Origin of the sequence: Pseudarthrobacter sp. C4D7 (genome assembly GCF_013359725.1) — a bacterium.
Classification (GTDB): Bacteria; Actinomycetota; Actinomycetes; order Actinomycetales; family Micrococcaceae; genus Arthrobacter.
The window spans coordinates 1-115,343 of record NZ_JABFMW010000008.1 but is presented as its reverse complement, the minus strand read 5'-3'; the positions used below and the strand labels follow the sequence as shown (position 1 = coordinate 115,343).

Genomic DNA, 115,343 nt, shown 5'->3' with positions numbered 1-115,343 from the left:
TCCACTTCCGATGTGGACACCTGGGATGATGCTGCCGCGCTGGGGATTGCCGCCGGGAGCCAACGCGTAGGCCAGGACCGGCGCACGGGTGGAGCTAACGTGGGAGGCACGTCGTGAAAAGCCAGGATGAAACGCTGGAAGAGTGGTGCAGGGCGCTGCTCCAGGCGTACAGGATCGAGGACGTGCAGGTGGACGTCAATGCCGTGCTGTCACTTGCGGGCGTCGCCGCCCACTCGGTTGTCCGGCCGGCCGCACCGCTGACCACCTTCATCGCAGGCCTGGCCGCGGGACTGGCGGCATCTTCCGGCGGGAAGGTGGACGCTGCCTCCATGGACGAGGCGCTGTCCGTCGCACGCACCCTGGCGGAAGACTACGACGCTGAAGCCGCCGGGACTCCCGGCGAATGACCGAAGCGCCCCGCAGCGATCCGGAAGCGCAACCGGACAGTCACGCCCGAACGCAGCCGGGGACAACCGACGACGTGCATGGCGGCCATCATCATCTGGCCCACACCTGGCAGGAGGCCCGGCAGGCTGCGTTTGATGCGGTAACTCCGATTCCCCCCGGTCCCGTGCCCCTGGGGCTGGCTTTAGGCCGCAGGCTGGACCGGGACATCGTGGCCCTCCAGGACATGCCGCACTACGCGTCTTCTGCCATGGACGGCTGGGCCGTCAACGGCAGCGGCCCATGGATCCCTGTGGACCCGGCAACCCGGCTGGCACCGCACCAGGCCAGCCCCATTGCCACAGGAGGCCTCATCCCGCCGGGAGCCAAGGCTGTTCTCCGCTTGGAGAGTGCTGTCCTTGGCCGGGACGATGAGGGGCTCCCCGTCCTGATGACCGGCGGGAAGGCACGCCCCGGCGAGCCCCGCGCCGGAGAGCACATCAGGAAGGCCGGCGAAGAAGCGCTGGAAGGGGATGCCCTGGTGAAGGCAGGGGTGGAGCTCAATCCGGCGCACCTGGCCCTGGCGGCCCTGGCCGGGTATGACGAAGTCCAGGTCCAGGGAAAGCCGGTGGTCCGCCTGGTGCTGACAGGGTCAGAGGTGGTGGAGCAGGGTACGCCCGCTCCAGGCCAGGTGCGCGATACGTTCGGTCCGCAGTTGCCGGACGTCGTGGCCATGCTGGGCGGCATCGCCGGGGGCCGGCAGCGGGTCGGCGACTCCTACGCCGAGTGGCTGGCGGCGCTCGAAGATGTGCTGCCGGAGGTGCCCGGCGCCCCGGACCTGCCTGCCGACGTCGTCATCACCACCGGGGGCACGGGGCGTTCCGGAACGGACCACCTCCGCCGGGCGGTGGCCGAACTCGGCGGCCGGCTCATCATCGACGGCGTGGCCATGCGGCCGGGACACCCCGCAGTTCTCGCCGAGCTTCCGGACGGCCGGTTCGTCCTGGGGCTGCCGGGAAATCCGCTGGCTGCCATGATGGCCCTTTCCACCGTGGGAGCCCCGCTTCTGGCCGCATTGGGCCACCGCAGCATGCCGGCAGTAGCGGAAGTGCCGTGCGGGACCATGATCGAGCCGGACCCCGGACGGACCCGGCTGATGCCGTTCCGGCTGCTGTACGGCATGGCCTCCCCGGCGCAGCACACGGGACCGGGCATGATGCGCGGGCTTGCCGCCGCCGATGGCGTCCTGGTGGTGCCGCCGCACGGGGTACAGCTGGGTGAAGCGGTGCCGGCCTTTGCCTTGCCGTGGGGCCCGCCCATTCCGCGCCCGGACGCGGAAGCCAAAGCCAAGCCCCGGAGCAACGCCCGGACCGGCCAGCCGAAGGCCAAACCGGCGCCAAGCGGCCCCGTGGATTGGAGTGCGCTCCTGGGCTGAGCGCGCCGGAGCAGGGGCCGTTGGTGCCATGATGGAGTCATGAAGATGCAGGGTGGAACATGGGACGAGTGACCCGGCGCCGCAAGGTGCATAAATACCTCCTGGACGGTTCCGCCGCCGCCCTGGAGTATCCGGTCCGCCACCGGGAAGATGTGCTCGCCGTGGAGGAGCCGCTGGAGATCCGCCTGGGCGGCCTTTCCTATTCGGTCACCATGCGGACGCCCGGCGACGATTTTGACCTGGTGGCAGGCTTCCTGGTGTCCGAAGGAGTCATCTGGGCCCCCGAGCAGCTGGTGTCACTGCGGTTCTGCGCCGGCGAGGACGAAAACGGGGTCCAGACGTTCAACGTGGTGGAGGCCCAGCTGCGGCCGGACGTTCCACTCCCCGACACCGGCCGCAGGGTCTATACGTCCAGCTCGTGCGGCATCTGCGGGACAGACTCCATCGAAGCCGTGCAGAAGTCCTCGCACCACAGCCCCCAGGCGGACCCGCTCACCGTGGACGCCAGGGTCCTGGCCTCCCTGCCGGACCTGCTGCGGGACTCCCAGCGCCTCTTCGACGACACCGGCGGAGTGCACGCGGCCGGCCTTTTCAGGATTGACGACGACGGTGCGCCTCACCTCCTGTGCCTGCGCGAAGATGTGGGGCGGCACAACGCCGTGGACAAGGTGGTGGGGTGGGCACTGCGCGAGGGCCTGCTGCCGTTGACCGGTACGGTCCTGCAGGTATCCGGCAGGGCATCCTTTGAGCTGGTCCAGAAAGCCTCGCTCGCCGGAATTCCTGTCCTCGCCGCCGTCAGTGCCCCGTCCAGCCTTGCCGTGGAACTCGCGGAGGCGAACGGGCTCACCGTCGCCGGATTCAGCCGGGGCACCAGCTTCAATATCTATTCCGGGAATTCCCGGATCCTTAGGCCCCAGCCCGCCATGCCGCGAACGTAGCGCGCTGACGCCCTGGCCCGCAGCCGCAACGGGCAGGGGGTTGGTTGCAGTGCTGCCAGCGGGTAGATTTATCCATCGAATGGACTCGATGCTCCAGTCTCCAGTTTAAAGAGGACCTATAGTGCATGACGACCGCAGGATCACGGAAGTCCGCCTGGCAAGGTTTGTGCGGGAGCGCATTTCCCCTGCCGTATACAGCAGGACGGTTCCGCTTTCCCTGAGCAGTTGGGAGACCCCCGGTGAGCCGGTCCCCGCGCTCGAGGCAATGCGGCAGGACTATCAGCCGCAGGAGCACGGCGCCCCCTGGGGCCGGCCGTGGGGGACCACCTGGCTGCGGCTGCAAGGTGAAGTGCCTGAAGCCTGGGGTGGCGGGCCGGACACCACCGTGGAGGTTGTGGTGGACCTGGGGTTCACCACCGAGGCCCCGGGGTTCCAGTGCGAGGGCATCGCCTGGCGCTCCGACGGCAGCATTATCAAGGCGATTTCACCCCGCAACCAGTACATCCCGCTCAAGCTGCTGGGCGGCGGCATGGCCGTGGATTTCTACGTGGAGGCTGCGGCGAATCCGGACATGGCCCAGGGCTGGACGTTTGCTGCCACCCCGCTGGGGGACAAGGCGACCGCCGGGCAGGCCCCGCAGTACCGGCTGGGAAACATCGCCATCGCCGAACTGAACCAGGGCGTGTGGGAACTCCAACAGGACATCTGGACGCTTGCCGGCCTCATGGAGCAGCTTCCGCTGGAACTTCCGCGCCGCCATGAGATCCTCCGCGCCCTGGAGCGAATGATGGACGTCATGGATCCGGATGACGTGGCCGGGACCGCGGCGGCGGGACGTGAGGCGCTCGCGGACGTCCTCGCCAGGCCTGCGTATGCGTCGGCGCACCAGCTGGTGGCCACCGGGCATGCGCATATCGATTCCGCGTGGCTGTGGCCCGTCAGGGAAACCATCCGCAAATGCGCCAGGACGTTCTCCAACGTGGTGGCCCTGATGGATGAAGACCCTGGCTTTGTCTTTTCCTGTTCCTCTGCCCAGCAGCTGTCCTGGATCAAGGAGTTCTACCCAGACCTGTTCAGCCGCATCAGGGAAAAAGTCCGGGCAGGCCAGTTCGTCCCTGTGGGTGGCATGTGGGTGGAATCGGACACCAACATGCCCGGCGGCGAAGCCATGGCCCGGCAGTTCGTGGAGGGCAAGGGCTTCTTCCTGTCCGAGTTTGGCATTGAATGCAGGGAAGCGTGGCTTCCGGATTCGTTCGGCTACAGCGCGGCCCTGCCCCAGATCGTGAAGGCTGCGGGCAGCCGCTGGTTCCTCACGCAGAAGATCTCCTGGAACCAGACCAACAGGATGCCCCACCACACCTTCAACTGGGAGGGAATCGACGGCACCCGGCTGTTCACCCATTTCCCGCCGGTGGATACCTACAACTCAGACCTCAGCGGCAGGGACCTGGCCCACGCCGAACGCAACTACCGGGACCACGGCCGCGGCACGGTGTCCCTGGTGCCGTTCGGCTACGGCGACGGCGGCGGCGGCCCCACCCGCGAAATGCTTGCCGCCGCTGCACGCACGGCAGACCTTGAAGGATCGCCCAAGGTGCGGATCGGCTCAGCGGAAAGCTTCTTCCAGCAGGCCGAGGAGGATTATCCCGCCCTGCCGGTCTGGATGGGCGAGATGTACCTGGAGCTGCACCGCGGCACGTATACCAGCCAGGCACGGACCAAGAAGGGGAACCGGCGCAGCGAACACCTGCTGCGAGAAGCCGAACTGTGGTGCGCCACGGCTGCTGTCCGCGGCGGGGGTGCCTACGAATATCCCGGAGCCGAGCTCACGCGCCTCTGGCAGCTGGTGCTGCTGCAGCAGTTCCACGACATCCTTCCCGGCAGCTCCATTGCCTGGGTCCACCAGGACGCCGAACGGAACTACCAGGCCATCGAAACCGCCCTTGAATCGCTGATCAGAGGTGCCGCAGCGGCCATGCTGGGACCCGGCAGCCGGCAGTTCCTGCTGAACGCTGCACCCCATGCCAGGGGAGGAGTCCCGGCGCTGGCGGCAGCCGAACCGGCGGAGGGCGCGGGGGCGGTCCAGGCAACACCGCACGACGGCGGCTACATCCTGGATAACGGGGTCATCCGGGCCGTTGTGGACGGCGACGGGCTGCTGTCCTCCCTGCGGGACCACGCCACCGGCCGTGAAGCGATCGCGCCCGGCGGGCGCGGCAACCTGCTCGAACTGCACCGGGATACCCCCAACGAATGGGATGCCTGGGACATCGACGAGTTCTACCGGCGCAACGTCACACCGCTGGTCCATGCGGAGTCGGTCCGGCTCGACAGCGACGGCGGCAGCGCCGTGGTGGTGGTGGAGCGGCTGGCCGGGGCCTCGCCGCTGACCCAGCGCATCACGCTTTCCCCCGGCAGCCCGTCACTGCAGATCACCACCTCCGTGGACTGGCAGGAACGCGAAAAGCTGCTGAAACTTGGCTTTGCCCTGGATGTGCGGGCTGACCGTTCTGCGGCCGAAACGCAGTTCGGCCACGTCTTCCGGCCCACCCACACCAATACCTCATGGGAAGCTGCGAAGTTCGAAATATGCGCCCACCGGTGGATCCATGTGGGTGAACCCGGCTACGGCGTGGCCGTCTCCAACTCATCCACGTATGGCCATGACGTGGGTAGGAACATCAGGGAGGCCGACGGCGGGACCACCACCACCGTGCGCCTGTCCCTGTTGCGGGCTCCCAAGTTCCCGGACCCGGAGGCAGACCGGGGGCAGCACGAGCTCACCGTGACCATCCGTCCTGGTGCGGATATCGCCGACGCCGTCCAGGAGGGGTACCGGACAAACCTGGCACCCCGGCTGGTCAGCGGCGGCGCGGCAGTGGAGCCCCTCTTCTCCGTCAGCAACCCTGCACTGGTCATCGAGGCGGTCAAGCTGGCGCAGGACGGGTCGGGGGACGTGGTGGTCCGGCTTTACGAGTCGCTGGGGCAGCGTTCCACGGGCAGCATCACGGCGAACTTTCCGGTGCGGGAGGTCGCGTCCACGGACCTTTTGGAGCGCCTTGCTGACGGTCCGGGTTTTGAGGCCACGGGCACGGGTGCCGTGCTCAGGCTCCGGCCGTTCCAGTTGGTGACCTTGAGGTTCTCCCGGACCTAGCTGCCCGGTGTGGAAGGTTCCCGTGTGGAAGGTCCTGTCCCGGGTGGGGTGACTGCCCGGGGCGGGGCCTGCGGTCTGTAAAAAGTGGCCTTAAACAGGCTGAGTGGGGGCGGTCCCCAACGATCCGCCACCACTCATCCCCCCAATGTGCGCGAAGGCCCCCGGGCGCCTGCGTTTAGGAATTTTTCCCCGTTCGAAAACGCTCAGCAGCCCTGCCTTCACACATTCATGATTGTGTCACAGTCTAATGATTTTGTGAAAGCTGACAAGGTTACGTTTCGGTAGATTTCTTCCGCCGGGGCACGCCACGGCTGTTAACCACCCTGGCCGCCCAGATCAAGGCCAACCCAATCACGTAGCAGAGCACTGCCGTGTAGTTGATGATGAATTCCAGGGCAGCCATGGAAGGCGGGATCGCGGGAAAGAGCAGCGTGAGGGCAATGGCGACGCCGCCCAGGGCCAGCAGTGCGGCAGCACCCCGGACCAGTACCGGCAGCCGGTCCTTCACCGCACGCACCATTGCCGGCACCAGGGCGAGCCCCACGTAGGCGGGGTAGGCCCTGCCCGCGGCACCATAGAACTCCACGAGCGCGAAGTTCCGGCTGTCCTTGTCGGAGACGGCCTTCAGCCCCGCGGAGGAACCAGCGGTGTCCATCATGAAGAAGACACCGATCATGACCACCGAGACGGCCAGCAGGACCAGCATGCCGCCCCGTCCCGTAATGAGGCGGTGCGCGCCCTGCGCGTCGAAGCCCCTGGAAGTGCGGATACCAAGGAAGTAGATGGCACCGAAGGTCACGAAACGAAGCAGCAGGTTGGCGATATTGATGCCTCCCAGCGCCTGGTCGATCACCAGGTAGGGGCCCTGGATGCTCAAGAGGATAGCCAGGGTCATCATGGCGAAGATTCCGAACAGGGAGCGGTTCTCGCCACGGAGCGTACTGGGAATGCGGGCCGCTGCCACGAAGGCACAGATGGCCAGCGTGGTCCATTGAAGCGTCTCGATCATCCCAGGTTCTCCCAAATCTTTTCTGCCTGCGCCCGGTCCTGTTCCTGCCGGCGCAATACTCTGCCCAGTGCCTGGAGCCTGTCTCCCGCAAGCGCGGTAAGTTCTCCGTCGGAGAGGCTCTCCAGTGCCGCCTGCCGGGCTCCGGGAGGCCAGCCTGCCTCTTCCTCGGTGATGACGCCTGTGGCCACCAGCCCGCCGGCGGGGCCCACGCCGGCAGCCATTGCCGTGGCCAGGGCGAGTTCGGGGGACAAGCGGTTGGCAGTCAATTGCGCGGAATAATTCTGCGGAGCCACCCCGGTGGAGGCCGACACGCGGTGCCTGACCTCGCCGTCGTCGATTGCGTCCACCCAGTTCTTCACCGCCGTTGCGTGCGGTGCCGGGCTGAGGGCGGGGGCGGCTTCCCCGCGCGCGGCGTCCATGGCCGGCCGGGCCAGGAGCGCGCGCAGCAGGTCCGCGCTGGAAATCTGGCTCACCAGCTCGTTCCGGGAGGGCGGCCGGGGCGGGCCGGCAAGGGCGCTGTAGGCCTCGAAGCCGGCCAGCGCCGCCACCGGGTTGATGTTGTAGGCGCGGCTGATGCTGACCACCGTGCTCACGGAGACCTTGCCCCGCACCAGCTGCTGGGCAAGCGTGGTCCGCTTGATCCCCGAGACCCGGCAGACGTCGGCGGTGCTGGCATCAGGTGCGATGCTTTGCAGCCAGCGCTGGAACGCCTTGGCGGAAAGGGTCATGGGGGTGCTCTCTGCAGAACGGGTGGTGACCACGATTTTACCGTGCCGGCATGCCGCGCCGGTCCGCGCGCGCGGACCGGGGGATTTTGCCGACGCCCCGTTTTCATCTATAGTTGTTGGTCGAGCCCGCTGGTCCGTACACCCCCCAAGTCCGGACCAGCGGGTTCTTCTATGTCCTGCAGCCCCAGCGGCGCCGCGGCCCGCGTTTGCGCCGCCTCTGCCGGCCGTCAACGGCTGTCCAGGCAGCGGCGAAAGGACGAATCAATGACTGCAACCCTTGTTGCCAAGGACGTCTCCGGTGGCCACGGGCACCGCACGCTTTTTTCCGGGCTGTCGCTCACGGTGGCGCCCGGCGACGTGGTGGGTGTCGTGGGCGCCAACGGCGCCGGAAAGTCCACGCTGCTGCGCCTCCTTGCCGGCGTCGACCAGCCACAGGGCGGCTCCGTGAGCCTCGCCCCGGCCGACGCCTTTGTTGGCTGGCTGCCGCAGGAACACGAGCGTGTTTCCGGAGAGACCGTGGCCGGCTACATAGCCCGCCGGACTGGCTGCGCGGAAGCCACCCATGAGATGGAATCTACTGCAGAGGGCCTGGGCTCGGGTGCTCCCGGTGCAGATGATGCCTATGCGCGGGCCTTCGACCGCTGGATGGCCTCGGGCGCCGCGGACCTGGATGACCGTATCCCTGCCGTGTTGGCCGAGCTGGGGCTGGATTCCGGCCCGGAGGCGCTGATGACCGGGCTCTCCGGCGGCCAGGCGGCCCGGGTGGCGCTCGCGGCCCTGCTGCTGAGCCGGTTCGACGTGGTTCTGCTGGACGAGCCTACGAACGACCTGGACCTTGCCGGCCTGGCCACCCTCGAAAATTTCGTGACGGGGCTGCGCGGCGGTGTGGTGCTGGTCAGCCACGACCGGGAGTTCCTGGCCCGCTGCGTGACCAGGGTGGTGGAACTGGACCTGGCCCAGAACAGCGTGGCCGTATACGACGGCGGCTACGACGCCTTCCTCGACGAGCGCGCCGTGGCGCGGCGGCATGCCCGGGAGAAGTACGAGGAGTTCGCCGCCACCAAGGCGGACCTGGTGTCCCGGGCCCGGACCCAGCGGGAGTGGAGTTCGCAGGGCGTCCGGAACGCCATGAAGAAGAATCCGGACAACGACAAGATCCGCCGCGCCGCCAGCACCGAGTCCTCCGAGAAACAGGCCCAGAAGGTCCGCCAGATGGAATCACGGATCGCCCGGCTGGACGTGGTGGAGGAGCCCCGGAAGGAATGGCAGCTCCAGTTCAGCATTGGCCAGGCGCCGCGTTCCAGCGCCGTGGTCGCCACCCTGCGCAACGCCGTGGCACGCCAGGGCAGCTTCACGCTGGGCCCGGTGAACCTCCAGCTCAACGGGGGTGAGCGGATCGGGATTACGGGCCCCAACGGTGCCGGGAAGTCCACCCTGCTGCGCCTTTTGCTGGGCACCCAGGCGCCGGACGACGGCGACGCCTCCATGGGTGCCGCCGTCGCCGTCGGGGAAATCGACCAGGCCCGCGGCCTGCTGGACGGTGCCCAACCACTGGGAGACGCCGTCGAAGCCGTACTGGCCGACTGGAACAGCGCCGACGTCCGCACCCTGCTGGCCAAGTTCGGCCTCAAGGCGGACCACACTTCACGGACCGTTGATTCGCTGTCGCCGGGGGAGCGGACGCGGGCAGCCCTGGCCCTGCTCCAGGCGCGCGGCGTGAACCTGCTGGTGCTGGACGAACCCACCAACCACCTCGACCTGCCTGCCATCGAGCAGCTGGAAGAGGCCCTTGAAAGCTATGACGGAGCGCTGCTGCTGGTCACCCACGACCGCCGGCTGCTCGAAAACGTCCGACTCGACTACCGGTGGCACCTGGAAAACGGCACGATCCAGGAGTTCCACCACAACGCAAGCCAGGAGAACTGACCATGAGCATGGACCGCGTGGCGTGGAGCTCGCTCTACAACATCAGCACCGCCAAGAGCGGCTCCAAGCCGTTCTCCAAGGAAACCCTGAAACGGGTGTTGGCCTTCGCCGCCCCGCACAAGGGCAAGCTCATCGCCTTCGTGCTCTCGTCCATCGCAGCGGCCGTCCTGGCCGTCGCCACCCCGGTGCTCGCCGGCCAGGTGGTTGACGCCATCATCGACAACGCCGCCGCCGGCACGGTGATCTGGCTGGCCGTGCTGATCGCCATCGTGGCCGTGGGCGAAGCGGGCGTGGGGCTGCTGACCCGCTGGCTGTCCTCGACCATCGGCGAAGGCGTCATCGTGGACCTGCGCACCCGGGTGTTCGACCACGTGCAGCGCATGCCCATCGCCTTCTTCACCCGCACCCGGACGGGAGCCCTGGTCAGCCGCCTCAACAACGATGTCATCGGGGCGCAGTCCGCCTTTGCCGGCACGCTCTCCGGCGTGGTGAGCAACTCCGTGGCGTTGATCCTGACCCTGGCCGTGATGCTCAACAAGTCCTGGCTGGTCACCGTCCTCGCCATGGTGCTGCTGCCGATCTTCCTGATCCCGGCCCGGCGCATGGGCTCCAAGCTGGCAGACCTGCGCCGCGAAGCCGCCGCGCACAACGCGGCCATGGGCACCCAGATGACAGAGCGGTTCTCCGCGCCCGGCGCCACGCTGGTCAAGCTGTTCGGCCGCCCGGATGAGGAATCCCGCGAATTCGCTGCCCGCGCGGGCCGTGTCCGCGACATCGGCGTCCGCATGGCCATGCTGCAGTTCACGTTCGTCACGGCACTGACCCTGGTCTCCGCGCTCGCACTGGCCCTGGTCTATGGCCTCGGTGGCTGGCTGGCCCTGGCCGGGCAGCTGGCCCCTGGCGACGTGGTGGTCCTGGCACTGCTCCTGACGCGTCTTTACGCTCCGCTCACGGCGCTGTCCAATGCCCGGGTGGAAGTCATGAGCGCCCTGGTCAGCTTTGAACGGGTGTTTGAAATCCTGGACCTGAAGCCGCTCATCCAGCAGAAGCCGGACGCGGTGCCAGTCCCGGCCGGCCCGGTGTCCGTTGAGTTCGACGACGTCCGCTTCGCCTACCCCTCGGCGGACAAGGTCTCCCTTGCCTCGCTGGAGGAAGTCTCCACCCTGGACACCCGCGGCGGCGAGGAAGTGCTGCACGGCGTCAGCTTCCGGGTTGAGCCGGGCCAGACAGTGGCGCTGGTGGGTTCCTCCGGCGCCGGCAAGTCCACCATCGCCCAGCTGCTGTCGCGGCTGTACGACGTCGACTCGGGCGCGGTGCGGCTTGGCGGCACCGCACCGGGGACGGGGCTGGACGTCCGGGACACCACCTTCGATTCGCTGCGGGACACCCTGGGCATGGTGACCCAGGACGGCCACCTCTTCCACGAAACCATCTCCTCCAACCTCCGGCTGGCCCGGCCCGACGCCACGGACGAAGACATGTGGGACGTCCTGCGCCAGGCACGCCTCGAAACCATGATCAGGTCCCTTCCGGACGGCCTGGAAACCGTGGTGGGGGAACGTGGCTACCGGCTTTCCGGCGGTGAACGCCAGCGCCTCACCATTGCCCGGCTCCTGATCGCCCAGCCCCGGGTGGTCATCCTCGATGAGGCCACGGCGGCGCTGGACTCCACGAACGAAGCCGCCGTGCAGGCTGCCCTGGGTGCCGCACTCGAGGGACGCACCGCCGTCGTGATTGCGCACCGGCTCTCCACCGTCCGCGCGGCCGACGCCATCCTGGTGGTGGAGGGCGGCCGGATCGTGGAACGCGGAAGCCACACCGAGCTCCTGGCGGCAGACGGACGCTACGCGGAGCTGTACCGGACGCAGTTTGCCGAGGCCACGGCCGTAGCGCAGGAAGCTGTCCCCGAGCTCTAGCGGCGGTCCGTTCCGGGGCGGGTCCTCACACTGCCCGCGTGGCCAGCAGGGGCAGGATGTGGTCCGTCAGCAGCGGCGCGAGGTCCCGGGCGGGGGCCGCGCCCGCCGGCGTGCTGATGTCCAGCCACCGGATCTCGGCGATCTCGGCAGCGGGAGTGGCCTGCCATGTTCCCGGGGCGAGGAAGACGGTGGCTTCGATATCGGTGGCGGCCTCGTTGGCGGCGTCGGCGATCCAGACCCCCATGAGGTCCAGGTCCTCCGGACGCACCACGATGCCCACCTCCTCGGCGAGTTCCCTCGCCGCGGCCTCCACTGCCGTTTCGCCCGGCTCCGGCTTGCCGCCGGGGTGCATGAACATGCCGGTCCCGCGCTTCCGCACGGTCAGGAGGCGGCCCGCGTCATCAAACACGCAGACGGCAGAGACCACGATCCGATCTTTCACGGGGAAATCCTTTCCAGGCGCGAGACGAGCAGCAAATCCTTGCGGGGACCGGTCACATCCCAGCTGTAACTGAAGGCCTCCGGGCCTTGGCGGGTATAGGAAACACGGTACGTGTCCGGATCACACCAGTGGCTGTCCTGGCTGGTGTCAGGGGTGAAGCTCATTCTGTGGAACGGCCTGCCGTCGGGAAAGAACACGTCCAGCGCATCGGGCTGCGGCAGGGGTTTCAGGACGTACTTGCGGGAGGCGGGGCCGGTAAAAGATGGCCAGCGCATGGTGCCTTCCTCGCGAAGGGCCAGGCCGCCGTCGTCCGTCGGCGTGTACACCACGACGCCGGAAAAGGTTCCGCAGGTGCCGTCCGACCTGTCCAGCAGGTCCCGCTCCAGCTGCCAGCGCCCCGGCGTTCCAGGGTGGTCCGCTGCATTGCTGCCCAACAGGTAGGCGCGGAGGCTTGGCTCCGGGGAAGGAGGATTCAAGTGCCCTCGATTGGAATCGAACCAACGACACCGGCTTTAGGAGAGCCGTGCTCTATCCACTGAGCTACGAGGGCGGGCATCCGGTGGGGTTCGGCAGGGCCGGTCCGTCCGGACACGGTTACAAGCATACAAGGTGCCGGGCCGTACTACGCTCAAGGCATGAGTCCAGCCCCTCCTGCCGCTCCAGCCACTGCAGTCATCCCGAACGTGGCGTCCACCCGGCAGTACATCGGGGCGTGGGCGGTGCTGAGCGTGCTGCAGTATTTCGCCGCCGAAGCTGCCGTGGCCATGGCGTGGGCGGGAAAACGTCCGTACGACCTGCGGACCGGCTACATCAGCGACCTGGGGGCCCTGCACTGCGGGATCTATTCAGGCCGGGATGTCTGTTCGCCCTTGAACTGGCTAATGAACGCCTCCTTCGTGGTCCAGGGCCTCGGGCTGCTGGTGGGGGCGGTGCTGCTGACCTCCGGGCTGCTGCGCGTGGCCGCCCGGCCGGGAACCCGGGTTGATTGGGCCCGCAGGGAGCCGTGGGTGGCAGCCTCCGCTGTCCGGCTGCTCACCGGCGCCGCCGGGGCCGGAACCATCATGGTGGGGCTGGTGCCGGAGGATGCGGGCTCACCATTGCATTACGCCGGCGCCATCACGTATTTCGTCGCTGGTGGGGCTGCCCTTCTGGTGCTGGGAGCCCTCTGGCTGCGGAAGGCCGGGATGGCGTGGTTTCTCCTGGTCTGCGGCGGTGTGTCGCTGGCGGCCACGGCCACCGGCGGGCTGACCCGCATGATGGTTCCCGAGCCGGGCACGCTGGAGCGCCTGATGGGTTATCCGGTCACGGTGGGGATGGCCGCTGCGGGGCTGGTGATTGCCCAGCGGGTGCACCGGCACCGGAAGCAGCGGCAGGCTGCGGCGGCTGCCGCTGCTGCGCGGGCAACCGCCGTTTAGCGCTTTTGGCGTTGGCGGCTGTTGAGGAGCACCGCCGCGCCGCCGGCCAGCAGGCTCAGTACCAACAGCACCCAGCCCGCAATAGTGAGGCCGGACGCCAAGGCCACCTGGCCGGCGTCGGGACCCGTCGTGGCCATCATGGCGTCAATGGCCACGTTTCCCCCGAGGCGCACTACGACGAACAGCATGGGCAATGCCCAGAGCGCCCAGCGCAACGACTTCCTCGCCACGTTGGTTCCAATGAGCAGCAGCCACGTGAAGCCGAAGATCAGTGGGAAGAGCGTCCCCGCGGTCTTGTGGACGTAGCTCAGCTGGCCCATGGCATCGGCGTTCATCACGCCCTGGAGCCGCCCGATGTAGCCGGGATCGAAACCACCCACCAGCGAATCCGGCATGGCCATGCCCTGCGAAAGTTGCGTGAGCTGGTCCAGGGTCAACAGGTGCAGGTACCAGAACAGGAACAGGCTGGCCACCACGCCGGCAATGACGATCAGGTTGCTGTTGCCTTGCGCCTTTTCCGGCGTGCGCGCGGTGGTGGGGTTCACCACTGGGGGCAGGTGGTGCTGCGGGACCGCCGCGTTGGCGCCGTGTTTCTTGATCCGCTGGGCGGGGGTTTTGGCCATGGCTCCATTATCCCGCCCCCTACACTGAACCCATGACCACTGGCCGACACAGCGCAGCTGTTCTTGACCCCTCACTGGACGACTACCAATTGGCGGCGGCCCTGGTCCGCGAAGCCGGACAACTGGCGCTCCTGATGCGCATGGCCGGGCTGGAAGCTGAACAAAAGACCTCCGTGTCCGACGTCGTAACCGCCGCTGACCGCGCCGCCGAGGCCTACGTGCTGGAACAGTTGCGGCGCTGCAGGCCGGAGGACGGCATCCTGGGCGAGGAAGGTGCCTCCGTCCAGGGGACCAGCGGCCGTACCTGGGTCATCGACCCCGTGGACGGCACGTACAACTTCCTGCACGGCTCCACCTACTGGTGCTCTGCCATCGCGCTCAAGGACAGCCGGGACGTACTGCTGGGAGCAGTTTTCCAACCCGAAGAGGACAAGCTGTGGGTTGGCGGGCAGGACCGGCCGGCCACGCTGAACGGTGAAGTGCTGACATCGTTTTCCGACGACGGTGGCAGGCGGAACGCCACCGCCGTTGCCGAACTTGGCGCGGCCACCTACATCCACCCCAGCTGGTTGATGGACCCCATGTGCGCCATGCCATGGCATGCGGCGGCAACCTCCGCCGCATCCCTCCGCATGCTCGGATCCGGGTCCTGCGACCTGGGACGCGTGGCCGACGGGCAGCTGGGATGCTGGTTCCAGCACAGCTGCCCGGAATGGGACTGGCTGCCGGGCAAGGCGATCGTCCTCGCCGCCGGCGGCGCCGTGGACACCGTCCGGATCAACGGGCTGGAGTGGTTCATCGCAGGAGGAACGACGGCGGTGCGCCAGTTGCGTGCCGCCCTCGAGTCAGGCTCGGTGGGCTGAGACGATGGCCCGCGCAGCCGGCGTCATCCACAGCCTGGAAGGCGTTGTCGGTCCCACCGCCTAGACTTGTAGGCACCATGGATATGTTGTTTGACCCGTACTCTGACGGACCGTTCAAGGCCACTCCTGCCGCCACCGCCCGCACCAGGACGGGTCCGGAGGGCGTTGCCACCACGGCAGGGCCGGGCGGAATGCCGGACCCCGGCGCCGGCGGGCACAACAACTCCGGGGGTTGGCAACAGCCCAACCAGCACGGCGGCAACCGTCAGCACGACGCCGGCCACCACGGCGGCGGCCGCCCCGGCGCTGCCCAGCTGCTTGAGGGATTGAACCCGCAGCAGGAGGAAGCGGTCAAGCACGGCGGATCGGCGCTGCTGATTGTCGCCGGCGCGGGCTCGGGCAAGACCCGTGTGCTCAGTAACCGGATCGCGTACCTGATCGCCACCGGCCGCGCCCACCACGGCGAAATCCTGGCCATCACGTTCACCAACAAAGCGGCCGCGGAAATGCGGGAGCGCATCGAGGCGCTGGTGGGCGGGCGCGCCAAGATCATGTGGATCTCCACGTTCCACTCGTCCTGCGTCCGGATCCTGCGGCAGGAAGCGGCGAACGTCGGCCTGAAATCCAACTTCTCCATCTACGACTCCGCGGATTCGCTGCGCCTGGTCACCCAGGTGTCCAAAACCCTGGACCTGGACCCCAAGAAGTTTGCGCCCAAGGCCATCCAGCACAAGATTTCCGCGTTGAAGAACGAGCTCATCGACGCCGACTCCTTTGCCTCGGACGCCAACTACAACGATCCCTTCGAACATGCGGTGGCGGACGTCTACAAGGGCTACACGCAGCGCCTCCGGCAGGCCAACGCCATGGACTTCGACGACCTCATTGCCGAGACCGTCTACATGTTCCGTGCCTTCCCGGCGCTGGCGGAGTCCTACCGCCGCCGGTTCCGCCACGTCCTGGTGGACGAGTACCAGGACACCAACCACGCCCAGTACGCCCTGGTCCGGGAGATCGTGGGCGAGGGCCCCGGCGCCTCGGAGCTCACCGTGGTGGGCGACTCGGACCAGTCCATCTATGCCTTCCGCGGTGCGGACATCCGGAACATCGTGGAGTTCGAAAAGGACTACCCCGAGGCCCGCACCATCAAGCTGGAACAGAACTACCGCTCCACCCAGAACATCCTGAGCGCAGCCAACTCGGTCATCTCCCGCAACCCCAACCGGCCGGAAAAGCGGCTCTGGACCGCCGAGGGCGAAGGCCACAAAATCATCGGCTACGTTGGCGAAAACGAGCATGACGAAGCGCAGTTCATCGCCAAGGAAATCGACCGGCTCCAGGATGAGGAGAACCTCCGCCCGGGCGACGTCGCCATCTTCTACCGCACCAACGCCCAGTCCCGCTCCATCGAGGACGTGCTGGTGCGCGTGGGCCTGCCGTACAAGGTGGTGGGCGGCACCCGCTTCTACGAGCGCAAGGAAATCAAGGACGCCCTGGCGTACCTGCGCGTCCTGGTGAACCCGGACGACGACGTCAACCTCCGCCGGGTCCTCAACGAACCCAAGCGGGGCATCGGCGACCGCGCCGAAGGGGCCGTGGCGGCCCTCGCCAGCCGCGAACGCACGTCCTTCATGGCGGCGGCCCGCCGCGCGGACCAGGCCCCCGGCATGGCCACCCGTTCCGTCAACGCGGTCCTGGGCTTCGTGAAGATGCTGGACGACCTCGCCGAGGTGGCGGCCGGGTCGGGGGCCGCCGCGGCACTCGAGGCAGTCCTTGAACAGACTGGCTACCTTGCCGCGCTGCGCTCCAGCACCGATCCGCAGGACGAATCCCGCGTGGAGAACCTCGCCGAACTCGTGGCCGTGGTGCGCGAATACGAACAGGAGAATCCGGAAGGCAGCCTCGGCGCATTCCTGGAACAGGTGTCCCTCGTGGCGGACGCAGACCAGATCCCCGATGCGCCCGGCGCGGACATCGACGCCGCCGTCGCCGAAGCCAAACGGCTGGGCGTGGTGACCCTGATGACCCTGCACACGGCCAAGGGCCTGGAGTTCCCGGTGGTCTTCCTCACCGGCATGGAGCACGGACTCTTCCCGCACCAGCGCTCCGCCACCGACCCCAAGGAACTGGCCGAGGAACGCCGGCTGGCCTACGTGGGCCTCACCCGCGCCCGGAAGCGGCTGTACGTGACCCGGTCCGAGGTTCGCAGCATGTGGGGCCAGAGCCAGTACAACCCGGCCAGCCAGTTCCTCGAGGAAATTCCCGCAGAGCTCCTGGAATGGAAACGCGAGGGAACCAGCCGGCAGTCGTGGGCGGGCGGCGGGTCCATCGGGTCGGGCCGGTACAGCGGGTCCTTCTGGGGGGCCGGCACCGCGCGCGGTGCCGCGGCGGATTCCTCCGCCGGATTCAACGCTGATGTTCCGGCGTTCATTGCCAAGAACCGGGTGCAGCCGCAAAAGGAGATCGTCGCCGTCAGCGTGGGGGACAAGGTCAACCACACCAGCTTCGGCAACGGAACGGTCCTGGCCCTCGAGGGGGCCGGAGACAAGACCGTGGCAAAGGTGAAGTTCGACGTCGGCGAGAAGCGGCTGCTGCTGCGCTACGCCCCGCTCACCAAACTCGACGCCTGAGGCGGGCCGCGGCCGGGCATAATGGAGCCCATGCGACGGACTGTATGGGGAATGCTCGCCGCCCTGCTCCTTATGACTGCCACGGGCTGCACCGTGACCACCAAGGACCCGGCCTACGTTCCGCCGGCTCCGCTGCCACCCATGGAGCAGCTGGAAAGTGCGCCCCTGACGGACGCCAAAGCGTTCTCCAGCGGCACGGACGTCCTTTCGTTCATCACCGCTGACCGGACCATCGCGTGCTCGCTCACCTCCGCCCGCGGGGAACACGTGAACCTGCCGTATGAGCAGAACAACTACAGCGACGCCGCCAATAACAAGCTGCCCATCGTCCCGGTGGCCCACTGCGAGCTTGCCACCTACCCGGCGCCCCAGCCGGCGGACATCAAGGACGACTGCGCCGGAACCCACCTTGGGTACCTGGGCGGCGTGGCCCTCCTGTCCCCGGACACGGCCCGTTACGGGGAATGCCGCTCCGGCGTCACATCCATGGAAGGGACCTACGGGCCCAAGGGGAACAAGCAGGGCGCCCTCACCCAGCTCCCCGTGCTCGCGGAAGGCCAGAACCTGGAACGCAACGGGCTGCGGTGCTCCGCCTACAACCGTGGCGTGGCGTGCGGGAACGTGTCAGCCGGCGTCGGATTCTTTGTTTCCCCCGAACGTTACGAGCTGATTCCCGGGCCGGACAAAAGCAGTGGGCCGCCGCAGCCGGAGGGCTCAAAATCCCCGTAAATCCGCGGTTTTTCTACGCTCCATAGAATAGTGTGCTTACTCACATAAGGGGTAGTCTGGGACGGCCCGGTCCCTCCAAAGGACTAGAGTTCCCCATGGAGCATTACGCCGCGTGGCTCGTTTCCAGACAGGCCTCCGGTGCGTGCAATCCGCAGCCCGGTCACCGTCTTCGCCGATGGTGTCCGGCTGTACAGAAACTACTTCGACGTAGAAGGACACTAAACCGTGGACCTGTTTGAATACCAGGCGCGCGATATGTTCGAGGCGCACGGTGTACCCGTGCTTGCCGGCATCGTGGCGTACACCCCAGAAGAAGCAAAGGCAGCTGCCGAGAAGATCGGCGGCGTTACCGTTGTCAAGGCACAGGTCAAGGTAGGCGGCCGTGGCAAGGCCGGCGGCGTCAAGGTCGCAAAGTCCGCTGATGAGGCGTTTGAGCACGCCACCAACATCCTCGGCATGGACATCAAGGGCCACACCGTCAACAAGGTGATGATTGCCCAGGGTGCGGACATCGCCGAGGAGTTCTACTTCTCCGTCCTGCTGGACCGCGCCAACCGCAACTACCTGGCCATGTGCTCGGTTGAGGGCGGTATGGAAATCGAGCAGCTCGCCGTCGAACGTCCCGAAGCGCTGGCCAAGATCGCCATCGACCCCGCCGTGGGCATCGACCAGGCCAAGGCCGACGAAATCGTTGCAGCTGCAGGCTTCGCCGAGGAACTGCGCGGCAAGGTCGCCGCCGTGATCCTCAAGCTCTGGGACGTCTTCAAGAAGGAAGACGCCACCCTGGTGGAGGTCAACCCGCTGGTCAAGACCGGCGCCGGCGACATCGTTGCCCTGGACGGCAAGGTCTCCCTGGACGAGAACGCCGACTTCCGCCACGCCAAGCACGCGCAGCTCGAGGACAAGGACGCTGCCGACCCGCTTGAGGCCAAGGCAAAGGCGCAGGACCTCAACTACGTCAAGCTCGACGGCGAAGTGGGCATCATCGGCAACGGTGCAGGCCTGGTCATGTCCACCCTGGACGTCGTTGCCTACGCCGGTGAAAACCACGGCAACGTCAAGCCCGCCAACTTCCTGGACATCGGCGGTGGAGCCTCGGCCGAGGTCATGGCCGCCGGCCTGGACGTCATCCTGGGTGACGAGCAGGTCAAGTCCGTGTTCGTGAACGTCTTCGGCGGCATCACCGCATGCGACGCCGTCGCCAAGGGCATCGTCGGCGCACTGGCCGAACTGGGCAGCTCCGCCAACAAGCCGCTGGTAGTCCGCCTTGACGGCAACAACGTCGAGGAAGGCCGCCGCATCCTCACCGAGGCCAACCACCCGCTGGTTACCCTGGCCGCCACCATGGACGAGGGCGCCGACAAGGCCGCCGAGCTCGCCAACGCAGCGAAGTAAGGGACGCACCATGTCTATTTATCTGAACAAAGACTCCAAGGTCATCGTCCAGGGCATCACCGGCGGCGAAGGCACCAAGCACACCGCCCTGATGCTCAAGGCCGGCACCAACATTGTTGGCGGCGTCAACGCCCGCAAGGCCGGCACCACGGTCCTGCACGGCGATAAGGAAATCAACGTCTACGGCACCGTCAAGGAAGCCATGGCTGAAACCGGCGCCGACGTCTCCATCGTCTTCGTGCCGCCGGCGTTCACCAAGAACGCCGTTGTCGAAGCCATCGAGGCCGGCATCGGCCTGGTCGTGGTCATCACCGAAGGCGTTCCCGTGCAGGACTCCGCCGAATTCTGGGCCCTGGCCCAGTCCAAGGTGGATGCAGACGGCAACCAGGTCACCCGCATCATCGGCCCGAACTGCCCCGGCATCATCACCCCCGGCGAAGCACTGGTTGGCATCACCCCCGCCAACATCACCGGCAAGGGCCCCATCGGCCTGGTCTCCAAGTCCGGCACGCTGACCTACCAGATGATGTACGAACTGCGCGACCTGGGCTTCTCCACCGCCATCGGCATCGGCGGCGACCCCGTCATCGGCACCACCCACATCGACGCCCTGGCTGCGTTCGAGGCTGACCCCGAGACCAAGGCCATCGTGATGATCGGCGAAATCGGCGGCGACGCCGAAGAGCGCGCGGCCGACTTCATCAAGGCCAACGTCACCAAGCCGGTTGTCGGCTACGTGGCCGGCTTCACCGCCCCCGAAGGCAAGACCATGGGCCACGCAGGTGCCATCGTCTCCGGTTCCGCCGGTACCGCCCAGGCCAAGAAGGAAGCCCTCGAGGCTGCAGGCGTGAAGGTCGGCAAGACGCCGTCCGAGACCGCCAAGCTGCTCCGCGAGGTCTACTCCGCCCTCTAGGCAGTACTTCACGCCGCGGGGCCACCCCGGTCCGTGTCCCTTCAGGGGACGGACCCCGGGTGGCCCCGCGTTCGTTTTTTAACGGATGGTGCCGACGGCGGTCGCCGGCTGCCCCGGCAGGGTCGAGTAGTGTTGGGAGCGGAGTATCGGGCCGCCGTGGGCGCGCAGGCAGGGGAACAACGATGGCAGAGAAGCGACCAACCCTGGTCGACGCCGTCGTGGAAAAGGTCCTTGAGCACATCATCAGCGGGGAGATCAAGGCCGACGACGCCCTGCCGCCGGAGGCCGACATCGCCAAGGAATCGGGTGTCAGCAGGCTGACGGCCCGGGAAGCCATGAAGGTGCTGAAAGCGCAGGACGTCGTCTACGTCAGGCGCGGCCTGGGTACCTTCGTCAATCCGCCCGAGCGCTGGACCGGGCTGGATGCCATCATGCGCGCAGCCTCCAGGGGAGTGGCCTCGGACCAGGTGGCCCTGCGCCTCCTCGAAGTGCGCCGCATGGTGGAGACCGGGGCGGCCGAACTGGCTGCCTCCCGCCACCGGCCGGGTGACCTCGCTGCCCTGCAGGACAGCGTGGAGAAGATGGAAGCCGCCCACCTTTCCGGGGACGTTGATGCCCTGACCGTGGCGGACATCGCCTTCCATGACACCGTCCTGCGGGCCTCCGGCAATCCGTTCGTACCCGCCCTCCTGGGCCAATTGTCCACCCTGCTTTTTGCGATGCGCCGGGAAACGTCTGCCTTCCCGGATGTCCAACGCCACGCCATCCACCACCACAAGATGGTCCTCGCCGCCATCGCCGCGGGCGATCCGGCGACCGCACGATCCACCATGGACGCGCACATTACGCAGACCTTCGAGGACTACGAGCAGTACCTCGCGCTGGCCAGCCGCAGCGGTACTGCTGCCGGCTGAGGGGATTCCGGCGCCCAGGGCGCGGGTGCGTCCGGAGGGCGGGTGCGGGCCCAATGCGCAGGAGGCTGTCTGTGTTGACGCCCACATCTTCCTGTGATTAGAATCGCAGTCAGACATCAGACATCTGATATCAATCCCCCCAAAATGCCGCAGGCCAAAGGAGTCTCCATGCGCGCGCATTCCCCTTTTGAGGGCCCCTACACCTGCACCGGAGGTCTGAAATGACCACCCGTGCCACTGCCCCCGCACTCGGCCAGTTGGGCGAGACCACCCTCCGCAAGGTCCGCCGGCGGCTCATGCCCCTGATCGTCCTTCTCTATTTCATCGCCTACCTGGACCGCAACAACGTGGGCTTTGCCAAGCTCGGCATGCAGGGTGACATCGGCCTGACCGAGGCTGCCTACGGCCTGGGTGCCGGCATCTTCTTCCTGGGTTACGCCCTGCTGGAGATCCCGTCGAATGGCGGCATGTACCGCTTCGGCGCCCGTAAGTGGATTGCCCGCATCCTGATCAGCTGGGGCATCTTCGCCACGGCCATGTTCCTGGTGAATGGTGAAGCCACCTTCTACGTCATCCGCTTCCTCCTGGGCGCGGCAGAAGCCGGCTTCTTCCCGGCGATCCTCTTCTACCTGACGCTCTGGTTCCCGGCAGCGCAGCGCGTGACGGTCTTGGGCATCTTCATCCTGGCCCAGCCCATCTCCAACGCCCTCGGCGCCCCAGTGTCCGGCATGCTCCTGAACCTTGAAGGCGTCGCCGGCCTGCACGGCTGGCAGTGGCTCTACATCCTCGAGGGCATCCCGGCCATCATCCTGGGCATCATCACGCCCTTCGTCATGACGGACCGCCCGGAACACGCCAAATGGCTCAAGCCGGAGGAGCGCGAATGGCTCTCCACCACCATGGCTGCGGAGCTGGCGGACAAGCAGAAGGCAGGCAACCACAACTTCCTTGCCGGCCTGAAGGATCCCCGCACCATCGCGTATTCGGCCCTGTACTTTGGCCTGGTGTGCGGTATCTATGGCCTGGGCCTCTGGCTGCCCACCATTGTGAAGGCGCTTGGTAAGTTCGACTCCACCCAGGTGGGATTCATCGTCTTCATCCCGTATGCCATTGCCGCGGTGTTCGTCTACTTCTGGAGCAAGCGTTCGGACCGTACGGGAAACCGCGTATGGCATGCCAGCGCCAGCATGGTGCTTGCCGCCATCGGGCTCCTGGGTGCCGGCTTCCTCCTCCCCGTCAATGCCGTCCTCGCCATGGTCTTCCTGACCCTCGCGGCCATGGGTATCTACTCCGCAATTGCGCCCTTCCTGGCCATGCCGTCCGCCGCCCTCACGGGCGCCGCGGCGGCAGCAGGACTGGCCATGGTCAACTCACTGGGCAACCTGGGCGGCTTCGTAGCCCCCTACATCGTGGGCATCCTCAAGGACGCCACCGGAAACAGCCAGACCGGCCTGGTCTTCCTGGCAGCCTGCCTCGCGGTGACCGCCGTCGCAACCTATCTCTACGCCCGCAACCGGCCTGAAGGTGTCTCCGCGCCCGGAGCCACCGTCCCTGCCGCTGAACACCACTAGGAAGCAGCCATGACTACAGAGCACGCATTTCCAACCGAACGCACCGCGGTCCTGACCGGCGCGGCGTCCGCCCGGGGCATCGGCCGCGCCGCCGCGGACCGGCTGGCCAGCCAGGGCTGGTCCATTGCCATCCTGGACATCAATGCCGAAGACGCCAAGGCGGCAGCGGCCGAGATCGGCTCCAGCCGTGCCGTCAAGGCCATTGGCGTCGGCGCCGACGTCTCCGACGAGGCATCGGTGGACCGTGCCATCACGGAAATCGAACAGTCCATGCCGCCCATTGTGGGGCTGGTCAACCTGGCCGGAATCAGTTCCCCCACCCCCTTCATGGAAACCACGGTGGCGGAGTGGGACAAGGTCTTCGCCATCAACATGCGTGGCACGTTCGTGGTGTCCCAGCGCGTGCTCAAGGGCATGATCGAACGGGAACTGGGCAGGATTGTCAGCATCTCCTCCATCTCAGCCCAGCGTGGCGGCGGAACCTACTCCAAGGTGGCCTACAGCGCTTCCAAGGCCGGCATCCTGGGCTTCACCCGTGCGCTGGCCCGCGAGGTGGGGGAGCACAACATCACCGTGAATGCCGTCGCGCCAGGCCCGATCGACACGGACATCATGGGCGGGACGCTCAGCGATGAGCGCAAGGCCCAGATGTCCGAGGGAATCATGATGGGCCGGGTGGGGACCCGTGAGGAAGTGGCGGCCCTGATCGCGTTCCTCCTCAGCGGGGACGCGGGCTACATCACAGCCGCCACCTATGACATCAATGGCGGCCTGCAGGTTTCCTGACCTCCCGGCAATTCCGGCGTACAGTGCCCTGCTGCCTTGCAGCTGCGCGGCACTGTACGTCCGGGGTGCGTCATCGGCAACGTCCCGCACCCTTAGCGGCTATAGGATTCCTACATGGCAACCAAGAACAAGTCCACCGGCGGGGTGAGCAGGCAGGTCCTCGCGGACCACGTCTACGAAGCGCTGTTGGTTGCCCTGATGGACGGCCGGCTGGAAGCGGGCACGCCCGTCAGTATCGATGGAATGGCCCGTGAGCTGGACGTCTCGCCCACCCCGGTGCGGGAAGCGCTGGCACGCCTGGAAGCCACCGGCATGGTTCGGCGAACGGCCTTGCGGGGCTACCGCGTGGCCCCGCTGTTCTCTCCCGAGGAGCTTGCGGACCTGATGGACGCACGGCTGGTGATTGAACCGGCCAACGCCTTCATGGCCTGCAGGCACGCGGGCAGGGAACTGGCCGGCAAGCTCCAACAGGCCATCGAAGACCTGAAGGCCGCGCCCCGTGGACCGTCTTTCGCGGAATTCCGTGCGTACTGGGAAGCTGACGAACGCTTCCACCGCCTTATCGCCGAATCGGCGGACAACCAGTTCCTGCTCTCTGCCTACAACGCCTTGGGCGGCCAGGTGCAGCGCTTCCGCTTCTTCGGCGGACTGGGCGTGACCGACGCCGATTTCGCCATTGCGGAACACACAGAGATCCTGAAAGCCTTCGAAGCCGGCGATCCCGAGCTCGCCCGCCAAAAAATGATCGACCACATCGAAGGCGTCAAGCAGCGCTCGCAGCACGACAGCGAAGTGCGCAGCTAGCAGCCCGCTCCGGGGCCCTAAGCCCCTTGCTCCATCCCTGCCTCAACAATCCAACCCTTGACAGGACACACTGCCAACGTAGATCCTATAGGAAATGCGATTCCTAACTTGGAGTGACAATGCCGTACACCGCTGAAAACTGGCCCATCGCCGCCGCCCTGCTTCAGTTCCCCGGAACGAGGCCGGACGGGACCACCGCCCAGGAAGCCCCCGCCAGCGACTGGCAGCAGGTCTTCGAAGAGGTGGCGGATTCCGGTTTCACCAACGCCGACCTCACGGACAGCTGGGTCCGCCCGGGTGATCTTTCCAGTGCACGCCTGGACGAACTGAAGGCTGCCGCCACCACCGCCGGCCTGGGACTTCCCTCCATCTCCGCCATCCGCCGCAGCGTGATCGAGGAAAGCAACTGGGAGGAGAACCTGGCCTACACCCACCGCACCCTGGAGGCCGCCGCCCAGCTCGGCTGCGAAGTCGTCTCGATCGGCCTGCACCAGGCCATCACCCCGGAACAGCAGAAGCAGCTGTGGTTCTGGACCGTCGAAGGCCACAAGGACCCGGTGGGGGACAAGGACACCTGGAACAACGCCGTCACCCGCATCCGCGAAGTAGGCAAGCACGCCGCCGAACTGGGACTCCTGGTGTCCCTGGAAATGTACGAGGACACGTACCTGGGCACCGGCGATTCCTCCGTGCAGCTGGTCCAGGACATCGACCTGCCCAACGTTGGGCTGAACCCGGACCTGGGAAACCTGATCCGCCTGCACCGGCCCATCGAGGACTGGCGCGAGCTGGTACACAAGACCCTGCCGTACTCCAACTACTGGCACGTCAAGAACTACATCCGCGACGAGGACCAGGCACGGAACCAGTACGTCGCCATGCCGGCCCCCATGGAATCAGGCCTGATCAGCTACCGCGAGGCTTTCCAGTTCGCCATATCCGTCGGCTTCCAGGGCATCATCTGCACGGAGCACTACGGTGGCGACGGCCTGAGCGTCACCGCCGCCAACCAGGACTACCTGCGCCGCCAGGTCCTGCCCAAGCGCGAAGGCTACGCCCTGGGCACCAGCCTGGTGGCGCAGGGCCGGCAGGCTCCAGCAGCAGTTCCCGCACACTAGCCGGCAGCATCCCCATCAAGAACACCGGTTCAACGAGGAATCATGACAAAGATATTTGACGATCCAGCGCAGTTCGCAGACGACGCCCTCGACGGCTTCGTCGCCGCCAACCGCCAGTACGTGGCGCGCGTTGACGGCGGAGTTGTCCGCTCCACAGAATCACCCGCCGGCCAGGTGGCACTGGTCATCGGCGGCGGATCCGGCCACTACCCGGCCTTTGCCGGCCTGGTGGGTGCCGGCCTGGCGGCCGGAAGCGCCTGCGGCAACATGTTTGCCTCCCCTGCAGCGGGGCAGGTGTACCGGGTGGCCAAGGCATCCCAGGCCGGCGGGGGAGTCCTGCTCAGCTACGGAAACTATGCCGGCGACGTCCTCCACTTCGGGCAGGCCCAGGACAAACTGAACGCCGAAGGCATCGAAACCCGGACCGTCGTGGTCACCGATGACATCGCCAGCGCGCCGCTGGCGGAAATCGACAAGCGGCGCGGCATTGCCGGGGACCTCACGGTCTTCAAAGTGGCCGGTGCGGCAGCCGAAGCCGGCCTGGACCTGGACGAGGTGGAGCGCCTGGCCATCAAGGCCAACCACCACACCCGCTCGCTAGGCGTGGCCTTCGCCGGCTGCACCCTGCCCGGGGCGGCGGAACCTCTCTTTACGGTCCCCGAAGGCATGATGTCGGTGGGGCTGGGCATCCACGGTGAACCAGGCATCTCCGAACAGCCCCTGCCAACTGCCAGCGAGCTGGCCCGGCTCCTGGTGGACGGCCTGCTCAAGGACAAGCCTGATGCCGCGGGCACCCGGGTTGTGCCGATCCTGAATGGCCTGGGAACGGTGAAGTACGACGAACTGTTCCTGTTGTTCGGGAAGGTCGAGGAGCTGCTCACCGGGGCTGGCCTGGAGATCGTGGAACCGGAGTGCGGCGAACTGGTGACCAGCCTGGACATGTCCGGACTGTCCCTGACGCTGTTCTGGCTGGACGCGGAACTGGAGAAATTCTGGGCCGCACCCGCCGATACCCCTGCCTTCCGCAAGGGCAACCTTGCGCCGCGCCGGGCCCGCTCCGTCGACTCCCTCGCTGAGGCAGCAACGGCGCCTGCGCTGGAAGCCACCGCCGCTTCCACTGCCTTGGCCGCCACCGCTGTGGGCGCGCTGAAGGAAGCGCGCGCCGTCGTCGTCGAACATGAGGACGCCCTGGGAAAACTGGACGCGATCGCCGGGGACGGCGACCACGGCATCGGCATGCGCCGGGGCGTCGATGCCGCCGTTGAAGCCGCGGAGAAGTCGCACGCAGCAGGCGCCGGGCTGGAGGAACTCCTCACCGCCGCGGGCGAGCAGTGGGCCGAGCGTGCCGGCGGCACCTCCGGCGCCCTGTGGGGCGCGGCCGTCGCCGCCGTCGGGAAAACCCTGGGCAGCAAGGATTCCTATACCGCCTCGGATGCGGCCGCAGCCGTCAATGCCCTCCGCGACGCCATCATCACCCTGGGCAAGGCCGAAGCCGGGGACAAGACCATGGTGGATGCGCTTCTTCCGTTCGCTGACACCTTTACCCGGGCACTTGACGACGGCGGCAGCCTGGCCGGGAGCCTCCGGGCAGCAGCGGACGCGGCAGCAAAAGCCGCCGATGAGACAGCCGGCCTCAGCCCGAAGAAGGGCCGCGCCCGGCCCCTGGCCGAAAAGAGCCTGGGCCACCCCGACCCCGGTGCTGTGTCCTTCGGCCTCATCGCCCGCAGGGTGGCCGATTACGCCGCCACCATCGAAAGCCACTGAAGGAGAACCGTTATGACTGAGCAATCCCCAACCGGCTGGCGCATCGTCGTCGGCAATGACGAAGCAGGCGTCGAATACAAGAACGCCCTGCGGGAACTGCTGGAGGCGGACCCCCGGGTCGCTTCCGTGGAGGATGTGGGAGTCGGCGCCGACGACACCACCGCCTACCCCCACCTGGCCGTCGCCGCCGCCCGCAAAGTGGCTGCCGGTGAGGCGGACCGTGCCCTGCTGATCTGCGGCACCGGCCTGGGCGTGGCTATCTCCGCCAACAAGGTACCGGGCATCCGGGCCGTGACGGCCCACGACAGCTACTCCGTGGAGCGGTCCGTGCTCTCCAACAACGCGCAGGTGCTGACCCTGGGCCAGCGCGTCATCGGCCTGGAACTGGCCAAGAAGCTGGTGGGCGAATGGCTCAACTACCGCTTCGATGAAAACTCCGCATCCGCGGCCAAAGTAGACGCCATCTGCTCCTATGAGGGCGCGTCGGAAGGACTTGAAACCACATGAGCATCCGTAATATCGCCGTCGTCGGTTCCGGCTACATGGGCGGAGGAATCGCCCAGGTCCTGGCTCTTGCCGGGGCCCGCGTGGCGCTCGCCGACGTCTCCGCTGAGATCGCCCAGGGCAACTACGAGCGCCTGCTGAAGGAATCCGACGAATTCGTGGCTGCCGGCCTCTTCCCGGCCAACGCCACGGACCTGCTGAAGGAAAACCTCTGGGCCGCCAAGGACATCGAGGAGGCGGTGGCGGACGCCGAATACATCGAGGAGGCCGTGCCGGAAGTCCTCGAGATCAAGCACGCCACCCTGGGCCGGATCAGCGCCGCCGCGCGCCCGGACGCCATCATTGGCTCCAACACCTCCACTATTTCCATTGCCAAGCTGGCCGAAGTGGTGGAGAACCCGGAGCGCTTCCTGGGCGTCCACTTCTCCAACCCGGCACCGTTCATCCCCGGCGTGGAAGTCATCCCGCACGAAGGGACCTCCGAGGCGACCGTGCAGGCCGCCCGCACCATCGTGGGGGAGACCGGCAAGGAAACGGCCACGGTCAAGGATGTCACCGGCTTCGTGCTGAACCGGCTCCAGTACGCCCTCTTCCACGAAGCCGCCCAGGTGGTGGAGGAAGGCATCGCCACGGCCGAGGACGTGGACACGCTGGTCCGAACCACTTTCGGCTTCCGGCTGCCGTTCTTCGGCCCCTTCGCCATCGCGGACATGGCCGGCCTGGACGTCTACGCGTTCTGCTACAAGTCGCTGCAGACCGGCTTCCCGGAGCGGTTCGCCACCCCGCAGATCCTGCAGGAAAAGGTCGACGCCGGCCAGCTGGGCACCAAGACCGGCTCCGGCTTCCTCGACGTCCCGGCTGAGCGCACCGCAGCTTTGGTTGCCTACCGGAACAAGGCCTACGTCGCCATGCAGAAGCTCATCGAGGACCTGGGCCCGGCCCCGCTGTCCTAGCCCCTCCCTGAACCAGAAGGAACATTCCATGACAGTTTTCCCCGCAGACCGCACCGTGATTGTCACCGGCGCCGTCTCTGAACGCGGCATCGGCCGCGCCACGGCCGTCTACCTTGCCGAACGCGGCTGGAACATCGGCGTGATCGACCTTGACGACGCCGCCAGCAAGAGCCTGGCCAAGGAACTGGCCGAAAAGCACGGTGTCAAGGCCCACGGTGCCGGCGCCAACATCGGCGACGAAGCCTCGGTCCGCGCCGCCATCGATGAGATCGAAGCCGAGCTTCCGCAGCTGGTGGCGCTGGCGAACATCGCGGGCGTCAGCTCCCCGGTTCCCTACCTCGAGCTCGACGCCGGCGAATGGGACCGGGTGCTCAACATCAACATGAACGGCGTGCACTACGCGACCCGTCGGGCCGCCGAATCGATGGTGAAGAACCGGCTGGGCCGGATCGTGAACATCTCTTCGGTCTCCGCCCAGCGCGGCGGCGGCACGTTCAGCAAGACCCCGTACTCCGTAGCGAAGGCCGGCGTGATCGGACTGACCCGCGCCACCGCCCGCGAACTGGGTGAGTACGACATCACAGTCAATGCGATCTCGCCCGGTCCGATCGACACCGACATCATGGGCGGCACCCTCAGCGAGGAACGCAAGGATGAACTGGTCATGGACCTCGTGGTGAACCGGGTGGGCACCACCCGCGACATCGCGGCTGCCATCTCCTTCCTCATCGGCGAGGACGCCGGCTACATCTCCGGCCAGACGCTGAACGTCGACGGCGGCCTGTACATGCACTGACCGCGTCCCCGGCATCACCGACCGGGCGCCCCCATAAGCCCCGCAGGCCGCCGGCCTGCCAGGGAACCCCAACGTCACCACTCGAAGGAGAGTGTTGTGTCAGAAACCACCGCAACATCCAAGGAACTTCTGGGCCGTCCGGTCCTGAAGTCCGCGATTTCCAAGGCGGCCCGCCGGCTCATGCCGATGCTGGTCATCCTGTACGTCGTGTCTTTCCTTGACCGCACCAACGTCGGCTTTGCCGAGGCGGCCCTGGGAGCAGACAAGGGGGTGTCCGCCGCGGCCTTCGCCCTCGGTGCCGGCATCTTCTTCATTGGCTACGCCATCTTCGAAATCCCCAGCAACCTGCTGCTCAAGAAGGTTGGCGCCAAGATCTGGCTGGCGCGCATCGCCATCACCTGGGGCATCGTCTCCGCGTGTTTCGCGTTCGTGCAGGGCGAGACCTCGTTCGTGATCCTGCGTTTCCTCCTGGGCGTCACCGAGGCCGGGCTGTTCCCCGGCGTCATCATGTACCTCGCCGAGTGGTTCCCCAACAAGGTACGGGTCCAGATGTTCGCCATCTTCTACCTGGCCCAGCCGTTCTCCCAGATGATCGGCAACCCGCTTTCGGGCTGGCTGATCAACATTGGCGACCAGGTGCCGGGCCTGCGCGGCTGGCAGGTCATGTTCTTCGTCGAAGGCCTGCTGGCCGTCCTGGCAGGCATTGCGGCCTTCTTCTTCCTGATCAACGGCCCGGAAAAGGCCAAATTCCTCAGCCGCGAGGAAAAGTATGCGCTGAAGGAGGTCATGGCACTTGAAGACACCATCAAGGACGAGACCGGGCCCCGCGGCATCCTCGCCGCCATGCGCAACGGCCGCGTCTGGTACTTCACCGTCATCTACTTCTGCCTCCAGGTCGCCGTCTATGGTGTGACCTTCTTCCTTCCGCAGCAGGTGTCCTCCCTCACCGGGCAGAAGGTGGGACTCGCCGTCGGCCTGCTGATCGCCGTTCCATGGTTCTTCGGCATCTTCTCCTGCTACTTCATCGGCAAGGCGGCAGATACCGTGGCCAAGCGCCGGAAGTTCGGCACCATCCTGTTCATCTCCACCGGCCTGTGCATCTTTGGCTCGGCGTGGGCGGGGACCAACCACCAGCCGGTGCTGGGCATGATCTTCATTACCCTGGCAGTCTGCAGCTTCCTGGCCGTTGGCCCCGTGGTGTGGTCGTACCCCACCGCGTTCCTCGCCGGGTCTGCTGCCGCGGCAGGCATCGGGTTGATCAACTCCCTCGGCAACCTGGGCGGCTTCGTGGCACCCATCCTGCGGACCGCAGTCAATGAGGCCACCCAGTCGCCAACGGGCTCCATGGGCGTCTATGCCCTGGGCGTCCTGCCGTTTGTGGCGGCCGCAATGATGTTCGCCACGAGGCGGTTCAAGAACAAGGCCGACGACCTGCTCGACTGAGCGCACCACACCATCCACGCAAGGAAACCATGAGCACCTCCGGCAGCAGCACAGGCAACGGCCCCCGCTACATCGGTGTCAGCACCAAGATGTACCTGGGTTACCAGGAAAGCCTGCGCTGGCTGTCGGAGGTGCGTTCCATCGTGGATGACAGGCCCGGACTGGGCACGGATTCCGCCGCGGAGTCCCCGGTCCGGGTCTTCGTCATTCCATCCTTCCCGGTCCTGGAGCCTGCCGCGCGGATCCTGGCGGGGTCGCCGGTACTCCTTGGAGCGCAGAACTGCGCCTGGGGCGACGGGCCGCTGACCGGTGAAGTCAGCCCCGGCATGCTGGCCGAGCTCGGCGTCTCACTTGTCGAGATCGGCCACGCAGAACGCCGCCGGCTGTTCGGTGAGGATGACGCCGTGGTGGCACGCAAGGTGCGTGCCGCCGTCGACCATTCCCTCACCCCGCTGCTCTGTATCGGCGAACCGGACAGGCTCGACGCCGGGGCTGCCGCCACCTTCTGCGTGGAGCAGGCACGCGCCGCCACGGACGGCGATCCGGCGCTGCTGAACCGCCTGGTCCTGGCCTACGAACCGGTCTGGGCCATCGGTGCGCAGGAGCCCGCCCCGCCGCACCACGTCAACGCCGTCCTGGCGCAGATCCGGGCAGCCCTGGAGCCGGCCTGCCCCCTCATCTACGGCGGGAGCGCCGGCCCCGGGCTGCTTCCCCGGCTGCCGGCCGCGGACGGACTCTTCCTGGGCCGCTTCGCCCACGATACGGCCAACCTCGGCCACGTACTGGACGAAGCCCTCCGCCTGCGTCAGGCCGGCGTGCCCGCCAACAGTTCGTCCAGCCGCTCGTAGCCTTCGGACATGCCGCCCTCCATGCCGGAGTGGAGCATGCCGTCCCGTGCCTCCATGCTCTGATACATGGCGTGGCCGCGGAGCCGGCACCGGCCGGCGTCGAGCTCCTCAAACGTCATGGACTCCAGGCTGACCGAGTCCGGATAGCCGCCGAACTCGAAGGTCTGCAGGGCGAACTCGTTCTCGCGCACCGTGTGGAAGACGCCACGGAACTCATACGGCACCCCCTCCGGACCGGTATGGATGTACCGGTAGCTGCCGCCGGTGCGGAAGTCGTAGTGGTCCATTTCCATCTTCATGCCCCGTGGGCCGAGCCATTGGGCCACCAGCTCGGGGTCCTTGTGGGCCCGGAACACGTCCGCCAGCGGAAAGTCGAACTCCCGCTCGAAGTCGATGTAGGGGAGTCCCTCGGGGGCCGTGATCTTTAGTGGATTGGTCATTTTCTGTCCTTTGCCGTGGGCGCCGTGTGCCCGGCGCTGGATTCAAGCACCGCATCGAGGCTGCGGAACTGCCCTTCGCGGACCAGCCGGTACCGATCGATCCAGGCCGTAAGCGCCTCCAGCCGTGCAGGGTTCAGGTGGACGGGCCGGCGCTGGGCGTCCCTGCTGCGGGTGACCAATTGCGCCTGCTCGAGTACCTGGATGTGCTTCGAGACTGCCTGCTTGGAAATCTCGAAGGGCTCGGCCAGCTCGTTCACCGTGGCCGGACCGTGGCTTAGCCGGGCAATGATGCGGCGGCGGACGGGGTCGGCCAGGGCCGTGAAGGCCACGTCCAGGGCCGCGTCGTCATCTGCCATCATTTCCGCCTTCAATAATCAACTAAAAGGTTGATCAACAGAATAGTTGATTAACGATATGCCCGCATCTGCTGACTCCGCAAGGGGTTCTTGCGCGGACAGACCGGTGCTTGTTAGTATGTCAGTACAAACTACTGCGAGGGAGAGATCTCATGCCATTGGTTCGCATTGACGTTAATGAAGGCCGCGCCGCGGAGGAGCTGCAGCAGTTGAGCCGCAGTATCCACGATGCCATCCTTGCGGAATACGGCATCCCCGAGCGCGATTACTTCCACATCATTACCGAGCACCCGCAGGGCCGGATCTTCGCCCAGGACGCCGGACTGGGCTTCGAGCGGACCAGCGGAGTGGTGATGATTCAGATCTTCACCCAAGGTGGCCGGTCCCAGGAGGCCAGGCAGCAGCTCTTTGCCTCAGTGGCGGACAGGCTCGCAGCGGTGGGCGTGGCCGGAGAGGACGTCTTCATTGGCTATGTCGAAAACACTGCCGCCGACTGGTCCTTCGGCTTTGGCCGCGCGCAGTACGTGACCGGCGAACTGGCCGTCCCCGGCAGCTAGCGGCGGGGTGGGTCATTGTCTGCGTGCACACCAAATTCTTGATGTAAGCATGTCAGTACAAACCTTTGACAGGACATTTATTGTAGGGCAGAGTGGTCCCTGTGGCCCACGCCACGGCCTGCCAGCTCCGGAAGTCCTGTTCCCCACAGGGCCCGGGCCAGACTCCAGAAAGGTCCACGATTCCCGTGACCCACGAGCTCCTTACGATCGGGCGCATCAGCGTTGATATCTACCCGAACGACATCGGGGTTGGCCTGGAGGACGTCAACTCCTTCGGCAAATACCTTGGCGGTTCACCGTCCAATGTTGCTGTTGCCGCTGCCCGGCACGGCCGGCGGACCGGCGTCATCACCCGCACCGGGGATGATGCATTCGGCACCTACCTCCACCGCGAACTGCACAAGTTCAGCGTCGACGACACTTTCGTCACGCCGGTCCCGGGCCTGCAGACACCGGTGACCTTTTGCGCGATCAAGCCCGCCACGGACGAGTTTCCGCTGTATTTCTACGGCCGGTTCCCCACCGCCCCGGACCTGCAGATCGAGGCTGAAGAGCTGGACCTGGGAGCCATCCGCAACGCCGGGATCTTCTGGTCCACGGTGACGGGGCTGTGCCAGGAACCGTCCCGGTCCGCGCACCTCGCCGCCCACCAGGCCCGCCCCCGCACAGGCCTGGGCCAGGGGCAGTTCACCGTCCTGGACCTGGACTACCGGCCCATGTTCTGGGCGTCCGAAGAGGAAGCCCGCGCCCAGGTGGCCAGGATCCTCCCGCACGTCACCGTGGCCATCGGCAATGACAGGGAGTGCGCCGTGGCCGTGGGGGAGGGGACCCCTGATGAGCAGGCGGACAGGCTGCTTGCCGCCGGCGTTGAGATCGCCGTCGTCAAGCTCGGTGCTGAAGGCGTGATGGCCAAAACCCGTACCGAGCGCGTGGTCTCCGCCCCCGTTCCGGTGGAAACCCTCAACGGCCTGGGTGCCGGCGATTCCTTCGGCGGCGCCTTCTGCCACGGCCTGCTGTCCGGGTGGCCGCTGGAGCAGGTCCTGGACTACGCCAACGCCGCCGGTGCCATTGTGGCCTCCCGCCTGTCCTGCGCCGATGCGATGCCGACGCCGGACGAGGTCACCTCGCTGCTGGCCGAACGCGGACGCGCTGTGCCGGCTACGGGCTCCGGTGCTTCGCAGCTTGCCACCGAAGGAGCAGCACTGTGACCCTCACCCCCGTCGCCTCGAGCAACGCCGTGGAGAATGATCCCCGCCGGTACGAGCACCTGAGCACCATCCGCCTCGAAGATCCGGAGGCCGTGGCCCGGGCGGCGACGTCCCGCCGCCGCCACCCAGGGGTGAAAGCCGGGCGGCAGAACTTTATCGTCGCCGCCGACCACCCGGCCCGGGGCGCCCTGTCCGTCGGCGGCGATCCCGTGGCCATGGCAGACCGCCGGCAGCTGCTGGACCGCTTGCAGGTGGCGCTGGCCAACCCGGCCGTGGACGGCGTCCTGGCCTCCCCGGACATCTTGGACGACCTGCTCCTGCTGGGCGCCCTGGACGGAAAACTGGTGTTTGGTTCGATGAACCGGGGCGGCCTGTCCGGGCTGGTCAACGAGTTCGACGACCGTTTCACCGGCCATACCGCTGCCGCACTCAAAGCGCTCGGTGCCGACGGCGGCAAGATGCTGACCCGGATCTGCCTGGGCGACCCCGACACCGTGGTGACCTTGGAAGCGACGGCCAAGGCCATCGACTCGCTGGCGGCGCGGAAGCTGATTGCCATGGTGGAGCCGTTCCTCTCCGTCCGCGAGAACGGCCGGGTCCGCAACGACCTCTCTACCAACGCCGTCATCAAGTCCATCGCCATCGCCGAGGGCTTGGGGTCCACCAGCGCCTATACGTGGATGAAGATTCCCGTAGTGGCCGAGATGGAACGCGTCATGGCTGCCACCACCATGCCCACCGTCCTGCTGGGCGGTGACCCGGACGGATCCCAGGACGAGGTTTTCGCCAGCTGGGGGGCCGCGCTTGCCCTTCCCGGCGTGCAGGGCCTCACGGTTGGCCGCGCCCTCCTCTACCCCGCTGACGGGGACGTCGCCGGCGCTGTTGCCGCGGCCGCCTCGCTTCTGCACCACACCACTGAAACCCCGGAGAACTAGCCATGGGCACAGCATCAGGAACGCGCAGGATGACGGTGGCGCAGGCCGTCGTCGAATACCTTTCCCAGCAGTACACCGTGGACACGGTGGGCGGCGTTGACTACCGTGAGCGGCTCATCCCAGGCACCTTCGGGATCTTCGGGCATGGCAATGTGGCCGGCGTGGGCCAGGCGCTGAAGCAGTACCAGCAGCAGGACCCGGCGTTGATGCCGTACTACCAGGGCCGGAACGAACAGGCCCAGGTGCACCAGGCCGTCGGCTACGCCCGGCACACGCGCCGCCGGCAGACCTTCGCGATCAGCACTTCCATCGGCCCGGGTTCGTCCAACCTGCTCACCGGTGCCGCGCTGGCCACCGCCAACCGGCTCCCGGTGCTGCTGCTGCCGTCCGACACGTTCGCCACCCGCGCCGCCGACCCCGTCCTGCAGCAGCTCGAGCAGCCCTACGCCTACGACATCACCGTCAACGACGCGTTCCGGCCACTGTCCAAGTTCTTTGACCGGGTGAACCGGCCGGAGCAGCTGTTCTCCGCCTTCCACCACGGCCTGCGTGTCCTCACCGACCCGGCCGAGACCGGGGCGGTGACCATTTCGCTGCCGCAGGACGTCCAGGCCGAAGCCCTCGATGTGCCTGTCGAATTCCTGGCCGAGCGGGAGTGGCGGATCCGCCGCCCCGATGCCGACGACGAGGACATCGCCCGCGCCGCAGCTCTTATCCGTGCAGCCAAGCGCCCGCTGATCATCGCCGGCGGCGGCGTCCTTTACGCCTACGCGAACGAGGAACTGGCGAAGTTCGCCGAGCTGACCGGCATCCCGGTGGGCAACACCCAGGCCGGCGTCGGCGTCCTGCCCTGGGACCACCGGCTCTCCCTCGGCGCCGTCGGCTCCACCGGCACCACGGTGGCCAACGCCATCGCCGCCGAGGCGGACTTGATCATCGGTATCGGCACCCGCTACGAGGACTTCACCACCGCATCCCGCACCGCGTTCCAGAACCCGGACGTGAAGTTCGTGAACATCAACGTCGCCCCGATCGACGCGTACAAGCACGGCACCCCGTTGCCGATCGTCGCCGACGCCCGCAAGGCCCTGGCCAAGCTCAATGCAGCCCTGGGCGGCTACCGCGTGGGCGCGGACCTGGAACAAAAGATTGCGGCCGGTAAGAAGCGCTGGAACGCCACCGTGGATGAAGCCTTCGACACCCGCTCCACCCCGCTCCCGGCGCAGAACGAAATCATCGGCGCCACCAACCGCGCGATGGACGCCCGCGACGTGGTGGTTTGCGCCGCCGGCTCCCTGCCCGGTGACCTGCACAAGATGTGGCGGGTCCAGGACCCGTTTGGCTACCACGTGGAATACGCCTACTCCTGCATGGGCTACGAAATACCTGGCGGCCTGGGCGTCAAGCGCGCAGCCATCGCCGAAGCAGCAAGGACGACGGCGGCAGGCGGCCCGGGTGACCAGGTGCGGGACGTCGTCGTGATGGTGGGGGACGGCTCCTACCTGATGATGCACACCGAACTGGTCACCGCCGTCGCCGAACGCATCAAGCTGATCGTGGTCCTGATCCAGAACCACGGTTACGCGTCCATCGGCTCGCTGTCCGAATCCCTCGGGTCGCAGCGGTTCGGCACCCGGTACCGGACGCTGAATGAGGAGCAGCACAGCTTCGACGACGGCGGGACGCTGCCTGTTGACCTGGCCCTGAACGCCGAGTCCCTGGGCGTGAAAGTCATCCGGATCGAACCGGGGGAAAAGGTCATCGCCGAACTCGAGCAGGCCATCCGCGACGCCAAAGCCGCCCCCGAAAACAGCGGACCAGTCCTGATCCACGTCGAATCAGACCCCCTGCTGGACGCCCCGTCCTCCGAAGCCTGGTGGGACGTGCCCGTCTCCCAGGTCTCGGAACTTGACTCCACCAAGCAGGCGTTCCAAACCTACGTCGACCACAAGTCACGCCAGCGCAAACTGCTCGGCTAACCACACTTTTTCACTATTCAAGGAAGAGTCCCATGACTGCCACCACCACCGAAACAACGGTCATCAACCACTTCATCAACGGCACCGAGACCGCCGGCGAAGGCGACCGCACCACCAATGTGTACAACCCGGCCACCGGTGCCGTGTCCGGCGAACTGCGCCTGGCCAACCGCGCCGACCTGGATACCGCCGTCGCCGCTGCCCGCAAGGCCGCCGACGCCTGGGGCCAGACCTCCCTGGCCAAGCGCACCGCCGTGCTGTTCACGTTCCGCGAGCTCGTCGCCGCCCACGTCGACGAGCTCGCCCAGCTGGTCACCGCCGAGCACGGCAAGGTCCTCTCCGACGCCAAGGGCGAGATTGGCCGTGGCCTCGAAGTGGTCGAATACGCGTGCGGCATCCCCACCCTGCTCAAGGGCGACTACTCGGACCAGGTCTCCACCGGCATCGATGTGTTCTCCTTCCGCGAGCCCCTTGGCGTCGTCGCGGGCATCACCCCATTCAACTTCCCCGTCATGGTGCCGCTGTGGATGGCCCCGATGGCAATCGCCACCGGCAACGCGTTCATCCTCAAACCCTCCGAACGCGACCCCTCCGCCTCGCTCCTGCTGGCCAGGCTCTGGAAGGAAGCCGGCCTGCCGGACGGTGTGTTCCAGGTCCTGCACGGCGACAAGGAAACCGTCGACGGGCTGCTGACCCACCCGGACGTGGACGGCATCAGTTTCGTTGGGTCCACCCCGATCGCCCAGTACGTCCACGAAACCGCCACCAAGCATGGGAAGCGGGTCCAGGCGTTGGGCGGCGCGAAAAACCACGCCATCGTCCTGCCCGACGCCGACCTGGACAACGCCGCCGACCACCTGGCCGCCGCCGCGTTCGGCTCTGCCGGGGAACGCTGCATGGCCATCTCGGTCGCCGTCGCCGTCGGAGACGCCGCGGACGCCCTGGTCGCGAAGGTCCAGGAACGCGCTGAGGCCGTCAAGGTGGACAACGGCACCGAACCCGGCGCCGAAATGGGCCCGGTCATCACCCCTGCCTCCAAGGAACGCATCGTCAGGATCGTTACCGAAGCAGAAACCGCCGGCGCCGCCATGGTGGTGGACGGCCGCGACGTGGTGGTGCCCGGCCACGAAAACGGCTTCTGGGTGGGCCCCACCGTCCTGGACCACGTCAAGACCGAAATGATCGCCTACAAAGAAGAAATCTTCGGACCCGTCCTGGTGGTTGTCCGCGTCGACACCCTTGAGGACGGCATCGCACTCATCAATGCCAATCCGTACGGCAACGGCACCGCCATCTTCACCTCCTCCGGCGCCGCCGCCCGCACGTTCCAGCGCTCGGTGACCGTGGGGATGATCGGCATCAACGTTCCGCTCCCCGTGCCGGTTGCCTACCACTCTTTCGGCGGCTGGAAGGCATCCCTCTTCGGCGACAAGCACATGTACGGCCCCGAAGGCGTCAGCTTCTATACCCGCGGCAAGGTGGTCACCTCCCGCTGGCCCGAAACCCACCACGCCTCCGGCGCCTCCTACAACTTCCCCTCCAACTGACACCCCGCCGATTGCTCCGTACTTGTCGTTTTGAGCGTCCAAAACGACAACAGGGCCCACGCCGGCCGGGTTCCCTGGCCGAGCTTGCGAGGCGAGGGAGCCGGTGGGGAGCAATCGATGCAGAGAAATGGACAACGCTGTCATGACTGAGAACAAGCTGATCATCGGCACGGCGCCGGACTCCTGGGGCGTCTGGTTCGCGGACGACCCCAAGCAGACTCCCTGGGAACGTTTCCTGGACGAGGTGGCCGAGTCCGGCTACAAGTGGATCGAGCTGGGCCCCTACGGCTACCTCCCCACGGACCCCGCCCGCCTGGCGGAGGAACTGAAGCAGCGGGACCTGAAAGTCACCGCCGGCACCGTGTTCACCGCATTCCACCGAGGCCTGGACCAGTGGGCAACGGCCTGGGAGCCCGCCCGGAAGGTGGCTGAACTGACCGCGGCCATGGGCGGCGAGCACATCGTGGTCATCCCGGCCATGTGGCGCGACGACGTCACCGGCGAAGCCGTGGAAAGCGGCACGCTGAGCGAAAAGGCATGGGACGACCTGTTCGCCGGGCACAACAGGCTGGGAAAGACCCTGCTGGAAGACTTCGGCCTGCAGCAGCAGTTCCACTCCCACGCCGATTCGCATGTCGGGGCGCAGGAGGACATCGAAACCCTCATGGCCGCCACCGACCCGCAGTACCTGAACCTCTGCCTGGACACCGGCCACGCCGAGTACTGCGGTGCCTCCAGCCTGGACCTGATCAAGAACTACCCGGACCGCATCGGCTACCTGCACCTGAAGCAGATCAACCCGGAGATCCTCAGGAAGGTCAACGAGGAGGACATGACGTGGGCCGCCGCCAACCTGGCCGGTGTCATGACCGAACCGCCCAACGGGCTGCCGGACCTGCGCGCCGTGATTGAAGCCGTCGAGGCCCTGGACCGGCCCGTCTTCGGCATCGTGGAGCAGGACATGTACCCGGTGGCCTTCGATGTGCCCATGCCCATCGCCAAGCGCACCCGCAACTACCTGCTGTCCTGCGGTTCCCGCACCGCCGCCAGCTAATCCGCCACCGAGACCAGAAGGACAGAACACATGACTGAAACCCTCCGCGTTGCCGTCATCGGCGCAGGCCGCATGGGCGCCGACCACATCCAGCGCCTCAGCAAGCGCATCCACGGAGCCGAGGTTGCCGCCGTCGTGGACGTTGACCTGGCCCGTGCCCAGGCTGCCATTGAAGGTATCCCCGGCGCTGTGGCCCTGGCCGACGCAGAGGAGGCCCTCAACAACGGCGACGTCAACGCCGTCCTGATTGCCACCCCCGGCTTCCTGCACGAGGACATCCTGCTCAAGGCCCTGGCCAAGGACATCCCGATCCTGTGCGAAAAGCCGCTCACCCCCGATGCCGCATCCGCCTGGCGGATCGTCGAAGCCGAGGTGGCGCTGGGCCACCAGCGGATCCAGGTGGGCTTCATGCGGCGCTTCGACGCCGAATACGCCACGCTGGGTTCGATCATCCGCAACCACGAACTCGGTGAACTGCTGATGCTGCACCACCAGCACCGCAACCCGAACACGCCCCCGGGCTTCACCAATGAGATGCTCATCAACGACTCCGTGGTCCACGAGTTCGACGCCGTCCGGTTCTTCACCGGTGAGGAAATCACCAGTGTCCAGGTCCGGCTGGGCAAGTCCACCCGGAACGCCCCGAACGGCCAGCACGACCCCCAGCACGTCCTGCTCAAGACCGAGTCAGGCGTCCTGGCCGACGTCGAAATCTACGTCAACGCCAAGTTTGGCTACGAAGTGGCCACCCAGGCCGCCTTCGAGGACGGGATTGTCAACATTGGCGGCGACAAAGGCCCCTACACCCGCAGCTCCGGCCGCTGGGGCGGCAACGTTACCCCCGGCTTCGAGGAGCGGTTCGGCGCGGCGTACGACGTCGAAATCCAGTCGTGGGTTGATGCTGCGCTGAGGGGCGGCATCGGCGGCCCCTCCGCCTGGGACGGATACGCCACCGCCGCGTGCTGCGAAGCGGGCGTTGAAGCACAGAAGAACGGCGAAAAGGTCGCCGTGAAGCTGGCGGCCAAGCCCGACCTCTACAAGGAGGACTGAACAAAAAGGGGGGCGGAGGGATCCGTCCCCCCTTTTGTGTCCGCATCCCTGCTGGTCCACAATGGAGTGTTTAAGTGAAATCCACTCCTGACCACCATGCGTCGCACTTGCTGCGGCACGCCACCCAGCAGCCGGGCAACCACAGGCGGTCCCTGCGCACCATCACCATCATCTCCACCTTCGGCGGCCTGCTCTTCGGCTACGACACGGGCGTGATCAATGGCGCGCTGCCGTACATGCAGGAAGACCTCGGGCTGACCCCGCTCACCGAGGGCCTGGTCACCTCAGCCCTGTTGCTCGGCGCAGCATTCGGTGCCCTGTTCGGTGGCCGGTTGGCGGACCGCAACGGGCGCCGGACGATGATCATGGTGCTGGCGGTCATTTTCTTCGCCGGCACGCTTGCCTGCACCTTCTCGCCAGGCACCGAGGTGATGATTGCGGCCAGGTTCATCCTGGGCCTGGCCGTGGGCGGAGCCTCCGTGACTGTTCCGGTGTATCTTGCCGAAGTGTCGCCGAGCGACCGGCGCGGGCGGATTGTCACCCAGAACGAACTGATGATCGTCACCGGCCAGCTGCTGGCTTTCGCCTTCAACGCCTACCTGGGCAACTCGTTCGGGGAGTCCCACGGCATCTGGCGCTGGATGCTGGTCATCGCCACCCTGCCGGCCATCGCCCTGTGGATCGGGACGCACTTCTTGCCCGAGACTCCCCGCTGGCTGGCCTCCATCGGCAGCTTCGGCGAGACGCTCAGCGTGCTGCAGCGGATTCGGCCGCAGGAGGAGGCCCGCAGGGAGTTCGAGGAAGTCAAAGCCATGGCCGTGGAGGACTACAAGTCCAAGATGGGCTCATGGAAGGACCTGGGCATTCCTTGGCTCCGCCGGATCTTCGTGGTGGGCCTGGGCCTCGCGGTTATCCAGCAGATCACCGGCGTGAACTCGATCATGTACTACGGCACCCAGATCCTCGCGGAGTCCGGTTTTGGCCGCGAAGCTGCACTGACGGCCAACATTGCCAATGGCGTCATCTCGGTGCTGGCCACGTTCGTGGGAATCTGGCTGCTGGGCAGGGTGGGGCGGCGCAGGATGCTGATCACGGGCCAGGTGGGAACCACCACGGCGCTGCTGCTGATCGGCTTTTTCTCCCTGATCCTGCCTGAAGGCGCAGCCCGGGGCTTCGTTATCCTGGCACTCACCGTCACTTTCCTGGCCTTCCAGCAGGGCGCCATTTCCCCGGTCACCTGGCTGATGCTCTCGGAAATCTTTCCGCTGAAAATCCGCGGGCTGGGCGTGGGGGCGTCGGCCTTCCTGCTGTGGATGGTGAACTTCCTGATCGGGTTCGGGTTCCCGCAGCTGCTGGCCGCCATCGGCATCTCCAACACATTCTTTGCCTTCGCAGCCCTGGGCGTTGGTGCCATTGCCTTCGCCGCGAAGTACGTTCCCGAGACCAGGGACAAGAGCCTCGAGGACCTGGAGCACTATTTCAAAAGCGTCGCCGGTGGCAAAGCCGAGGAGGCGGCCGCCAAGGTTTCCTGACGGGAGAACTGCTGTCTTTTTGGTGCTGGGCTGTCTCAGGTGCGTACGTGCAGCCGCGGCAGGGCATCAACCAGCGGTGCCAGCTCCGGAATGGCCAGAGCGTCTTCGAGGGCGCGTTCCAGGGTGGCGTCGTGCACGGGCCGCGCTTCCGCGAGCAGGCTGCTTCCGCTGGCGGTGAGCTCAGTGTAAATACCGCGACGGTCGTCGTCGCACAGGATCCTGGTCAGCAGGCCGCGGTCCTCCAGCCGGTTGACCAGCCGGGTGGTTGCGCTCGGGCTCAGCGCCGTGGCCCGCGCCAGCTGCTGCATCCGCATGTGCCACCCGTCCTGCCGGCTGAGGGCATCGAGGACCGTGTATTCCACCACGGAAAGTTTGGACTCTGCCTGGAGTCCGCGTTCGAGTTCGTTTTCAATCAGTCCGTGCAGGGCGGCCAGGGTGCGCCAGCCCTGGGCCCTGACCTCGACGGCGTCGTCCTTGATGCCCATGGATGCTCCTTCGGGGGTGGCTGTACGCCATCAGTTAGGGGTGGACAGAGATAGTTGCTTGCGCGGTATATTTGCATGTGCAACAATAAATACCGCGCCTGCAACTATCTTAGGCGTCATCCCTTCTTCGGGACAACCACACCTAACCGCTCAAAGGAGCACTCTTATGCCTGTTGGCCTGATAGCACTCGCCTTGGGAGGCTTCGGCATCGGACTCACCGAGTTTGTGATCGCCGGCCTGCTTCCACAGGTGGCAGCCGATTTTGGGGTCAGTGAGGCCTCTGCCGGCTGGTTCATTTCCGGCTACGCGCTGTCCGTGGTGGTGGGCGCACTTGGCCTCACCGCGGCCGTCACCCGTTTCCCGCGCAAGCCTGTCCTGGCAGGACTGCTGGTCCTGTTCATTGCCGGCAACCTGCTCTCCGCCACGGCGGACGGTTACTGGGCCATGATGCTCGGGCGTGTCATCGCGGCGCTTTCGCACGGCGCCTTCTTCGGGATCGGAGCTGTGGTGGCGGCCGGCATGGTTCCGCCCAGCAAGAAGGCGGGGGCCATCGCCCTGATGTTCACCGGGCTGACCGCTGCAAACGTCCTGGGCGTCCCGTTCGGTACCCTGCTGGGCCAGGCCGCGGGTTGGCGGGCCACCTTCTGGGCCATCACCGTCATTGGCGTGGCCGCGCTCGCAGGCATCCTGGCACTCGTCCCCTCCCGGGCTGGTGAAACGGAAGGAGCGGCCAGCCTCCGCTCCGAACTGCGCGCCTTCCGTTCCGGCCAGGTATGGCTGTCCATCGTGGTGACCATCCTGGGCTTCGGCGGCATGTTCGGTGCGTTCACCTACATCGCCTACACCCTCACCGAGGTCTCCGGATTTGCTGCATCCACCGTGCCGTGGCTGCTCATCGTCTTCGGCGTTGGCCTCTTCGCCGGCAATACCCTGGGCGGCAAGGCGGCCGACCGCAACGTGGACCGGACGCTGCTCGTGGTGCTCGCCGTGCTGACAGTGGTCCTGGCGGCCTTTGCCCTGACGGCCGTGAATCCCGTCCTGACGGTGATCTCCCTGGTCCTCATGGGCGGCTTCGGCTTTGCCACCGTCCCGGGCCTGCAGATGCGGGTCATGAAGTACGCGCCCGGTGCCCCCACCCTGGCATCCGGCGCCAACATTGGTGCCTTCAACGTGGGCAACGCCCTGGGCGCCTGGCTTGGCGGGGTCACCATCACCGCGGGCTTCGGCTACACCTCGCCCATCTGGGCCGGCGCGCTGATCACCCTGCTGGGCGTTGCCGTCATGGCGTTTGCCGCGGCAGCGGCCAGGAAGGGCGAAGAACGCAGCAGCGACCGGGTCGCGGTCCAGGCCGGTGAGGAACTGGTCAGCCGCTAAGGGCGCCTATGCCCCGAACGGGAGCCGGGGATCCACGTCCTGGTTCTCCCAGGTCTGCCGCACCCACCCGTGATGCGGGTCGTCGCTGATCAGCCACTCCCGCACGGGTCCGGGGCCGGCCATGACATTCAGGTAATAGAGGTCGTACCCCGGCGCGGCCATGGCGGGCCCGTGCCAGCCATAGGGGACCAGGACCACGTCGCCGGTGCGCACCTCCGCCGCCACGTCGATGGGCCGCTCATCCGAGGCGTAGACGCGCTGGTAACCGATGGCATCGGCGTCGGAGGGTGATCCGGAGGCCGCCGCCACCTGGGTTTCGAAATAGTAGATCTCCTCAAGGGCGGTCTCGCCGTCCTTCTCCTCGTCGTGTTTGTGGGGAGGGTAGGAGGACCAGTTGCCGGCGGGGGTAAGGACCTCGCAGACAATGAAACGGTCCGCCTCCAAGGATGCGGGGGTACCAAAGTTGTGGACCTGGCGCGAGCAGTTGCCCGCGCCGCGCAGTTCAACCGGCGTTTCCGCGGCGGTCACCAGGCGGGTGGGGTACGAGGCACTGGCCGGGGCGGTGGCAACGGCCACGCGGCCGCCGTCGGACGAGCTGATGCTGACGGCGCGCCCAATGCCGGAGTAGAGCACGTCCGTGGGGCCGGAGAATACGGAGGGGCGGCCGTTCAGCGGGAATTCCGTTCCGTCCACCGTCACGGTGAAGGACCCGTTGAGGGGCACGACGATCCGTTCCTCATCCCCGGCGGAGAGTTCGACGGCGGTGCCCGCGGCCAGGGTGGCGACCTTCAGGCCGGTGTGCGCCCAGCCGTCCACGGCCAGGGTTGAATCCGACGTTCCGATGGAAACATCCCACGAGCCGTCGGTGGCGGCGCCCAGGGGGTAGACCCAGTTGGTCATGGAGGTGGCTCCTTGGGATTATCGCTGGACGAGTGTCATTTCGAAGCTGTACGAATCGGCGCGGTACACGTGGTGGCCGGTTTCCACCCGGCGGCCGGTATCGTCCACCGCGGTGCGTTCCATCGTCACCAGTGCCGAGCCCGCAGAAGTGTCCAGCATGGAGGCCTGGTAGTCATTGGCGGTCATGGCGCCGATGCGCTGGTTGGCCAGCCGGAAGTTCACGCCGCCGCGGCGAAGGATCGAATAGAGGCCCTCAGCCTTGAGCATGGCCTCGTCCATCTCAGCAATATCGTCCCGCACCCAGTTCTCCATCAGGGCCAGCGGCTTGCCGGCCACCCGCCGGAGCCGGGTGAAGTGGTACACCTTGGACCCCGCGGGAAGCTGCAGCGTGGTGATCGTGGCGTCGTCCGCCTCCAGGTGCGAGAAGCTCAGCACTTCCGTGGTGGGTTTCTTGCCGTTGTTGCTGAGGTCGTCATAGAGGCTGGAAAGCTCCAGGGGCCGGCGGACCTGGCTTGAGACCACCTGCGTTCCCACGCCCCGCTTGCGGACCAGCAGGCCGGAACGGACCAGTTCATCCATGGCTTTGCGCATGGTGGGCCGGGAAAGATTGAGCTGGGCCGCAAGGTCGATCTCGTTGTCCAGCCTGCTGCCGGGCTCCAGTACTCCGCTGTAGATTGCTGCCTCGATGCCCTGGACCACCTGGTGGTACAGGGGTACGGGGGAGGAGCGGTCGATGGTGAGTCCCAGGTTGTTCGCCACGGTGCGTTCCCTCGTCTTCGGTGTCTGCGCCTCCGGCCAGGATGGCGGCGGCGCCAGCGGACGCTGTGCCGCTATATGTTCGCTTGATAGGACATACTTCCTTCCTCGATCGTAGCAGCCAGGCTGCCGCGGTCAAGAGGGCAGCCTCCGCAGCAGCAGGCTATGTCGTTGAAGTCTATTGTGCTGACAATAAGACTTTGATCTGTGGAGAAAGGGCCGTGCTCCGGCGACCGAGGTGTGCTCGCCGGGCGCCCCTGCGCCGCCCCCAAGGCTGCGGTGCTTGGCCTAGGCTGACTCCATGACCTGGACTTCGCTGAACGGCACCGCGGGGCAACACCCATGAATTTCGCCGGAAGCCTTGGCCCCCGCCCCCGCAACCTTGAGGTCCAGGACCTTGCCAGCTTCGACCGCCTGGTCTCCGGCGGTGCGGTCAATCTGCACGGCTGGCACGCCCAGTCGCTGGATCTCCGTGGGCGGTCGGCGGCACTCACGCACGTCAGCGTCGAAGGCGCGATGTTCCTGGGCTGCACGTTCGACGACGGCATGGAAGCCACCCTCCGCAGCCGCGGCGCCCTGATCTTCCCCCGTTTGGAGGGCGTCCCATTCGATCCCTACCGCGCCACGCTCTATACCCCGGCCGAACTTTACGAGGGGCTGGCAGCCGCGCCCTACGAAGAGTTGCCGGATGCGCGCATCTACCACTGGAGCATCCAGCGCGGCCAGCGGCACCGCGTGGATGCCACGCTGGCGTCAGCGCTGCATGATCACTCGATCGGCGACGCGCTGGATGAGCTGATCCGGTCCGGAGCCTGGCCCCGCCGCTCGATCGTCGGCGTGATGGGCGGCCACGCAGCGCCCCGCGGCAGCGGGGAGTTCGCGGCTGCGGCCCGGCTGGGCAGGCTGCTGGCCCTCGACGGCCACTCGGTGGCCACGGGCGGCGGCCCCGGCGCCATGGAGGCAGCGAACCTTGGGGCGTACCTCAGCCGGGCGTCCGACGGCGACCTGCTCGCGGCGCTTGATACGCTCGCCGCTGTTCCGGGGTTCCGTCCCTCGGTGTCGGCGTGGGCGCGTGCGGCGGCAGCCGTCGTCGAACGCCATCCGGGCGGGACGCCGTCGCTGGGGATCCCCACCTGGTTCTACGGGCACGAACCGCCCAACTACTTCGCCACGCACATCGCCAAATACTTCGCCAACTCCATCCGCGAGGCCATCCTGCTGGAACTGTGCCACGGGGGGATCATTTTCCTGCCAGGTGCCGCCGGAACCGTGCAGGAGATCTTCCAGGACGCCTGCGAGAACTACTACGGTGCCCGCGAGAAGGTGGCTCCCATGGTGCTGGTGGGGCGGCGCCACTGGGGGCAGGAGTACCCGGCCTGGCCCATGCTCCGGAGCCTCGCCGCCGGCCGCGCCATGGCGGACTACATCCACCTCGTTGACACGGCGGAGGAAGCAGTGGAGGTCCTCCGACAGCGCTGAGCACCGCCGGAGGACCTCCGGGAATGATTGTCCGCTGCTGTTAGCCGACGGCGGTGCCGAAGAGCAGGCCCAGCAGGTACGTTATGGCTGCAGCGCCCAGGCCGATGGCCAGTTGCCGCAGCCCGCGGGTCAGCGGGGACGTGCCGGACAGCAGGCCCACGGCCGCGCCGGTTGCCAGGAGCGCGATGCCCACCAGGGCCCCCGCCACCACCAGGGCTGCCACGCCGGTCAGGCCGAACAGGAACGGCAGGATGGGGATGATGGCGCCGGAGGCGAAGAAGCAGAAGCTGGACAGCGCCGCCCCCCAGGCGGTGCCCACGGCCTCGTGCTGGTCCTCTTCCTCCGCGAGCTCCGGCTGCAGGGACAGGCTGGGATCGCAGTCGCAGGACAGCTGGCCCGTGCGCTCGGCCACCCGGTGCTCTGCCGCCTCGCGGGTCATTCCCCGGGCCAGATACACCAGGAGCAGTTCGTTGTTTTCGAGGTCAAGCTTGGGGGCGGCCGCCAGCGTGACCTGGGTGGGCCGGGTGGCGGCCAGCAGTTCGCGCTGGGAGCGGACGGAGATGAATTCGCCGGCGCCCATGGACATGGCACCGGCCAGGAGGCCGGCGATGCCGCTGAGCAGCACTACGCTGCTGGCAACGCCGGACGCCGCCATACCCATGACCAGGGACAGATTGCTGACCAGGCCATCGTTCGCGCCGAAGACTGCAGCGCGGAAGGTTCCGGCCAGCCGGTTGCGGCCGCGGGTCGCCAGGCCCCGCACCACTTCTTCATGGATCTGCTCATCGGCGGCCATGGCGTCGGTGGCGTTGGGGTCCTTGGCGTACGGGGAGCGGCCTTCGGCGCGCTGGGCCAGGGCCAGGACGAACACGGAGCCGAAGTGGCGGGCCAGGAATCCGAGGAAGCGGCTCCGGGCGGAGGCCCGCCTGGGCTTGCCCGCGTGGTCGCCAAGAAGTGCCAGCCAGTGGGCCTCGTGCCGGCCTTCGGCTTCAGCCAGGGCCAGGAGGATGGCCCGCTCCTCGCCCTCGCGGTTCTGGGCCAGGTCCCGGTAGACAGCTGCCTCGGCACGCTCGTCGGCCAGGTATTGGCGCCACCGCTTGATGTTCGCTGCGGAGGGCTGGGATGGGCCGGCAGCCTCCGGGGGCATGGCATGGGATGGGGACTGGGCGTGCTGTGACACTGAAACTCCTGTGCTGGAAAGGGCATGTACTCGCGCCTTTGCCCTGCCAGCCTACTGCGGATTTCCGCGGATTTTTGGCTGGCAAACCTCGCTGGAAAGTTTCGGTTGACCTTAAAACTGCGGCGGCCGGCGTCCCCGCAGAAGGCGCCGCTGAGGCTATTGACCCGTCCGCCCGGACGGTGCTGTGATGAGGGTGTGGCGCAGGCTGCGCCTTCCCTGGAAGAGCACGTCAGGCGAATAAACGGAGGTTGAATCATGGGTATCACCGGACAGCACCCGGACATGCCGCACCTGGACGCCGTGGAAGCGGACCCCGCCTACGACTACGCTGAGGATTCACCGGTAGATGACGCGGACTGGGACACGGAGGACGGGTCCATCGACCAGGAGGAGCCGGTAGTCCGGCCGACGCCGGTGGTTATCGACGCCGAGGACCGCGAGGTCCCCCTGGACGACGACGGGCACAGCACGGGGGAGTAGGACTGACGACGCCGGCACCTCCTTCCGCGTGAGGGCGGGAGGACGTGCCGGCGTCGTACTTCAATGCCTGCTGGTCAGCGGCCGGCGAAGACGTCCTCGGGAGTCCCTTCCGTCGCCTGGCCTGCGACGCGGCGCTGCCAGGCGCGCATGACCGCGGGATCCGTGGGGCGCGTAAGAAGTGAAGCGGCCACGTAGACAATGGCCGAGGTGAGCAGGCCGTAGTAAATGGGTTCGTTGGCGTAGATGCCGTCCAGCGGGACCTCGGCGTTGACCTCCAGGATGATCATGGTGCCAAGGGTGACCACGGAACCGACAGTCATCGAAGCAGCGGCGGCGATGCCGGTTCCGCGCTTCCACACCAGGCCGCCGAGAATGGCCACCAGAAGGCCGCCCACCAGGATGTCGTACGCAATGGTCAGGGCGGCCACAACGTCCTTGGTGACGATGGCGATGACAATGGCCACGATGCCCAGGCCCAGCACCCAAAGCCTGTTGGCTTTGACGTCGTGCTCCGGGTTCTCGGTGTCCCCGGTGTTGACGGTCTTGCCGAACCACCCGGCCACGAAGGGCAGTACGTCGGCGCGGGCAACGGTGGCAGCAGCGATCAGCGCTCCGGATGCGGTGGACATCATGGCCGCCACGGCAGCCGCCAGGACCAGTCCGCCAATGCCGATGGGCAGGATGTTCTGGGCAACCTCGGCGTAGACGTCGTCCTTGGCGGCGATCTTGACATTGGACAGTGCGACGTTCGCTGCCATGCCGATCAGGGAGCCGGCAACACCGTAGAGGATGCAGTAGATTCCGGCCGTGGCCCCGCCCCAGCGGGCCACCTTGGGGGTCTTGGCGGTGAATACGCGCTGCCAGATGTCCTGGCCGATCAGCAAGCCAAGGGTGTAGACCACAAAATAGGTGATGATCGTCTGGATGCCGATGCCGTCAATCTGGAAGAAGCTGGCATCCACCCGGCTGCGGATCCCGTCCAGGCCGCCGGCGGCGTTCAGTGTAAAGGGCAGCATCAGGAAGAAGATGCCAACAGTTTTGATGACGAACTGGACCTGGTCGGCCAGCGTGATGGACCACATGCCGCCGATGGTGGAGTACACCAATACGATGGCGCCGCCGATGGCGATGGCCAGTGCCCGGTCAAGGCCGAAGAGAACGACGAAGATGGTGGCGTAGGCGCCGGTGGAGGTGGCGCAGAGCATCAGGGTGTACGCCAGCATGACAATGCCCGATGCCTCGGTGGCCCGGCTTCCGTAGCGGAGCGTGAGCATCTGCGACACCGTGTAGATCTTCAGCTTCTGGATGGTCCCGGCAAAGAGCAGGCTCAGGAGCAGGACGCCCGCGCCGATGGCCACCACCAACCACATCCCGGAGATGCCGAATTTGTAGCCGAGCCCCACGCCGCCCACGGTGGATGCCCCGCCCAGGACGACGGCAGCCATGGTGCCGGTGTAGAGGAACGGGCCAAGGCGGCGGCCGGCTACCAGGAAATCGCTGTTGTTGCGGGTGCGGGACTTGCCCCACCAGCCAAAGGCCAGCATGGCGAGGAGATACACCGCCACAATGGCGATGTTGATGGCGCTTGCATCCATGAGGGGCTCCTTGGAGCTGTTGGGGCCGGGGGTGGAACCGTGCGCGGGAACGCCCGGAACCGCCGCGGACAAATACGGGGAACGGTTCTTAAATTGCCTTATAGGCAACAGGAGTTTCCAAAGACTAGGGTGTGACGTGGCTGACAGTCAAGAAGGGCGGCCCGGCAGGCGGCGTGGTGTGGCATGCGCGTGTCACAAAAGCGCCGCCGATTAGGATGGCTCCAGAGTTGAGCCGGACTGCCGGCCATGAAAGGTTCGTAGATGAAGGCACTGCCAGTTGAGCCGAGCAATGTCCCCGTTGCCATCGGCTCCAGGATCCGGGCCGCCAGGCAGTCCCAGCGGCTCACCATTGAGCAGGTGGCCGACGCCACGGGGCTGACCAAGGGTTTCCTCAGCCGCGTGGAGCGGGACCTGACGTCGCCGTCGGTCGCTTCGCTGGTGACACTCTGCCAGGTGCTGTCCATTTCCATCGGCGACCTGTTTGTTGCGCCGGAAACCCACCTCACCAAACGGAATGACGGTCCGCGGATATCGCTGGGCGGCGAAGGGATTGTGGAGCGGCTCTTGACCGCCCGCTCCGAGCGCCGGGTCCAGATCATCCAGGCGGTGATCGAGCCGCACGGCCGCGGTGAGTCCGAGCTCTATGCCGTGGACTGCGACGTCGATGTGCTGCATGTGGTCAAGGGGTCCATCAAGCTGATCCTCACCAATGAGGAATACGACCTTGATACGGGCGATACTGTGACGTTCCCGGGCCGCGAACCCCATACCTGGGTCAACCCCACGGACAAGCCGGTCGAGGTGCTCTGGGTCCTGGTACCCGCCGCGAGCCGCTGACCCGCCAAGTGCGCGCACCTGCCGGCCTCGGTCCGGCGTCACGTGGCGCACTCTTTTACCGGCGTCCCGCCAGGCTTCCCGCTGGAATCCGGGCTTCCTGTGGCTTCCGGCTGCCCAAAACGTGCCCTGCTTGACGGGGGTATCCCAGTGCGGTCATGATCTGGTAAACAACCGATGCCCATTGGAAAACCTGGGTGTATGATGGCAGTCACACAGTCCCTCAACTCCTCGAAGGAGAGGCCTCCATTGGAAGAGCTGCGCATTGAAGCCAACGGCAACCTTGGCCCCATCGATTCATCCCGGATTCCCCGTTACGCCGGAGCCGCCACGTATGCGCGCCTTCCCCGGCTGGACCAGGTAGCCACAGCCGATGTGACAGTGGTGGGCGTGCCGTTCGATTCGGGCGTTTCCTACCGTCCGGGTGCCCGGTTCGGCGCGAACCACGTCCGCGAGGCCAGCCGGCTGCTCCGCCCCTACAACCCTGCCTGGGACGTCAGCCCGTTCGAGAACATCCAGATGGCCGACGCCGGGGACATGGCCGTCAACCCGTTCAACATCAACGAAGCGATTGAGACCATCCAGCAGAATGCCCTGGACCTCACGGCTGCCGGCAGCAGGCTGCTGACCCTGGGTGGCGACCACACCATCGCCCTCCCGTTGCTGCGCGCTGCCGCCGAACGCGCCGGCGGACCCATCGCCATGCTCCACTTCGACGCCCACCTGGACACCTGGGACACGTACTTCGGCGCCGAATACACCCACGGCACCCCCTTCCGCCGCGCAGTGGAGGAAGGCATCCTGGACACTGAGGCCATCAGCCACATCGGCACGCGCGGCCCCCTGTACGGCAAAAAGGACCTCGACGACGACCACCGCTTTGGGTTCGGCATCGTCACCTCCGCGGACGTCTACTACCGGGGTGTCCTGGAAACGGTGGCCAAGGTCCGCGACCGCATCGGCAACCGTCCGCTCTACATCTCGGTGGACATTGACGTCCTGGACCCGGCACACGCCCCCGGCACGGGTACCCCCGAAGCCGGCGGCATCACCAGCCGTGAACTCCTGGAGATCATCCGGGGCTTCCGCGGCATGAACCTGGTGGGCGCCGACGTCGTCGAAGTGTCCCCTGCCTATGACCACGCCGAGATCACCGGCGTGGCCGCCAGCCACGTCGCCTACGAACTGGTCACCCTCATGGCGGACAACGCCGTGCCCGGCAACCGGTTCGGGGCGGAGACCGGGTACCAGGCCCAGGCGCTCGGGCAGGAATCCCTCCGGCCGGCCGGCTTCGCCGCAGCCGGCAAGGAGTAGGGCCGTGGCGGACGTCGGCGCCGCCCCCGCCCCGGGGCAGGGGAGCGGCGTGCGCAACGGTGGGGACCTCGTCGTCGAGACCCTCGAAGCGCTGGGTGCCAAGACCGTCTTCGGTATCCCGGGCCAACACGCACTGGGACTCTTCGATGCCATGGGCCGCGGCAACCTCCAGTTTGTCTCCTCCCGGGTGGAGAACAACAGCGCCTTCGCGGCGGACGGATACTCCCGTGCCACCGGAGAGGTGGGCGTCCTGTTCCTCTCCACCGGCCCCGGCGCGCTGACCTCGCTGGCCGGACTCCAGGAGGCCTACGCCACCGGCGTGCCCATGGTGGTGGTGGCCAGTCAGATCCCCCTGGAGGGCCTGGGCGCCCGGCGCAAGGGCATGCTGCACCAACTCGATGACCAGAAAGCCTCTGCCGCCAACGTCACCAAGAGCCAGCGGCTGATCCAGCACGCCTCCGGCATCCCGTCGGCCATCCAGGACGCATGGACGGAGGCCATCTCATCCCCGCAAGGCCCGGTGTGGCTCGAGATCCCGCAAAACGTCCTGCTGGACCCCATCATGGTGCCGCCCGTGGAGGATGCCCTGGCCGAAGCGGCGGACAACCCGCCGCGGGTGGAACTGGTGCGCGAGGCCGTCAAGTGGCTGGAATCAGCCGAGCGCCCGGCCATCATCGCCGGCGGTGGAACGCGCCGCGGCAAGGCGGAGAAGTCGCTGCTCTCCATCGCGGAGAAGCTGCGCGCCCCCGTCATCTGCACCCCTGGCGGCAACGGTGCGTTCCCCTGGAACCACGGGCTGTCCCTGCAGTCCTGGATCGAGGACCGCTACATGACCGACCTCCTGGAGGATGCGGATGTCCTGATAGTCATCGGATCGTCCTTGGGTGAGGTCACGTCCAACTACTTCACCTTTGAGCCGCGCGGCCGGATCATCCAGATCGACGCCGAACCCCGGGTGCTGGAGTCCAACCGGCCAGGCCTGGGCATCCGCGCTGACGCCGGCCAGGCGCTCGCGGCACTGGATGCAGCCCTTGAGCCGGGCGGGACCACCACGCCGGACTGGCACGGCAGCACCCCGGAAGAACTGGTTCAGCAGACGCTTGCGAAAGTCCGGGCCCGGCTGGAATCACAGGACCTGGCCAAGGAATTGACGTTCATGGCGGACATCCGCGAGGCCGTGCCGGCGGACATGCAGACGTTCTGGGACATGACCATCGCCGCCTACTGGGGCTGGTCATGCTGGGACGCCCGTGAAGGGCAGTTCCACTCGGCCCAGGGTGCCGGCGGACTGGGCTACGCGTTTCCCGGGGCCATCGGTGCCGCCGTAGGGCTGGAGACGCTGGGCAGGCCGGGCCGGGTCCTGGCCGTCTCCGGTGACGGTTCGTCCATGTACTCCATCGCGGAACTTGCCACCGCCAGGCAGCACAATGTGCCGGTCACCTGGCTGATTGTTGACGACGGCGGCTACGGCATCCTGCGCGAATACATGGTGGGCGCCTTCGGCAAGGCGACCGCCACCGAGCTGGCCAGGCCGGATTTCGTCAAGCTTGCCGAGTCCTTTGGCGTGCCGGCAACCCGAGTGGCCCCCGAGGATGTGGGGGACGCGCTCCGGGCGGGGTTCGCTGCCGACGGGCCGAACGTCGTGGTGGTGGAAACCCTCCTGAAGATGTTCGGACCCACCCATTTGTCACCCTGACCCGATCCCGAACAGGAGAGCTCCCTTGCCCACCGGACCATGTCCGGGCGGCGGGGGAGCTTTCCTTTTTATCGCCGGCTCAGCAATAACTTCGTTTCCCTAAGCAACCTTTTGCTGATACAGTTGCTTGCAGCAACTAATTCTTAGGGAGCATCATGTCTGTCGCACCGGCCACCGCAGCCGACCTCGTCAGCCACATCTATGACCTCCAGCGCGCACTGCGCTGCGTCACCATGGTTAACGTCAAAGGCCAGGACACCGGCATCGCCCTCCAGGGCGTACTCAGGTTTATCGGCGAAGGGGAAACCCGCGCAGCCCACCTGGCTGAACGGCTGGGGGTCAGCGCGCCGGTGCTCAGCCGGCATGTTGCCGAACTGGCGGACGCGGGGCTGGTGCTCCGCACCCCGGATCCGGACGACGGCAGGGCCCAGCTGCTGGCACTTTCCCCGCGGGGCAAGGAAAGGCTGGCAGAACTGGTGCGGCACCGCGCGGAGACTTTGCAGGCGTACCTCGCCGACTGGAACGAGGACGACGCCGCCGCAACAGCGGCCATGCTGAACAAGCTCACCGCATCCCTCAAGAATTCCATCCGGGCAAGGGCGGCCGGAACCACCACCGAACACACAACGCAGGAGTCCATCAATGGCTAACGTCACCGCCGCCGCGGACCAGGAGCAGGAGCGCCAGCGCGAACGCACCGCCAGACAGGAATCGCGGCAATCCAAACGCCACGAGCCCGGTGCGCCCATGAACCACCGGCAGATCATGGAGGCCCTGACCGGCCTCCTCGCTGCTTTCTTCACCGCAATCCTCAGCAGCACCATCGTGGCCAACGCGCTGCCCACCATCATGTCCGAGCTCAAGGGCACCCAGACGGACTTCGCCTGGGTCATTACAGCCGCACTGCTGGCCAACGCAGCCACCACTCCCATCTGGGGCAAGCTCGCCGACCTCTTTGACAAGAAGGTCCTGGTCCAGCTCAGCATCGTCATCTTCGTGGCCGGCTCGGTCATGGCAGGGTTCTCCGAAAGCATCCCGTTCCTGCTCACCGCCCGCGTGATCCAGGGCATCGCCATGGGCGGCCTCACAGCTTTGGCGCAGGCCATCATCGGCTCCATCATCCCGCCGCGTGAACGCGGCAAGTACTCCGGCTACATGGGTGCCGTCATGGCTGTGGGCACCGCCGGCGGCCCGCTGCTGGGCGGCTTTATCGTGGACAGCTCGCTGGGCTGGCGCTGGACGTTCTTTGTCTGCGTGCCGCTGGCCGTCGTCGCCCTGATCCTGCTCCAGGTCACGCTGAAGATCCCGCACGTCAAGCGCCCCGCCAAGATCGACTGGGTCGGCTCCATCCTCCTGACCTCCGGCGTCAGCCTGCTCCTGATCTGGGTTTCGTTCGCCGGCAAGGCCGACTACTACGACTGGTGGTCCTGGCAGTCCGTTGTCATGGTGGGCGGCGGCATCCTGCTCCTCGCGCTCCTGGTCCTGGTTGAATCCAAGGTGTCAGCACCGATCATCCCGCTGAAGATCATCTCGGAGCGGACCACGGCGCTGGCCATCGTGGCATCCGTGGCCGTCGGCGTTGCCATGTTCGGTTCCTCCACCTTCCTGGGCCAGTACTACCAGGTGGCCCGCGGTGCCACCCCCACCGAAGCCGGCCTGCTGACCCTGCCCATGATCGCCGGCAACCTCATCGGCTCCGTCGCCTCCGGCCAGCTCATCAGCCGGTACGGCAAATGGAAGCGCTTCCTGATCGGCGGCACCATCCTGCTGATCGGCGGCCTTGCGCTCGCCGGAACCATGGACCACACCACCGAACTCTGGCTGACCGGCCTCTACACCGGTATCTTCGGCGTCGGCCTGGGCATGCTCATGCAGAACCTGGTCCTCGCCGTCCAGAACACCGTCCAGGCCAAGGACATCGGCTCCGCCAGTGCCTCCGTGGCTTTCTTCCGCTCCGTCGGCGGCGCCATCGGCGTCTCCGTCCTGGGCGCCGTCATGGCCAACCACGTCAAGGACCTGGCCACCGACGGACTCTCCAAGCTGGGCATCCAGCCCGGCGGCAACAGTGGTGCCACGCTGGACCTCAAGGACCTGCCCGCGCCGGTCGCCGACGTCATGCGGGCCGCCTACGGTGACGCCACTGCCGGCATCTTCATGATCTCCGCGGTTGTGAGCGCCGTAGCCCTTATCGCCGTGATCTTCATCAAGGAAGTTCCGCTGCGCAAGACGGTGGACATCACCCCTGAGGCCAGGCTCCAGGCCAACGCCGCCGGTGAAGCGGGGATGACGGCCATGACCGGCCAGGTGCCCGTAGTCTCCGCCGCCGTGCCGGACAGGGGCGCTCCGGCCGGAGCACCAGGCGGACGCAGTGCCTCACATGTGGCCGCGGCCCCCGCAAAGGTGTACGACGGCGGTGCTGCCGCTGCAACGGCAGCGTCCGGCAGGATTGCCACGGATGACTTCGAGGAAGCCTTTGCCAGGAGTTTCCGCTCCGAGGAGCTGGACCTGCGTTCAGCCGACAACGTGGACAAGGCTGCCGATGCGATCGCCAGTGCCGCGGTTACCCTGCAGAAGCTGCAGGACACGCAGCACCTGCTGGCCCGGCAGCAGGCCGAACTGGGCACGCTGGTCCTGGACATGCAGGAACAGCTTCGCTCCCAGCAGGAGGTGGCTGCCAGCCAGGCCGCCACGGCTGCCGAGCTTGGCCGGATGCAACGCAAGCTCCTGAAGGAACGCAAGGTCCAGGCGGCAGCCGCGCTGTACCTGGCCGGGCGCGGCAAGCACAGTGCCGCAGCCCCGCCTGCCACACCGTCCGCCGGTGCCGCCCAGGAACCGGGCCAGGGACTGTAACCGGCCTCCCTTGCCGCCCCGGCGGCAAGGCACTCCTGGTGGAACCCGCTGATCACAGCGGGTTCCACCAGGAAAAGATGCGTGCGCATGGCCCAATTGTCGGTGGCCATTACTAGAGTTGAGTCCATGCTCCTCACCCTCATACGGCGCTACTCCAAACCGTATATGTCATACATCCTGGCTGTGCTGGTCTTCCAGCTCGCATCCACCATCGCGGCGCTGTACCTCCCCAGCCTGAACGCCCAGATCATTGACCAGGGCGTCGCACGCGGGGACACCGATTTCATCTGGCAGACAGGCGCGGTGATGCTCCTGGTGGCCTTCGTCCAGGTGGCCGCGGCCATCGCGGGCGTTTACTTCGGCTCCCGGACAGCCATGGCGGTGGGCCGGGACCTGCGCCGGGCCGTTTTCGGCAAGGTCACCAGTTTTTCCGCCAAGGACGTCAACGCGTTTGGCGCCCCCACGCTCATCACCCGGGGCACCAACGACGTCCAGCAGGTGCAGATGCTCCTCCTGATGGGGTTGAACTTCATGGTGGCCACCCCCATCATGTGCGTCGGCGGCATCATCATGGCGCTGCGCGAGGACCTCAACCTGTCCTGGCTGGTCTGGGTGTCGGTCCCGCTCCTCGCCGTGGTGGTGGGTTACCTGGTGGTCCGGCTCATGCCGCTGTTCCGCACCATGCAGCGGAAGATCGACCGGATCAACGCCGTCCTGCGCGAACAGATCATCGGCATCCGGGTGGTGCGGGCTTTCGTGCGCGAACCGTATGAAACAGAGCGCTTTGGCGGGGCCAACAAGGAACTCACGGACGTCTCGCTCCGCATCGGCGCCCTGTTCGTCCTCATGTTCCCGGCCATCAGCATGATCCTGCACCTGTCCACGGCCGCCGTGCTGTGGTTTGGCGGGCAGCGGGTGGACGCCGGTGCCATGCAGGTGGGGTCGCTGACGGCGTTCCTGCAGTACCTGCTGCAGATCCTGATGGCCGTCATGATGGGCACCTTCATGGCCATGATGATCCCGCGTGCCTCCGTATGCGCCGACCGCATCGGCGAGGTGCTCGACGTCGAGCCCTCCATCCACGATCCCCTGAGCCCCGAGGCCCCGGCATCCCTGGCCGGCGTGGTGGAGTACCGCGATGTGACCTTCGCCTACCCCGGCGCCGAGTCGCCGGTGCTCAGCAACATCAGCTTCACGGCCCGGCCGGGCCAGACCATCGCCATCATTGGTTCCACCGGCGCCGGCAAGACCTCCCTCCTGTCCCTCCTGCCGCGGCTGTACGACCCCGTGGCAGGCCAGGTGCTGCTGGACGGTGTGCCCGTGGACAGGCTTGACCGGGCCGAGATCACCAGGCGGGTGGCACTGGTGCCGCAGCGGCCCTACCTGTTCTCCGGCACCATCGAACACAACCTGCGGTTTGGCAAGACCGAGGCCACGGACCAGGAACTGTGGGACGCCCTGCGGGTGGCCCAGGGGGAATCCTTCGTCCGTGAGAAGAAGAACGGCCTGGACGCCCGTATTTCCCAGGGCGGCACCAATGTTTCCGGCGGCCAACGCCAGCGGCTCTGCATTGCGCGCGCCCTGGTGACCAAGCCGCGCGTCTACCTCTTCGATGACTCCTTCTCCGCCCTTGACGTCGCCACTGACGCCCGGCTGCGTGCCGCGCTCAAGGAAACCACCAAGGACGCCACGGTGATCATCGTGGCCCAGCGCATTTCCACCATCACCGAGGCGGACCAGATCCTGGTGCTGGACAACGGGCGGATCGTGGACCGCGGTTCGCACGAGGAACTCCTGGAAACCTCGCCCACCTACCAGGAAATTGTCGAATCCCAGTTGAGCGTGGAGGAAGTGGCATGAGCCCCCGCAGGAAAGACTCCGCGTCCGTGGAACAGGCCACGCCGTCCGCCCCGCAGGACGAGGACTTCCTCGAGGAGGAGTTCACGCCCTCCGAGGCAGACGGGGACATGTTTGGCGGCATGCCCGCCAAGAAGGCCCAGCACTTCTGGCCTTCCGCGAAACGCCTCATGGGCCTGTTGCAGCCGGAAGCCATGGGCATCTACGCGGTGGTGGGCCTGGTGGTCATCTCCGTCGTGCTGAACGTCATCGCCCCCAAGATCCTGGGGCAGGCCATGGACGTCATCTTCGCCGGCGTGGTGGGGAAGCAGCTGCCTGCCGGTGCCAGCAAGGAGCAGTTCGTGGCAGGCCTGCGCCAGCAGGGCCAGGAGAACTTCGCGGACATGGTTTCCAGGATGGAGCTGGTACCGGGCACCGGCATCAACTTCAGCAAGCTCAGCATGCTCATCGCCGTCGTCCTGCTCATGTACTTCGTGGCCAACATCTTCATGTGGCTCCAGGGCTACGTGCTGAACCGCATCGTCATGAAAGTGATCCGGCGGCTCCGCGACGATACTGAAAGCAAACTGAACCGGCTGCCGCTGAACTACTTCGACACGCGGCAGCGAGGCGACGTGCTGTCCCGCGTGACCAACGACGTCGACAACATCCAGCAGGCCCTCCAGCAGGCGTTCGCGCAGCTGGTGAACTCCGTGCTGACCGTGGTGGGCATCGTCATCATGATGTTCATCGTCTCCTGGCAGCTGGCACTGATCGCACTGGTCGCGCTCCCGCTGTCCGGGGTGGCGGCCGGACTGATCGGAGCCCGGAGCCAGAAGCTGTTCGCAGCCCAATGGAAGAACACCGGCTCCTTGAACGGCCAGATCGAGGAATCCTTCTCCGGCCATGACCTGGTCCGCGTCTTCGGCCGGGACGCTGACATGCTGGCCCGGTTCGAGGAACGCAACGAGGCACTGTACAAGGCAAGCTTCGGAGCCCAGTTCGTCTCCGGAATCATCTTCCCCGTCATGCAGTTCGTGTCCTACCTAAGCTACGTGGGCATCGCCGTGGTAGGCGGACTCCGGGTTGCCTCCGGTGCCATGTCGCTGGGCGATGCCACCGCGTTCATCCAGTACTCCCGCGAGTTCACCCAGCCGCTGGGCCAAATGGCCGGCATGGCCAATATGCTCCAGTCAGGGGTGGCGTCCTCGGAACGGGTCTTCGAATTCCTGGACGCCGACGAACAGGACACCGAAACCGCCACGGAACACCTGCCGGCCAAGACCGACGGGCACGTGGACTTCAGGAACGTCACCTTCAGTTACACCCCGGACAAGCCGCTCATCGAGAACCTGTCCTTCACGGCGGAACCGGGCAACACCGTGGCCATCGTCGGGCCCACGGGAGCCGGCAAGACCACCCTGGTGAACCTGGTGATGCGTTTCTACGAACTGACCTCGGGCTCCATCATGCTGGACGGCGTGGACGTCACCCACCTCAGCCGCTCCGAACTGCGCTCCAAGGTGGGCATGGTCCTGCAGGACGCCTGGCTGTTTGGCGGCTCCATCTACGACAACATCCGGTACGGCAACCTTGAGGCCACTGAGGAGCAGGTCATGGCGGCCGCCAGGGCAACGTTCGTTGACCGCTTCGTCCGCGCCCTCCCGGAGGGGTACAACACCGTCATTGACGAAGAGGGCAACAACGTCAGTGCCGGCGAGAAGCAGCTGATCACCATTGCCCGCGCGTTCGTGGCCAACCCCTCGCTGCTGATCCTGGACGAGGCCACCAGTTCCGTGGACACCCGCACCGAGCTCCTGGTGCAGAAAGCCATGGCGGCGCTGAGGTCGGACCGGACCAGTTTCGTCATTGCGCACCGGCTTTCCACCATCCGGGATGCCGATACCATCCTGGTTATGGAGAACGGACGAATCGTTGAACAGGGCAGCCACCACGGGCTGCTCGCTGCCGGCGGGGCGTACCACCGCCTCTACATGTCGCAGTTCGCGGGCGCGGACGCCGGGGACCTGCCGGTGGACGATTCGACGGCGGTGCACAGCTGAGCGCGCACGGAGGCCAGTGGATCCAGGTGCTGGTGCCCATGCGCTGGGGTGACATGGATGCCTACGGCCACATCAACAACGTCCAGATCGTACGGATGCTGGAAGAGGCCAGAATCGCAGCCTTCGGCCCGCCGCGAGGCGCTGGCCTTCCCGGCGTCGAACCGCCGGTTTCACTGTTCAACGACGTCCCTGAGGGCACCCTTGCCCTGGTGGTGGACCACAAGATCCGGTACGTCCGCACGCTGGAGTACCGCAATGTGCCAGCTGTGATCCAGGTCTGGATCGGTGCCGTCAAGGGCGCCAGCTTCGACATCCACTACCTGCTCCAGGACCCCGTCACGGGGGAGGACTGCGTGAAGGCGAGCAGCCATCTGGCATTCGTGGACGAAGCCACGGGCCGGGTGCAAAGACTCAGCCAGGAGCAAAAAGACCGGATGGCCCCCTACAGGCACTAAGACTCTGGACCGGACTGCACCGGACCCAGTGGACTGGAACCACCTCGTACAGCGAAAGGAAGCCTTCATGGCCAACAACAAGAACCGCACCCGGAAGAAGAAGACCTGGAAGGAGATGTCACCTTCAGCCAAGGCGGGCACCATCGTGACCGCATTGGTGCAGGTGTCCCTGCTGGTGGCAGCGCAGCGGGACATTTCCCGGCGCCCGGCGGAACTGATCAACGGGCCCAAGGCCGCGTGGCGGGCAGCGTCTTTCGTGAATTTCATCGGTCCCATGGGGTACTTCATCTTCGGACGGAAGCACACCGCCTCCGGCAAGTAGCCTCACCCGGGAGCAGCACGGCCAGGCATCGCGGAGCCGCCGTCCGGCTCCACCCTGTAAATTTGACTGCATGACCCCCACCGCCACTTTTGCCATGACCCGCGCCCTCGGCATCTCCCGGGAGATTGAGGACGCGGCGTGGTTTGTGCTGGGTCCGGGCCTCCAGGGCAAGGCCTCGCCCCTGGACGGCCGCACCAGGACGTGGTCTGTTCCGGCGGCGGCGGAGCTGCTGGACCGGCTGGAACGCGGCTTCGCGGACCCCAAGGCCCCGATGATGACTAACCTCCGCGAAAACTTGCAGGGTGCCACCCGCGGGGCCAAGCAGCTGGCCGTGGAACTGCTGTTTCTGCAGTCCCTCCCGCTGGCCCACGAAGTGAAGTCACTCAAGGTCAAGCGGGCTCGCGTGGCCGAGGCCGCCGGCTGGCTGGAACCGCCGCTGGAGCTGCCCGAAGAGCTGTACGCCGGGATGACCGACCACGGCGTGATCCGGGACCGGACCGCCGAATTCAACTGGACCATCTGGGACCACCTGAAATGGCTGTGCCGGTTCGTGCGGAATGTTGCCCAACGGCCGGCCGCCGTGGTGCAGGCAGCCATCAAGGATCCCCTCCAGTTCCACCGCCTCGCCGCATCAACGCCGGACGACCAGCCCGCCATCCGCCGAAGCATCGAGTTCCTGGCGTGGCCCAGCTACTTCGAGCCCGTCGTGGCGGATGTGGAGCGCCAGGAAATCAGGGACGCCTTCGCCTCCCTGGTGGGCGGGGCCAACGGCGAGGGCGAAGAGGACATCACCGCAGATATCCACCGCATCCGCCTGCACCTGGACGAGCAGGCAGGCCAGCGCATCGACTGGTACTCCCGCCAGCTGGTCAGCCAATGGCGCAAGGTGGGCGACCCCGGCCGCCGCGCCTGGCTGCTCCGGACGCACAGCGACCATGCCGAGCTGCTCACCGCCTGGCACGGCGAAGAAAAGGTGACCCTCGACGTCGAACATCTGCGCACACTGGACCCGGGCGTCACCGCCGGGCTGGTGCAGCACGCCGTGGACGAGGACTACAAACACCTTGGCTACGTGGAACGCGAGGACACCAAAACCGCCGTCTTTGCCTTCCTGACCGTCATGAAGCCCGGCGACCTGGTGCTTTACCAGCACAACGGAACCGTACGGCTGGGCGGCGTCCTGGGGGAGCCCGAGTACAACGACGGCAACCGGCGCCTGCGCCGCAAGGTGCGCTGGTTCGACGACGGCCACACCACCACCAGCCTGCCCCGGCATGTCCAGCGCCAGCTCGCCACGCCGGGCATCGTGGTGGACGTGACCCGCGTGGTCCAGGCGCTGCAGTCGCTGCTGCCGGCCGAGGCGGAAACCGAGCCCGACGGCGACACGGACGGTGCCGCCGTCGTTCCCCCGGTGCAGGAGGGTTTCCGGCCGCTGACGGAGGAATTCGCGGCCTCGCTGCACATGGATCTGGAACCCCTCCAGGAGATCGCGGACCTGCTGGAGGAGAACCGCCAGCTGGTCCTCTTTGGCCCTCCCGGCACGGGAAAGACCTACTTGGCCAAGCACGTCGCCGCGGAACTGGCGCACGACACGACGGATGAACGCGTCAAGCTGGTCCAGTTCCATCCGTCCTATGCCTACGAGGACTTCTTCGAGGGCTACCGGCCGGACAAGACCGATGAAGGCCAGGTGTCCTTCAAGCTGGTGGCCGGTCCGCTGCGCCGGCTGGCGGAGGAAGCTGCCAAGCCGGGGAACGAGAAGAAACCGTATTTCCTGATCATCGATGAGATGAACCGCGCCAACCTGCCCAAGGTGTTCGGCGAGCTCTACTTCCTGCTCGAATACCGTGATGACCGGATCTACCTGCAGTACAGCCCCAACGAGCCGTTCACGCTGCCGGACAACCTCTACATCATCGGCACCATCAACACCGCCGACCGGTCCATCGCCATGATGGACGCCGCCATCCGCCGCCGATTCTCCTTCATCGAACTGCACCCGCAGACGGAGCCGGTCAAGGGTTCCCTGCTCCGGTTCCTGAAGGCCCGCCAGCTGGATACCACCCCGGCGCTCCTGCTGGACGCCCTCAACGGGGCAATCGATGAGTGGGACCGGGACCTGATGATCGGCCCGTCATACTTCATGAAACCGGCCGCCCAGACCCCTGCCGGGCTGCGCCGGATCTGGAAGTACGAGCTCATGCCGCTGCTGGCGGAGCACTACCATGGCCAGCTGACGCGGGCCCAGCTGGAGGAGCGGTTCGGGCTGGACCAGCTGCTGGGACGCATTGCAGCGCGCTGACCTTAGGGCGGCCGGAACTCCAACCGGCCCAGCGCGGCACCTGGCCCTGGACGAGCTGTCCGGCGGGCTGGTGGAGCGGCTGGATGCGCCCAGCGCTTCTTTTGTGAACTCCAGCGGCCTGGCCAAGGCCTCGCCCATGGGCCTGGGGCTGTACAGGATTGAGCCGGTGGGCAAGGTGGGCTCGGTGCGCACCCCTACCGTCCAGCTGGATGTCCGGCCCAAAGACAGGCTGGGGCTGAGCCGTTTGCTGTTCCTGCTCAGCTATGCGGGGGAGCAGGGCTTCCGGCCGGACCCGGTGGCTGCGCATGAGGACCGCGACCTGTGGAGCGCGCTCGCGGAGTCACTGGCCCAGCTTGCTGAACGGGCGCTGGGCCGCGGTGTCCTGCAGGGCTACCTCACCGTTGACGAGTCCCTGCGCACGGTGAAGGGCCGCATCCGGATATCGGACCAGATTTCCCGGCGACCCGGCATGCTGGTGCCACTGGAAGTTTCCTATGACGAGTTCACCGAGGACATCGCCGAAAACCGCATCCTGCGCGCCGCGCTGGACCGGATGGGACAGGTGCCCGGGGTCCGCCCGGCGGTGCTGGGCCGGCTGCGCACGCTGCAGGGAAAGCTCGACGCCGTGACGCGTCTTCCAGCGGGCGCCCCGGTGCCGCCGTGGAAGCCCACCAGGATGAACCTGCGCTATCACGCCGTCCTGCGCCTGTCCGAACTGGTCCTGCGCAACGCCTCCGCTGAAGCGGGTGAGGGCAGGCAGCAGACGGCGTCGTTCGTGGTGGACATGGCGCAGGTGTTCGAAGACTTCGTGGGAACGGCGCTGCGCAGTGCCATGGCGGCATACCCAGGGGAGCTGCGGCTGAGGTACAACGCCCTCCTCAGCGAGGCGGTGCGCGATTCCGACCGGCTGTCCGTGCGCCCGGATGCCGTCCACATGCTTGGTGGCCGGCCGGTGGTGGCCTACAACGCCAAGTACCGGGCGGCGTCGGATGCCGGCGCGTCGCTTACCGCCGACCATTACCAGATGCTGGCCCACTGCACCGCGCTTGCCGTGCCCACCGCCTGGCTGGTTTACGCCGGCAGGGGCGAGATGAAACTGCGCCGCATCCTGAACACGGACATCGACATCGTGGAGTTTCCGCTGGACCTCAGCCAGCCGCCGTCGGCCATCCTGGCGGACATCAAGGAACTTGCCTCCCAGTCCTGGGGTGAAGTGGTCAGGACGGCTGCACCGGCACCCGGAAGGTAAACGTCGTCCCCTCGCCCAGCGTGCTCTCGACGTCGATGGTTCCGCCGTGGGCTTCGACGATCGCCTTGCTGATGGGCAGGCCCAGGCCGACGCCCGGGATGGCGGTCCGCCGGACGTTGCTGGTGCGGAAGAACTTGGCAAAGACCTCGGAGGCGTCCTCCGGGCTCATGCCCATGCCGGTGTCCGTGACCCGGCAGGCCACATGGCCGTTTTCCCGTGCCAGCGACACCACGACCTCGCCGCCGTCGGGGGAGTATTTGATTGCATTCGATACCAGGTTGTCCAGGACCTGGGAGATCCTGGCGCTGTCCACGCGGGCCTCCAGCCGCTCCGGGGTTTCGGTCCGCAGTTCGACGCCCGCGGCGGCTGCGCGCGGCAACGCAGAGGACACGCTGCTGCGCACCAGTTCGGCGACGTCCACCGCTTCCGGCGAGACGATCAGCTGGCCGTTCCGGCTCGCCAACAGGTCTGACACCAGCGTCAGGAGGCGCTCGGAATTGCGCCGGATGATCTCCAACATCTCCTGCTGGGACTCGTCCGGATCGTCGGCCAGCAGGATCTCCACGTAGCCCAGGATGGACGTCAGCGGGGTGCGGAATTCGTGCGAAACGCTGGAGACGAAGTCGTCCTTGGCCGTCAGCGCGTTCATCAGGTCCGTGACGTCGCTGAAGACGATCACCGAGCCGGTGAACTTGCCGTCGGAGTCCTTCATGGCGCGGGCTGTGGTCACGAGTGCTCGTTGGTCCTTCCCGTCACCGAGCCAGACCAGATAATCGGTAAAGGTTTCCCCCAGGACAGCGCGGCGGACCGGACGCTCGTGGACGGGCATGAGGGTTTTGCGGTCCGGACCGTAGACCAGCAGCTGGGATTCGTTGGGGTCGGCAATATTCTTTGGGCGGGCCAATTCATGGTTTGCCCGCTGCTTGCGGTTCATCAGGACGTCGTGGCCGTCGGCATCAACAGCCAGGACCCCCAGGTGCACCGTATCCAGCACAGTGTTCAGCAGCGATTCCTGGCGTTTGCTGGTGCGAAGGTTGGCCCGCAGCTGTTCGTCCTTTTCCTCCAGCTGCTTCTGCTGGCGCATCATGCTCAACGTCAGGACACTGACTGACACGCCAATGCCCAGCATCATGACGGGCAGCAGCAGTGAACGGGCGAAGTCCTGCGGCGTTGAGTTCCCCTTGAAGAACAGTGGCAGCCAGATGATGGCCAGCGGGCCCAGGAAGGAGAACCACAGTGCGGCCCGCGGGTAATACCCGGATGCGCAGAGCCAGATAACCGGGAACACGGCCAGCAGGCTGATTCCCGTCAGGCTGTCCTGACCGCCTTCCCTGCCCGCAGCGATGGAGATGAAATCCAGGAGCGGGATAATCAGGAAGCTGGTGAACGGCAGCCGCTCCCAGGGGACGGTGTAGCACAGTGCCATGATGGCCAGCTGTGAAACGAGGAACGCGATGAACAGCGGATTGCCCATCGTGGTCGGGAAGAATCCCCACACCAGCACTGCCGTCAGGATGGTGGTCACGAACAGCGGCATCTGGCTCATCGCTACCCGGTCCGTCAGCCGGTACTCATGGAAGGGCCGTTTGAAAAGCCGCAGCCTTCCCGCGGACCAGGGGGTGGGGTCGCTCATGGTGCGGAGGACGCGGACGGTGGGGTGTGCGGGACCATACCAGCAGGATATCCGCAGCCAGCTATACTTCAGACGTTGGCACTGAGGGGGCTCTATGAGTGAGGCACGTGTGGGTCTGGTCATCGAAGATGACCACGACATTCGGGAACTGGTACGCACTGTGCTGACCCAGGCAGGATTTGATGTGACTGTCGCCAGCGGCGGCGCTGAAGGCGTCCTGGTGGCCAAGAGCCTTAATCCGGATGTCATCACCCTTGACCTGGGGCTGCCGGACATCGATGGTTTCGAGGTTTCCCGGCAGATCCGTGAGTTCTCGGATGCCTACATCGTGATGCTGACGGCTCGCACCGAGGAGCTGGACACCCTGATCGGGCTCGAATCGGGCGCCGATGACTACCTCACCAAGCCGTTCCGTCCGCGGGAGCTGCGCGCGCGGGTTGCGGCCATGATGCGCCGGCCGCGGTCCGTTCCCGATCCCCAAGGTGTCTCCGTGGACGCCTCTGCGGAGAGTGCGGCCCATCCGGAACGTGGAAACTTCAGCCACAACGGCCTGGAACTCAGTTACGCCTCCCGAACCGTCACCGTTGACGGCAAAGAGATGAACCTGACCCGGACGGAGTTCGAGCTCCTGTACGCGCTCCTCGAAGCCGGACGGACGGTCAGGACCAAATCCGACCTGGTGCGTCGCCTCCGCGACGAGGATTACGACGTCGGCAGTTACATCAGCGAGGCTGACGAACGTTCCGTTGAGGTCCACATGGGGAACCTGCGCAAAAAGTTGGGTGACTCGCCTCAGCAGCCCCGGTGGCTGCAGACGGTTCGCGGGGTTGGTTACCGCTTGGCGCCCGGGCAGCACTGAGCCTGCAACCGGTGCATGGTCTGCCTGCTGCACTGGGTAATGGGCCGCAGGTAGCTGGCCGCCATCCTTGGCAGCGCCACCGCCATGTCAGCGTGGCGGGCCTCGGCCCGGATCTCGTTCTCCAGGTCCAGGGCAAGTCCGGCCAGGCGCTCGGCTCCCACCATCTGGCTTGATGTTTTGAGGCTCAGGACGGCGTCCAGGGAGCCCTCCAGGTCGCCGGTGGTCAATGCCAGCCGCAACCGGCCCAGCCGCTGCGGCAGGTATTCGATGAAGTTCCCCACAAAGACCCGGCTGTAGCCTTCCTCCTCCTCGAGTTCGTCCCGCAGCCGGTCCAGGACCGACTGGTCTACCAGCGGCCTGGGGGCATCATCCGAGGTGCTCATGACACTCCTTTCTGCTGGATTTATCGACTTGGGAAAGAGGGCGGCAGCGCCGGGGCGCTTGCTCTTTTTCAGGTTAGGACTGTTCCCGAAACCTGGCAGAAGACTCAGGAAGAATTGTGGTTTTCTTGATGGGAGTGCGGTTTTTTGCCCATAGGATCAAGGCCAGTGCTTTCTGCATTGACGTTCACCGGTGGCCGTGGCCGCCTCAATCTGGGGATAGATTGCCGTGTTCCGAATACGCAGGTCTTTTTTTGCCGCGCTCGTTATCGGGATTGGATTGACGGTGTCCGTCATCCAACCAGCCGGCGCGGCCACATCGCCGCAAATTTCGCTCAACCCAGCCTCCGGCCCGGCAGGTTCCGCCGTGACTGTCGCGGGAACGGGCTTCCGGGCGTCCACCACCGGCACGGTGATTATCGGTGCCACAACATTCCCGTTCCAAACCACGTCGGTGGGCGCGTTCAGCACCGGCGTCACCAGTCCGGCGGCCGCAGCCGGCAACCTCACCATCACTGCCAAGACGGCGTCCATCAAGGCTTCCGCCACGTTTACCGTCCAGGCGGCTCCGGCTCCGGCTCCCGCACCGGCGCCCAGCATCAGCTCGGCACCCTTGCGCTTTGGCGCGGCTACCCCGGGAGGGCCGCTGGCCAGCGCAGAGCTGGACCAGGTGGCCACAGTGTCCGGGGAGATTCCGTCCATTGTGATGAGCTACAAGGATTTCCTGCAGTCCCCGCCCATCACTGAGCTGGACGCTGTCCGCTCCCGTGGAGCCACTCCGCTGGTTACGTGGGAGCCGTGGGCCTGGGGAGGTGGCGTCACGCAGCCGGCGTATTCGCTGGCCCGGATTACCGCCGGGGACTTCGATGGGTACATCAGCCAATGGGGCCAGTCCCTTGCGGCCTGGGGCAAGCCGGTCATGCTGCGCTTTGCGCACGAGATGAACGGTAACTGGTACCCGTGGGCCGAAGGAGTCAATGGCAACCAGGCAGGGGACTACGTGGCCGCCTGGCGGCATGTTCACGATGTGGTTGCTGCCACCGGCGCCGGCAACGTCCAGTGGGTCTGGTCGCCGAACGTCCCCTACTGGGGCTCAACGGACCTGGCAGGCCTGTATCCCGGGCCGGGCTACGCGGACATCGTGGCCCTGGACGGCTACAACTGGGGGGCTTCCCAAACCTGGAGCAGCTGGGTTTCCCCGGTGGACCTCCTGGGCCCCGGCATCTCCCAGCTCCGCACCCTGGCACCCGGCAAGCCCGTGCTGATAGCGGAAACCGCTTCCAGCGAACTGGGAGGCTCCAAGGCGACCTGGAACACGGATCTGGTGTCCTACCTGGCCGCCCAGCCTGACGTCATGGGTTTCGTCTGGTTCCATATGCAAAAAGAAACAGACTGGCGCATCAACAGCAGCGACTCGTCGGCTTCTGCCTTCAAGGCCGCCCTGCTGGCACGGAGAAGCTAGGGGATAGGGGTTAGCTGTTCCGGGCCGTCAGTGGCGGATGCCGGTGTGCGGCACTCATTTATGGTGCCGCACCTGGATCAAGGCCGGTGATGGGAGCAGCGAAAGATTTCCTCAAGATTGGCTGTTTACAAGCCTTCAGGCGCCGGCTTCGAGGAAGTGCACCAACTGGGCTTCGAGTGCTGATCGATCCTTCAGTTCGCACTCCCAAACCGTCAGTACTTCCCAGCCGGCGTCTTCCAGCTGCCGTCGTTGTCCGGCGTCGCGCTCACGGGTCCGGGTGCGCTTCGCAGCCCAGAATTCGGCGTTGGCCTTGGGGGCGTGCAGGCCCACCCTGCAGTCATGGAAGTGCCAGAAGCAGCCGTTCACGAAAATCACCTTGTGCCGTGAGGCGAAGACGAGGTCCGGGTTGCCGGGCAGCTTTGTAGGGCCGGACCTGCCGTGCAGCCGGTACCTGTAGCCCTTGGTGTGAAGGAGCTTACGCACCAACAGCTCGGGCTTGGTGTTCTTTCCGCGGATCCGGGACATGTTCCAGCTGCGTTGCTCAGGGGTGAGCTTGTCCGCGGAGGGTTTCCCGGCGGTGGAAGAGTCCGGCATTCTTCCAGTCTAGGAGCGCCTAGATCTCCCGCTCCGGCTGTTCACCGAAGACGAAGTGCCGGCCACTGACGGAGGTTGGCTGAATCTCGACGTAGAAGTCTTTGAGGGTGGGGACCCAGGTCTTCAAGCCAAGTTCTTCGATGGCTGCGAGCTCGGCCGAGTTGCTCAAGACCCGTGCCGTGCCCCGCAGCACAACAGACCAGGCTTCCTGTGACAGGATGCCGTCGGTTTCGAAAAGCACCTTGGCGTTGATGGTCAGCTGCGCCAGTTTGTTCCCGGGCGCCGTGCGCAGGTAGAGCTTCCGATGGGAGGTGACATAGTTGACCGGGAATATGTCCGGTTCCCCTGCGACGGACACCACCAACCGGCCGTGCTGCGTTGCCGCCAGAAGCCGCCATGACTGCTCATCATCGAGTTCCAGGACCGGATTGCCGTCCGCGTGTTCAAACATCATGCGGCCATTCTTCTACGTGGAGTAGAAATGCGCCAGAGGCTTTGTGCCCGCATTCCTGACGATTTATGACAGATCCGTCAAGGCTTAACACTATGGAAACAGGGCCGTGACGCCGCCGTATTTCCGGCTGGATAGCGTCGCACGCAGAGCCACGAAGGCTGAATGCAAACGAAAGCGACGCACCCCATGGGCAACGACACAGAAACAACGCAACTCCTGGAACCGGCGGCACCCGCCGGTGCCGCCGACGTCGGACGTTCTCCGGCATCTGCCATGGCCGGCAACACCGCCGCCGTCAACGCCACCAAGGAAAGCCTGGAGGACTATACGCTGCGGTTCGCGCCGCGCTCCTACCGCAAATGGAGTGCGGGCGTGGTGGCCACCAGCGCGCTCGGCGGCATCGCATACCTGGCGGACTTTTCAATCGGGGCCAACATCGGCATCTCCTACGGGACGGTCAACGCGATCCTGGGAATCGTGGTGGCGGCCGTTGTCATCTTCGCGACGGGTTTCCCCTTGGCCTATTACGCGGCCCGCTACAACATCGACCTGGACCTGATCACCCGCGGCTCCGGCTTCGGCTACTACGGGTCCGTGGTCACCAACGTCATCTTTGCCACCTTCACGTTCATCTTCTTCGCGCTGGAAGGCTCCATCATGGCTCAGGGGCTGGAGCTGGGGCTCGGCATTCCGCAGTGGATGGGATACGCCGCGTCCACCGTGATCATCATTCCGTTGGTCATCTACGGCATGAACACGCTGGCCAAGCTCCAGGTCTGGACCACTCCGCTGTGGCTGCTGCTGATGGTGGTGCCTGTGGGTTACCTGCTGGTCTCGCACCCGGAGAGCATCGACAGCTTCTTTGCCTATACCGGTGCAACCGGCGACGGCGGGCCGAACCTGGCCTCCGTGATGCTCGCCGCGGGCGTGTGCCTGTCACTGATGGCGCAGATCGCTGAGCAGATCGACTACCTCCGTTTCATGCCGCCCCGCACCGACGCCAACCGCGCCGCGTGGTGGCGCGCCGTCATCCTGGCCGGGCCGGGATGGGTGATCTTCGGCGCCATCAAGCAGATCGTGGGCCTGTTCATTGCCATCTACCTGATTGCCACGCTGGATCCGGCAGCCTCGGCCACGGCCAACGAGCCCGTGCACCAGTTCCTTGGCGTGTACCAGGAGATGATGCCGGCCTGGCTGGCAATGACGCTCGCCGTGGTGCTGGTGGTCATTTCCCAGATCAAGATCAACGTCACCAATGCGTACTCGGGTTCGCTGGCATGGACCAATTCCTTCACGCGCATCACCAAGACCTACCCGGGCCGCATGGTGTTCGTGGTGGTGAACCTGCTGATTGCCCTGGTCCTCATGGAAGCGAACATGTTCGACTTCCTCAACACCATCCTCGGGTTCTACGCCAACTGCGCCATGGCCTGGGTTGTCACCGTGGCATCCGACATTGCCATCAACAAGTACCTGCTGAAGATCTCACCCAAGGTTCCTGAGTTCCGCCGCGGCATGCTTTACGCCGTGAACCCGGTGGGATTTGTATCCATGCTGGTGTCCGCAGGCGTATCCATTGCCGTGTTCTTCGGGGCTTTTGGTTCCGGCATCCAGCCCTATTCGCCGATCTTCGCCGTCGGCCTGGCACTGGTCCTGCCGCTCGTGCTGGCCGTTCTGACCCGCGGCAGGTTCTACCTGCGGCGGTTTGACGACGGCATCGACCTGCCCATGTTCGACGCCGACGGGAACCCGAGCGACGCAAAGCTCACCTGCCACGTGACCGGCCTTGAGTTCGAACGGCCCGACATGGTGCGTTCGGCGCAGGACGCGCCCGACGGCGGCCCGCAGTATGTTTCGTCGCTCGCCTTGTCGACCGACAAGACAGGGGAGTTGGTCCTTCCGGCGCAGAAGTAGGGTCTTCTTTCCCACCTCTTTGTTGACGGGGAGCCGGTGCTTTGTGCGCCGGCTCCCTGTGTCGTTTCCTGCTGTCACCGTCCCGCGGTTGGGCGGGTGCTAGGGGGTGTGGATAAGTTTGATCGGCCAATTGTGACGTGGGCTACCCTTAAGGCACTGTTCGGAGCAAGCCGTCTGGAAACTACTGGGGGATTAGCGGCCCATGACATCACAGAAATTTTTCACGACCCGCGCTTCAGGGTTCGGCGCTCTGCGGTCAGGTGCGGCAGTCCTCGCTGTTGGTTCCGCGCTCGCCTTGTCCGGGTGCGGCGCCGGAGGGGCACCCGAGCCCGGCGGCTCATCCTCACAGTCGGCTTCCGAAACACCCACTCCCACCGCATCGGCCACTCCCACCTCCACGCCCAGCGCCGTCTACAAGCCCGCCGACGCCTCCGGACCCGCCCAAAACGTTCCAGTGCCCGTGCTGCCCGAGGTGGCTAAGACGGAGACGAAGGAAGGTGCGGAAGCGTTCGCCAAGTATTGGTTCTCGGTCTTGAGCTACGCATACGAGACGGGGGATGCCGCCTTATTCGAGAGCATTGCTCCAAGTCCTTGCGAAGCGTGCCAGAAGGTCAGCAAGGTGATCAAAGATTGGCACGCTGAGGGGCGCTGGTTGGTTGGCGGAAGGCTGTCAACGCCTGTCGCAAATACAACGTTCACAAAAGGCCAGAATGGTACATATCAAGTTGCAGCTCAGGTTCATCAGGATCCGCTGACTTATATGCGGGCAGACGGCACTGTTGCTCGGACAGATCCGCAGGCGCCAGACCAGGGAAATCTTCTTGTCCTCGCCTACGCTGACGGGAAATGGTCAGTGGTTGAGCTCGGAAACATCGTCGGGTAGACATGTCGTACTCGCGGCTGCGCGCATTTTTGGCTGTGGTGGTCATGTGCGTTTTGTTCACTGCCTGCCCCGCGCGTGCGGAGAATGGTGAAGACCCGGAGTTTGGCGGCGCTTGGAGTCCTGGCCTCACGATGGGTGGGCATATCTGGGATCCCGAGCGGAACGAGTTTATTCCTGCCCGCCCTGATGTCGTCTCCGAAGACCCCAACGAGTATAAGTACGAACTTCAGTGCCATCTCGGCGGAGGCGACTTTGATACCCCGTGCCTCGCCAGCCAGCTCGACTGCAAGGACAGGGCGGACGGTGCCAGGGGTATTCCGGTGATGTGGCTGTCGAGGCCCAGGGGTGTTCCGGGAGCCGTGTGGGCGCATCACTCCGGGCCCACCTGCCTTTACGATGCGAAGCCGGAGGATCTTCTGCCCCGAATCGCCGCGGACATCCAGAGGCAGTTCCAGAACCTGCCGGTCAGTGCCGGGGCAGTAGTGGCCCAGCCCAGTCCCAACACCCTTCGCGGAGCCGAAACGAACTTCTATGCAGAAACAACTGAACAGCAGTTCGACATCACCATGTTCGGGCAGCAGGTCCATGTCGTAGCGACTCCTGTGCAGTACACATGGAACTACGGTGACGGCACCGTCTTCGGCCCCCAGCCGTCAATGGGCGGTCCACTGCCGCAGGACCGGTGGGGCGAGAAGACACGGACCAGCCACGCGTACGCGTCCACGGGCGACTTCCAGGTTGTCCTGACCACCTCGTTCCAAGGCACGTATTCGGTCAACTCCGGGCCCCCACTGCCGGTGCCGGGACAAGGCCAGTTCAGCGCCCCACCCCAAAGCATCAGCGTGTGGCGTTCACTCACCCGAAACTATGCAGACGACTGCAACGCCAACCCGCAGGGCCAAGGCTGCCCGGGCGTCGGAGGCTAGGGCGGGACGAAGCGGCGGCTGTGATCCCGGTCGCACTCACCGAATCCCGGAATAGTTGCACGCGCTCCACAGTTGGCAAAGACAGAACGTCATAGCCTTCGAAAGGAACTGCGCATGCTGTTTTCCCCACTCACCCTCGGCGAACTTGAACTTCCCAACCGCCTGGTCATGGCACCCCTGACCCGCCTCCGCGCGGGCGAGAAAGGCATCCCGGGCCCGCTGCTCGCGGAGCACTACCGCCAGCGCGCCTCGTTGGGCCTGATCGTGAGTGAAGGCACGTACCCCACTCCTGCGGGCCAGGCTTACCCGGGCCAGCCCGGCATCGTGACAGAAGAGCAGGTGGCCGGGTGGAAGACGGTTACGGAGGCTGTCCATGCCGAAGGCGGCCGCATGTTCGCCCAGATCATGCACAGCGGAAGGGTGTCCCACTCTGACATCACCGGCGGTGTGCCCATCGTCGCTCCCAGCGCCGTTGCCATCGACGGTATTGTCCGCACACCGGCCGGCAAGCAGCCGTACCCGGTGCCCCACGCACTCACCACCGACGAACTTCCCATGGTCATTCAAGAGTTCGTTAATGCGTCGCTGAATGCCATCGAGGCAGGGTTCGACGGCGTTGAGCTGCACGCCGCCAACGGTTACCTCCTCCACGAATTCCTGGCGCCGAACTCCAACGTCCGGACGGACAGCTACGGCGGCTCACCGGAAAACCGCGCCCGATTCGTCATCGAAACCGTCAACGCAGTGGTGGCCGCGCTCGGCGCAAACCGCGTGGGCATTCGTATTTCCCCCGAGCACAACGTGCAGGGCATCGCCGAGACAGACGCAGCGGACGTCCGCAACACCTATGAGGTCCTTGTGGACAGCATCGCGCCGCTCAACTTGGCGTACCTCAGCATCCTGCACCACGAGCCCACCGGCGACCTTGTCCAGGACCTTCGTGAGCGCTTCGGCGGTACCTTCCTGGTCAACACCGGCTTCGGCGTGATCACCACGCGTGAAGAAGCCGTAAACCTGGTCTCTGAAGGCCACGCTGACGCCGTCGTAGTGGGCCGCCCCGCGATTGCCAACCCGGACCTCGCCCGCCGCTGGAAGGAAGGCCTTCCCCTCAACGAGCCGGACGCTTCCACGTTCTATGCCGAAGGCGCCACCGGGTACACGGATTACCCGGCGTACCAAGGCTAGCCAGCGGTACTTAGGCAGCCCGGATTAAACGACGACGGCGGCACCCACTGCGGGTGCCGCCGTCGTTGGCTGTCAGGGGTGCTGGTCCCCGACAGCGGAGCTGGAGGCCATCCGACGACCTCCGGCTGAAGACTTTTGTGTGGCCCGCCGGACCCCACTGGGAAGCCGGCGGTGATCAGATGCTACTCCAACGAATGGACTCTTTCCAGAGCCAGTTTTGCAGCCCCGGACACGTGGCTACAGAACAGCCTCCCGGCCGGTGCCCTCCTTCATCAGCAGGCGCCCGTCCTCGATCGATACGAGCACGCTCTTCGGTTTCCCGCTGACTTTGGTAATGGCCTTCAGCCCCCGGTTGGTCACCTCTACGCCCACCTGCGCGCCCTTTGCCGGCAACTCCACGGACACCTCGGACGCAATGCCGAGAAGTGGGTTGGTGGAAATCCCCAAGTCCCGGCGCACCTCCTTGCCGTTGACCGTCACGGTGATGTTGGCGTCGTCGAACCCCTCCTGAAACACCACAAGCACTTCCCGCATGATCGCCTCTTCCTTGAGCATCGGCGCCAGTAACGGCATGTCCACTACAGCACTTTGCAAGGCTTAGCGGAATACCCCTTTTGTTGCCGCCGCGCTCCGGCTGCCGAAGGGCCCAGTGGAGCCCGGGATGCCGTTAGGGCAAGATGTTCAGGTGACTCAACTGCCTGCACCCCCTGCCGTCTCCACGTCCTCCCCCGCCTCGGAGGAGGACGCGATCTTCGCCCAGATCGCTGAAGAACTGGCGGTGAAGGCCTGGCAAGTAAAGGCGGCAGTAGGACTGCTGGACGGCGGGGCAACTGTTCCTTTCGTTGCCCGGTACCGGAAGGAAGCCACCGGCACGCTGGACGATACCCAGCTCCGCGACCTTGACGAACGCCTGCGCTACCTCCGCGAACTGGGGGACCGTCGTCGCGCAGTCCTCGAAGCGATTGAAGCGCAGGGCCAGCTGACACTGGAGCTGCGCACAGCGATCCTGGCAGCGGATACCAAGTCGCGGCTCGAAGACATCTACCTGCCGTTCAAGTCAAAGCGCCGGACCAAGGCCCAGATTGCCCGGGAGGCTGGCTTGGAGCCCCTCGCCGATACGCTGCTGCAACGGCCTGACCTGGATCCCGAACGCGAAGCCGGGAAATATCTCAGCAGTGAGCACGCCATCGGTGATTCCGCTGCCGCGCTTGCAGGCGCCCGGGCCATCCTGGTGGAGCGGGTGGCCCAGGATCCCGACCTTGCTGCCAACCTGCGGGACAGGATGTGGACCCAGGGCCGCATGGTTTCGCGGGTCAAGAAAGGCAAGGAGGCCGAAGGACAGAAGTTCGCGGACTACTTCGAGTTCGCGCAGGCACCGGACCGGATGCCGTCCCACCGGGTGCTTGCACTGTTCCGTGGCGAGAAGGATGGCGTCCTTGAGCTGGACCTCGCCGAAGCGGATCCCAAGGACGACGCCGCCCTCACCGCCGCCCGCGCCCGCTACGAGTCCGCAGTGGCAAAGTTCCTCGGCGTGTCCGACCGCGGCCGCCCCGCCGACGCGTGGTTGAAACAGACAGCCCAAGTGGTCTGGCGTTCACGCGTGCTGGCCCGCCTCACCTCCGACCTGCGGGCCAGGCTGTTCGCCGCAGCGGAGGACGAAGCGGTGCGGGTCTTCGCTGCCAATCTGAGGGATGTCCTGCTGGCCGCCCCGGCCGGCAACCGTGCCACTCTGGGCCTGGACCCGGGGCTCCGGACCGGCGTAAAGGTCGCCGTGGTTGACGGCACCGGGAAGGTGGTTGCCACTGACACGGTCTACCCGCACGCCCCGGCCCGGAAATGGGACGAATCCTTGGCCACCCTGGTCCGTCTGGCGCGGCAGCACGCCGTCGAACTTGTGGCCATTGGCAATGGAACCGCCTCGCGGGAGACGGACAAACTGGCTGCTGAATTGATCAAGCTGCTTCCGGAGGTGGACCGGAAGCCGCAGAAAATTGTGGTGTCCGAGGCCGGCGCCTCAGTCTACTCGGCCTCGGCGCTCGCCGCCGCAGAGCTCCCCGGGATGGATGTATCGCTGCGCGGCGCGGTATCCATTGCGCGCCGGTTGCAGGATCCGCTCGCTGAACTGGTCAAGATCGATCCCAAGTCCATCGGCGTGGGCCAGTACCAGCACGACGTGACCGCCTCGAAGCTTGACCGGAGCCTGGATGCGGTGGTGGAGGACTGTGTGAATGCTGTGGGCGTGGACGTCAACACTGCCTCGCCGGCGCTGCTGAGCCGGGTTGCCGGCGTCGGGCCTCTGCTGAGTGAGAACATCGTGGCCTACCGGAACGAGCACGGACCCTTCAACAAACGGACCGACCTCAAAAAGGTGCCGCGGTTGGGGGCCAAAGCGTTCGAGCAGTGCGCCGGCTTCCTGAGGATTACCGGGGGAGCAGAGCCGCTGGACGCGTCGAGCGTACACCCCGAATCGTACGCGGTGGCGAGAAAGATCCTCGTGGCCGCCGGCTCCGCCCCTGCCTCCTCCCTGGACCCGCAGAAGTTCGTCGACGGGACGTTCGGCCTGCCCACCGTCAGGGACATCCTCGCGGAACTGGACAAACCCGGGCGCGACCCCCGGCCCGCTTTTGCCGCCGCCACGTTCTCGGAAGGCGTTGAGAAGATTTCGGACCTGGTGCCGGGCATGATCCTCGAAGGAACGGTAACCAACGTTGCGGCATTTGGTGCGTTCGTGGACGTTGGGGTCCACCAGGACGGGCTGGTCCACGTTTCCGCCCTGTCCAACCGCTTCGTGTCCGATCCGCGCGAAGTGGTCAAGTCCGGCCAGGTGGTCCGGGTGAAAGTACTGGAGGCGGATCCGGAACGGAAGCGGATTTCGCTGACGTTGAGGCTCGACGACGAACCCGGCGCCGGCGGCGGAGGGTCAGGCCGGCGCGACGCAGGGCGCGACGCAGGTTCCGGTCGGCGGGATTCCGGCGGCCGGAAGGCCGGGCGTGCCGGGCACCCGGACCGTCAACAGCCGGCCAAACAGGGACCCGGCCCGTCCGGCGGGAGCGTCAAATCCACCCCCAAACCCCAGCCCGCCAATACGGCAATGGCCGAGGCACTTCGAAAAGCCGGCCTGGGCAAGTAGTCCAGAACTGGCGCGTGGTCAGGGATGCGGGTCTTCAGTCGGTAGTTTCCAGCATGCGTGGCCGGCCAAACCTTGTCCGGACTCCAGGGGAGTAGAGGGCGGACTCTGGCGGGCCTTCGACACCGATGCCGGCAGCCTTCACAAGTCCGTCGCTGAGCCGATGAACCGTGGCGTTGAAGAGCGGCCATTCGTGGTGGGTGTTCGGGACGTAGATACTTCTGCCGTAGAAGCGCCCGTGCATGCCGTACCGGGCAGTCAGGAAAATGGACAAAGGGTCGGCAGCTGCGGATTGCAGATTGGGGATGACCCCGAAGTGGCTGCGTGCGCCGGCAGCGCCAAACCGGCGCACCGAGTAGCCGGCCGCGGATGGGTCCGCACTTCCGGCTGTACCGGCGGCTCGGCTGGCGCGTTGCCGCCCCTCGCCGCCGGGAAAGGGCTGCCATTGCCGGATCTGCGACCACACGTATGGGATCCCGGCAGCGCGCGTGGCCAGAACAACCGGCAGCCTGGTGGCGTCCAGGCTTAGGAAAACCACACCGCGCGTCCCATCCGGCTCCCGGGAGTACAACCGGACATTCACCTCGTTGAAGCTTCCCAGATATGGGATACCGGGGCCGGTTCCAAGTCCCGCCTGTTCCATGCGGAAGCCGATCAGGCCCACCCAGGAACTGCCATCGAACACATCCGGTTCAACGCTACTTGGCATGAACCGGGCAGCTGCTGCCGCCGGAATCCGCCAGTGAAGGAAGACGGCGTCAAGCCATCGCTGGTCGGAGAAGACCGGTTTGGGAAGCGCCGGCGGACGCGGCCACATTCCGGTGGCATTCAGGTTTCCGGTCACGGTTCCGGCACCCCTTCGCTTGGTTCAGGTAACGAAGCTTCTGATAGTCAGCCTGTTGGACTAGTTCAGTGGTCGTGTGCCCTCGGGAAGCCGGCCGCCGGCGAGAAGACTGGCCGCTGTGTCAGCCAAGGCAGTCAGTGCTACCCGCTGCGTCCATGGACCGTACGAGATGCGGGCCACACCCAGTTCCTGCAGTTTCGCCGGCGGCAGGGACCCGGGCACGTTGATGACCGAGACCTTGTTCCAGCCAATGCCTTCCACGAGGGCCATGACCGTGGGTTCAACCAACAGGCCGGGGACAAAAACAGTGGTGGCGCCGACGTCCAGGAAGGCCTTGCCACGCGCGATGGCATCGGCAAGAACGTCCTGAGGATCCCGGTCCTTGCCCTTGAGGAAGGCATCAGTCCGTGCGTTGAGAACGAAGTCGATTCCCTCTGCCGCGCCGGCGTGCACGACGGCTGCCATCTGGTTCACAGCATCCTCAAGCGGGCGCATCTGGTCCTCGATATTGGCACCTACTATTCCGACTCCGATGGCCTTGCGGGTTGTCTCGCCGGGGTTGCCGTAGCCGGACTCAAGGTCGGCGCTGACCGGCAGGTGGGTGGCAGCCGCGATACGGCCCACAAAGTTGATCATCTCGTCGACGGGAATGTTCTCGCCGTCTTCGTAGCCCAGGGTAGCGGCGATCGAATGGCTTGCCGTCGCCAGGGCCGTGGTTTCAGGAATGTCCGTGATGACTTTGGCCGTGATCGCATCCCAAACGTTGACCACCTGGAGAATTTCTGGGGCCTGGTGAAGGCTGAGGAGTTTGGAGGCTTTTGCGCTGCTGTTTTCGGTCATGGGGGAAGCCTAACTGACGGCCGTGGACAGTCCTTATTGCCGGGGGCGGGGCGGTGGAGGCGGTTTGAAGTAATGGTTTTGCTGGGGTGTTTGGGTGGGATCGATGTGGGGTGGGGGAATGAATGCGGGCGTTCCAGAGGCAGCGGTGGTGATGGCCCATTGTTCTTTGTGGATGAGGTGATGGTGGTGGCTGCAGAGCAGGGTGCCGTTGCTGGTGGTGGTGGGTCCGCCGCGGGACCAGTAGGTGATGTGGTGGGCTTCGCACCAGGGGGCGGGGATGGTGCAGTTGGGAAAGGTGCAACCTTGGTCGCGGGCTGTAAGGGCGTTGCGTTGGGCGGGGGTAAAAAGGCGGGTTTTTCGGCCGAGGTCGAGGATTTCGCCAGTGGTGCCTAGGAGGGCGGGGATGATGTCGGCGTCACAGGCCATTTTGCGGAGGGTGGCTGCCGGGATGGGGCCGGTGAAGGCGAAGGTCCCGCTCCCTCTTTTCGCGCTGCGGTCCTTGGCTGTGGAGGGATCCGGGTTGGCGGGGAAGAGGTCCTGGTAGCGGATGGTGGCGATGACTTGGGGTCGGCTGCCGCCGGTGCCGGGCAGGGCATTGGTGGCGAGGGCGGTTTTGGCGGCGGCGACGAGGCCGTCGAGTTGCTTCTGGGCGCGTGTGCGCCGGTCCAGGTCGGGCAATGGGGTGTGCCCACGCGCGCCGTGTTCTGTGGGGTTGTCCGCCGCCAGGGGCCGGGTTCTGTCTGGACGGCCTGAGCTGTCCTGGCTGTCCGGACTCGCTGCAGTCCTGGCGGTGGCACGGGGATTGGTAGCGGAGTTCATGACCGTGAGGAGGTGTTCGTATTGGTCGGTGGTGGCGAAGATTTCGACGTGGTGGAGGCCATGGCGGGGCTTGCGGATAAAGGCGCCCTGGGTGTGGCGGAGGGCTTCTTCGGTGGGTTCGGTGCCATCGGCGTCGATGATATCGGTCCAGCGTTGGGCCAGGCGGGTGAGGAAGTCGGGGTCGGTGGCGCAGGCGGCTTTGGGGAGATTGTCTTCAATCGCGTCCAGGATCTGCGTGGTGGCGTGGTGTTGGAGCCGGTCGAGGGTGGCGGTGATGATGGTCGCGGCGTGTGAGGACACGGCCGGCCCGTGACCTGGTTCTGGAACGCCGGTGTCGGTGTTCGTGGTGGGGGTGATGGCGGCGGCGAGGTGGGGCCGGGGTGGTGGAAGTGGTTCTCCGGTGAGGTTGGTGGCTGGGAGGACCTGGTGGGCGAGGATGAGGCGGCGGCGGGCTTCGCGGATGGGAATCCGCAGGCGCAGGCGGAGAAATTCTGCAGTGTTTCGGCACCCGTCATCTGCTGGGGACGTGACGGCCCGGTGGGTGATGGCCTGCGTGCGAGTCCGGTGCACCGCACCGGCACCCAAAAGCTGCAGATATTCCACGCCCCGGGCGAGGTCCTCTGCGCGGGCGGCAAACTCGGCGGCTTCCAGGTAGGAGGAAGACGCCAGTACGTCCGGGGCGCCCAAGGCGGCGGCTGCGATCTGGACCGCCAGGCCAGCCATGAGGTCTTGGCCGGAAGACGCGGCGCCGCGGTGCTGTGAAGCCTTCCGGGGGACGGTGTGGAGGCGGGGAAGCCGCGGAAGGCCGCCGTCGGCATCGTGCGCTGTGCCGCCGTGCGCCCTCAGATCTTCCCCAATGGCCTCCATAACCCCACTCTGCCAGCCACCACTGACACCCGAGAGACCCCAAACGCCCTATGTGGAAAACCTGGGCAGCGAACCCCAGCTGGGCGCCGCGCTGGAACCAGGCTCCCGTTACGGGTGGCGGACGCCGTTCCCTGCTACAACGTCCGTGTACCCTTCACGGAACGTCGGAAACGTGAAGGCGAAGCCCGTGCTGCGGAGCAATTCATTGCGGCAGCGCTTGTTACCACCGCGGGCAGGCCCGGCATCGCCAACGGGAGGCGAGGGCCGGCCCAGTTCAGCCGCCACGAAGCGCAGCACGGTGCCCAGATCCGCTGGTTCATTATCCACACCGATATATGCGGGAGCAGGCACATCTGCCATCGTGGCAAGGTGCACTATCGCAGCCGCCGCGTCATCACGGTGGATCCGGTTGGTATAGCGCACGTCCTCAGGGATGACGGCGGAACCGGATTTCACCTGGTCAATCAGGCGCGTCCGGCCCGGCCCGTAGATGCCGCCCAGCCTGAGCGCCGTGGCAGTGGTTCCCGTTCCTGCAAGCCTGGCGTGCAGGAGGTCTTCGGCTTCCAGGAGCAGCCGCCCAGAGAAGCCCGCTGGATTCGGCTCAGTGGCCTCATCCACCCAGCCGCCACCGGCGTCCCCGTACACCGCAGTGGAGGATACGAAGATGATCCGCTCCGGCTCCACCTGGTCGCGTTCCAGGGCGTCCAGGACGTTTGCCGCGCCGCGTACATACGCGGCGCGGTACGCCTCCTCCGTGGGGGCGTCGGCGGCCACGACGATGACGACGGCGGTGGTGTCCGCCGGGACGGCCGGCAGGTTCGTGGATCCCAGGTCCGCCGCAACACCTTCGATGGCCGCCGGAAGTTTCGCGGGGGAGCGGCGCCAGCCCACCACCCGGTGGCCGAGGGCAGCAAACCGCAGCCCTGCCTCGGTGCCCAGGTCTCCGCACCCTGCCAGAAGGACCGTCATGGCTTACGGTGCCTCAACCGGGAAAAAGACCCGAGGATCCTGCAGCAGGGCAGGGTAGGCGAACGCTGACCGGTCGATGATTTCGGTGACTTCGAAATTCCTTCCAAAGCGGCCGTCCGTAAGGGTGATCGGGCGGCCTACCACCTGTCCAAGGGCGAACCTTGCTCCGTTCTCGAACGGAACGGCAACCGGCGTCTTCCCCGGCAGGGTCCGGAAGGCCTCTTCCTGCGCCTGGCGCTTACGGGTGGGCTTCTTCAGCTGCGGCCTGGGCGGAGCCTTCTTGGGAGCCCGGGATGGCCGGCGGGAGCCGTCCTCCACGTACACGGGGGAGTAGCCGTCCCCGGCGGACGCTGTGGCCGCGGCCGCGGCATTCCGGTTCACGGGCGGAAGCGCCACGGTGGTGAGGGACTGGGGGTCGACGTCGGCATGCGGCTCCCGAAGGATCCACAGGATGTCCCCCTCGGGCTCCTGTGGCAGGAACTCGTGCCGCGGCTCCGGCCAGACGTAGTCCATGTCCGGAACAGCGTCCGGGAACACGGGGGTGTAGAACTTGGGTTCCTTGTGCACCAGCTTGGACCGGTGGCTCAGGTGGAAGTTGGGTTCCCCGAGCCACGGAGGCATGACAATTTTGGCGGCGTAGTCGGGGTGGGCGGCCTGCGGCGCGAACTCGGCAATGTTTGCCCGGGTGTTGTCCGGGTGGCCACGCTCCATCCACTCGTCCGCCATGGCCAGGCCATACATCGTCAGGGCGGGAACATGGCCCATCCACATCCGGATGGCCGGGTGCGTCTGCCAGCCATACTCCGGAATCACCAGTGCGCGGAGGGTCTGCAGGGCTTCGACCCGCTGCTTGCCCAGCCGTGCGGTGTCCAGGGCTTTGGCGCTTTGGCGGAAGTCAGGGTACGGGAGGAAGGTTTGCATCCATTCAGTTTGACGGTCCCCGGCGGAAGTGCCAATTGCTGTGCCGGCGGCCACACGCAGCGGACCAAACTGTCCAAATAATGGACGCATGCATACGCGCTCCAGGTTGACCCACTAGGATCACCGCAACCACCCCCGCATTTCGGAAGCTCTCTCATGACATCTACACCTGACAAAGCCGTCGACCACGCCCGCACTGCACTGCCCCGCTACGGGCAGATGCTGGGCCCGGAAGCCCAGGGCATCCTGGTTCTGGATGAGTTCACCATCGATCCCGCCGCCGCGCGCAAGGATCAGCACCGGTTCCGCGACGGCATGGCCGCCGTTGCCCGCACGGTCCGCCGCATCGCCGCCCTCAGGGTAGTCATTGCGCTTGTGGCCATCGGAAACCTGCCGCTGTTCCTGCTCTCCAGCGGGTGGTGGATTTACGGCGTCTCACTGACCCTCGTGGTTGCGGTGCATGCCGCCGTGACCCTCCTCAACCGGCACGAGCCGCGCCTCAAGCAACGTTCGGCACTGGAACTGCACATGCACCGTGAGCGGAGCGCCAACTACCGCCAGCTGCGTGACGCCGTGAAGTACATGATCGATACCCCCAGCCGGATGAACGAACAGCTGTACCTCGAGCTGCTGGCTGTGAAGCGGGTTGCCCTCAACCTTGCCCATGGCACGGTGGCCCTGCTGGACACCAGTGACGAGTCGGCCTGGAAGGTGCGGATCATCCGCGAGCTCCCCGCCAGCTGACAGGCCGGCTCCTTAGCCGCCTGGGGCGCCAGGGGCTGGCTGGTTAGAAAGTACGACGCCGGCACATCCCTTGTGGGGGTGTGCCGGCGTCGTTCTTTGGTCGACGGAATTTGTCTATCGCCGACCTGTCTGTGGCGCCCGTCAAAGGCGCTGCGGCCGAAGCCGCTGGTGCAATGTCCCGTGTTAGGCCGGGAGCTGGATGACCTGTCCCGCGAACACGAGGTTCGGATCTGAAATGGTGTCCAGGTTGGCGTCGGCAAGGTGCTGCCAGCCGCCCTGGATGCCGAGCTTCTGGGCCACAATGCTCAGGGTGTCCCCGGCCTGCAGGGTGTACGTCTCGCCGCTGAGCGGAACCGAGGTGGCATGCGGCGCCGGTGCCTGCTGGACGGGCGCGCTGTGGACCTGGGTGCTCTGAAGCTGCGTTGCCTGGACGGGCGCACTCTGGACGGGTGCGCTCTGGACCGGTGCTCCGCCGCCACCGCTCAGTCCGAGCTGGGACGAGCAGGACGGCCAGGCGCCCCAACCCTGGGAAGCCTGAACGCGCTCGGCTACGGCGATCTGCTGTTCACGGCTGGCGTTCTCGGGAGCGCCGGTTCCGCCGTAGGCTGACCAGGTGCTGGAGGTGAACTGCAGGCCGCCGGAGAAGCCGTTGCCTGTGTTGGTGGACCAGTTTCCGCCACTCTCGCACTGGGCCAGTGCGTCCCAGGTGGACGTCGGGGTTGCTGCGTTGGCCGCTGTAGCCGAGAGGGCCAAACCTGCCGCTGAGACGGCGGCCAGGGTGATTCCGCGGCGTGCGGCAGTACGGAATTTGGTGTTTTGCATGATGGTGATGCTCCTGAAGGCCACCTGCGCTGGTTCCGTCCCCGGAGATCGTCGCGCCACTGCCCGCCCCTGACAAATAGAGGTCACTGTCGGTGGCTGCCGCTGGGCAGTTCTGGTGGAGGCAGCACCGGGCAATCGAAAGGCCCGCCGAACGGGCATGTATTTCACGCTAAAACATCAACTGGCCGTTATCAAATCGAGATTCCCGCGGATTCCCGGGCGCGAGCCTGGTACCCACAGCGCCGCGGCAGCCGCCAGGAGCGCGGGCAGGCGCGAAACCGGGAGGGGCACTATCCTGACCGGATGGATAACTTTCCCGGCGGCAGCGCCATGCCCGAAACCGAAACGGACTTAGCGGAACCTGCAGTCCCATTCCAGCCCCTCCCGGTGGCCGAACTGCACCTGCATATTGAAGGCACGCTGCAGCCAGAGCTCATTTTCAAGCTAGCCGAACGCAACGGCATTGCACTGCCGTATTCCAGCCTTGATGAACTCCGCGAGAAGTATGAGTTCACGGACCTGCAGTCCTTCCTGGACCTGTACTACGCCAACATGGCGGTACTGCGCACCGAACAGGACTTCGCAGACATGACCCGTGCTTACCTGGAGCGGGCGGCGGCGGCCGGGGTCCGGCACGCGGAAATCATGATGGACCCGCAGGCGCACCTTTCCCGCGGCATCCCCCTGGAGGCATGCGTGAAGGGCGTGGCTTCGGTGCTGGCAACATCGGAAGAGGAATTCGGGATCTCCACCATCCTGATCGCGGCCTTCCTGCGGGATCTGCCGGAGGACTCTGCGCTGGAAGTCCTGGGCCGGCTGCTGGCCATGAACGCACCAATCGGCGCCATCGGCCTGGACTCGGCCGAGGTGGGAAACCCGCCGTCCAAGTTCGAACGGCTCTACGCAAAGGCGCGCGAAGCAGGCCTGCGCTTGACGGCGCACGCGGGCGAGGAGGGCCCGGCGTCGTACATCATCGAGGCCCTGGACATCCTGGGCGTGGAGCGGATCGACCACGGAATCCGGTGCATGGACGACCCCGACCTGGTGGAGCGCCTGGTGGATGCCCGCATTCCCCTGACCGTCTGCCCGCTGTCCAACGTCAGGCTCCGCGCGGTAGACACCCTCGCCGACCATCCCTTGCCAGCCATGCTGGCAGCCGGCCTCAACGTCTCGGTGAATTCGGACGATCCTGCGTATTTCGGCGGCTACGTCGATGACAACTTCGCCCAGCTCACCGCGGTGTTCGACCTCTCCGAATTCGACAGGGCGCGCCTGGCCGCGAACTCCATCCATTCGTCCTTCGCATCGGAGGAACGGAAGGCGGAACTGGTGGCGGAATTGAACGGCCGGGAAGTCGCCGACTGACCGCGACAGTGTCGGGGGCAACACCCGGGCTATCCGCCCGGTAAACTGGGTGCCGCAGGCGTGTCTGGGGAGTGCAGTGCAGCACCCATGTCAGCGCTTCAGGGTTATGCAGACGGCCCTTACCCGAGACCTCCGCCTCACTTGCGGCACCAACCGCTTCACAGTCGGTCACGACACGCAGAGTTAACCAATTAAAGTCGCGCGATTTAATGGGCAGTTGGCAAGATGCCTAAGACCGATCGCTTTTATATAAGGGGAATCATGGCCAAGTCCACCGCAGAAAACACTTACCTTCGACTCAAGACCGTCCTGGATGTCCTGACCGAAGGCGTGTGGTCCGGCGATGCACTGAACGCAGGCCAGGTCCTGGCAGAGGCAACCGCCCGCGTGCCGTTCAACGACCATGAGTCCGAGCTCCTCAGCGGCGGGATCCCGCGCGGCCACAAGACCCTCACCTCGGCCACCGCCAAGCTGGTCAAGGCCGGCTGGCTGATCAAGGGCCGTTCGGGCTGGACCATCACCGAGGATGGCATGCGTGCCACCGTCGCCTTCCCGGATGCGGATTCCTTCGCGGCCGCGCTCGACGCCGGCACTCCCGTCCCTGCCGACACCCCGGTTCCCACGGCTCCCGCAGGGTTTGTCCGTCCCGTCTCCGCTGCTGCGGCCACACTTGAGGTCCCGGCCAAGTCGGCGGCGCCTAAGAAGACCGCCCGGAAGGCCCCTGCCAAGAAGGCTGCTTCCGTTGTCGGCAAGGCAGCCAAGGCGATCGAAGACGCCGTGGAACCCGTAGTGGCGGCTGTCCTCAAGAAAGCCCCCGCCAAGGACGCGCCCGCCGCCGCAGAGCCGCTGGAGGGCCCCGACGAAGAAACGCTGCCGCAGCCTGAGGCCGTGGCACTGGCCGGTGACTTCAACACCCTCCTGGGTGCACCGGAGAACTGGGCGCCCCAGTACGACGAGGCACAGATGGAGTTCGACTTCCTGGACCAGCTGTGGAAGAAGAGCGCCGAGCTTCCCGCCGGCTACTACACGTTCAAGATTGCCCTGAACCGCTCCTGGACTGAGAATTATGGCGCTTTCGGCACGTTCGATGGCCCCAACCACGAACTGCACCACGACGGTGGCACCGTGACCATCCGCTACAACCACGCCACCCGCGACATCACCATCAACTAAGCGCACACGGCCGCCCTTAGGGCCGCAGCAACCCCGCCCTCATCTGGACGACGGCTGCTGCGGCCCGGCGGCCGCGGGCACTGTCCGGAGGAGGAGCACCATGGGCAGGCACGCAGGCCCGGCGCACGAACCGGCGCAGGACGGTTCGGCGCCGGACGTTGTCCGGCTGGACGCCCGGGTGTTTGGGGTGGTCCAGGGTGTGGGATTCCGCTACTGGACCGCGGGCACTGCGGAGGAGCTTGGACTGTCCGGAGAGGTAAGCAACCTCGCCGACGGCTCCGTTTCCGTGGCCGCCGAAGGCCCCGAACCGCAGGTCCGGAAACTGTTGGACTGGCTCGGATCGGACCGGACCCCTGGCCGGGTGGAGCGGGTCGAATCAGGTTTTTCGGCTGCGCGCGGGACCTTCCGCGGGTTCCGGGCCCACTGAAGGCCCCTGTCGTATCCCTAGGGCTGCTCCCGGGGGCTTAGCCCGATGAACGCCCCGAGCTCCTCCAGCGCCGCGGGCTTGTGCGGCATGTAGTTGGTGAGCTCGGGGGAGCGGATGATCACCGCCCGCCATTGTCCGCGGGACACGGCCACATTGATACGGTTCCGGTTCAGCAGGAACTCAGCTCCGCGCGGAGCCTCGGCCACTGCCGAACAGGCCATGGAGATCAGTACCACCGGGGCTTCCTGACCCTGGAATTTGTCCACGGTACCCACCCGGACATCAGGCAGCCCGGCCTCTGACAAATGCTTTCGGACCACATGGACCTGGGCGTTGTAGGCAGCAACCACCAGCAGGTCCTGCTGCCCGAGGGGACGGGATGCGTGCTCCGGGCCGCCGGTCCACTTCAGGCCAAGATGGCGGCGGGCCTGGCGAACCACTTCCGCTGCCTCCTCCTCGGATGCTGTGGTGCGCCCCGAATGGTTGACAAAGACCGTCTCCACGCCCGGGTCCAGCTGCTCCAGTTCGCGGAGGGAGGCGGCAGGGGCTGAGTGCAGCTTTCCTTCGTAGCTGAGGGTGGAGACCGCCCGGCACAGCTCCGGATGCATGCGCCACGAGTCTGCCAGGAAATATCCCAGGCTGGTGGGCAGGGTTGCATGGCCGGCGGCCAGCCAACCGAGTGCGGATTCGTCAACGGGCTCGGGGTGCGTGCCCTGCGTAACCTGCGGGAGTTGTTGGGGATCGCCCAGCAGGAGCAGGCGCTTGGCCGCCAGGGACACAGCCAAGGTGTTGGCCAGCGAAAACTGGCCGGCCTCGTCAATGACCAGGAGATCCAGCGACCCCGCCGGGACTTCCTTGCCCGTCATGGTCCACGCGGTGCCGCCCACCAGGCATCCGCCCGGCGATGCCAGCAGCCTGGCAACATCGCCCTCCGACGTCAGGTTCCATGGAACCGGATGCGGTGCGGCGAGTTTCTTGGCCACCAGCCGAGAGTCCACGTGGCCGACGTCAATGGCCCGGGACAGCAGGTTTTCCACCACGTTGTGCGACTGGCCCACCACTCCGATCTTCCATCCCCGGGCCACGAGCCTGCCGATTACATGGGCACCAACGAAAGTCTTGCCCGTTCCGGGCGGCCCCTGGACGGCCAGATAGGAGTGGTCCAGGTCCTGCAGTGACGCGGCTATGGCGCCCGTGTAGTCGGCGGCGCCGTCATCACCGTGCAGCACTTCCACCGGTCCGTCCAGCGAGCGGAACCGCGGTGGCAGCTTCCGCAGGATATCCAGGCCCGGTTGGGCAGGGAGGGATGGCACGGCGGAGCCCACCGTCTGGGCTATCGCCGCGACGGCGGCTTCAATGCTGGCAGTGGCCAGCGGCTGGTCCTCGGTCAGGGCAACCGGGAAATGCGGGTACGCCTGGACTTTCGCGGTCTCCTTTTCGGCAATGGTGATGACGTGCTCAGGGCTGTCCTGCACTGCTTCCAGTTCACTGATCCTGGTTCCGAACGTGAAGGCCCTGGCCTCTGGTGCGGACTGGGGATCGGCCATGCCGTCCGGTCCGGGCGCGTCATACAGCCGGCACCAGGTGGACCCGGGCCGGAAATCCGAGCCCTCCGTCATGGTGCCGCGCAGCCTCAGGAAACGAGTGCGCATCCGCTCCCGGGGCTTGGCCAAGGCCCAATCGGACACGACATCCGCCGAGGACACGACGAACACGTTCCGTTGGTCGGACCAGCTCTCCAGGGGGGCCTCTGCCCGGTCGAAGTGCTGCCACCAGAACTGCTTCCGCTCGCGGCGGTGGTATCCGGTGGCGGCCGCAACCATGGCGATGGCACGTTCGTCGTCGGTCCAGGGACGGTTGTCCGGCAGGCTGGCCAGGTACTCCCGCAGCTGCGCCTCTTCCGGGGTGTCGTCCGGCCGCCGCGTGGCGTCGTCGCCTTTCCCGCTGGCGGGTGCCACCGCAGTGGGCGACCCGTCCATGGCCGCCCCAGCGGTTTCGCCTTCCGCCGCCCGGGGCGCGGTTTCCAGCAGCCAGTCCCGGAGCCGAAGGGTGGAGAGGCAGTCGTACCGGTTGTAGTCCGAGATGGACGCCAGGATGTGGTTGGCGTCCTCTGCGTTTCCGCCATCACGGGCGGCGCAGTAGGCGGCATAGGCAACCACCGACGCGCCGGCGTCCTTTACCTCCCCGGACCGCAGATTGTCTCCCATGTAGAGCGGTTCAAGCTTCTTGATGGAATACGAGGCCTCCGAGATACGGATGGAGTGCCGGACCGTGGCGTACAGGTCCACCAGCAGCCCCTGCCGCAGCCAGTCGTCCACAATGTCCTCGCCGGCCTGGTGGGTGAGGGACAGATTCCGCAGCGCCGTTTTCTCGTACGCCGCGTAATGGTAGACATGCATGTCCGGGTTTGCGGCGCGGCGTTTCTCCACGTACTCCAGGAACTCGAGGAAGGCACGGCGTTCCCCGGACCGGGAGTGTGCCCAGAACGGCCGGAACATCGGCTCGCCGTCGGCGCCTGCCACCGGAGCCTCGACGACGCCAAAGAGGTATTCAATGCCCCACGCGCCTGTGGCTGGATCCTGCCACAGCGGATCACCTTCGAAATCGAAGAAAATGTCACCGGCACTGGGGGCAGGAAGCGATCCGATCGTATGGTCCGGGAGCACGCTGAACGACACGGTGTGCGGCTGCCCATCCTTGGTGAATGTCCGGGAGCCGGCTGTTTGATCCAGGCCCAGTTGCATCCGCGCCTGGGCACGCAGCCGGACCACAGAGTTCCTGGCCTTCCCGGCTGGCATCGCCGCCAGCTGGTCGATGGTGGTGACGCCGTCCGCGTGCAGATTACGCCGCTGGACCACGGACATGCCCGCCACCATCAGGAGATCCCGGTGGAGCTGCACCTGCTCCGCGCAGTAGTCGCAGCGCCCGCAATGCACGACGCCGGGCTGTTGCCACTGAACTGCGCCGCCACTTTCCCGGTGGCTGGCTGTGAGGTGGCGGAAGCGCCGGCGTCGTTCCCGGAAGACGGGCAGGAGGTCCGGCAGGGAATGGCTGCTCCGGAGCCAGTCATCACCCAGCCGCGTGCCAAGTACCAGGGTGACCACCGGGGCTGGCTCCAGGCCCATCCCCAGGAGTTGGTCGCCGTAGGCGGCAAGCTGCAGCAGCGCCCCCACCTTTGCATGGCGGGCGAGCTTGGTGTCCCACACCTCGTAGCGGCCAGGGCTCCCGGTCCCGGCGGCCTCGTTGACCAGGAAATCGGCGTAGCCCAAGAACTCGCCGTCGAAGAACGTGGCCTGGAAAACCACATCTGCGCCGGAGCGGAGGGCGAGTTCGGTTTCGGCATGCTTGGCCTGCAGGTCACCGCGCAGGTTTTGGCCGCGTTCCAGTGAGTAGACCCCCGCGCCGCGGCCCGCATCCCATTCGCCGTACTTGGCCACCAGGCCCGCGAGCACGGTCTGTTCGTGCTGGTCGCCCAATTCACCGGCGCGTTTCTGCATCTCGTCCGGGGGAAACTCCGCCTTGGCGGTGCGGCCCAGCTTTTCATCCAGGATACGGAGCGTGCGGTACTCGCATTCGCTGGCGGCCACCAGGTCGCTGGCCGAGAAAACCAGATCCCGGGGCGTGCCGGCTCCGGCGTGCACACCGGCAGCATCGAGCAGAAACACGGGGCCTCCCCAACTGTTCGTGGACCGGAGGAGTGTTCCCCTGGCCTTGAATCAAACGTAGCAAGAGGGGCTGACAACCACTCCTGAAAGCCTCAGCCTTCGTTGGCGGCAGCCCGCACCTGGGCCTTGTCGTGCTCGTCGTGGGCTTTCCGGATCAGGTCCAGGAACTCGGTCTCGTTCCTGACCAGCCGCTTGTACTTCTCCGGAAGCTTGCGGATCTGGTCCTCCTCGCGGACCATCTTGGCGAAGATTTTGTCCCGCTCCGCCATGTCCGTTTCGTAGTTCAGGTCCACGTATTCGCTGGCATGGCGCCGTGCCCCGGAGACCGCATTCTTGGCCTTGCCCTTGGGGCTGAAGACGGATGCCAGGATGGTCACCACCAGGACGCCGAGGATCACGCTGAGCGAGAGCCCGGTGCTGACCTCCACCACGTTGACGTGCTCGCCGTCGTTGATGAACGGCAGCGTGTTCTCGTGCAGGGCGTGCAGGATGAGCTTCACGCCGATGAAACCCAGGATGACTGCCAGCCCGTAGGAAAGGAAGATCAGCCGGTCCAGCAGGCCGTCAATCAGGAAGAACAGCTGCCGCAGGCCCATCAGCGAGAACGCGGTGGCCGTGAAAACGACAAAGACGTTCTGGGTCAGCCCAAAGATGGCCGGGATCGAGTCCAGGGCGAACAGGATGTCCGTACCGCCAATGGCCACCATGACCAGGAGCATCGGCGTCAGGACGCGCTTGCCGTTCTCCACGGTGAAGAGTTTGTCGCCGTCGTAATGTTCGGAGGCCGGCAGCAGTTTCTTGGCGAGCCGGACCACCAGGCCGTCCGAATCGTCGTCGTGGTCGTCGGGCTTGAGCAGGTTCCCGGCCGTGACCAGCAGGATGAGCCCAAAGATGTAGAACACCCAGGCGAAGCTGTTGATCAGCGCGGCGCCCAGGAAGATGAACGCCGTGCGGGCGATCAGGGAGAACACGATGCCGAACAGCAGCACTTTCTGCTGGTCCGCGCGGGGCACCTTGAAGCTGGCCATGACGATGAGGAAGACGAACAGGTTATCCACGGAAAGCGCCTTTTCCGTGACGTAGCCGGCGAAGTATTCGGTGCCCATGTCGGGGCCGCCGAACAGCAGGACAATCAGGCCAAACACCACAGCGATGCTGACGTAAATGGCGGACCACACGGCCGATTCCTTGAGGGAGGGTGTGTGGGCTTTGCGCACGTGGAAGAAGAAATCGAAGGCCAGCAGCCCGATGATTCCCGCAATGGTCAGGGTCCAGACATACGCAGGTACTTCCACGCGGGGGGCCTTTCGTCGGAGGGTTCCTCCAGAGTACCTAAGCAGGCTTCAGGAGTTGATGCTCCACCACTGCTGCGCGGGACAGTGTCTTGTATCCTTCCTGCTCGAAGAGAACCGTGATGACGTCGTCCTCGTGCCGCATCACCAGACCCGGGCCCCACTCCTTGTGGACCACCGCTGACTGCAGCGGGAAGGGCTCTTCCGCCGGTGCACCCGGCGCCCCGCCGTCGGACTTTTTAGCCCTGGCGTGGGCGGCAGCCGCAGCGCACACGTCGCAGTTTCCGCAGGGTTCGGGCAGGTCCTCGCCGAAGTAGCCCAGGAGGAACTGCCTGCGGCAGCCGTCCGTCTCGGCATAGGCGCGCATCATGGTGAGCCGCGAATGGTCCACGCGCTGCCGGGCTTCGGCCAGTTCGACGGCGTCGTCCACCAGCGAGGGCAGCTTGGCCTTGGATGCCAGCCGGACGCCGCGCTTTCCGACGACGACGGCTCCGATTTCCGCCAATTGGTTCACCAGGGAAGTGACGCGCCGCGCCTTGAATCCGGTCAACTCTGCGAGGGAGGATCTTGGCGTGGGGGCGTGCGCCGCCTTGAGGACCTTCAGGACGTCCAGGAGCGCATCGGGGTCGGGGGAGTGGGTGCCGAAGAACTTCCGCAGGCCGAGGTCCTCCGAGCGGTAGTGAAGAACAGCGGAAGCGGGCTGGCCGTCCCTGCCCGACCGCCCGATCTCCTGGTAGTACGAATCGAGTGATTCGGGAATGTCGGCATGGACCACGAAGCGGACGTTGGGTTTGTCGATTCCCATGCCAAAAGCTGTGGTGGCCACCACCACGTCGAGCCCGTCGTCCAGGAACAGTTCATGGATGCGCTCGCGTTCCTTGGCGGAACGGCCGGCGTGGTACGCCTCCGCCCGGAGCCCCCCGCCCACCAGTTTGGCCGCGTACTTTTCCGTGTCCTTCCGGGTGGCGGCGTACAGCAGACCGTGCCCGTCCCTGGCCAGGTCCGCCACCTGTTCAAGCACGGCCCTGCGCTTGCCCTTGTCCTCGTGGTGCCGGACCACGTCAAGGGTGATGTTGGGGCGATCGAAGCCATGCACCAGCACCAACGGCTTCTTCATGCCGAGCCGCTCCACGATCTCGTCGCGGACCGGCGGGGACGCGGTAGCGGTCAGGGCGGCCACGGTGGGGTTGCCCAATTGCTCGCGGACGTTTCCCAGCGCGAGGTAGTCCGGCCGGAAATCGTGCCCCCACGAGGAGACGCAGTGTGCCTCGTCCACCACGAACAGCGCGATGTCCAGGTCCTTGATCCGGTCCACGGTTGCCTGCTTGGCCAGCTGCTCCGGGGCGAGGAAGAGGAACACTGCGGTGCCGTCCTTGGCGGCCCGCCAGGCGGCCTCGACTTGGGCGTCGCTGTGCGAGGAGTTAATGGCCACCGCGGTGCCCGGCCCGAGGGCGTGCGACAGGCCGTCCAGCTGGTCCTCCTGCAGGGCAATCAGCGGAGAAACCACGACGGCGGGGCGTCCCGTTGCCTGGTGCAGGTACAGGGCTGCCACTTGGTAGATGGCGGACTTCCCGTAGCCGGTGGGCATGAGGGCCAGCACATCGCGGCCCTCCGCAAGGGCGGCCATGCCGGCCAGTTGACCGGCCCGAAGGTCCGGCAGGTTGAAGGAAGAAGCAGCAAGCGCCCGGAGGGCGGGTTCGTCGGACATATGACGGGGCTCCGCACAGAAGAAAACAAGGGCCGCTTGCTTCAGCCGTACGAACCACCCTACGCCAGCTCCGCCCCGCCGTCGTGAACACGGTGCCGGTGCTCCACGCACAGGCGGCCAGGACCCGCATAAGCGGCGCCGGCCGGCACCGCTTATGCGGGGAAGGGCCGCCCGTGCGGGCTCCGCGGGGCTACGTGTCGATGGTGGACATGTTGGGGTAGCGCGCACCGGCGGTGGACCCCGCCGGCGCCAGCTCGTCCAGCAGCTGAAGATCGTCCTGGGCCAGTTCCACGTTGACGGCGCCCAGGTTTTCGCGCAGGCGCTCGCGTTTCTTGGTGCCCGGGATTGGAACGATGTGCTCGCCCTGCGCCAGCAGCCACGCGAGCGCCAGCTGCCCGGGAGTGCACTGCTTCCGGTCCGCCAGCTCCTTGACCCGGTCCACGAGTTCCAGGTTCCGTGTGAAGTTCTCCCCCTGGAAGCGGGGGGAGTGCCTGCGGAAATCGTCCTCGGCGAAGTCGTCCGCGCTGCGGATCTGGCCGGTGAGGAAGCCGCGGCCCAACGGGCTGTACGGGACGAAACCAATGCCCAGCTCCGCGAGCACAGGGAACACCTTGGTCTCGGGCTCCCGCTCCCACAGCGAATACTCCGTTTGCAGGGCGGTGATGGGGTGCACCGCATGGGCCCGCCGGATGGTCTCCGCCGATGCTTCGGACAGCCCAAGGTGCCGGACCTTCCCGGCCTGGACCAGTTCCGCCATGGCCCCCACGGTGTCTTCGATGGGCACCGTCTTGTCCACACGGTGCTGGTAGTAGAGATCGATATGGTCCACGCCCAGCCGCTGCAGGCTTGCGTCGCATGCGGACCGCACGTACTCGGGGCGGCCGTTGATGCCCACCCAGGACCCATCCGCACGGCGTTCATTGCCGAACTTGGTGGCAAGCACGACGTCGCCGCGGCGGCCGGCGATGGCCCGGCCCACAAGCTCTTCATTGGTGAACGGGCCATACATGTCCGCGGTGTCCAGCAGCGATCCGCCTGCATCAAGGAATTCATGGATGGTGGCAAGCGACTCCTGCTCGTCACCGCCGCCGTAAAACTCGCTCATGCCCATGCAGCCAAGGCCGAGGGCGGAAACTGTCAGTTGTCCGATGGTGCGTGTTTTCATGCCGTTCTCCTCAACGGTAGAACTTGCCTGGGGACCGGCCAGCCTGCAGGCATGGCACCGGTGGGTACAGCGTACGCCGCAGCTGGTACGTCCCCACGGACGGCAGCCGGTAAACAAGGGGCCCTAACCCCTAGACCGTCCTGGGGGCCGTGCTTAGACTGGGCGGATCCCCTCCCGGGAACCGTTACCTGACCACACCAAATATCAGGACGCACCAACCGGCCAGGACTGTTCCCCGCACGGGATGTCCCACCTACCCAGATCACGGCCGTCCCACCGGACGCCTGACAACAGGAGCGATAGATGACAGGGAACAAAGCCGTTGCCTACAAAGAAGCCGGCAAGGTCGAAGTAATTGACATTGACTACCCAACGTTCGAGCTCAAGGACGGGCCAGGAGTCAACCCCGCGAACGTGGGGCGCCCGGTCCACCACGGGGTCATCCTCAAGACCGTAGCCACCAACATTTGCGGTTCGGACCAGCACATGGTCCGCGGCCGCACCACAGCTCCGCCCAACCTGGTGCTGGGCCACGAAATCACCGGTGAAGTGGTGGAAGTGGGCCGGGACGTCGAATTCATCAAGGTGGGGGACATCTGTTCCGTGCCGTTCAACATCGCCTGCGGCCGGTGCCGGAACTGCAAGGAGCGCAAGACGGGCATCTGCCTGAACGTGAACCCTGACCGCCCCGGCAGCGCCTACGGCTATGTGGACATGGGCGGCTGGGTTGGCGGCCAGGCCAATTACGTCCTGGTTCCGTATGCGGACTGGAACCTCCTGAAGTTCCCGGACAGGGATCAGGCGCTGGCAAAGATGATGGACCTGACCATGCTTTCGGATATCTTCCCCACCGGCTTCCACGGCGCTGTGACGGCAGGCGTTGGCGTCGGCTCCACGGTGTATGTGGCGGGCGCCGGTCCCGTGGGCTTGGCCGCTGCCACCAGCGCACATCTGCTGGGTGCCGCCGTCGTGATTGTGGGCGACATGAACGCAGACCGCCTGGCCCAGGCCCGCACGTTCGGCTGCGAGACGGTGGACCTCACCAAGGGCGGACCGGCTGAGCAGATCGAACAGATCCTGGGGATCCCGGAGGTGGACTGCGGTGTGGATGCCGTGGGCTTCGAGGCCCGGGGACACGGGCAGGGCGCGTCCGAGGCTCCGGCCACCGTGCTGAACTCCCTGATGGAGATCACCGCGGCCGGCGGCGCCCTGGGTATCCCGGGCCTCTACGTCACCGGTGATCCGGGCGGCGTTGACGAGGCAGCCAAGAAGGGTGCCCTGAGCCTGAGCCTGGGCACTGGCTGGGCGAAGTCGCTGAGCTTCACCACCGGCCAGTGTCCGGTGATGAAGTACAACCGGCAGCTGATGATGGCCATCCTGAATGACAAGGTCAGCATCGCCAAGAACGTCAATGCCAAGGCCATTCCGCTTGAGGACGCACCGAAGGGCTACGCCGAATTCGACGCCGGCGCCGCCACGAAGTACGTGCTGAACCCGAACGGCTACCTGAGCTGACGCGGGCGCGGACGGGGATGTCGCCAGGGAGCCGCCTCCTGCGGAAATAAGTGCCGGCCGTGCCGGGTTAGGCTTTGCACGGTCAGCACCACCCCGCAACTGAAGGAGTTCCCTTGAGCGACATCACCGTCCGCCACAACCCCGGGCGCGAACGCTTTGAGATTCTTGATGCCGGCAATGTGATCGGCAAAGCGGCATACAAGGAGTACGACGGCGGGGAGTCGCCGCAGCGGATTTTCTACCACACGGTGATCAACGAGGAATACGGCGGGCAGGGCCTGGCCAGCCAACTGGCCACGGCTGCCCTGGACAGCACCGTGGCGGACGGCATCGGCATCGTCCCGGTATGCCCCTTCATCAAGAAGTTCCTGGCCAAGCACTCGGAATACCTGCCCAGTGCCGTTGCCGTTGCGCCGGCGCACCTCGAATTCCTGGAGACTGCGATCGCCGCCCGCACCCGCGGCTAGCTTTTCGACGCGCAAAAGGTCTCCCGACAGGCAACCTGGCTTCTGCTTCCACCCGGATTTCGACGCGCAAACTGCTTCCCGGGACGCCCGTTCCCTGACGCGGCCGAAATACGGGCCGCGCGAGGCAACCAGCGCGTCGGCAGCGGTTTTGTGCGTCGGCGGAACGGCACCGCGATCCGCCCGGCACGCCTTCAGGAAGCTCCCAACCTCCGGTGATTTAATCAGCATCTGTCAGCGCGGCTCAACGCCGCGCTGACTGTGTTTTGTGAATGCCGAGGCGGGACAGGAGCCCTTGTATGTCCATGCACCCCGTGGTGCCCAAACCGGGCCGTGATGCTCCGCAGCCAACACCGGGCAAGCCGGCTCCAGGTGCGGGGCGGGACATCAGGACGCTGCTGATCCTGGCCCTCGCCGTGCTGCTGGTCATCGTGGGCACCCTCACGCTGGCCGTGGTCCGGTCCGGGCCGCCGTTGGGCGCTGGGGTGCCCGCCCAGCCGGCGGTGCCGGCCGCACCGGTAGCGGCAGCCCCGGCGTCGTTGCGCGACAATGTGGACAAAATCCTCCAGGAATCGGACGAATACCGCATCGGCCTGGCGCTCGCTGATGTGTCTGGGGGCGCTGAGCTGACCTTCGGCGACGAAAGCACTTTTACCGCAGCCAGCACCGCGAAAATCCTCACCGCTGCCGCGTACTACCACCTGGTGGAGCTGGGGCAGGCAAGCCTGGACGATCCCATGGGCGACTACGACGCCGCTTTCCAGCTCAAGGCCATGGTCAACGACAGCAACAACGATTCCTGGCTGCTGTTGATGGATGCGGTGGGTTACCCGCAGCTGACGGCTTATGCGGCCTCGCTGGGTGTCACGTACGACCCCGAGCAGAACCTGCTGACCGCAGCGGACATGGCCCTGATCCTGAAGAAGCTGTACGCCGGGGAGCTGTTGGACAAGGACCACACAGACCAGCTGCTGGGCTACATGCAGGACACCAACAACGAGGACCTCATCCCCGCGGGGTCCCGGTCCGGCGTGGACGTCCACCACAAATACGGTGAAATCTCCGGCGAGCTGCACGACGCGGCCCTGCTGAGCTACCGCGGATCGACGTTTGCGCTGGTGATTTACACGGAGAACCCGGCGGGCGTGCCGGATGACGGCCAGGCCGACGTCATCCGCGACCTCACCAAGGCAGTGGAGGATGCGCTGTTCCCTGTCGGGCTGACAGGCAAATAGCCGCGCCAGGGCCAGGCAAGTCGTCCCCGCTGGCGCCTGTGGGCCAGACTGTTACCGTGAGCAACAACCCCCGGACTGCCCTTGCCGTCGCCGGCCTAAGCCTGGGCACGGCACTGAACCCGTTGAACTCTTCCATGATTGCCGTGGCCCTGGTGGTGCTGCGCGCCGACTTCGGTCTCGACGTCGCTGCCGTCACCTGGGTGGTTACCTCCTTCTACCTGGCTTCCGCCGCCGGCCAGCCCGTCATGGGCAGGCTGGCTGACCGGTTCGGCCCGCGCCGGATGTTCCTGCTGGGCATGGGCCTGGTTGCCATCACCTGCGCCCTGGCGCCGCTGGCCCCCAACTTCGGGCTGCTCTGCGTCGCCCGGGCGGTCATGGCCCTGGGGACGGCCACCGCGTATCCCAGTGCGGTGGTGATGGTGGGTGCCCTGGCGCAGCAGGCGAAGGTGGACCCGGCGCGCCCGCTGGGCCGGCTGCAGATGGCCAACACCTCCGCCGCTGCGGTGGGTCCCGTGGTGGGCGGCCTGCTGGTGGGCTTCGTGGGCTGGCAGTCCCTGTTCCTGGTCAATGTTCCGCTGGCCTTCGCTGCGCTGCTGATCGTCCGGAAGGCCGCCCCGCCGGACAAGGTCCGGGAACGCGGCAGCGTAGCGGAGCTTCTCCGGGATTCCGACCTTCCCGGCATCGCCGGATTCATCAGTGCACTGCTTTTGGTCATGATGGCCGCCTTGAACGTGGCCCCGGAGTACCGCTGGCTGATGCTGGCCGGTGGCACCGTGGTGGGAGCGCTGTTTGCCTGGCGGGAGCTGCGGTTCGCCAAGCCTTTCCTGGACCTGCGGCTGCTGGGCCGTAACCGGCCGCTGATGCTGGTGTACCTGGCGTTCGCCGTTTTCAGCAGCGTCTACTACTTCGTCTTCTTCGGCCTTCCGCAGCTGCTGCAGGAGGCCGGCGGCTACGATCCCGGCGTCGTGGGGCTGTTGATGCTGCCGCTGGCCGGAATGTCCGTACTAGCCACCCCCTGGGCTGTCTCCGCGATGGGAAGGTTCGGGGTCCGGCGGGTGCTGATTGCCGGCGTCGTGCTCCTGACGGTGGTGGCCGCCCTCATGTGGCTGCTGACCGGCACGCTGGCCATCCCGGTGGTAGTGGTCCTCACCGCGTTGATGGGCATCCCGTACGGGACCGTGGGCATCGCCTCGAACCAAGGCATGTTCCTGTCCACCCGGCCGCAGGACAGGGGCGTCGCTGCCGGGATCTACCAGACCTGCCGTTACGTGGGGGCGATTACCGCCACCGTGATGATCGGCGTCTTCGCCTCCGGCGGGGTGCACCAGGACAGCTGGATGCGCATGGTCCTTGCCATGCTGGTGCTCTGTGCCATCACACTGGGGATTTCCGTATTCTGGCGGCAGCAAAAGGCTTAGGCCCACCCTTCGGAGGGCCGTCTCTGGTTCGTGGTCAGGACGCAGGGCGGTTCAGGACCGGCGGAGCCACACCGCGTTGTCCGGCTGCAGCCAGCCTTCCTGCTCCAGCGGGAAGGCGCTGAAAAGGACGACGCCGGGCGGCAGCTCCACCGGTTCGCTCCCCATGGCGACCGCCACCAGGAAGCGGGGGCTGCGTTCGCACGTCAGAAGGTTCCCCGCCCGCAGACGCCAGGTGCCGGCGTCGTCCGCCGTGAAGGTGCCGTCAGCCCACAACTGCCGCCGCAGGGCAAGGGCACGGGCTGCAAACGCCAACGCGGACCCTGGGTCCTGCTGCTGGCTCTCGATCGCGTTGTCTCCCCAGCCGTCCGGGAGCGGCAGCCACGGTGGGGTGGCCGTGGGCCCCGTCGAGAAACCGTGGTTTCCGGCAGGGTCTTCGGTCCAGGGGAGGGGAACCCGGGAGCCGTCGCGGGTGACGCCGCCGCGGGCCCACATCGGGTCCACGCGCGCCTCCACCGGGACATCGACTTCGGGCAGGCCCAACTCCTGGCCCTGGTAAATGTAGGCCGCGCCGGGGAGGCCCAGCAGGGCGGCCAGCGCTGCACGGGCACGCCGCGCTCCCTGATCGCCGCCGCCGAAACGGGTCACTGTGCGGACAATATCGTGGTTTTCCAGGGCCCAGGTGGGGGCTGCGCCGTGGAGCAGCCGGGCCTCTTCCAGTTCGCTGCCAGCCTGCGCCCACGCTGCAGCGTCCCAGCCGAGCTTCACGAACGCGAAGGCGAACGCCTGGTGCATCTCGTCGGCGCGGGTGTACCGGGCGGCACGCGACGGTTCCAGGTTTACCTCGCCCACCAGCAGGCGGTGGGGCTGGTATTTTTCCGCCAGGCGCCGCCAGCGGCGGTACACCTCATGCACCTCCTCCTGGTCGGACACCAAGGGGTTGGAGCGCAGGCCGTCCACCACAGGACTTTCCGACGGTGCGTCCGGTAGCCCGTCCGCCTTGAAGAGTGCGTGGGCCACATCGATCCGGAGTCCGTCCACGCCCTTGTCGAACCAGAAGCGGAGCACGCCGTCGAAGTAATCGCCTACCGCTGGGTTCCGCCAGTTCCAGTCCGGCTGGCCGGCAGAGAACAAGTGCAGGTACCACTCGGTGTCCGTTTCTGAACCCGGGTTCGCCCGCGACCAGGCCGTCCCGCCGAACACGCTTTGCCAATTGTTGGGCGGCAGGTCGCTGGGGTGTTCCGGCGATGAGCTCCGTCCTTCCACAAAATGGAAGAGTCCGCGTTCAGGTGAACCCGGGCCGGCGGCCAGCGCTGCCTGGAACAGGGGGTGCCGAGACGAGCAGTGGTTGGGGACCACGTCCAGCAGAACCCGCAGGCCAAGGGCGTGCGCCCCGGCCAGTAACCGCTCAAAGTCGGCCATGCTGCCAAAGAGCGGGTCCACGCCGCAGTAGTCGCTGACGTCGTAGCCCTGGTCAACCTGCGGGGACGGCTGGAAGGGCGTCATCCAAATGCCGTCCACCCCCAGCGAAGCGATGTACGGCAGCCGGTGGATCAGTCCGGCAAGGTCGCCCACGCCGTCACCGTCCCCGTCGGCGAAGGACCGGGGGTATACCTCGTAGATGACGGCGGACTGCCACCAGTGGTCGGCGGGACCTGCCGGGGACAGGACCACCGGGCTGGCGGCGGCTGCGGACGCCCTGTCGTCATGGGCTGGCTGGGCGGAGATCGGGGTAGTCACGCCACCACACTACGGTGAGGCGGGCGCGGGGCGCCCCGGCCCTGCGCTGTCCCCGCCGATCCCGGCCGAGGACCAGCGCCTTGCCGGGTGGATGGGTCCTGGCCGCCGCCGTCCTAGGATGCGGAAGTCCGGGGGCGGAGCCGAAGGGCCTGCATGCCGCCGTCCACCGCCAGGTCCACGCCCGTGGTGGAGCCGGAAAGCGGACTGGCAAGGTAAACCACCGCTCCCGCAACTTCTTCCGGGGAAACAAGCCGGCCGTGCGGCTGGCGGGCCTCCAGCGCGGCCCGTTCCGCGGCAGGGTCCGGTGCAGTGGCGAGCAGCCGGCCGATCCAGGGAGTGTCTGCGGTCCCCGGGTTTACACAATTGACCCTGATGCCTTCGTGCAGGTGGTCAGCGGCCATGGCCAGGGTGAGCGACAGCACCGCACCCTTGGTTGCGCTGTACAGGGCGCGCTGGGGAAGTCCTGCAGTGGCCGCCACCGAGCACGTGTTGACGATCGCTGCGTGGCCGGACCTGCGCAGGTAGGGCAGGGCTGCCCGGGAGACCCGGACCATGCCCAGGACGTTGACATCGAACACCCGGTGCCATTCGTCGTCGTCGTTGGCCTCGATGGTTCCCTGGGCGCCCACCCCGGCATTGTTGACGACGACGTCGATGCCGCCCAGTTGCCCTGCAGCCTCTTCGACGGCCTGCCGGACGGAGGCGTCGCTGGACACGTCGCAGTGGAACGCTTTTACTCCTGCGGCCTGGTCAGGGTTGAGGTCCAGGACGGCGACGTCGGCGCCGCGCTCCTGGAGCATTTTCGCTGTCGCGGCCCCGATCCCCGAGGCTCCACCGGTAACGATGGCTTTGATACCCGCAAACTCCATTGGTTGGTCCTTTCGTGGTTAGCCCTGGAAGAATTCCTGGCGCTGGCGGCCCAGTCCGGCCACTTCAAGTTCGACGACGTCTCCCGCCCTGAGGTAGGGGAAACGCCCGGACAGGGCTACTCCCTCCGGAGTGCCGGTGCAGACCAGGTCGCCCGACTCCAGGACGAGGAACTGGCTGAGGTCGTAGACCACCTGCTCCACGCCGAAGATCAGGTCGCGGGTGGAAGAATCCTGCCGGATTTCTCCGTTCACCCAGCTGCGCAGCCGCAGGTCGCCGGCGTCCACCTCGTCCGGGGTCACAAGGTACGGGCCGGTGGGGCAGAAACCCGCGCAGCTTTTTCCCTTGGACCACTGGCCTCCGGATACCTCCAGCTGGAAGGTGCGCTCCGAGAGGTCGTTGACGGTGACGAAGCCGGCGATGTGGTCGCGGGCCTGAGCCGGGGAGTCCAGGTAGGAGGCACGCCGGCCGATGACCACGCCCAGTTCCACTTCCCAGTCGGTCTTGGTGGACCCGCGCGGAATGGCCACCGGATCGAACGGCCCGGCCACCGTGTTGGGGGCCTTATGGAAAATGATGGGCACGGACGGGGGAGCCGAGCCGGATTCGGCGGCGTGGGCTGCGTAGTTCATGCCGACGCAGATCACGGCGGACGGCCGGGTGATCGGAGCGCCGATCCGGGCCCCGTCAACGGCGAGTTCGGCCAGTTCCCCGGCGGCGAGTGCTGCTGCGGCTCTTCCCGGCCCGTCGGATTCCCAGAAATCCGCGTCGATGTCCTTCGCGATCTGTTCCAGGGAGTAGTGCTTCGTGTCGTGCAGCAGGGCGGGGACTTCCTTGCCTGTAGGACCTATGCGCGCAAATTTCATGTGTCTCGTCTTTTCTCGGTAGTTGGTGGGTGTTCTTTCAGGCGATCAGTCCGCGCCGGCGCAGGTCATCCCACAACTCCGCCGGGACACGGTGGGCAGCCAGGTCAAGGTTGTGCTTCACCTGGTCAGGCGTCCGCATGCCCAGGACAACGCTGGTGACGGCCGGGTGCCCGTAGGGGAAGTGCAGGGCCGCAGCCGGCAGGGTGGTCCCGTGCGATGCGCAGATGTCCGCCAGCAGGTTCGCCTTGTCCAACAGCTCCTGCGGGGCAGGTGCGTAGTTGTAAGTAGCGTTGGCGGCGGGCCGTTCCTTGGACAGGAGCCCTGAGTTGAAGACGCCCACATTGACCACGCCGACTCCGCGTTCCAGGCAGGCAGGGAGCAGCTCCTGCGCCGCGCCCTGCTCCAGGAGGGTGTACCTTCCGGCGAGCATGACCACGTCGATGTCCGTCTCGGCGACGAACCGGTGGAGCATCTCCGACTGGTTCATTCCCGCGCCCCAGGCTCCGATCACGCCCTCGTCGCGCAATGCCGACAGCGTTGGGGCGGCGCCTTCAACGGCCTCGGTCCAGTAGTCGTCGGGATCGTGGATGAAGACGACGTCGATCTGGTCGGTGCGCAGGCGCTGCAGGCTTTCCTCAATGGAGCGCAGCACGCCGTCGCGGGAATAGTCCCGGACCCGGTGGATGTCGTCGGGGACGTCGAAGCCTTCGGTGTCCTTACCCTGCGGCGAGGGGTTGGGCCGGAGGAGCCGGCCGATCTTGGTGCTGAGCACATAACTGCCACGGTCCTGCCCGGCCAGCGCCGCGCCCAGGCGGCGTTCGGACAGGCCCAGCCCATAGTGCGGCGCCGTATCGAAGTACCGGACGCCGCCCTCCCAAGCCGCGGTGACGGCGTCGAGCGCTTCCTGCTCCGGCACCTCCCGGAAGAGGTTCCCGATGGGTGCCCCGCCAAAGCCGAGCACCGGCAGCTTCACCTCCGTGCCGGGAATGGTGCGGGTTTCTGCTTGCATTGTCAGTCCTTCTCCTGGTTGGTGGTGGCCGCTACTGGTGCTTCCGTGAGCTGGTAGGCGCGGGCTGCTGTCCGGTGCATGACGCTGGCGCGCTCGCCGTCGGAGGCGCCAGCCACGGCTTCTTCGACGATGGTGATCCAGTCCTGGTAGGCGGCAGGGCGGGCCAGGGAGACCGGACAATCGCTGCCAACCATGCAGCGGTCAGCGCCGAAAAGCCGCAATGTCTCCCGGATGAACGGCAGGGCCTGGGCTGCGAGGGGCCGGTTCGGGTCCGCCTCGGCGCCGGCCCCGGAGATTTTGACGACGACGTTGGGCAGCTTCGCCAGTTCACGCATCCCTCTGCTCCAGGACGCTTCGTCACCGCCGGCGATGGGTGGCTTGCCCATGTGGTCCAGCACAATGGCCAGATCGGGGACGCGGCGGGCAAAGGCCGCCAGGGCTCCGAGCTGACCTGCCCGGATGCAGGCGTCGAAAACCAGTCCCGCAGCGGCTACCTGCCATGCGCCCGCCAGGGTGTCCGGGTGCTGAATGAAGGATTCATCGCGGTCCTGAAGCAGCTGCCGGACGCCGCGGACCAGGGGCCGTTCCAGCAGTTGGCACAGGTCCTGCTCGACGGCGTCGCCCTTGCTGACGGGCGCAAACGCTACGATCCCGGCGAGCAGAGGCCAGTCCGTGCCGAGTCCGGATACCCAGTCAACTTCCCTCAGGGCCTGGTCGTCACGGCAGTCGGCCTGGACAAAAACAGCGGCCCGGGTGTTGGCACTGGTGTGCGGGAGGTGTGCGGGCAGGAACGGCCTGTCCATGCCGGGCGAGTCCGCCAGCCAGGAGTAGTCGAGCACCGCCGGATCCCACACGTGGACGTGGGCATCAATGACCCGCACTGAAGGCGTTCCCATCAGGCAGTGCCGTCGGGCCGCACACCGATGGTCAGCAGGAGGTTCGCATAGTGCCGGGTATCCCCACTGGCAATGACGACGGCGACATCAGGGGAGCGCGCGGCGTCATAGAACTCGAAGCGCTGATGGGACTCGATGGGGACGCCGGCGCCAAGCGTGCGTGCGTAGCCCTTGACAGCCTCCGTCCAGGTGCCGTCCGGGGGCGTCATGACTGCAGCTGCTTCCAAGGGCACGGCATCAACCAGTACTTCGAGGATTTGGTCGATGGTCAGCAGGCCGGGCCGCAGGTTCAGCGCGATGCGCCGTGCTGAGGCTGGTGCCCCGGTGTTGTGCGGGTAGTTGGCATCGGCGATAAGGATTTTCGATCCGTGCCCGGACTCGGCAAGGGCTGCCAGCAGCCCGGGATGGGTGAGTGTGTAGTTGATCATGCCTGCGCCTCCCGCCGAGCGCTGGCGAAGGCGACCCGGCCGGGTATGTTGCCGGCACGCCACGCCTGTTCAGCGCTGCCGGCTTGAGTTCCTGCCCAGTAACTGCCGTAGGGGAAGGCGTATTCCTGCAACGTCTGTTCCTTGAGTTCGGCTGAATATCCAGCGTTTGCCGGCATGACGTAAGCGCCGTCCCTGACGATGCACGGGTCCACGAAATGTTCGTGCAGGTGGTCCACGAACTCCGTCACCCTCCCGGTGAGGTCGCCGGAGACGGCAATAAAGTCGAAGATGGACAGGTGCTGGACCAGCTCGCAGAGGCCCACTCCGCCGGCGTGCGGGCACACCGGGACGCCGAACTTGGCCGCCATCAACTGCACCGCGAGTACTTCGTTCACGCTGGCAAGCCGGCAGGCGTCCAGCTGGCAGTAGTCGATGGAACCTGCCTGGAAGAGCTGCTTAAAGAGCACCCGGTTCATGCCGTGTTCGCCCGTGGCCACTCCGATCGGCTGGACAGCGCGGCGGATTTCGGCATGGCCCAGAACATCGTCCGGACTGGTGGGTTCCTCGATCCATAGCGGGTTGAATTCGGAAAGCTGCTTGACCCAGTCGATGGCCTGCGGAACGTCCCACACCTGGTTTGCGTCGATCATCAGGTTGCCCTCCGGGCCGATGACCTCCCGGGCGATGCCGAGGCGGCGGATATCGTCCTCAAGGGACGCGCCCACCTTGAGCTTGATGTGGCGGTAGCCCTGGTCGACTGCCTCCTGGCACAGCCGTCGAAGCTTTTCGTCCGAGTAGCCCAGCCAGCCGGCAGACGTGGTGTAGCAGGGGTAACCCTCCCGGGCCAACTGCCCAAGGCGTTCCTGCCTGGTGGGGGCAAGACGGGCCAGCAGACCCAGCGCCTCTTCGCGGGTCAGGGCATCCGAGAGATAGGTCAAATCCGCTGCATCAACGATCTGTTCAGCCGTCATGTCCACCAGGAGCTGCCACAGGGGCTTTCCCGCGCGCCGCGCCGCCAGGTCCCACACAGCGTTCATCACCGCTCCGAGGGCCAGATGCTCCACCCCCTTGTCGGGCCCCAGCCAGCGAAGCTGGGAATCCCGCTTCAAACTGCGGTACGTTTCCCCAAGGGCGCCGCAGATCCCGTCAGCATCCCGTCCCACCAAGGGGCGGGCCCGCAGTTCGATGGCGGCAGCGCAGAGATCGTTGCCGCGGCCGATGGCGAAGGTGAAGCCACAGCCGTACACCTCAGGATCATCGGTCTTCAGCACGATGTAGGCAGCGGAATAGTCGCCGTCCTTGTTCATCGCATCCGAGCCGTCCGCGGACAGCGACGTGGGAAACCGTACGTCATAAACATCAAAACCGGTGATGTGTGCCAAGGTGAGCCCTCCAGGTCCGCCCTATCCGGCGGGAGCGACTCGACGGACACATGTCATCTGATGTATTTTGCCTTTATCCGTGAGACTATAGCTATTACTTGCAATTTCCAAGGTAAAGATCGGATGACTCTATATGAGTAACCAGCCCGAAAGTAGGGTCGGAGCGGTAGACCTGGCATTCAAGGGCGGCATGTCCCAAACCGACGTCGTCATAGCCGGTGTCAAAGGAATGCTGTCCTCGGGCCGGCTGCGGCCTGGGGACCGGCTGCCAGTGGAGAAGGATCTCGCGGCTGAGTTGCAGGTATCCCGGGGATCCCTGCGCGAGGGGGTGCGGGCGCTGTCCACCATGGGGATCCTGGAAACCCGGCAGGGTGCCGGAACCTTTGTCACCGCTCTTGAGCCCTCAGCCATCCTTTCGGCCATGGAATTTTGGGTGGGCCTGCAGGATGGGGAGCGGGCCAGCCAGGTGCATCAGGTGCGCCGCGCCCTGGAAACAGAGGCCGCCGCAGCCGCCGCGGCATCCATCACTGAGCGGCAGTTGGACGAGGCCGCCCGAATCCTGGAACGCGCCCACACCGCCATCCATGCGACGCCCATCGACCACGAGGCCGCCATGCAGTGCGATATTGCCTTCCACCGGCTGATCGCCGAGTCGTCGGGAAACCATGTGCTGTCAGCGCTGATCGAAACAGTTTCCACCAAGACAATCCGGGGACGGATGTGGCGGTCCGTCCACGACAATGCCGGACTGCTGACCACCCATGGCGAGCATCTTGGCCTTCTGGAGGCATTGAAGCGCCACGATCCGGACCGCGCCAGGACCCGGATGGCAAACCATTTGTACGCGGTGGAGGACTACCTCACGGCCATCCCGGACCGGGATCTCCAGGCTTCAACGTCGAACGAACAACCACAGACGAATAATCGGAGCGCATCATGACTGAAACCACCGCCACGCCCGAAGAGTGGAGCACGTTGTCCCGGCCCGTCCCGGAGTGGTTCCGGAACGCACCGTTCGGCATCTTCATCCACTGGGGCGCGTACTCTGTTCCCGCCTGGGCGGAGCCGATCGGCGCCCTCGGCACCATTGATGATCACGAGTGGTTCAAGCACAACCCCTACGCGGAGTGGTACTGCAACACCATCCGCATCGACGGCAGCCCTGCCCGGCAGCACCACAAGGAAATATTCGGCGGCGAGGACTACGACGCCTTCCTAGACCAATGGAAAGCCGAGCAATTCGACCCGGCCGACTGGGTAGAGCTCTTCAAGTCCGCCGGCGCTGACTACGTGGTTCCCACGACGAAGCACCACGACGGCATCGCCCTCTGGGATGCCCCGGGCACGGGGGAGCGGAACACGGTCAAGCGAGGACCGCGCAGGGACCTGATCGGCGAAATTGCCCGTGCAGTAGAGGATAAAGGCCTGAAGCTCGGCCTGTACTACTCCGGCGGCCTGGACTGGCACGTGCGTCCCTTCCCGCCGCACACCACCAGCGAAAGCGTCCACGACACGTCCCGTCCCAAGGACGCCGGCTACGCGGAGTACGCCTACAACCACGTGGTGGACCTGGTGGACAAGTACCGCCCCCATGTCCTGTGGAACGACATTGAATGGCCCGACGCCGGCAAGCACTTTGGCGAGCACGGGCTGGGAACGTTGTTTGAACACTTCTACGCCGCTGTCCCGGAGGGCGTGGTGAACGACCGATGGGGTGCTACGCACCAGGATTACGGCACCAGCGAGTATGAAGCCGCTAGGGAGAACGAGTCTGAGTCCGAGTGGGAAAACTGCAGGGGGATCGGATTCTCCTTCGGTTATAACCAGGTGGAAGGTCCGGAACAGTCGCTCACAGGCAAACAGTTGGCCCGCCACCTGGCAGACGTGGTGTCCCGCGGCGGGCACTTCCTGCTGAACGTTGGGCCGCGGGCTGACGGCACCATCCCGGACATCCAGCGCCAGGCCCTGACCGATCTCGGACAGTGGATGGCCGGGGCAAAGCCGTATCTCGTCGGCGCCCGCCCGCTGGAGGACGCACCGGCCATGAACCAGGCAGAGGCGTGGGTCCGGTGGGTGGATCGCGGGACGGACGTTGTGGCCTTCGTTGACTCACAAGCCGAAGCGGGCCAGGTGTCGATTGCGCTGGGCGGTCGCCGGTTTGATCTTCCAAAAGCAACGGTGGAAGGAGCCGGCGGCACCGTGCAAACGGACGGCGACACCCTGGACGTGACGCTGTCACCTGGCCGCCCGGGCCCCGCCATTGTCCGCATCCCCAGGGCCTAGCCACCCCGCGAAGCACCTCAGCGGTGGCCGTCCCGGGGACGGAACGGCCACCGCCGTCGTGCGCTGCCCAGGACCGGCGGGCTACGTGTACATCAGCGAGCCCGGCGTGGTGAGCTTCTCGCCGGTCTCCAGCCAGGTTTTCAGGCCGGAGAGGATCATCGGCCAGCCACCGTAAAGCTGTTCGTTGGCGCCTTCCCGCAGGTCGCTGTGCGTGACCGTCAGGTGGCAGGAATCGCCCACCGGTTCAATCTCCCAGGTGATGGTGGAGGTGCCCTCGGCCTTGACGTCTTCGCCCCACAGGGCCCGCATGGTCTGCACCAGCCTCCGCGGCGGATCCACTTCGAGGTTTTCGCCTTCGCCAAGGATCTGCCCTGCCTTGGGGTTGCCCATCTCGAAGCGGCCGCCGGGCGTCCAGTCAGACTGCAGTGTGTTGCCGAACTGGTATTTGCTGCGGATGTCGCTGTCCGTGATGGCTTCCCAGAGCCGTTCGGGCGTGGTTTTGATGTAAATCTCGAAGATCTTTTCCATGGGACTTTCCAATCTGGATTTGAGGTCGCTAAGGGCAGCGGCCCATGGTTCTGCGTATTTGCTGACCCACCGGTCGTGGACCAGGCGGATGGGAACCGGATTCAGGAAATGCAGCTTTTCCCGTCCCCGACGGCGGGTGACCACCAGGCCTGCGTCCTCCAGGATGCGGAGGTGCTTGGCGATCCCGAACCGGGTCATGCTGAACCGTGCCTCAAGCGCGCTCAGGGTCTGGCCGTCCTCGCGGAACAGCTCGTCGAGCAGGTCCCTGCGGGTGGGGTCGGAGAGCGCTTTGAACACGTCGTCCATGCCCTCAATCATAGGTGACCATATGGTCACCTATCAAGGGGTCCTAGTTGTGCGAGGCCAGGTTCCGGTCGCGTTCCTCGAACACCTCATCGCCGGGGCCGGTGAAGGCCCGCGAGCGTTCCACGGCCTCGATGGATCCCGTGAACAGCTGCGACTCGTGCGGGTCTGCCGGAGTGTTTGCGCCCGCCTTCCCGGACTGGCCCAGGCCGCGCAATGGTGCCCTGCCACGGGTGGCCGTGCCGGCGTCGTCCGCCGCCTGCTCCCAGCGCTGGTGCGGCAGCGCCTGGGGATGGCTCTGCTGGAGGAACGTCACCATGGTTTCGCGGACCAGGCAGCGCAGGTCGAACAGCGCTGCGCTGTCCGCCGCGCTGACCAGGATCCGGACCCGGACAAAGCCTCCGGTGGCATCAGTGATCTGCAGGACGCCCACGCGCTCGTCCCACAGTTCGGTGCCGGCCAGGACCCGGCGCAGTTCGGTCCGCATGTCCTCCACGGGGGCGCGCCAGTCGAGGTCGAACTCCACGGTGCCCATCACCTCGGACTGGCGGCGGGTCCAGTTCTCGAACGGCGTGGTGGTGAAGTAGGTGGAGGGCAGGATCAGCCGGCGGTCGTCCCAGAGATGGACCACCACATAGGTGAGGGTGATCTCCTCGATCCGGCCCCACTCCTTCTGGACCACCACCACATCGTCAACGCGGATGGCATCGGTGAACGCGAGCTGCATGCCGGCGAAGACATTCACCAGGGATGTCTGCGCGGCGAGGCCTGCCACGATCGAGATCACGCCCGCGGACGCCAGCAGCCCGGCCCCGAGCGCCTGGATCGCGGGGAACGTCAGCATGGCCGTGCCGACGGCGAGCACAACCACCAGCGCCACGGCGATCCTCCGGGCCAGGATCATCTGCGTGCGCAGCCGCCGGGCGCGCCGGTTGTCCGCCACGTCCACGCTGTGCCGGTTCAGCACCACGGCTTCCACGATCAGCAGGACCGCGATGGCAAGCCACGCGAACGCGCCGATCATGGCGATCAGCAGGAGATGGTCGACGCCGGCGTGCCAGCTTTCGCCGGCAGCCGTCAGCCCCAGCGCGGCGCGGACGCCCACCAGGCACAGTGCCAGCCGCAGCGGCTGGCGGGCCACCCGGGAGGTGGCCTGCAGCTCGGGCCGCTTGTGGTTGAGCTTGAGGACGATCTTGCGGAGCAGCCAGGACAGGGTGAGTCCGGCCACCACCGCCAGGGCCATAGCGATGAAGGGCAGGGCGGGATTCAGGAAGTCAGGCATCCTTTAACGTCTATCAAGCCTTTGCCGGGCTCTGAAATCGGGTACCCCCGCGGCGTGCCCGCTGTAAGGCTCCAGCGGCCGGTGCGGACGGTGTTTGCGGAGCGATTACGGACCGAAGGGCAGCAGGAGCAGGGCCACCAGGGCAGGGACCGTTGCCGCGAGGGTCCCCGGCACGCTGTCCCACTTCCTGGGATAGTGCCCCTGGAGGTCTGCGAGCAGCATGGTGGGCGCAGTGAGGACCATGTTTGCGCAGCAGTAGACCACCAGCGTGTAGCCCACCACCAGCTGGCCGGAGTTGGCCGCGACCACGCCCGCAAGCACCCCCAGCCCAACCAGCAGGTTCCGGTACCCGGTGGGGATGGCCCACATCATCACGGCGGGGACGTTCTCCGGCGGCGTACTCAGGAACTTCTGCGCCCACCTGTTGCGGCGGAGGAGGAAGCTCTCCACCGGAAAGACGAAGAGATAGATGACCGCGGCCATCACCGCGAAGATCTGCGACACGGTGTTCATGCCCGAAGAGTAGGCCCCGCCCCGCCGTTACTCCATCCCCTCCCCGGGGGATTTCCACCTGGCGTCCACGGGAAGAAACCGGCCCCCAGAAGCCGTGAACGCGGGTAGCCTTGGGCGCATGCAGAAGATATCGATCGACGCGCTGGCCCGGCAGCAGCTTGAGGCGGCGGTTACCTCCAGTAATGGGCGCGCTGCGGACACGGTGTACGGCGGCCACGAAAAAATCCTCCGGCAGACGGTCATGGCCATGAAGGCCGGAACCCAATTGAGTGAGCACCAGAACCCCGGCGATGCCACGGTCTTCGTGATCCAGGGCTGCCTCAGCCTCAAAGCCGGCGGCGAGTCATGGCAGGGCAAAGCCGGCGACCTGCTGATCGTCCCGGCCGGCCTGCACAGCCTCCACGCCGAGGAGGACTCCACGTTCCTGTTCACGGTGGCCAAGTACCGCAACTGAGCCCTGAGCCCTGGCCTGGCTGGACGACGGCGGCTGCCGGGCTTCCCCCAGCGGAAGTCCGGCAGCCGCCGTCGGGCCTTGACGGACGGTCCTGGTCCGCGGAACTACGCCTGCGGGGCGTAGGCCTTGGGCAGCTTCAAGCCGCGCTCGTCCATGACCCCGCGCAGGCGCGTGGGGTAGTCGGTGATGATGCCGTCCACGCCCTGGTCCATCAGGCGCTCCATGTCCGTGGCCTTGTTGACGGTCCACGGGATGACGGCGAGGCCCAGCTGGTGTGCCTCGGCGATCATCTGCGGGGTGACGGAGCTGAACGCGGGGGAGATGACGTTGTACCCCTGGGCAGCTGCGGCCTTGGCGAGGGAGCCGCCGTAGGTGTCGATGTCGATGCCGCCCAGCTCGGGCGCGGCACCGGGCTGGCCCACCTGCATCCACTGATCCCCGCTGGACAGCGCAACGAGCGTCAGTTCCGGTGCCAGCTTTTTGGTGAGGTTCAGCGAGGACCAGTCGAAGGACTGGATGGTGGTGCGGTCCGCGGCGCCGGAGGCCTGGACTTCTGCCACCACGGCTTTGGTCAGCGCCACCATGCCTTCGCCGCCGGCCTTGCCGTCCTCCACCTTGGTCTCCACGTTGAAGCGGACCTTTTTGGCATTGTACTGCTCCGCCAGGCGGTAGACGTCTTTGAGCTCGGCGATGCGGTTCCCTTCGATCACGTCCTGCCCGGGGAAGCCGGGCAGCTGCATGAAGCCGCAGTTGAGGGTCTTGACCTGGGCCAGGGACAGCTCGGCCACGCGGCGGCCGACGTACGGGAACTTGGGGTCGCCGGCGGTGGCCGGGGCGGTGTCGATGCACTTGTTGGCCTGGATGGTGTCGTCATGCCAGATGATGATCTTCCCGTCCTCGGTGAGGTGGGTGTCCAGTTCCAGGGTGCTGACGCCGAGCTTCAGGGAATTGCCGAATGCCGACAGGGACTCCTCGGTCCACTCGCCGCGGCCGCCGCGGTGCGCCTGGAGATCGAAGGAACCGTTGCGCTCGTTCGTCTTGATGGCAGGGGTGGCGGCACCGGCAGCGTTCGACGACGGCGTGCCGGCCACAGGGCCGTCGGCGGCGAAGGCGGTGGCCGGGGCCGCGATGGCGGCAGCGAGCAGGGCGGCAGTGGCCGCGGCGTTAAGGACTGTGCGCATGGGGATGGTTCCTCCGGGGTGACGGGTTCCGGCGGCGCCGGTTGATCCACCGCGCTAGTTGTAATTCCCACTGAGGTTGTGAACGCGGCTGATGGGGGTTGTGCCGCCGATGCC

General features: G+C 66.2%; 102 protein-coding genes and 1 tRNA gene (1 of these 103 running past the window's edge). 64 read left to right on the top strand and 39 right to left on the bottom strand.

The features are described 5' to 3' along the window. The 5 genes from HNO81_RS08395 to HNO81_RS08375 form a co-directional block, all read left to right on the top strand. Positions 1-117: the end of a molybdenum cofactor guanylyltransferase gene (locus HNO81_RS08395; protein WP_371818195.1), read on the top strand. The gene continues 600 nt to the left of window position 1, outside the view; only the last 117 of its 717 coding nucleotides appear in the window; its start codon lies beyond the left edge, outside the window; the stop codon is at positions 115-117. Continuing rightward, complete coding sequence (locus tag HNO81_RS08390; RefSeq protein WP_175317661.1) at positions 114-407, top strand: DUF6457 domain-containing protein; 294 nt, start codon at positions 114-116, stop codon at positions 405-407. The genes HNO81_RS08395 and HNO81_RS08390 overlap by 4 nt, the downstream gene beginning before the upstream one ends. Further along, positions 404-1,819, top strand: coding sequence for a molybdopterin molybdotransferase MoeA (locus tag HNO81_RS08385; protein ID WP_175317660.1), 1,416 nt, complete (start codon positions 404-406; stop codon positions 1,817-1,819). Before HNO81_RS08390 ends, HNO81_RS08385 begins: the two co-directional genes overlap by 4 nt. Before the next feature lie 59 nt (positions 1,820-1,878). Next, the gene (fdhD, locus tag HNO81_RS08380; RefSeq protein ID WP_175317659.1) at positions 1,879-2,757 is read left to right on the top strand and encodes a formate dehydrogenase accessory sulfurtransferase FdhD; all 879 of its coding nucleotides are present in this window, start codon (positions 1,879-1,881) and stop codon (positions 2,755-2,757) included. Positions 2,758-2,878: 121 nt separating this feature from the next. Continuing rightward, positions 2,879-5,911, top strand: coding sequence for a glycoside hydrolase family 38 C-terminal domain-containing protein (locus tag HNO81_RS08375; RefSeq protein WP_175317658.1), 3,033 nt, complete (start codon positions 2,879-2,881; stop codon positions 5,909-5,911). Between the two features lie 271 nt (positions 5,912-6,182). Here HNO81_RS08375 and HNO81_RS08370 read toward each other — a convergent pair whose 3' ends face one another. Both HNO81_RS08370 and HNO81_RS08365 read right to left on the bottom strand, forming a co-directional pair. Beyond that, on the bottom strand, positions 6,183-6,920 hold the full coding sequence (locus tag HNO81_RS08370; protein WP_175317657.1) for a hypothetical protein: 738 nt from the start codon (positions 6,918-6,920) through the stop codon (positions 6,183-6,185). Continuing rightward, complete coding sequence (locus HNO81_RS08365; RefSeq protein ID WP_175317656.1) at positions 6,917-7,648, bottom strand: hypothetical protein; 732 nt, start codon at positions 7,646-7,648, stop codon at positions 6,917-6,919. The genes HNO81_RS08370 and HNO81_RS08365 overlap by 4 nt, the downstream gene beginning before the upstream one ends. Positions 7,649-7,912: 264 nt before the next feature. Here HNO81_RS08365 and HNO81_RS08360 point away from each other — a divergent pair, with 264 nt between their 5' ends. Together HNO81_RS08360 and HNO81_RS08355 are read left to right on the top strand one after the other, a co-directional pair. After that, the gene (locus HNO81_RS08360) at positions 7,913-9,574 is read left to right on the top strand and encodes an ABC-F family ATP-binding cassette domain-containing protein (protein ID WP_175317655.1); all 1,662 of its coding nucleotides are present in this window, start codon (positions 7,913-7,915) and stop codon (positions 9,572-9,574) included. A 2-nt stretch (positions 9,575-9,576) separates the two neighbouring features. Then, positions 9,577-11,490, top strand: a complete 1,914-nt coding sequence (locus HNO81_RS08355; protein ID WP_175317654.1) for an ABC transporter ATP-binding protein — start codon at positions 9,577-9,579, stop codon at positions 11,488-11,490. A 25-nt stretch (positions 11,491-11,515) separates the two neighbouring features. Here the strand turns inward: HNO81_RS08355 and HNO81_RS08350 are convergent, their stop codons facing one another. The 3 genes from HNO81_RS08350 to HNO81_RS08340 form a co-directional block, all read right to left on the bottom strand. Further along, on the bottom strand, positions 11,516-11,932 hold the full coding sequence (locus tag HNO81_RS08350; protein ID WP_175317653.1) for an NUDIX domain-containing protein: 417 nt from the start codon (positions 11,930-11,932) through the stop codon (positions 11,516-11,518). Beyond that, entirely contained in the window at positions 11,929-12,408 is a 480-nt protein-coding gene (locus tag HNO81_RS08345) for a DUF6314 family protein (RefSeq protein ID WP_175317652.1), read from the bottom strand. The genes HNO81_RS08350 and HNO81_RS08345 overlap by 4 nt, the downstream gene beginning before the upstream one ends. Before the next feature lies 1 nt (position 12,409). Next, positions 12,410-12,482, bottom strand: a tRNA-Arg gene (locus tag HNO81_RS08340). An 85-nt stretch (positions 12,483-12,567) separates the two neighbouring features. Here HNO81_RS08340 and HNO81_RS08335 point away from each other — a divergent pair. Beyond that, positions 12,568-13,347, top strand: a complete 780-nt coding sequence (locus HNO81_RS08335; protein WP_175317651.1) for a DUF998 domain-containing protein — start codon at positions 12,568-12,570, stop codon at positions 13,345-13,347. Here the strand turns inward: HNO81_RS08335 and HNO81_RS08330 are convergent. Beyond that, a complete protein-coding gene (locus HNO81_RS08330) occupies positions 13,344-13,970 on the bottom strand; it encodes a hypothetical protein (RefSeq protein ID WP_175317650.1) in 627 nt (208 codons plus the stop codon). The genes HNO81_RS08335 and HNO81_RS08330 overlap by 4 nt on opposite strands. Before the next feature lie 32 nt (positions 13,971-14,002). Between HNO81_RS08330 and HNO81_RS08325 the strand changes: the two genes are divergently transcribed. The 16 genes from HNO81_RS08325 to HNO81_RS08250 all read left to right on the top strand — a co-directional run bounded on the left by HNO81_RS08325 (position 14,003) and on the right by HNO81_RS08250 (position 32,001). Continuing rightward, positions 14,003-14,833 carry an inositol monophosphatase family protein gene (locus tag HNO81_RS08325; RefSeq protein WP_175317649.1) on the top strand — a complete coding sequence of 277 codons (831 nt, stop codon included), beginning with the start codon at positions 14,003-14,005 and terminating at the stop codon, positions 14,831-14,833. A gap of 77 nt (positions 14,834-14,910) precedes the next feature. Next, complete coding sequence (gene pcrA, locus HNO81_RS08320; RefSeq protein ID WP_175317648.1) at positions 14,911-17,463, top strand: DNA helicase PcrA; 2,553 nt, start codon at positions 14,911-14,913, stop codon at positions 17,461-17,463. 21 nt (positions 17,464-17,484) lie between these two features. Beyond that, a complete protein-coding gene (locus HNO81_RS08315) occupies positions 17,485-18,192 on the top strand; it encodes a hypothetical protein (protein ID WP_254703373.1) in 708 nt (235 codons plus the stop codon). A gap of 225 nt (positions 18,193-18,417) precedes the next feature. Further along, positions 18,418-19,587 (top strand): ADP-forming succinate--CoA ligase subunit beta, encoded by a 1,170-nt coding sequence (gene sucC, locus HNO81_RS08310; protein ID WP_175317647.1) that lies wholly within the window; start codon positions 18,418-18,420, stop codon positions 19,585-19,587. Positions 19,588-19,597: 10 nt separating this feature from the next. Beyond that, the gene (sucD, locus tag HNO81_RS08305; protein ID WP_175317646.1) at positions 19,598-20,500 is read left to right on the top strand and encodes a succinate--CoA ligase subunit alpha; all 903 of its coding nucleotides are present in this window, start codon (positions 19,598-19,600) and stop codon (positions 20,498-20,500) included. Positions 20,501-20,682: 182 nt separating this feature from the next. Further along, complete coding sequence (locus HNO81_RS08300) at positions 20,683-21,414, top strand: FadR/GntR family transcriptional regulator (RefSeq protein WP_175317645.1); 732 nt, start codon at positions 20,683-20,685, stop codon at positions 21,412-21,414. A gap of 221 nt (positions 21,415-21,635) precedes the next feature. Further along, entirely contained in the window at positions 21,636-22,985 is a 1,350-nt protein-coding gene (locus tag HNO81_RS08295) for an MFS transporter (protein WP_175317644.1), read from the top strand. Positions 22,986-22,994: 9 nt separating this feature from the next. After that, entirely contained in the window at positions 22,995-23,771 is a 777-nt protein-coding gene (locus HNO81_RS08290) for an SDR family NAD(P)-dependent oxidoreductase (RefSeq protein ID WP_175317643.1), read from the top strand. 114 nt (positions 23,772-23,885) lie between these two features. Further along, a complete protein-coding gene (locus HNO81_RS08285) occupies positions 23,886-24,575 on the top strand; it encodes a GntR family transcriptional regulator (RefSeq protein ID WP_175317642.1) in 690 nt (229 codons plus the stop codon). A 119-nt stretch (positions 24,576-24,694) separates the two neighbouring features. After that, positions 24,695-25,693 carry a sugar phosphate isomerase/epimerase gene (locus tag HNO81_RS08280; RefSeq protein ID WP_175317641.1) on the top strand — a complete coding sequence of 333 codons (999 nt, stop codon included), beginning with the start codon at positions 24,695-24,697 and terminating at the stop codon, positions 25,691-25,693. 42 nt (positions 25,694-25,735) lie between these two features. Continuing rightward, positions 25,736-27,457: a dihydroxyacetone kinase family protein gene (locus HNO81_RS08275; RefSeq protein ID WP_175317640.1), complete on the top strand. Its 1,722-nt coding sequence runs from the start codon at positions 25,736-25,738 to the stop codon at positions 27,455-27,457. A gap of 12 nt (positions 27,458-27,469) precedes the next feature. Further along, positions 27,470-27,964: a ribose-5-phosphate isomerase gene (locus HNO81_RS08270; protein WP_018762183.1), complete on the top strand. Its 495-nt coding sequence runs from the start codon at positions 27,470-27,472 to the stop codon at positions 27,962-27,964. Next, positions 27,961-28,914: a 3-hydroxyacyl-CoA dehydrogenase family protein gene (locus HNO81_RS08265; RefSeq protein ID WP_175317639.1), complete on the top strand. Its 954-nt coding sequence runs from the start codon at positions 27,961-27,963 to the stop codon at positions 28,912-28,914. The genes HNO81_RS08270 and HNO81_RS08265 overlap by 4 nt, the downstream gene beginning before the upstream one ends. A 28-nt stretch (positions 28,915-28,942) precedes the next feature. Beyond that, on the top strand, positions 28,943-29,710 hold the full coding sequence (locus HNO81_RS08260; RefSeq protein WP_175317638.1) for an SDR family NAD(P)-dependent oxidoreductase: 768 nt from the start codon (positions 28,943-28,945) through the stop codon (positions 29,708-29,710). 96 nt (positions 29,711-29,806) lie between these two features. Next, on the top strand, positions 29,807-31,153 hold the full coding sequence (locus HNO81_RS08255; RefSeq protein WP_133832504.1) for an MFS transporter: 1,347 nt from the start codon (positions 29,807-29,809) through the stop codon (positions 31,151-31,153). 29 nt (positions 31,154-31,182) lie between these two features. Beyond that, positions 31,183-32,001, top strand: coding sequence for a triose-phosphate isomerase family protein (locus HNO81_RS08250; protein WP_175317637.1), 819 nt, complete (start codon positions 31,183-31,185; stop codon positions 31,999-32,001). Here HNO81_RS08250 and HNO81_RS08245 read toward each other — a convergent pair. Together HNO81_RS08245 and HNO81_RS08240 are read right to left on the bottom strand one after the other, a co-directional pair. Then, complete coding sequence (locus HNO81_RS08245) at positions 31,959-32,441, bottom strand: SRPBCC family protein (protein ID WP_175317636.1); 483 nt, start codon at positions 32,439-32,441, stop codon at positions 31,959-31,961. The two genes, HNO81_RS08250 and HNO81_RS08245, sit on opposite strands and share 43 nt — an antisense overlap. Then, entirely contained in the window at positions 32,438-32,797 is a 360-nt protein-coding gene (locus tag HNO81_RS08240) for a helix-turn-helix transcriptional regulator (protein ID WP_175317635.1), read from the bottom strand. Before HNO81_RS08240 ends, HNO81_RS08245 begins: the two co-directional genes overlap by 4 nt. A gap of 152 nt (positions 32,798-32,949) precedes the next feature. Here HNO81_RS08240 and HNO81_RS08235 point away from each other — a divergent pair, with 152 nt between their 5' ends. The 8 genes from HNO81_RS08235 to HNO81_RS08200 all read left to right on the top strand — a co-directional run bounded on the left by HNO81_RS08235 (position 32,950) and on the right by HNO81_RS08200 (position 42,659). Continuing rightward, entirely contained in the window at positions 32,950-33,354 is a 405-nt protein-coding gene (locus HNO81_RS08235; RefSeq protein WP_175317634.1) for a tautomerase family protein, read from the top strand. 185 nt (positions 33,355-33,539) lie between these two features. Next, positions 33,540-34,562: a 5-dehydro-2-deoxygluconokinase gene (iolC, locus tag HNO81_RS08230; protein ID WP_175317633.1), complete on the top strand. Its 1,023-nt coding sequence runs from the start codon at positions 33,540-33,542 to the stop codon at positions 34,560-34,562. Next, positions 34,559-35,497, top strand: a complete 939-nt coding sequence (locus tag HNO81_RS08225; RefSeq protein WP_175317632.1) for a deoxyribose-phosphate aldolase — start codon at positions 34,559-34,561, stop codon at positions 35,495-35,497. The genes iolC and HNO81_RS08225 overlap by 4 nt, the downstream gene beginning before the upstream one ends. Before the next feature lie 2 nt (positions 35,498-35,499). Further along, positions 35,500-37,476, top strand: a complete 1,977-nt coding sequence (iolD, locus tag HNO81_RS08220; RefSeq protein ID WP_175317631.1) for a 3D-(3,5/4)-trihydroxycyclohexane-1,2-dione acylhydrolase (decyclizing) — start codon at positions 35,500-35,502, stop codon at positions 37,474-37,476. A 32-nt stretch (positions 37,477-37,508) separates the two neighbouring features. Then, positions 37,509-39,023 carry a CoA-acylating methylmalonate-semialdehyde dehydrogenase gene (locus HNO81_RS08215; RefSeq protein ID WP_175317630.1) on the top strand — a complete coding sequence of 505 codons (1,515 nt, stop codon included), beginning with the start codon at positions 37,509-37,511 and terminating at the stop codon, positions 39,021-39,023. Positions 39,024-39,165: 142 nt separating this feature from the next. Beyond that, positions 39,166-40,077, top strand: coding sequence for a sugar phosphate isomerase/epimerase (locus tag HNO81_RS08210; protein WP_175317629.1), 912 nt, complete (start codon positions 39,166-39,168; stop codon positions 40,075-40,077). Between the two features lie 30 nt (positions 40,078-40,107). Further along, positions 40,108-41,127, top strand: a complete 1,020-nt coding sequence (locus tag HNO81_RS08205) for a Gfo/Idh/MocA family protein (protein WP_175317628.1) — start codon at positions 40,108-40,110, stop codon at positions 41,125-41,127. Positions 41,128-41,201: 74 nt separating this feature from the next. After that, complete coding sequence (locus HNO81_RS08200; protein ID WP_371818194.1) at positions 41,202-42,659, top strand: sugar porter family MFS transporter; 1,458 nt, start codon at positions 41,202-41,204, stop codon at positions 42,657-42,659. Positions 42,660-42,694: 35 nt separating this feature from the next. Here the strand turns inward: HNO81_RS08200 and HNO81_RS08195 are convergent, their stop codons facing one another. Further along, complete coding sequence (locus HNO81_RS08195; protein WP_175317627.1) at positions 42,695-43,144, bottom strand: MarR family winged helix-turn-helix transcriptional regulator; 450 nt, start codon at positions 43,142-43,144, stop codon at positions 42,695-42,697. A gap of 166 nt (positions 43,145-43,310) precedes the next feature. Here HNO81_RS08195 and HNO81_RS08190 point away from each other — a divergent pair, with 166 nt between their 5' ends. After that, positions 43,311-44,519, top strand: coding sequence for an MFS transporter (locus HNO81_RS08190; protein ID WP_175317626.1), 1,209 nt, complete (start codon positions 43,311-43,313; stop codon positions 44,517-44,519). A 6-nt stretch (positions 44,520-44,525) separates the two neighbouring features. On the opposite strand, the gene iolB is transcribed toward HNO81_RS08190, so the two are convergent. Together iolB and HNO81_RS08180 are read right to left on the bottom strand one after the other, a co-directional pair. Further along, a complete protein-coding gene (gene iolB / locus HNO81_RS08185) occupies positions 44,526-45,419 on the bottom strand; it encodes a 5-deoxy-glucuronate isomerase (protein ID WP_175317625.1) in 894 nt (297 codons plus the stop codon). A gap of 18 nt (positions 45,420-45,437) precedes the next feature. Beyond that, a complete protein-coding gene (locus HNO81_RS08180) occupies positions 45,438-46,178 on the bottom strand; it encodes a GntR family transcriptional regulator (RefSeq protein ID WP_175317624.1) in 741 nt (246 codons plus the stop codon). A gap of 339 nt (positions 46,179-46,517) precedes the next feature. Between HNO81_RS08180 and HNO81_RS08175 the strand changes: the two genes are divergently transcribed. Then, entirely contained in the window at positions 46,518-47,654 is a 1,137-nt protein-coding gene (locus HNO81_RS08175) for an LOG family protein (protein ID WP_175317623.1), read from the top strand. Positions 47,655-47,694: 40 nt separating this feature from the next. On the opposite strand, the gene HNO81_RS08170 is transcribed toward HNO81_RS08175, so the two are convergent. Further along, the gene (locus HNO81_RS08170) at positions 47,695-48,834 is read right to left on the bottom strand and encodes a VIT1/CCC1 family protein (RefSeq protein ID WP_175317622.1); all 1,140 of its coding nucleotides are present in this window, start codon (positions 48,832-48,834) and stop codon (positions 47,695-47,697) included. 255 nt (positions 48,835-49,089) lie between these two features. Between HNO81_RS08170 and HNO81_RS08165 the strand changes: the two genes are divergently transcribed. Beyond that, complete coding sequence (locus tag HNO81_RS08165; protein ID WP_175317621.1) at positions 49,090-49,314, top strand: hypothetical protein; 225 nt, start codon at positions 49,090-49,092, stop codon at positions 49,312-49,314. 74 nt (positions 49,315-49,388) lie between these two features. On the opposite strand, the gene HNO81_RS08160 is transcribed toward HNO81_RS08165, so the two are convergent. Continuing rightward, positions 49,389-50,909, bottom strand: a complete 1,521-nt coding sequence (locus HNO81_RS08160) for a sodium:solute symporter (RefSeq protein ID WP_175317620.1) — start codon at positions 50,907-50,909, stop codon at positions 49,389-49,391. A gap of 261 nt (positions 50,910-51,170) precedes the next feature. On the opposite strand from HNO81_RS08160, the gene HNO81_RS08155 reads away from it, so the two are divergent. From HNO81_RS08155 to HNO81_RS08105, 11 genes are all read left to right on the top strand, one after another. Then, positions 51,171-51,746 (top strand): helix-turn-helix domain-containing protein, encoded by a 576-nt coding sequence (locus HNO81_RS08155; protein WP_175317619.1) that lies wholly within the window; start codon positions 51,171-51,173, stop codon positions 51,744-51,746. Between the two features lie 246 nt (positions 51,747-51,992). Further along, positions 51,993-53,057, top strand: coding sequence for an agmatinase (speB, locus tag HNO81_RS08150; RefSeq protein WP_175317698.1), 1,065 nt, complete (start codon positions 51,993-51,995; stop codon positions 53,055-53,057). A gap of 4 nt (positions 53,058-53,061) precedes the next feature. Beyond that, positions 53,062-54,753, top strand: a complete 1,692-nt coding sequence (locus HNO81_RS08145) for a thiamine pyrophosphate-binding protein (protein ID WP_175317618.1) — start codon at positions 53,062-53,064, stop codon at positions 54,751-54,753. A gap of 155 nt (positions 54,754-54,908) precedes the next feature. Further along, a complete protein-coding gene (locus HNO81_RS08140) occupies positions 54,909-55,403 on the top strand; it encodes a MarR family winged helix-turn-helix transcriptional regulator (protein ID WP_175317617.1) in 495 nt (164 codons plus the stop codon). Continuing rightward, positions 55,396-57,603, top strand: coding sequence for an MDR family MFS transporter (locus tag HNO81_RS08135; protein ID WP_175317616.1), 2,208 nt, complete (start codon positions 55,396-55,398; stop codon positions 57,601-57,603). The genes HNO81_RS08140 and HNO81_RS08135 overlap by 8 nt, the downstream gene beginning before the upstream one ends. Before the next feature lie 126 nt (positions 57,604-57,729). Next, positions 57,730-59,463, top strand: a complete 1,734-nt coding sequence (locus tag HNO81_RS08130; protein ID WP_175317697.1) for an ABC transporter ATP-binding protein — start codon at positions 57,730-57,732, stop codon at positions 59,461-59,463. Further along, positions 59,460-61,502, top strand: a complete 2,043-nt coding sequence (locus tag HNO81_RS08125; protein WP_305791422.1) for an ABC transporter ATP-binding protein — start codon at positions 59,460-59,462, stop codon at positions 61,500-61,502. Before HNO81_RS08130 ends, HNO81_RS08125 begins: the two co-directional genes overlap by 4 nt. Positions 61,503-61,540: 38 nt before the next feature. Beyond that, positions 61,541-61,957, top strand: coding sequence for a thioesterase family protein (locus HNO81_RS08120; protein ID WP_175317615.1), 417 nt, complete (start codon positions 61,541-61,543; stop codon positions 61,955-61,957). Between the two features lie 67 nt (positions 61,958-62,024). Beyond that, complete coding sequence (locus HNO81_RS08115) at positions 62,025-62,279, top strand: PLD nuclease N-terminal domain-containing protein (protein ID WP_175317614.1); 255 nt, start codon at positions 62,025-62,027, stop codon at positions 62,277-62,279. Positions 62,280-62,349: 70 nt separating this feature from the next. Then, positions 62,350-64,581 (top strand): McrB family protein, encoded by a 2,232-nt coding sequence (locus HNO81_RS08110; protein ID WP_175317613.1) that lies wholly within the window; start codon positions 62,350-62,352, stop codon positions 64,579-64,581. Continuing rightward, on the top strand, positions 64,568-65,830 hold the full coding sequence (locus HNO81_RS08105) for an McrC family protein (RefSeq protein WP_254703372.1): 1,263 nt from the start codon (positions 64,568-64,570) through the stop codon (positions 65,828-65,830). The genes HNO81_RS08110 and HNO81_RS08105 overlap by 14 nt, the downstream gene beginning before the upstream one ends. Here the strand turns inward: HNO81_RS08105 and HNO81_RS08100 are convergent. After that, complete coding sequence (locus HNO81_RS08100; protein WP_175317612.1) at positions 65,799-67,463, bottom strand: cell wall metabolism sensor histidine kinase WalK; 1,665 nt, start codon at positions 67,461-67,463, stop codon at positions 65,799-65,801. The two genes, HNO81_RS08105 and HNO81_RS08100, sit on opposite strands and share 32 nt — an antisense overlap. Positions 67,464-67,557: 94 nt before the next feature. Here HNO81_RS08100 and HNO81_RS08095 point away from each other — a divergent pair, with 94 nt between their 5' ends. Further along, entirely contained in the window at positions 67,558-68,322 is a 765-nt protein-coding gene (locus tag HNO81_RS08095) for a response regulator transcription factor (RefSeq protein WP_175317611.1), read from the top strand. Here HNO81_RS08095 and HNO81_RS08090 read toward each other — a convergent pair. After that, the gene (locus HNO81_RS08090) at positions 68,295-68,705 is read right to left on the bottom strand and encodes an Hpt domain-containing protein (RefSeq protein WP_175317610.1); all 411 of its coding nucleotides are present in this window, start codon (positions 68,703-68,705) and stop codon (positions 68,295-68,297) included. The two genes, HNO81_RS08095 and HNO81_RS08090, sit on opposite strands and share 28 nt — an antisense overlap. 271 nt (positions 68,706-68,976) lie before the next feature. Between HNO81_RS08090 and HNO81_RS08085 the strand changes: the two genes are divergently transcribed. Then, the gene (locus HNO81_RS08085; protein WP_371818197.1) at positions 68,977-70,164 is read left to right on the top strand and encodes a glycosyl hydrolase; all 1,188 of its coding nucleotides are present in this window, start codon (positions 68,977-68,979) and stop codon (positions 70,162-70,164) included. Between the two features lie 135 nt (positions 70,165-70,299). On the opposite strand, the gene HNO81_RS08080 is transcribed toward HNO81_RS08085, so the two are convergent. Next, the gene (locus HNO81_RS08080) at positions 70,300-70,758 is read right to left on the bottom strand and encodes a very short patch repair endonuclease (RefSeq protein WP_175317608.1); all 459 of its coding nucleotides are present in this window, start codon (positions 70,756-70,758) and stop codon (positions 70,300-70,302) included. Positions 70,759-70,777: 19 nt separating this feature from the next. Beyond that, positions 70,778-71,212 (bottom strand): pyridoxamine 5'-phosphate oxidase family protein, encoded by a 435-nt coding sequence (locus HNO81_RS08075; protein ID WP_175317607.1) that lies wholly within the window; start codon positions 71,210-71,212, stop codon positions 70,778-70,780. Positions 71,213-71,398: 186 nt separating this feature from the next. Here HNO81_RS08075 and HNO81_RS08070 point away from each other — a divergent pair, with 186 nt between their 5' ends. From HNO81_RS08070 to HNO81_RS08055, 4 genes are all read left to right on the top strand, one after another. After that, positions 71,399-73,126 (top strand): cytosine permease, encoded by a 1,728-nt coding sequence (locus HNO81_RS08070; protein WP_175317606.1) that lies wholly within the window; start codon positions 71,399-71,401, stop codon positions 73,124-73,126. A 202-nt stretch (positions 73,127-73,328) separates the two neighbouring features. After that, entirely contained in the window at positions 73,329-74,009 is a 681-nt protein-coding gene (locus tag HNO81_RS20305; RefSeq protein WP_256398772.1) for a DUF6318 family protein, read from the top strand. Between the two features lie 131 nt (positions 74,010-74,140). Beyond that, positions 74,141-74,935, top strand: coding sequence for a PKD domain-containing protein (locus tag HNO81_RS08060; RefSeq protein WP_254703371.1), 795 nt, complete (start codon positions 74,141-74,143; stop codon positions 74,933-74,935). A gap of 114 nt (positions 74,936-75,049) precedes the next feature. Then, a complete protein-coding gene (locus HNO81_RS08055; protein WP_175317604.1) occupies positions 75,050-76,120 on the top strand; it encodes an alkene reductase in 1,071 nt (356 codons plus the stop codon). 237 nt (positions 76,121-76,357) lie between these two features. Here the strand turns inward: HNO81_RS08055 and HNO81_RS08050 are convergent, their stop codons facing one another. Beyond that, a complete protein-coding gene (locus tag HNO81_RS08050; protein WP_175317693.1) occupies positions 76,358-76,675 on the bottom strand; it encodes a hypothetical protein in 318 nt (105 codons plus the stop codon). Between the two features lie 106 nt (positions 76,676-76,781). Here HNO81_RS08050 and HNO81_RS08045 point away from each other — a divergent pair, with 106 nt between their 5' ends. Continuing rightward, entirely contained in the window at positions 76,782-79,250 is a 2,469-nt protein-coding gene (locus HNO81_RS08045) for a Tex family protein (protein ID WP_217509228.1), read from the top strand. Positions 79,251-79,284: 34 nt separating this feature from the next. On the opposite strand, the gene HNO81_RS08040 is transcribed toward HNO81_RS08045, so the two are convergent. From HNO81_RS08040 to HNO81_RS08020, 5 genes are all read right to left on the bottom strand, one after another. Further along, the gene (locus tag HNO81_RS08040; RefSeq protein WP_175317692.1) at positions 79,285-80,064 is read right to left on the bottom strand and encodes a YqjF family protein; all 780 of its coding nucleotides are present in this window, start codon (positions 80,062-80,064) and stop codon (positions 79,285-79,287) included. Between the two features lie 87 nt (positions 80,065-80,151). Further along, positions 80,152-80,931, bottom strand: coding sequence for an isocitrate lyase/phosphoenolpyruvate mutase family protein (locus HNO81_RS08035; RefSeq protein WP_175317602.1), 780 nt, complete (start codon positions 80,929-80,931; stop codon positions 80,152-80,154). A gap of 33 nt (positions 80,932-80,964) precedes the next feature. Further along, positions 80,965-82,617 (bottom strand): HNH endonuclease signature motif containing protein, encoded by a 1,653-nt coding sequence (locus tag HNO81_RS08030; RefSeq protein WP_175317601.1) that lies wholly within the window; start codon positions 82,615-82,617, stop codon positions 80,965-80,967. Between the two features lie 108 nt (positions 82,618-82,725). Continuing rightward, complete coding sequence (locus HNO81_RS08025; RefSeq protein WP_175317600.1) at positions 82,726-83,586, bottom strand: NAD-dependent epimerase/dehydratase family protein; 861 nt, start codon at positions 83,584-83,586, stop codon at positions 82,726-82,728. Positions 83,587-83,589: 3 nt separating this feature from the next. Continuing rightward, positions 83,590-84,507, bottom strand: coding sequence for an MSMEG_6728 family protein (locus HNO81_RS08020; protein ID WP_175317599.1), 918 nt, complete (start codon positions 84,505-84,507; stop codon positions 83,590-83,592). Between the two features lie 156 nt (positions 84,508-84,663). Between HNO81_RS08020 and HNO81_RS08015 the strand changes: the two genes are divergently transcribed. Then, positions 84,664-85,251: a hypothetical protein gene (locus tag HNO81_RS08015; RefSeq protein ID WP_175317598.1), complete on the top strand. Its 588-nt coding sequence runs from the start codon at positions 84,664-84,666 to the stop codon at positions 85,249-85,251. Between the two features lie 183 nt (positions 85,252-85,434). Here the strand turns inward: HNO81_RS08015 and HNO81_RS08010 are convergent, their stop codons facing one another. Beyond that, positions 85,435-86,073 (bottom strand): transglycosylase family protein, encoded by a 639-nt coding sequence (locus HNO81_RS08010; RefSeq protein ID WP_175317597.1) that lies wholly within the window; start codon positions 86,071-86,073, stop codon positions 85,435-85,437. 303 nt (positions 86,074-86,376) lie between these two features. Between HNO81_RS08010 and HNO81_RS08005 the strand changes: the two genes are divergently transcribed. From HNO81_RS08005 to HNO81_RS07995, 3 genes are all read left to right on the top strand, one after another. Further along, a complete protein-coding gene (locus tag HNO81_RS08005) occupies positions 86,377-87,438 on the top strand; it encodes an adenosine deaminase (protein WP_175317596.1) in 1,062 nt (353 codons plus the stop codon). Between the two features lie 261 nt (positions 87,439-87,699). Next, a complete protein-coding gene (locus tag HNO81_RS08000) occupies positions 87,700-88,611 on the top strand; it encodes a glycosidase (protein WP_175317595.1) in 912 nt (303 codons plus the stop codon). A 100-nt stretch (positions 88,612-88,711) separates the two neighbouring features. Beyond that, positions 88,712-89,038: an acylphosphatase gene (locus HNO81_RS07995; protein ID WP_175317594.1), complete on the top strand. Its 327-nt coding sequence runs from the start codon at positions 88,712-88,714 to the stop codon at positions 89,036-89,038. Positions 89,039-89,055: 17 nt separating this feature from the next. On the opposite strand, the gene HNO81_RS07990 is transcribed toward HNO81_RS07995, so the two are convergent. The 4 genes from HNO81_RS07990 to HNO81_RS07975 all read right to left on the bottom strand — a co-directional run bounded on the left by HNO81_RS07990 (position 89,056) and on the right by HNO81_RS07975 (position 96,868). Then, positions 89,056-92,703, bottom strand: coding sequence for a TM0106 family RecB-like putative nuclease (locus HNO81_RS07990; protein WP_175317593.1), 3,648 nt, complete (start codon positions 92,701-92,703; stop codon positions 89,056-89,058). Positions 92,704-92,795: 92 nt separating this feature from the next. Beyond that, positions 92,796-93,998, bottom strand: a complete 1,203-nt coding sequence (locus HNO81_RS07985; protein ID WP_175317592.1) for a TerC family protein — start codon at positions 93,996-93,998, stop codon at positions 92,796-92,798. Positions 93,999-94,035: 37 nt separating this feature from the next. Next, the gene (locus HNO81_RS07980; RefSeq protein ID WP_175317591.1) at positions 94,036-95,703 is read right to left on the bottom strand and encodes an ATP-dependent DNA helicase RecQ; all 1,668 of its coding nucleotides are present in this window, start codon (positions 95,701-95,703) and stop codon (positions 94,036-94,038) included. 190 nt (positions 95,704-95,893) lie between these two features. Beyond that, entirely contained in the window at positions 95,894-96,868 is a 975-nt protein-coding gene (locus tag HNO81_RS07975) for an aldo/keto reductase (protein WP_175317590.1), read from the bottom strand. Positions 96,869-97,171: 303 nt separating this feature from the next. Here HNO81_RS07975 and fdhA point away from each other — a divergent pair, with 303 nt between their 5' ends. The 4 genes from fdhA (at position 97,172) to HNO81_RS07955 (ending at position 101,500) form a co-directional block, all read left to right on the top strand. Beyond that, the gene (fdhA, locus tag HNO81_RS07970; RefSeq protein WP_175317589.1) at positions 97,172-98,383 is read left to right on the top strand and encodes a formaldehyde dehydrogenase, glutathione-independent; all 1,212 of its coding nucleotides are present in this window, start codon (positions 97,172-97,174) and stop codon (positions 98,381-98,383) included. A gap of 113 nt (positions 98,384-98,496) precedes the next feature. Further along, complete coding sequence (locus HNO81_RS07965) at positions 98,497-98,850, top strand: GNAT family N-acetyltransferase (protein ID WP_175317588.1); 354 nt, start codon at positions 98,497-98,499, stop codon at positions 98,848-98,850. A gap of 296 nt (positions 98,851-99,146) precedes the next feature. Then, positions 99,147-100,082 (top strand): serine hydrolase, encoded by a 936-nt coding sequence (locus HNO81_RS07960; RefSeq protein WP_175317587.1) that lies wholly within the window; start codon positions 99,147-99,149, stop codon positions 100,080-100,082. Between the two features lie 56 nt (positions 100,083-100,138). Next, a complete protein-coding gene (locus HNO81_RS07955) occupies positions 100,139-101,500 on the top strand; it encodes an MFS transporter (protein WP_175317586.1) in 1,362 nt (453 codons plus the stop codon). Between the two features lie 51 nt (positions 101,501-101,551). Here HNO81_RS07955 and HNO81_RS07950 read toward each other — a convergent pair whose 3' ends face one another. From HNO81_RS07950 to HNO81_RS07920, 7 genes are all read right to left on the bottom strand, one after another. Beyond that, positions 101,552-103,237: an alpha-amylase family glycosyl hydrolase gene (locus tag HNO81_RS07950; RefSeq protein ID WP_371818192.1), complete on the bottom strand. Its 1,686-nt coding sequence runs from the start codon at positions 103,235-103,237 to the stop codon at positions 101,552-101,554. A gap of 113 nt (positions 103,238-103,350) precedes the next feature. After that, on the bottom strand, positions 103,351-104,106 hold the full coding sequence (locus HNO81_RS07945) for an SDR family NAD(P)-dependent oxidoreductase (RefSeq protein WP_175317585.1): 756 nt from the start codon (positions 104,104-104,106) through the stop codon (positions 103,351-103,353). A gap of 18 nt (positions 104,107-104,124) precedes the next feature. Then, entirely contained in the window at positions 104,125-104,970 is an 846-nt protein-coding gene (locus HNO81_RS07940; RefSeq protein ID WP_175317584.1) for a fumarylacetoacetate hydrolase family protein, read from the bottom strand. Positions 104,971-105,007: 37 nt separating this feature from the next. Further along, a complete protein-coding gene (locus HNO81_RS07935; RefSeq protein ID WP_175317583.1) occupies positions 105,008-105,979 on the bottom strand; it encodes an aldo/keto reductase in 972 nt (323 codons plus the stop codon). Between the two features lie 2 nt (positions 105,980-105,981). Continuing rightward, entirely contained in the window at positions 105,982-106,875 is an 894-nt protein-coding gene (locus tag HNO81_RS07930) for an amidohydrolase (RefSeq protein ID WP_217509227.1), read from the bottom strand. Then, complete coding sequence (locus tag HNO81_RS07925) at positions 106,875-107,303, bottom strand: RbsD/FucU family protein (RefSeq protein ID WP_175317582.1); 429 nt, start codon at positions 107,301-107,303, stop codon at positions 106,875-106,877. The genes HNO81_RS07930 and HNO81_RS07925 overlap by 1 nt, the downstream gene beginning before the upstream one ends. Then, positions 107,300-108,685: an L-fuconate dehydratase gene (locus HNO81_RS07920; protein ID WP_175317581.1), complete on the bottom strand. Its 1,386-nt coding sequence runs from the start codon at positions 108,683-108,685 to the stop codon at positions 107,300-107,302. The genes HNO81_RS07925 and HNO81_RS07920 overlap by 4 nt, the downstream gene beginning before the upstream one ends. Before the next feature lie 133 nt (positions 108,686-108,818). Here HNO81_RS07920 and HNO81_RS07915 point away from each other — a divergent pair, with 133 nt between their 5' ends. Both HNO81_RS07915 and HNO81_RS07910 read left to right on the top strand, forming a co-directional pair. Then, positions 108,819-109,625: a FadR/GntR family transcriptional regulator gene (locus HNO81_RS07915; protein ID WP_254703370.1), complete on the top strand. Its 807-nt coding sequence runs from the start codon at positions 108,819-108,821 to the stop codon at positions 109,623-109,625. After that, a complete protein-coding gene (locus tag HNO81_RS07910) occupies positions 109,622-110,968 on the top strand; it encodes an alpha-L-fucosidase (protein ID WP_175317580.1) in 1,347 nt (448 codons plus the stop codon). Before HNO81_RS07915 ends, HNO81_RS07910 begins: the two co-directional genes overlap by 4 nt. 81 nt (positions 110,969-111,049) lie before the next feature. Here HNO81_RS07910 and HNO81_RS07905 read toward each other — a convergent pair whose 3' ends face one another. The 3 genes from HNO81_RS07905 to HNO81_RS07895 all read right to left on the bottom strand — a co-directional run bounded on the left by HNO81_RS07905 (position 111,050) and on the right by HNO81_RS07895 (position 113,594). Further along, positions 111,050-111,802: a metalloregulator ArsR/SmtB family transcription factor gene (locus tag HNO81_RS07905; protein ID WP_175317579.1), complete on the bottom strand. Its 753-nt coding sequence runs from the start codon at positions 111,800-111,802 to the stop codon at positions 111,050-111,052. Positions 111,803-111,845: 43 nt separating this feature from the next. Continuing rightward, a complete protein-coding gene (locus HNO81_RS07900) occupies positions 111,846-113,081 on the bottom strand; it encodes a mechanosensitive ion channel family protein (protein WP_254703369.1) in 1,236 nt (411 codons plus the stop codon). Between the two features lie 105 nt (positions 113,082-113,186). Continuing rightward, positions 113,187-113,594: a DUF1304 family protein gene (locus HNO81_RS07895; RefSeq protein ID WP_175317578.1), complete on the bottom strand. Its 408-nt coding sequence runs from the start codon at positions 113,592-113,594 to the stop codon at positions 113,187-113,189. A gap of 118 nt (positions 113,595-113,712) precedes the next feature. On the opposite strand from HNO81_RS07895, the gene HNO81_RS07890 reads away from it, so the two are divergent. Further along, positions 113,713-114,048 carry a cupin domain-containing protein gene (locus HNO81_RS07890; RefSeq protein ID WP_175317577.1) on the top strand — a complete coding sequence of 112 codons (336 nt, stop codon included), beginning with the start codon at positions 113,713-113,715 and terminating at the stop codon, positions 114,046-114,048. 104 nt (positions 114,049-114,152) lie between these two features. On the opposite strand, the gene HNO81_RS07885 is transcribed toward HNO81_RS07890, so the two are convergent. Continuing rightward, on the bottom strand, positions 114,153-115,229 hold the full coding sequence (locus HNO81_RS07885; protein WP_175317576.1) for a glycerophosphodiester phosphodiesterase family protein: 1,077 nt from the start codon (positions 115,227-115,229) through the stop codon (positions 114,153-114,155). Between the last annotated feature and the right edge of the window lie 114 nt (positions 115,230-115,343).

Coding starts and splice junctions, on each gene's coding strand:
- HNO81_RS08020 (WP_175317599.1), bottom strand. CDS start 84,507: ATGCAAACCTTCCTCCCGTACCCTGACTTCCGCCAAAGCGCCAAAGCC.
- HNO81_RS07905 (WP_175317579.1), bottom strand. CDS start 111,802: ATGGACGACGTGTTCAAAGCGCTCTCCGACCCCACCCGCAGGGACCTG.
- HNO81_RS08090 (WP_175317610.1), bottom strand. CDS start 68,705: ATGAGCACCTCGGATGATGCCCCCAGGCCGCTGGTAGACCAGTCGGTC.
- HNO81_RS08175 (WP_175317623.1), top strand. CDS start 46,518: ATGAATTTCGCCGGAAGCCTTGGCCCCCGCCCCCGCAACCTTGAGGTC.
- HNO81_RS08335 (WP_175317651.1), top strand. CDS start 12,568: ATGAGTCCAGCCCCTCCTGCCGCTCCAGCCACTGCAGTCATCCCGAAC.
- HNO81_RS08070 (WP_175317606.1), top strand. CDS start 71,399: ATGGGCAACGACACAGAAACAACGCAACTCCTGGAACCGGCGGCACCC.
- HNO81_RS08025 (WP_175317600.1), bottom strand. CDS start 83,586: ATGACGGTCCTTCTGGCAGGGTGCGGAGACCTGGGCACCGAGGCAGGG.
- HNO81_RS08045 (WP_217509228.1), top strand. CDS start 76,782: ATGCCGTTAGGGCAAGATGTTCAGGTGACTCAACTGCCTGCACCCCCT.
- HNO81_RS07915 (WP_254703370.1), top strand. CDS start 108,819: ATGAGTAACCAGCCCGAAAGTAGGGTCGGAGCGGTAGACCTGGCATTC.
- HNO81_RS07980 (WP_175317591.1), bottom strand. CDS start 95,703: ATGTCCGACGAACCCGCCCTCCGGGCGCTTGCTGCTTCTTCCTTCAAC.
- iolB (WP_175317625.1), bottom strand. CDS start 45,419: ATGACCAACTGGGTCTACCCCCTGGGCGCCGCCACCGACGGCTCGTGG.
- HNO81_RS08315 (WP_254703373.1), top strand. CDS start 17,485: ATGGAGCCCATGCGACGGACTGTATGGGGAATGCTCGCCGCCCTGCTC.
- iolD (WP_175317631.1), top strand. CDS start 35,500: ATGGGCACAGCATCAGGAACGCGCAGGATGACGGTGGCGCAGGCCGTC.
- HNO81_RS08360 (WP_175317655.1), top strand. CDS start 7,913: ATGACTGCAACCCTTGTTGCCAAGGACGTCTCCGGTGGCCACGGGCAC.
- HNO81_RS08075 (WP_175317607.1), bottom strand. CDS start 71,212: ATGATGTTTGAACACGCGGACGGCAATCCGGTCCTGGAACTCGATGAT.
- pcrA (WP_175317648.1), top strand. CDS start 14,911: ATGGATATGTTGTTTGACCCGTACTCTGACGGACCGTTCAAGGCCACT.
- HNO81_RS07930 (WP_217509227.1), bottom strand. CDS start 106,875: ATGGGAACGCCTTCAGTGCGGGTCATTGATGCCCACGTCCACGTGTGG.
- HNO81_RS08055 (WP_175317604.1), top strand. CDS start 75,050: ATGCTGTTTTCCCCACTCACCCTCGGCGAACTTGAACTTCCCAACCGC.
- HNO81_RS08280 (WP_175317641.1), top strand. CDS start 24,695: ATGCCGTACACCGCTGAAAACTGGCCCATCGCCGCCGCCCTGCTTCAG.
- HNO81_RS08010 (WP_175317597.1), bottom strand. CDS start 86,073: ATGCAAAACACCAAATTCCGTACTGCCGCACGCCGCGGAATCACCCTG.
- HNO81_RS08000 (WP_175317595.1), top strand. CDS start 87,700: ATGGCCAAGTCCACCGCAGAAAACACTTACCTTCGACTCAAGACCGTC.
- HNO81_RS08325 (WP_175317649.1), top strand. CDS start 14,003: ATGACCACTGGCCGACACAGCGCAGCTGTTCTTGACCCCTCACTGGAC.
- HNO81_RS08035 (WP_175317602.1), bottom strand. CDS start 80,931: ATGACCGAAAACAGCAGCGCAAAAGCCTCCAAACTCCTCAGCCTTCAC.
- HNO81_RS08060 (WP_254703371.1), top strand. CDS start 74,141: ATGGGTGGGCATATCTGGGATCCCGAGCGGAACGAGTTTATTCCTGCC.
- HNO81_RS07910 (WP_175317580.1), top strand. CDS start 109,622: ATGACTGAAACCACCGCCACGCCCGAAGAGTGGAGCACGTTGTCCCGG.
- HNO81_RS07890 (WP_175317577.1), top strand. CDS start 113,713: ATGCAGAAGATATCGATCGACGCGCTGGCCCGGCAGCAGCTTGAGGCG.
- HNO81_RS08250 (WP_175317637.1), top strand. CDS start 31,183: ATGAGCACCTCCGGCAGCAGCACAGGCAACGGCCCCCGCTACATCGGT.
- HNO81_RS08300 (WP_175317645.1), top strand. CDS start 20,683: ATGGCAGAGAAGCGACCAACCCTGGTCGACGCCGTCGTGGAAAAGGTC.
- HNO81_RS08330 (WP_175317650.1), bottom strand. CDS start 13,970: ATGGCCAAAACCCCCGCCCAGCGGATCAAGAAACACGGCGCCAACGCG.
- HNO81_RS08160 (WP_175317620.1), bottom strand. CDS start 50,909: ATGGATGCAAGCGCCATCAACATCGCCATTGTGGCGGTGTATCTCCTC.
- HNO81_RS08190 (WP_175317626.1), top strand. CDS start 43,311: ATGCCTGTTGGCCTGATAGCACTCGCCTTGGGAGGCTTCGGCATCGGA.
- HNO81_RS07945 (WP_175317585.1), bottom strand. CDS start 104,106: ATGGAGTTTGCGGGTATCAAAGCCATCGTTACCGGTGGAGCCTCGGGG.
- HNO81_RS08115 (WP_175317614.1), top strand. CDS start 62,025: ATGGCCAACAACAAGAACCGCACCCGGAAGAAGAAGACCTGGAAGGAG.
- fdhD (WP_175317659.1), top strand. CDS start 1,879: ATGGGACGAGTGACCCGGCGCCGCAAGGTGCATAAATACCTCCTGGAC.
- HNO81_RS07960 (WP_175317587.1), top strand. CDS start 99,147: ATGTCCATGCACCCCGTGGTGCCCAAACCGGGCCGTGATGCTCCGCAG.
- HNO81_RS08385 (WP_175317660.1), top strand. CDS start 404: ATGACCGAAGCGCCCCGCAGCGATCCGGAAGCGCAACCGGACAGTCAC.
- HNO81_RS08365 (WP_175317656.1), bottom strand. CDS start 7,648: ATGACCCTTTCCGCCAAGGCGTTCCAGCGCTGGCTGCAAAGCATCGCA.
- HNO81_RS08290 (WP_175317643.1), top strand. CDS start 22,995: ATGACTACAGAGCACGCATTTCCAACCGAACGCACCGCGGTCCTGACC.
- HNO81_RS08355 (WP_175317654.1), top strand. CDS start 9,577: ATGAGCATGGACCGCGTGGCGTGGAGCTCGCTCTACAACATCAGCACC.
- HNO81_RS08215 (WP_175317630.1), top strand. CDS start 37,509: ATGACTGCCACCACCACCGAAACAACGGTCATCAACCACTTCATCAAC.
- fdhA (WP_175317589.1), top strand. CDS start 97,172: ATGACAGGGAACAAAGCCGTTGCCTACAAAGAAGCCGGCAAGGTCGAA.
- HNO81_RS08125 (WP_305791422.1), top strand. CDS start 59,460: ATGAGCCCCCGCAGGAAAGACTCCGCGTCCGTGGAACAGGCCACGCCG.
- HNO81_RS07885 (WP_175317576.1), bottom strand. CDS start 115,229: ATGCGCACAGTCCTTAACGCCGCGGCCACTGCCGCCCTGCTCGCTGCC.
- HNO81_RS07940 (WP_175317584.1), bottom strand. CDS start 104,970: ATGAAATTTGCGCGCATAGGTCCTACAGGCAAGGAAGTCCCCGCCCTG.
- HNO81_RS07935 (WP_175317583.1), bottom strand. CDS start 105,979: ATGCAAGCAGAAACCCGCACCATTCCCGGCACGGAGGTGAAGCTGCCG.
- HNO81_RS08095 (WP_175317611.1), top strand. CDS start 67,558: ATGAGTGAGGCACGTGTGGGTCTGGTCATCGAAGATGACCACGACATT.
- HNO81_RS08370 (WP_175317657.1), bottom strand. CDS start 6,920: ATGATCGAGACGCTTCAATGGACCACGCTGGCCATCTGTGCCTTCGTG.
- HNO81_RS20305 (WP_256398772.1), top strand. CDS start 73,329: ATGACATCACAGAAATTTTTCACGACCCGCGCTTCAGGGTTCGGCGCT.
- HNO81_RS08260 (WP_175317638.1), top strand. CDS start 28,943: ATGACAGTTTTCCCCGCAGACCGCACCGTGATTGTCACCGGCGCCGTC.
- HNO81_RS08205 (WP_175317628.1), top strand. CDS start 40,108: ATGACTGAAACCCTCCGCGTTGCCGTCATCGGCGCAGGCCGCATGGGC.
- HNO81_RS08245 (WP_175317636.1), bottom strand. CDS start 32,441: ATGACCAATCCACTAAAGATCACGGCCCCCGAGGGACTCCCCTACATC.
- HNO81_RS08270 (WP_018762183.1), top strand. CDS start 27,470: ATGACTGAGCAATCCCCAACCGGCTGGCGCATCGTCGTCGGCAATGAC.
- sucD (WP_175317646.1), top strand. CDS start 19,598: ATGTCTATTTATCTGAACAAAGACTCCAAGGTCATCGTCCAGGGCATC.
- HNO81_RS08030 (WP_175317601.1), bottom strand. CDS start 82,617: ATGGAGGCCATTGGGGAAGATCTGAGGGCGCACGGCGGCACAGCGCAC.
- HNO81_RS08265 (WP_175317639.1), top strand. CDS start 27,961: ATGAGCATCCGTAATATCGCCGTCGTCGGTTCCGGCTACATGGGCGGA.
- HNO81_RS07895 (WP_175317578.1), bottom strand. CDS start 113,594: ATGAACACCGTGTCGCAGATCTTCGCGGTGATGGCCGCGGTCATCTAT.
- HNO81_RS08240 (WP_175317635.1), bottom strand. CDS start 32,797: ATGGCAGATGACGACGCGGCCCTGGACGTGGCCTTCACGGCCCTGGCC.
- HNO81_RS07900 (WP_254703369.1), bottom strand. CDS start 113,081: ATGCCTGACTTCCTGAATCCCGCCCTGCCCTTCATCGCTATGGCCCTG.
- HNO81_RS08285 (WP_175317642.1), top strand. CDS start 23,886: ATGGCAACCAAGAACAAGTCCACCGGCGGGGTGAGCAGGCAGGTCCTC.
- HNO81_RS08130 (WP_175317697.1), top strand. CDS start 57,730: ATGCTCCTCACCCTCATACGGCGCTACTCCAAACCGTATATGTCATAC.
- HNO81_RS08015 (WP_175317598.1), top strand. CDS start 84,664: ATGACATCTACACCTGACAAAGCCGTCGACCACGCCCGCACTGCACTG.
- HNO81_RS08275 (WP_175317640.1), top strand. CDS start 25,736: ATGACAAAGATATTTGACGATCCAGCGCAGTTCGCAGACGACGCCCTC.
- HNO81_RS08195 (WP_175317627.1), bottom strand. CDS start 43,144: ATGGGCATCAAGGACGACGCCGTCGAGGTCAGGGCCCAGGGCTGGCGC.
- HNO81_RS08100 (WP_175317612.1), bottom strand. CDS start 67,463: ATGAGCGACCCCACCCCCTGGTCCGCGGGAAGGCTGCGGCTTTTCAAA.
- HNO81_RS08165 (WP_175317621.1), top strand. CDS start 49,090: ATGGGTATCACCGGACAGCACCCGGACATGCCGCACCTGGACGCCGTG.
- HNO81_RS07925 (WP_175317582.1), bottom strand. CDS start 107,303: ATGATCAACTACACACTCACCCATCCCGGGCTGCTGGCAGCCCTTGCC.
- HNO81_RS07975 (WP_175317590.1), bottom strand. CDS start 96,868: ATGAAAACACGCACCATCGGACAACTGACAGTTTCCGCCCTCGGCCTT.
- HNO81_RS08155 (WP_175317619.1), top strand. CDS start 51,171: ATGAAGGCACTGCCAGTTGAGCCGAGCAATGTCCCCGTTGCCATCGGC.
- HNO81_RS08110 (WP_175317613.1), top strand. CDS start 62,350: ATGACCCCCACCGCCACTTTTGCCATGACCCGCGCCCTCGGCATCTCC.
- HNO81_RS08135 (WP_175317616.1), top strand. CDS start 55,396: ATGGCTAACGTCACCGCCGCCGCGGACCAGGAGCAGGAGCGCCAGCGC.
- HNO81_RS08210 (WP_175317629.1), top strand. CDS start 39,166: ATGACTGAGAACAAGCTGATCATCGGCACGGCGCCGGACTCCTGGGGC.
- HNO81_RS08295 (WP_175317644.1), top strand. CDS start 21,636: ATGACCACCCGTGCCACTGCCCCCGCACTCGGCCAGTTGGGCGAGACC.
- HNO81_RS08140 (WP_175317617.1), top strand. CDS start 54,909: ATGTCTGTCGCACCGGCCACCGCAGCCGACCTCGTCAGCCACATCTAT.
- HNO81_RS08050 (WP_175317693.1), bottom strand. CDS start 76,675: ATGCTCAAGGAAGAGGCGATCATGCGGGAAGTGCTTGTGGTGTTTCAG.
- HNO81_RS07995 (WP_175317594.1), top strand. CDS start 88,712: ATGGGCAGGCACGCAGGCCCGGCGCACGAACCGGCGCAGGACGGTTCG.
- HNO81_RS08040 (WP_175317692.1), bottom strand. CDS start 80,064: ATGTGGCCGCGTCCGCCGGCGCTTCCCAAACCGGTCTTCTCCGACCAG.
- HNO81_RS08120 (WP_175317615.1), top strand. CDS start 61,541: ATGCGCTGGGGTGACATGGATGCCTACGGCCACATCAACAACGTCCAG.
- HNO81_RS08235 (WP_175317634.1), top strand. CDS start 32,950: ATGCCATTGGTTCGCATTGACGTTAATGAAGGCCGCGCCGCGGAGGAG.
- HNO81_RS08005 (WP_175317596.1), top strand. CDS start 86,377: ATGGATAACTTTCCCGGCGGCAGCGCCATGCCCGAAACCGAAACGGAC.
- HNO81_RS08080 (WP_175317608.1), bottom strand. CDS start 70,758: ATGCCGGACTCTTCCACCGCCGGGAAACCCTCCGCGGACAAGCTCACC.